The following is a 115,343-nucleotide window of genomic DNA, read 5'->3' as shown; positions in this document are numbered from 1 at the left end:
TTATCCTTGATATCCGTTCACCTCGTACCCTGAAGAAAGCTACGGCATATAGCGCGTAAAACAGTAACGGTTTCACCATTTTAGCTACGTAAAATATTAAGAGGTGCTTGTGATACAGCTAGTATCACAAGCACCTCTTAACGTGTATGGGGGATGGGAGAGAAGTTTTACCCTTCAGAGAGGGTTTGTACCAAGAGCAAGCCGTAACCCGATTTCTTTACGGCATTCAATGACAGCTACAAGAAAAGTATTCATCATGCCAATAGCACCAGTGCTAAGCGTCACTAACGACATTGCAATTAGCTGTCCATTTTTCTGTCACAAGCAGACTCTCAATAAAACTTGAGATTTCCAAAACAATATCAATAAGGGAATAACCAGCACCTTCACCCCGACAGCACATCACAAAAACAAAGCAAGAATAGGTCATCTTCACCTCAAAGCTATAGACTAAGACCATGCCCAACACCCAAAAAATTAACCCCGAAATCCTCGGAAAAACATACACCAACAACACCCCCTACACCGTTGGAAAAGAACACATCCGAGAATTTGCGCACGCAACACAAGCACAATCACCCCTACACCACGACACCAAAACCGCACAAAAAGCCGGCTATCGTGACATTATTGCACCACCAACCTACGCCATCATCTTGGCACAACAAGCAGATAGCCTACTCATTCAAGACCCAGAATCAGGCATTGACTTCAGCAGAGTCGTCCACGCCGACCAACGATTCACCCACCACCAACCCATCACCGCCGGAGATAACATCATCACCTCCGTGCACGTAGAAAACCTCCGCATGATTGGCACTAGCGCAATGCTCACCACACGTGAAGAACTACACACCACCGATGGCGAACTACTGAGCACCTGCACCACCTCACTACTCATTCGAGGAGAATAACCATGAAACCAACCTTCAACACCCTCGAAAAAGGCGAGAATATCGGCAACACAAGCTTTTCTATTAGCCGAGCCGACCTCATCAAATACGCCGGAGCATCAGGAGACTACAATCCCATCCACTGGAACGAACGGTTCGCACAATCCGTAGGACTACCAGGAGTCATCGCCCACGGAATGTACACTATGGGGCTAGCCATCAACCTCGTCAGCGAATGGGCAGCCGACCCCGGCGCCATCATCGACTACCAATGCCGTTTCAGCAAACCCGTCATCGTTCCCGACGCACCAGCACAACAAAACCCCCAAGAACCCACCGCAACCGTGCACGTTTCAGGAAAAATTGCGGAACTCTACCCCGACACACAACAAACACGAGTAGACCTCACCGTCACCACCACAGACGAAAACGGCAAAGAACAAAAAGTTCTCCTCAAAGCACAAGCCATCGTACAACTCTAAAAACAAACAACTTCACACTACTGGTCGAAAGGGCATCCGGTTGGTTTCAACCCCTCTGAGCAGAAAAGACATCAACACCTGGTACCGAGCTATTCTGGCAATATTCTTTGCCAGCGGACTAGCATTATCGGGGCTGCTAGCACGCCTACCCGATATCGCTCACGGGCTAGACCTCTCTGCCGGACCCATGGGACTACTCCTCCTCGCCCAAACACTCGGCTCATTCCTCGCCGTCACCGTCTCCGGAGTACTCGTCTCACGCTTTGGCGCAAGACGCTGCCTCAGCCTCAGCTACCTCATCTCAACCTGCGGTCTAGCAGGAGTCGGCATCGCCGTACACCACAGCAACATCCCCCTCGCCGTCATCTGCCTTAGCACCATAGGACTAGGCAGCGCCGTCTCAAACGTCTCAGCCAACGTTCAAGGCGTCGCTGTCGAAAGAGCATTAGGACGGTTCGTCACCTCCACCATGCACGGCTTCTTCTCCATCGGAACCGTCGTCGGAGCACTCCTGAGCGCCCTCGACACCCAACTTGGCATACCATTCCTCTGGCACAGCATCTACTTCGCCTGCCTCATCGCCATCATCGTCGCATACTCCATCTACCAATGCCACAGCGAACACTACGGAGCAGAAGACACCCACACCATGCAACAAGTCTCCTCCTACCGTGTACGAGACGCATGGCGCGACAAACACACCATCTTCATCGGACTATTCGTCCTCGGCATGGCGCTCGCCGAAGGCTCCGCCAACGACTGGGCAGCACTAGCCCTCACCCAAGAATATGGGGCAGGCGCCACGACCGGCTCCATCGGCTACGCCGTATTCGTTGGAGCCATGACCTTTGGACGGCTGAGCGGAACATGGTTCCTTAACCGTTACGGCAGAGTCCCCGTCATACGCGCCACCTGCACCTTAGCCCTATGCGGGCTGAGCATCTTCATCCTCGCACCCAACATTCTCATCGGATTCTTCGGGCTACTCATCTGGGGTATCGGCGTCTCACTTGGATTCCCCACCGGCATGTCAGCCGCCTCAGACGACCCTCACAAATCAGCGGTGCGCGTCTCAGTCGTATCAACCATTGGATACGCCGCCTTCCTCGGCGGACCACCACTACTTGGACTACTCGGAGAACACTTCGGTATCCGCCAAGGACTCTCCATCGTTCTCGGCTTCATCCTCCTCTCCATGTTCCTCACCAAACACCTCAGACCACCAGAAAAAACCACACAACACCGCCCCATATACACCGAATCTTTGCCCATAATAACTTCGATACAGGTTCATTCAGAACAGAATGAACAACCGCCACGCACGCTAGACTAGAGAACGTGAATGAAATGTTGTTGAAAGAAATAACCACCGCAGAAGTTGGCGGACCCGCAAAAACCTATATTCGAGCATCCTCCGAAGCAGACATCATCAACGCGCTCAAAGATGTACAGCAACGCTCAGATGCTCTTCTAATTATCGGTGGAGGCTCAAATATCCTCGTCTCAGACGAAGGATTCAACGGAACAGTACTCCATATCGTCTCCGAAGGCATAGAAATCCTTGACGCTGATAGCAACGAAACAGCCGTCACCGTCCGTGTACAAGCTGGACACTCTTGGGACGGATTCGTAGAACACGCAGTGAACGAAGGCTGGTCTGGGGTAGAAGCGCTCTCTGGTATCCCCGGAACCGTTGGCGCAACCCCCGTACAAAACGTTGGCGCCTACGGCTCTGAAGTAGCGCACACCATCACACAGGTACGCGTATGGGATAGAAACACCAACGAAATCATCACTTTCAGCAACGAAGAACTTTGCTTCTCCTACCGAGACTCACTCCTGAAACAACACATGTCTAACGGGCTCTCCCGCTATGTTGTGCTCAGCGTCGTCTTCACCCTCGAAAAACGAGCAGAATCTGCCCCCATCCGATACGCAGAACTAGCCCGACAACTCGGAGTTAATGCAGGAGACCGAGCAGAACTACAAGACGTACGAGAAAAAGTGCTGATGCTACGCGCATCAAAAGGAATGGTGCTGAACCCACAAGACCGAGACACCTATTCCACCGGCTCCTTCTTTACCAACCCCATTATCGACAACACCCAGCTTGAACATCTTCCACAAGACGCACCCCAATACCCCGTCTACGATGCACAAGGAAACCTCATCGACGGCAAAACCAAACTCAGCGCGGCATGGTTGATTGAACACGCCGGATTCTCCAAAGGTTTTGGGCTAGATGCCGAACAACACGATATCTGCGGTGCTAGAGCATCACTGTCAACAAAACACACTCTGGCCATCACTAACCGCGGAAACGCGCAATGCCAAGACATCCTAGCCATTGCTCGTACCGTACGTGAGGGCGTAACCCAAAAATTTGGTGTCCATTTAGTACCAGAACCCGTCATGGTCGGCGTAACGCTAGACTAACTCACCAGCATTTATCGGAAACTCACCAGCTTTTTAGGATATAAATAGTTTTTACACTCCTAACGATGAGCGTTTGATAAAAGTGGGAAGGCCTAAAAACAATGTCTTTAGACCAAGAAATTAATGAGAGTCAAGATAGCAAAATCCACCAAAAACTAGCGAAGCTACGAAACTTTATGAGCAAACACCCGCTACTTTTGGTCATACACCGTTTCATCGTTATCACGGTAGGGCTCCTCTGCATTCTTGCCGGAATCGTCATGCTCGTAACGCCCGGCCCAGGATGGCTCTTCATCTTCCTCGGCATGGGGTTATGGGGCACCGAATTTGCGTGGGCACACCGACTCAACCTCTGGGCTAAAGCAAAAGTTCTCGGCATCTGGCGCCGTTTTAAAGCGCGAGCTGAAGAACGTCGCCAACGAAAAAACCAAATATAAAACCTACACACCATAAAAATACGCGGTATGTGACGAACTCTCTCAGAACAGTCAAATACCGCGTATTTTTATCAAGAAGCAACACCCGCCACAACAACATGAGCAAGGCGAACAAAAAACCCTCTTATAGCTTTCCCGTCACAATATTGAGCATACGACGTACCGGCTCAGCAGCACCCCACAATAATTGGTCACCTACCGTAAAAGCACTCAAATACTCTGGCCCCATCGACATCTTCCGCAAACGTCCAACCGGAATCTCCAAAGAACCAGAAGCAGCAACCGGAGTCAACTCACGCATAGAATCCTCACGAGTATTCGGAACAACCTTAGACCACGGATTATCCTCATCAATCAAACGCTCAATCTCAGCCAACGGGATATCCTCCGTAAGTTTGAGCGTCAAAGCCTGAGAATGAGAACGCATCGTCGCAATACGCACACACAAACCATCCATCAAAACACGCTCATCATCGGAAAGCCCCAGAATCTTCTGCGTCTCAACTTCAGCTTTCCACTCTTCACGAGACTGCCCCTGACCCAAATCGCTATCAATCCACGGAATCAACGAACCTGCCAACGGCACACCAAATTGTTCAGTATCTAGCTGACCAGAACGCTGCTTTGCAAGAACCTGACGGTCAATATCCAAAATGGCTGCGGCAGGGTCGTCAAGATCCGCACTGACCTCAGCAGACACATCACGGAATTGCTTGAGAACCTCACGCATATGGCGGGCACCGCCACCAGAAGCTGCCTGATAAGTCATCGAACTAGCCCACTGAACAAGACCGTTCTTGAACAAACCGCCAAGACCCATCAACAAACAGGAAACAGTACAGTTACCGCCCACAAAATCTTTAACACCCGATTCAAGGGCACGGTCAATCACATGACGGTTCACCGGATCAAGAACAATCACTGAATCATCGTTCATACGTAAAGTGGACGCTGCATCAATCCAGATACCGTCCCACCCGCGTTCGCGCAACTGGGGATGTACTCGTGACGTATAGTCGCCACCTTGAGTGGTGAGAATGACACGATGACGCGCTAAATCCTCAATATCATACGCATCATGAAGAACATCGTTGGATTCTGCCCCTTTAAACGAAGGAGCTGGTTGACCTGCCTGAGAGGTGGAATAGAAGACGGGAGTAATACCTGAAAAATCGTCTTCTTCTTCCATACGTTTCATCAGCACAGACCCAACCATGCCACGATATCCAACAAAAGCTACTGAGTCACCGGTCGTAAAATTCATAGGGACAGTCTACCGCGCCTGAAGGAACAGAACCGAACCTACGGTTCATATATTGGTCAGAACACCCCGCATTATGAACGAATAAGACGCTCAATGACACAACGAACAGGGCTGTTCTTCTCACCGGCGCGCGGGCTAATCCACCCCTGCTCACTGACGAAAGAAGTGACCCTCTCAACCGAAGCAAAAGATTGTTCATCAATGATGGGAGCGAACACATCAGCGTCTTCTACCGCAACATCAAAGGTGGTGCGAAGAATCTGCTCAACAGCACCAGAACGTACTACCGGTAAATCGGTACGGTGAAGCGCCTGCTCAAATAATTGTGCACCGCCGATAAGCCAAATATTCTGCGCTGTATCATCGTCTTCTGAAATAGCCTGACAGGGGACACCGACGTCAAACTTTTCTGGAGTAGCAGCACCTTCAAGAGCCTGCTCTAAAGAACCCACCCACAACGCACCATCACGCTCAACCGGAGCACTAATAGAACGAGAAACAACAATATTAAAACGGTTCGGCAGCGGACGGAACGCCTCGGGGAAAGACTCCCACGTCTTACGACCCATCACCACAGCTGACCCTGTTGTACATTGCCGGAAGAAACGCAAATCTTCGGACACATGCCACGGCATAGTGCCCTCACGTCCCATCGCTCGGTTTGCTGCCTGAGCCCAAATAGCGTGAAGAACAAAACTACTCATAACGGGTATTCCTTAGCCAGAATAACCTGACGCCTAAACGGCGATAGGCGCTTTAATGGTTGGATGCGGGTCATAACCTACAAGCTCAAAATCTTCGTACTCGTAGGTTTCTAACGTAGCATCACGAATCTCTAAAGTGGGGTAGGGGCGAGCCTCTCGCGAAAGTTGCTCTCTCACCTGTTCAAAGTGGTTGGAATAAATATGGCAATCTCCACCACTCCAAATAAACTCACCAGGAACCATTCCCACTTCTTTAGCAATAATATGCGTCAAAAGTGCATAGGAGGCAATATTGAACGGCACACCAAGGAACATATCAGCAGAACGCTGATACAACTGGCAGCTTAACTCATCAACACCATCTGGACGGTGAGTAACATAAAACTGAAAGAGAGCGTGACAAGGAGGCAACGCCATCTGGTCTACTTCTGCAGGGTTCCACGCCGAAACAATATGACGGCGAGAATCCGGAAAATTCTTTAACGACTCAATAACTTGCGCAATCTGATCGACACTATGCCCGTCAGGAGTTGGCCAGCTACGCCATTGCACACCATACACGGGGCCTAAATCACCGTTCTCATCTGCCCATTCATCCCAGATGGTGACACCGCGCTCTTGTAACCAACGTACGTTAGAATCTCCGCGCAAAAACCATAGAAGCTCTAAAACAATCGACTTAAAATGAACACGTTTTGTGGTGATGAGGGGAAAAGACTCCCTCAAATCAAAACGCATCTGCCGACCAAAAACTGAGCGTGTACCCGTACCGGTACGGTCTGCTTTATCTTGTCCCTGCTCCATAATCTCGGCTAATAAATCTTCATAAGGGGTAGGAACAGGCTGTGCAGATGACATATCTTCACAGGATGTAGGAATGGATGAGTTAGACGCTGGAGCAGAAGAGAACATAGGAAAATCTGGTAGACAACAATAAAACTAGATACCAGTTATCTTAGCCTACGCAAAATAAGAATAACCTCTCTCCTAGAAAAAGAGAGAGGTTAACAACACACCTAATATGGTGAGCTGATTAGTCGTCAAAAGAACGAATACGCTCCCACGATACAATACGCGTAGGACGTAACTTACTGATATGAAGCACCAACAACTCACCTAACTCTAAACGTGGGTCACGAGAAGGAAAATTTTTGGCTATAGACTGAGGAACACTCTTCGCAAAAACCTCAACAACCGTCGGCAAAACAGGACGATGAGTACACAAAGCCACCGGATATTCTTTATCAAAAAGAGATTCCACAAAACGCACAACACGTTTAGGGTGACGATGATGAGAATCCTCCGTCAAAGAAGACTTCTCTTTAATAGTGATACCCGTATTTTTAGTGTATGCAGCCACTGTTTGCATACAGCGTTTCCACGGTGAAGAATAAATTTTTTGAGGAGCCCAAGCTTGTAAAAGTCGGCATACCGATAATGCTTGACGTTTACCAGTTGCCGCTAACGGGCGTTCCCCCTCGGCAGCAGTCCACGTTGAACGTGGCTTAGCTTTTGCATGACGAATCACCACAAGAGAACGAGTTGCAAGATCTTTTTGCTCCCAAAGACGAACTAACGCTTCAAGAGGTTCTTGATCTGTTTCGTTGGTTAGCATGGTAAACGCCTGTTCTGGCGTGACCCAGCGCAATTCATCTACCTCACCCATATCGGCGTGAGGTTTTGTGGCAGCAGATACTTCCGCCGCCCAATAGTAAACATGTTTTGTTTTACGTTTAACAGGATATTCGGTGCGGGCCAGAGGCACCCCAAGCGTAACGTCTAACCCCACCTCTTCACGGACTTCACGGATAGCAGTTTCAGCAATTGTTTCGCCACTATCTTGTTTGCCTTTAGGCCACGACCAATCATCATAGCGAGGGCGGTGGATGATGAGAGTCTCTAAACGCTCATGCTTATAACGCCAGACGATACATCCTGCTGCCGTAACAGGTACTTCGTTATCGCTAACACGTGTCACCGAATAATCGTCATCACAACGATGAGCAGAATACACCGACTCTTTTGCCATAGCGGAGGGGCCTTACCTGTGTGTGAACAAAGAATGTCTTGTGGAAGAAAACCTTCCACAAGACATTCTAAAGAATCGAAGCGCACAAATGATAATCCGCTTACGACTCAAACTCTAAAAAGTTATTATTTTCTCTGTCGACGCTCTCGAGATTCCAAATAATAGGATTGAACATCTGTTAGCGGATTGCCATCCTGATCCAGATAATGACGTTTCCACGTACCTTGGCTATCAAGGTGCCAGCTTGAGGTGCTATCTGAAACATAGAGGTCAAACATATCCAATAGATATTGTTGGTGGGCCTCATTCTTGATAGGGACTAACGCTTCTACACGACGGTCAAGGTTGCGGTGCATCATATCTGCAGAACCGATAAAAATTTTCGGTTCTGAACCATTAGCAAAGGTAAACACACGAGAATGTTCTAAGAAACGTCCCAAAATGGAACGCACCTGAATGTTCTCTGATAAGCCCAGAACTCCAGGACGTAAAGAACAAATGCCACGGACAACAACATTGACCTTAACACCGGCTTGAGAGGCGCGATAGAGAGAGTCAATAATTGCTTCATCCACCATGGAATTACATTTAATCTGAATCTTTGCTTCTCGACCAGCAAGCTGATGTTCAATCTCACGGTTAATATGCTCAATCAGCCCAGAACGAATAGAATGTGGCGCCACAAGCAACGACGTATAACTCGTTTTGGGAGCATATCCTGAGAGCTGATTGAATAGACGTGAGACATCTTCTGTAATTTGTTCATCACAGGTAAGCAGACCCAAATCCTCATAGAACCGTGCAGTAGAGGGATGATAATTACCCGTACCGATATGGCAGTAACGACGGAGCTTGTCGCCTTCTTTACGAACAACCAGCGAAAGTTTACAGTGCGTCTTAAGACCCACAATGCCATACACCACATGGACACCAGCACGTTCTAGCTTACGAGCCCATTTAATATTGGCTTCTTCATCAAAACGTGCCTTAATTTCGACAAGAGCAAGTACCTGTTTACCGGCTTCAGCAGCTTCAATCAGCGCATCCACAATCGGAGAATCTCCAGAAGTGCGGTACAACGTCTGCTTAATGGCCATAACATTCGGGTCTGCAGCTGCCTGTTCCAAAAATGCTTGAACACTCGTTGCAAAAGAATCATAAGGATGGTGGAGCAGCACATCATGTGAACGTGTTGCCGCAAAAACTTTTGCAGCTTTTGAGGTTTCGTTCTCATTGAGCCATCGTGAAGTGTGAGCAACATGCTTAGGGTAATGCAAGGCTGGACGATTAGCTTTAACAATGGGGCTCATACCACGCAAATCTAAAGGCGCTGGTAGCTTATACACTTCAGATTCTTCGATGCGTAGCTCAGAGATGAGCAAAGATAGCGTATAGGGGGTGATAGTGTCTTCAACCTCTAAACGTACCGGAGGGCCGAAACGACGACGGAGCAACTCTTTTTCGAGAGCTTTGAGCAGGTTTTCTGCATCATCTTCTTCAACCTCTAAATCTTCGTTACGGGTTACACGGAACGCATGCTGTTCAACAATTTCCATACCAGGGAAGAGATAATCCAAGTTATGAGAGATAACTTCTTCAAGGGAGATAAAACGTGCTTCACGTGAAGGAGAGTTCAGCGCACGAGACCCATCTAAAGAGATCATACGATCAATTTGATCGGGAACTTTCAGGCGCGCAAAGAGGGATTTACCGCTTTGCGGACTACGTATAACCACCGCAAGATTCAACGATAGCCCCGAAATATAGGGGAAGGGGTGTGCTGGGTCTACAGCCAACGGAGTAAGAATAGGAAATACCTCAGATAAGAAGTATTGGGTGAGGCGTTTTTGCTCTTCTTTGGTGATGTCTGACCAGCGAACAAGATAAATATTCTCTTGTGCCAGCGCAGGGAGAATTTCTTGATGGAAACAACGGTGCTGACGTTCCATCAGCTGATGGGCAGAGTCTGCAATCTGTTCCATTTGCGCGTCTGCCGATAGGCCAGCAGGGGTGGGAACAGCAATACCTGTTGCAATACGTCGACGTAAGCCTGCTACGCGCACCATAAAGAATTCATCGAGGTTTGACCCAACGATGGATAAGAAGTTGAGACGCTCAAGCAAATATAAATCGGGGTCTTCTGCCAGCTCTAAAACACGAGTATTAAAATCTAGCCAGCTTGTTTCTCGATCTAAGAAACGTTCTGGGCCGAAGTTTCCTTGAACATCTGGAAGCACAAGTTTCTCTACCGCCTCAATGCGGTCTCCTTGAGTTTTTGCACGTTCGATTTTGCTAATATCTGTGACGATATGCTGAGAATTCTCCTCAACATCTATCGGGCGCTGACGCTGAACTTTTTCGGCCATGATGTTCCTTTCAACGGTAGAACAACGGGTATATGTAAGTTTTATAAAAATGAGCTCAGGTGTTTAGTGTGCTGTTATGGCATACATAATGTCGGTAGAAAGAGACTCAAAACCTATCTGACGGTAAAGATTCCACGCGGCATGGTTTTCTTCATCGACATATAAAATAATTCGGTTCAAAGACGAGCCGTCTTTGAGTCGTACTTGTGCCAGATAGTTCATCCCCTCAAATAAGAGTGCCTTACCAAGATTTTTTCCTTGATGTTCAGGGGATATCGCAAGAACATAGACTTCGCCTTCTCGAAGCTTTTGATGTTCTTGTCCTGCCGGTATTTTGGTCCAATGAAAACCTGCAAGCTGTGGTGTCTGTTTTTGGCCATCTTCTAGGGGCTGTATGGTTTCAAGAAGTAAGAAACCCTCAGCGTTAAACCAATCAGCGTGGAGCCTTTGAGCTAAGTCTTCTGCGGTAAGTGATCCTTGCTCTGGGTGTTGTGCGAAGGCCTGAGCGTTAAGCTCTAGCCACTGCTGGTTATCAGTACCTGGAATAAACGGACGCACCGTGTATTCTGCTGAAATAGGGTTGTGTTGAACTAATTCTGATAGTTGCTGACGAGAGCTTGGTGTGAGCTCAAATTCAAGCTGGTGTAGACGTCGTACCGGCTCGAGGCCATGACGTTGCGCTAAATGCGTAGAACGTTCAATGAGCTGTTGGCCCTGTTCTGCACGAACCTGATGCGCCCACGCTACGCGAGTATAGTGCGGGTAATCTGTGTCGATACGCTCAAAGAGCTTTTGTGTGAGCGCCGAACCAAGACCTTGCCCTCGATATTGTGGGTGCACACCCCCCTCTATAAGAAGTTGTGTCCCTTCAATGTTTAATGCAAGAAACACCCCTATGAGGGTCGTGCCCTCATACATGCTGACCCCCACCATGGGTGATGGTTCTTGCCCTGAGCTATGGCAGATTCTATCGACCAGAAGAAGAGACTGCTCTGAGAACGGGCACGTCCCTTCTACGCTGAGTAAAGATTGGGCAAAATCGTGTATTGACCGTGAGAGAGCAACAGTGCAGGTGTTAAACTCTTGCACTTCGCGATAAGACATGACAACGTCACCGGATTCTTTACGTATAGATATAGAGGACAAATAACTATCCTCTTAACTCTACCGCGAGTGATGGTTTATGAAGCGAACAAGACGCCATAATGAGATGAGAAGATCCCCTAAAATCTCGTTAAACAACCAGTGAACAGGGCATAACCTACGATTCTCAACGGTTTAGGAACGTGGAGCGTTAAAACTATATCCAACATTGCGCACCGTCGAAATAAGGTGCTCATGCTCAATCCCTAATTTTGAGCGTAAACGACGGATATGCACATCTACTGTACGAGTGCCACCAAAATAATCGTATCCCCACACTTCTGATAGCAACTGACTACGAGTAAAAACTCTTCCCGTATGTTGTGCCAAGAACTTGAGCAGCTCAAACTCTTTATAGGTAAGGTTCAAAGGAGTCCCGTGCAAACGGGCAGTATACGATGCCTCATCGATAGTGACAGAACCGCTTCGTATCACGGTTGAGTCTTCAACTTCTTGCTCTATATGAGCGGTGACAAGACGCAAACGTGCTTCTAACTCTGCAGGCCCTGCAGAATCAAGAATAATATCATCGACCATCCACGTGTTAGACACTGCCGCCATACCGCCTTCGGTTAGCACCATGACAACAGGAACACTTAAACCGGCAGCCTTGAGAAGCTGAGCCGTATTGCGAGCTGTTACAAGCGCCTCTCTGGCATCAATAAACACCACATCAGTATTTTCGGTATCAATCTGCGCTACAGAAAGATTTAACGGTGCCTGTTCACATCGGTGACTCAACAAATCTAAAGCTGGTAACACCTGAACAGGAGAAGGAGAGAGATCCGAAAGTAAAAGAATATGAAGCATCTTTCGTTATCTCTCCTTGATACATCGGACGGTGTTGAGTTCGTACTCTACAAAAACAATATGTAGACCATCATATAAAACTTATATTGAACTGAACACGACGTGAACCGAATATGGATACACCTCTTAAGAAAAACACTAGGTAGAGTAGTTCCTAAGAAGACATTGCAGAAAGCACTTGAGAAGATATCGACGGTCAGCGAGAAAATAGGCATATATGGCTAAAACACCCCACCGTACAAACGGTTACATCTACCGAAACTTCATCCCACAACTTAGAAAACACCGTGATCAGGTGATGTATTCAGGGCGCATCGGCGCTATCGGAAGAACAACATCTTCACGGTATCGGCTTGTAGCTCTCTGCGCATTTTTCTCTCTTCTATGCTTTATTGTCACTTCTTTTTTTAGCCCCACCTTGACTGCTGGATTCGGTTTTTTGGTAGTGGCTCTTATTGCGGGAGGATGGCCTGCGGCAACCGGCGTGGCTGAACTACGTCGAGTCAGAAGAATCTACTCTCATTCCGTAATTATTCTGCTCAGCGGGTTATGCGCGGTCACTATGACTCTCACCATCCACACGCAACAACAGCGACTCTACCTCCTACCTGCCATTGCAGCGTTAGGCGTCGTTGCAAGCTTCCTAATTGAGCTTTCTCGAGGCGAAGGCGCTCGCGGCAGATTAGAGTCGGTGATAGCGTGCTCTACCGGCGTTCTCGCTTCTGTTTCCGTTGCCGGATGGGTAGGGCTGGCTAATGTGTATCAGAGCACTCATTCTCCGTTGCCGATGATGGTGGCGGGGACTATCGTCTGCGTATTAACAGCGTTAGTTGGTGCGCGTCTTGTCTCTGCTGGGCCTCAAGAAGGGCCTCGACGAGGGGCCGTAACATTGGGTGTTACACCGGTAGCCTTTGTGGGAGTCATCAGCTATGTTATCGCGATTATGCTCACATCTATGATAGGGTGAAGCCCATGAACGTTGCACTAGAAATTTTCTTTCTTTGCCTATTAGCTTTATCGGGGGCATGCATCTTCGGAAGCATGTTTGCTGTTGTTCGAGGGCTTTTTAAAGGGCAAAAATAATATTTTCCAATCGTCGACTCTATGAGAGGTGTTGACGCTCACTGTAGAGCGTTGACACCTCTTTTTTATTGCGTTCTTCTGAACACCAGAAAATATAAGTTTTTTGTTGATGTAGCTGTAGTATCGCGCAAAATTATGATGGCTTATAGACTAGAACCATGCCTATTGAAATTCCCAGTAATTTAACCCCCGAACTTGTTCCACTCTCATGGCTTCTTGGCACGTGGGAAGGTACCGGAACCTTATGGTACGACGAAGAAAACGGAACACCATTTGGACAAATCATGACATTTACACAAGATGGTTTACCCTTCGTTGAATACCGTGCAGAGTCCTTCCTCCTTGACGATGACGGAAATAAACTGCGCCCGCTCACAGTAGAGACTGGTTTCTGGCAGATTGACAGAACCCAATGCGATGCAGATGTTGGCCCAGGACTCAAACCTGCTGACATCGTACCTGCGTACCCTGACGCCGAATCAGTTGAAAAACTACGTAACGGTGATGACGGGTTTAACATTCTTGCTGCTATCACTCACCCCGGCGGTATTAGCGAAAACTATGTAGGGCTCATTAAAGGCCCTGTTATTCGTATGCAAACCGGAAACCTCATGCGCGATGAAATCTCTAAAGAATACGCTGGGTCAGTGCGTCTTTGGGGTCTGGTCAATGGAAACCTCATGTGGGATTGGGAAATTGCTGATCAAGAGGGAAAACTCCATAAACATGCTTCAGCAGAACTACGCAAAACAGGTTCCATGAGCGGTCTGGACCTTGGCGGACATGTCTTTAACACCGAAGCTGAAACTTCCGAAGACTCTTCGAAAGATACCGAGAACTAGAAGATGTCAGAGTACCTTAGCCCTCTTCATCAGGCATACGGCGTATTTGCTGGTTCTGGCGTAGACGCACCCGTAGCGGCACATTATGGTGACCCCATTAGAGAGCAACGACGTATCAGCTTAGGCGCTGAACACCATGTCATTGCTGATTATTCTCATCTTGGGGTAGTTACCGTTGGTGGGTCTGACCGGCATCGTTGGCTTAGTTCTCTCTCTTCACAAGAACTTTCGGGGCTATCTGCTCACCATAGTACCGAGTTGCTATTACTTAGCCCACAAGGGCGTATTGAGTATGCCCCGTATGTTCTTGAAGATGGGGAGAAACTCTGGCTAATATGCGAACCACAACAGAATCAGCCATTGAGCGAGTACCTCAACTCTATGAAATTTATGCTTGATGTGACGGTTTCTGATGTCAGCGAAGACTATGCGGTGCTGTGTTCTTGGGATGACCCTCGTACGAATACTCAGGTGCCGGAGGCTCTCTCGAAAGCTCCGTGTTGGGAAGACCCTTGGCATAGTGTTTGTGCTGGGGGAGTCAGTTACACCGAAATAGACGCACAAGAACATCCTGCCTGCGACTACCAACGTTTCATGTCTATTATCCCTCGTGAAGAACTCCTAGATATTGCTAGTGCTTGCGAGCTTGTAGGCATGTGGGCTGCTGAAGCGTTACGTATTGAAGCGTGGAGACCTCGATACGCAACAGAAGTCGATTATAAGAGCATTCCTCATGAGCTAGATTATCTGCGAAGTGCAGTGCATCTTTCTAAAGGCTGTTACAAAGGTCAAGAAACGGTTGCTCGTGTACATAACCTCGGGCACCCTCCTCGACGTTTGGTTTTTCTTGACTTAGATGGTTCTGAACATACTCTGCCAACTGTTGGCGCTGGCGTGTATTTCAACACTCGGAAAGTAGGGGTTATCACTTCTGTCGCTCAGCATTGGGAAGCGGGGCCTATTGCGCTAGCCGTTATTAAACGCTCTGTGGATCCTCAAGCTCCGTTGCGTATTGTTGATGAGCTGGAGGGTGCTGGCGAAGTTCATTATGCAGCGGCTCAGACTGTCATCGTCTCTGCTGATGCAGGGCAAGCTGTTGGGCGCCAAGAACGTCGCCAATTCTTACGTCGTGAAGAATAAACTTTGGTGATACGACTGAGGGCTTTGGGTGTATTACTTGTGGTAATACACCCAAAGCCCTCAGCTTTTATGAGGTGGCTTTATTCTTTAGCGTCCAAAGAGAACTTTAGCTTCATCCCAGCGTTCTTGCGGAACAGTTTTTAGTCCGTCAAGTGCTACTGAGAGGTCTACGCGATTAATGTCGGTGCCTTGGAGAGCTACCATTTTGCCCCAGTCTTTGTCATGAACCATATCAATAACTGCCATACCAAGACGAGTTGCCAGAACGCGGTCAAAACCGGTAGGTGCTCCACCTCGCTGGATGTGACCAAGAATGGTGTTGCGCGTTTCAATTCCGGTGATACGTTCGAGTTCTTGGGTGACGTATTCTCCGATACCGCCAAGACGTGGGCGACCGTCTTTTTCAAGGCCTTTATTGTGCAGTACTTCATCGAACCCTTCAGGGATGAAGCCCTCTGCGACAACAACCAAGGGGGAGCGTCCGCGTTCGTGAACTTCGCTGACCCACTTTGCAACTTGTTCCATCGAAACTTTTTGTTCTGGGATCAGGACGGCGTGAGCGCCTGCAGACATACCAGAATGTAGCGCAATCCATCCAACGTGACGCCCCATCACCTCTGCAACCATGCAACGGTGGTGAGATTCGCCGGTGGTGCGTAGACGGTCCATTGCATCGGTTGCGATAGATACTGCGGTGTCGAATCCGAAGGTGTAGTCCGTTGCTTGGAGGTCATTATCAATTGTTTTGGGAACACCAACAACAGGTAGTCCTGCATCTGCTAGGCGTTTAGCGCCGGCGAGGGTTCCTTCACCGCCGATGGCGACGATAGCGTCGATGTGGTTGCGTTCCATCATGATTTCGATGTTTTCGGGTCCGCCGTGTGGTCCGTCAAACGGGTTGGTGCGGGAGGTTCCGAGAATTGTTCCGCCTTGGCGTGCTAGACCGCGTACCTTGGTACGGGGGAGATCCATATAATCTCCTTCGACAACGCCACGCCAGCCGTCGCGGAATCCAACGAACTCGTGTCCGTATGTTTTGATTCCGTTAAGTACAGCGCCGCGAATGACGGCGTTGAGTCCTGGGCAGTCGCCACCGGAGGTGAGTAGACCAATTTTCATAACGTGCGTCTCCTAAAGTCCCACAACGTAAAGTTGGGTTTTTATGTTTTTTGCTTCTGCGTCACCTTGAATTTGTGTGTGTTTTACCTAAAGTAAAACCTGAAAAATCAAGAGTTTCTACGGAAACCTATCCTTCAATCTATTGTAATGAATTTGGTGTTATGTGGGTAGTTGTGGGAGTTGTTGGTGTGTCTGAATCAGGTGATATACCCCATCAACCACAAATACCTACACCGCAGTAGCTAAAAGCTTTTGAATACGGCCCAAACCTTCGGCTAAATCATCATCTCCTAGCGCGTACGATAAGCGTAGATAACCGGAAGGACCAAAGGCTTCACCCGGTACAACAGCTACTTCTGCCTGATCTAAAATTACTTCTGCAAGAGTTGCTGAGCTGTCAATACTGACCCCTCCGATACTCTTGCCGAAGAGCCCGCGAACATCTGCATAAGCGTAAAAGGCACCTTGAGGAGTTGGGCAGAAAACACCATCAATAGCATTAAGACCTGCAACCATGACCTTTCGTCTACGGTCAAAGGCTTCGTGCATAGAATGCACTGCATCAAGAGGGCCCGAAACAGCGCAAAGTGCAGCCTGTTGTGCAATGTTATTGACGTTAGAGCTCAAGTGAGATTGTAGGTTCGTTGCCGCTTTAACAACGTCGGCAGGGCCGTAAAGCCAACCAACACGCCAACCCGTCATCGCATAGGTTTTTGCAACACCATTGAGAATAATGGCGTAGTCGGCCAGCTCTGGAACAGCTTTGAGGATAGAAGTTGCTTGAACGCCGTCATAGGTGAGGTGCTCATAAATTTCGTCAGAGATAACAAAAATCTTTTTTGACAGTGCCCATTCTCCAATGGCTTTTGTCTCTTCAGGGGTGTATACCGAGCCGGTAGGGTTTGACGGAGAAACAAAGATAAGGGCTTTCGTGGCAGGAGTATAAGCTGCTTCGAGCATCTCTACATTGACTTTGTAGTCTTGATGCGAGTCAGCAAAAACTTCGATGGGATTTCCTCCAGCAAGACGAATAGCTTCTGGATACGTTGTCCAATAGGGGGCTGGTAAGAGGATGTCATCCCCGTCTCCGATAACGGTTGCAAAAGCCTCGTAGACTGCTTGTTTTCCGCCGTTGGTGACAACAACTTGAGAAGCCTCAATATCAACGCCTGAATCACGTCGTGTTTTTTTGACGATTGCTTCTTTGAGTGCTGGCAGGCCGGGCGTTGGGCTATACCGAAAATTCTGTGGATTTTTGAGTGCTTGCGCTGCTGCCTCAACGATGTAATCGGGGGTGGGAAAGTCTGGTTCTCCTGCAGCAAATCCAATGACTGGTCTACCCTGTGCGATAAGAGCTTTTGCTTTGGAATCAACAGCCAAAGTTGCAGAAGGGGCAATAGCTCCAATACGGGGGGAAATACGTTGGGTAGTCATGGTCGAGACCCGCTTTCTGTACCGCAATTCTTAACGGCACTTTGCTTGAAAAATATGCTCGTATCACCATGCTAAACAATCTTCGGGTGCCGTGACGAGAGCCTATCGAGATAAACTCTAAGAAAAACAGATGTTTTACAGTGCAATAATGGTTTTCTGGACGCTAAAAGCACTTATTTGAACGTGAAATATGCAATAAAAAGTGTTGCTGGAATTGCCAAAGACAAAATAATCCCTTACAGTAGTCTTTGTTGTTCGCAACCGAACGATACCGTGCTGTCTGAAATGTCTATGACTTTCAACGCAGTACATGAACGAAAGTTCAAAGGGTGGTGGCTCAATTGGTAGAGCAGCGGTCTCCAAAACCGCAGGTTGCAGGTTCGAGTCCTGTCCGCCCTGCAATAGCTCCGTAAAGAATTCAATAAAAAGGCGTTAATCTAGACGTTTTTTGAGATGGACCTAAGCAGAAAGGGGCGGGCCTGCCATGGCTGAAACTGCCACTAACGGAACCGCTGCCACTCAAGAGGACGGCGTAACAAAACGTCGCGGAATCTTCGCGCGTATCTTCCAATTTATTCGTGAAGTAATTAGCGAACTTAAAAAAGTTACGACTCCCACTCGTAAAGAGCTCGTCAACTACGTCATTATTGTTTTGGGCTTCGTTACTTTCATGATTCTTCTCATCTTCGGTCTTGATTATCTATTTGGTCAGGCTGCGTTCTGGATTTTCGGAAACGGAACAATTAAGTAAACTTTTAAGAATCTGCAACTAATAGAGCCAGATAAGTTCAAGAGAAAGTAGGAGAACCGTGTCCGAGCAGGAACTTGCACACGAAGCGCAGGAAGCTGTTGAGGTTTCTGAGCAGGCTACCGCTGATGACGCGCAGGTCGAGGCAGAAGACGCTCTAGACGTTAACGCCTCAGAAGAAGAAACCCTCGAAGCCTCAGAAGAAACTTCTGAGGAAGAATCTGCTGTTGACTCTGAGCCAGCGGTTGACCCTCTAGAGGCTTTTAAATCTCAATTGCGTCGTCAAGAAGGCGACTGGTTTGTCGTTCATACTTATGCTGGTTTTGAGAACAAGGTTAAAGGCAACCTCGAATCTCGTGCGCAGACTTTGAACATGGAAGATTACATCTTTGAAGTACAAGTTCCTATGGAAGAAGTCAAAGAATATAAAAACACTGTCGAAAAAATTGTTCGCCGTGTTCGTATTCCCGGTTACGTTCTTGTACGCATGGAACTAACCGATGAGTCATGGGGTCTTGTTCGCCACACCCCCGGTGTTACCGGATTTGTCGGCTCTGACGCCTACAACCCTGTTCCACTACGTTTGAACGAAGTCATCGATATGTTGGCTCCGGTATTTGTTGAAGAACAGGCGAAGGCTGGCAACATTGAACCTCCTCAGCCTCAAATTGAGGTTGATTACGAAGTCGGAGAAACCGTCAATGTTAAAGACGGCCCATTCGTGGGGTACCCAGCAACCATTTCTGAGATTAAGCCAGAATCTTCTTCATTGGTTCTTCTCATCTCTGTCTTCGAACGTGAGACTCCTGTAACGGTATCTTTCTCGCAGGTTGAGAAAGTCTAAAACCATCTTGAGTTTTTGATAAAGCTCTCACGATGGGGTGTTCTGTACGTGTGTATGGAACACCCCATCTTTTTAATAAAAGCTTTGGGTGTAAGAAATAGGCTTTATTCTTTGTGTTGAATGAGACACTATATTTTGAGCCTTTTTCTTGGTAAATATCTCATAACCCGTTAGAATTGTGGTTTGTATGCGCGCGTTTACGCTTGCGCCTACGCATATCGACGGTCGCGCCACGACTGTCACCCGCCAGCGTCACGCTCCTGTGCGTTGGTTCAACAGCTAAGAAAAGGACCTAACATTGGCTCCCAAGAAGAAGGTCGCAGGCCTCATTAAGCTGCAAATTCAGGCTGGTGCCGCTAACCCGGCTCCTCCCGTTGGCCCTGCATTGGGTCAGCACGGTGTTAACATCATGGAATTCTGCAAGGCATACAATGCTGCAACCGAATCCATGCGTGGAAACATCGTTCCTGTAGAAATCACCGTATACGAAGACCGTTCATTCACCTTCGTGACCAAAACCCCTCCAGCTTCTGGTTTGATTAAGAAAGCTGCTGGCGTTGCTAAAGGCTCCGGTGTTCCTCACACCAACAAAGTTGGTTCCATTACCGAAGCTCAGGTTCGCGAAATTGCGGAAACCAAGATGGTTGACCTCAACGCAAATGATATCGATGCAGCAGCAAAGATTATCGCGGGCACTGCACGCTCCATGGGTATTGAAGTTAAGTAACTTCACCGCCTAAATAACCCAAAATAATTTTTGGTTTTTGAAAGTATTTATCACCCGTAAGGGTATGTGGCAGAGTCGAGCGCGACTCAAAAAGACCACAACTGCATAAGGAGAAAAGCAGATGGCAAAGCGCAGCAAAGCGTATCAGGCAGCTGTAGCCAAAATTGAAGAGGGCAAGCTTTACACCGCCGCTGAGGCAATTGAGCTTGTTAAAGACATCTCTTCTGAAAAAGCACATTCAACCGTTGAGGTTGCAATGCGTCTTTCCGTAGATCCCCGTAAGGCAGACCAGATGGTACGCGGTACCGTCAACTTGCCAAACGGCACCGGTAAGACCGCTCGCGTTGTTGTTATCGCCGCTGGCGATAAAGCAGCAGCTGCAGAAGCAGCAGGAGCAGACTTCGTTGGTTCTGACGAACTCATCGCAAAAATTGCTGGCGGATGGACTGACTTCGACGCAGCAGTTGCTACCCCCGACATGATGGGCAAAGTTGGTCGCTTGGGTAAGATTCTTGGCCCTCGCAACCTCATGCCTAACCCTAAGACCGGCACCGTAACCATGGACGTTGCAAAGGCTGTTAACGACATCAAGGGCGGAAAGATTGACTTCCGCGTTGACCGTAACGCAAACTTGCACTTCATTATCGGTAAAGCTTCTTTCACTGCTGAACAGCTCACCCAGAACTTTGAAGCAGCTCTTGAAGAAATTCACCGTTTGAAGCCTTCCTCTGCAAAGGGCCGTTACATCTCCAAGGTAACCGTTGCTCCTACATGGGGCCCTGGTGTACAGATCGACCCTTCCGTGGTTGCTATCTAAGGACTTCATAAATATTTTCTATAACAAAGAAAGTATTCTTCGTTGGCTCGTACCGGTATCGGTGCGAGCCAACGTCGTTTAAGAGAAATCCACTCATTTAAGTGACTCCTATCCCATGTGAGTAGTAGAGGTTGCGCAGAGTGTGGCAGATGTGGTTTGATAGAAGAACCAAAGACCGCCGGTCTGATTTTTGACACGCTTAAGGCTCGTCAAAATGATAAGAGTTCTCTAAGAACCGCCAGCGTAGGTGAACGAATATTATCTATAGTTCTCATATGCTCATAGAATATGAGTATGTCAAAACTTTAGGTATACCTCGTCGCTTACGCGTCGAGGTTATTTTTTTGCCTCAAGGCATCTTAGACGCTTTACCGGTGACCAAGAATCGGAAGGAATACCATGGCGACACAGGAAAAGGTTTCTGCTGTTTCCGAGCTGAAGGCACGCTTCGAACGCTCAAACGCAGTCATCCTCACTGAGTACCGCGGTCTCACCGTTGCACAGCTCAAGCAGCTTCGTCGTGCACTCGGTGCTGAGACTGAATATGCTGTGGTGAAGAATACCCTTGCTGCTATTGCAGCTAAGGAAGCTGGAATCGACGCATTCGAAGGCCAGCTTGCAGGTCCTAGCGCAATTGCTTTCATCGACGGTGAAATCATTGACGCTGCAAAGGCACTGCGTGACTTCGCCAAAGAAAACCCCCAGCTTGTGGTCAAGAGCGGCTACTACGAAGGTGAAGCTCTCGACGCTGCTGGTGTTGACAAATTCGCAAGCCTTGAATCTCGCGAGGTTCTCCTTGCAAAGGTTGCAGGTGGCGCAAAGGGTGCTCTCGCAAAGATTGCACGCACTGTAGACGCACTACGCATCAAGCTAGAAGAGCAAGAAGGAGCAGAAGCATAATCTTCAACGATTATGTTTTAGCATCCGTTCAACTAGTTCGCTCATCTAGCGATGAGCAACCCCACAGATTTCATATGTAGACAAAAGCTCTACACCTGATCATAAGAAGGAGCCAAAATCATGGCTAAGCTTTCCATTGAAGAACTCATTGAAGCTTTCAAGGAACTCTCCCTCGTAGAGGTTTCCGAATTCGTTAAGGCATTCGAGGAAGAATTCGACGTTACCGCAGCAGCTCCTGTTGCAGTAGCTGGTGTAGCTGGCGGCGAAGCTGCAGCTGACGAAAAAGACGAATTCGACGTAGTTCTCGAATCCGCTGGCGACAAGAAGATCGCAGTTATTAAGGAAGTTCGTGCCCTTACCTCCCTCGGTTTGAAGGAAGCTAAGGACCTCGTTGATTCCGCTCCTAAGGCTGTTCTCGAAGGCGCTTCCAAGGAAGACGCTGAAAAGGCTAAGGAACAGCTCGAAGGCGCAGGCGCAACCGTTACCCTTAAGTAATCGGTTCTTGACAAGAGTCTTTGTAACACTGGGCAGTATCGCTTTGGCGGTACTGCCCAGTGGCGTTTTAAGATACCTGTCACAACACGAACTAAAGACGGCTATTCTACGAGCAACTCATCCCTTTTGGTATATAGAATGTCGGTAAAGATACATGAGGGGAAAACCGGATATGTCAGAAAAAAACCGCCATTTTACTGTCCGCGAAGCAACAGAAGCTGACTATGCAGGCGCTATCGAAGCACTGACAAACGCTTTTGAACATGACCCCGTCATGAGTCACGCCATGGGTGGAACTCATCAAGGAGCCAAAATACGTGAGCTCTTTGAATTCCAGATTCGTAACACCTACGCTTCTAAAGGCAAAATAGACATCGCCGTCGATGAAAATGACACAATCCTTGGGGCAGCACTCTGGCTCAGCCCTGAAGGGCAAAAAGGTAACCTGCTGGCAGACCTGCGTGCCCTACCTCAATATGCGAAACTCTTAGGGCGTTCATTCTTTAGTGCCGTCATCACCGAAATCAAACTTTTACGTGCTCGACCAGCTTTTGACCACTGGTATCTTTACACTATCGGTGTTCACGAATCTGCTCGTTCTTGCGGGGCAGGTAGTGCACTGCTTGACTATCGCTTAGCACGTACCGGTCAATACGGCTCTTATCTAGAAGCGTCGACTTACCGTAGCGCTTCTCTCTATCGACGTCACGGGTTTACAGAACTCGGTGCTTTTAAAGGTGGTAAACCGGCTGTTGGCATGTGGCACCCAGCGCCGGTGAGCCTCATCGACGAACATCTTCCCACTTCATCAACTAAATAGTCATTCTTGACAGATGAGAAGAAGCGTTCCCCTCGCCATGACATAAGGTGCCTAATACAAGAACACGGCCAGAAAAACATATATTTTTTGGATGTGATGTGGCAGACTTTTAACAAATATATATGCTGTTATGCGCAGCGGGAGAGACCACCAAAATACCCAATATGGTGGCGCCGAAGGAGCAAATCCTCCCCAGGAAACTCTCAGGCACAAAGTACCGCTGAGCCAGGCAACTCTGAAGAGGAGAAAACACGATTCTCCACCGAAGGGGCAAATCTATGCTGATGAACCCAACCGTCATCAGTGCAGACTAAAACTCTCAGGTCAGAAACAGAGCGGGGAGGTCTTAGCGCACTCTCACCTTTGAGGTGCTATCAGACCAGGAGAATATCCCATGCTATTTATTGACCGTCACCTAGGGCCACGAGCTGAAGACCTCCGCGCCATGCTGAGCACCATCGGCTACGACTCACTCTCAGCACTTATTGCAGACGTCGTACCAGCAAATATTCGGATGGAGCAAGAACTCAACCTCCCCGAACCCCTCAGCGAAGAACAAGCCCACAAAAAACTTCGAGAATACGCATCTCACAACATTCTCAAAACTCAGATGATTGGTGCCGGTTATTACGATAGCGTCACCCCTGCCGTACTACGTCGAAATATCCTCGAAAACCCCGGCTGGTACACCAGCTACACCCCCTACCAACCTGAAATCTCTCAAGGCCGTTTAGAAGCACTACTTAACTTCCAAAATACGGTCATGGAACTGACGGGACTAGACATTGCCAACGCCTCACTCTTGGACGAAGCAACTGCTACAGCAGAAGCCGTCGTGATGATGCACCGCGCAAACCGCAAAGTTAAAAACGGTTTCTTCGCCATCGACTCCCGATGCCTACCTCAAACTCTTTCCGTCGTTCGTGGACGTGTCGAAGCTCTCGATATTCCCATGGTCGTAACTGACTTCTCCGACGGGCTTCCAGAAGGCGACCTTTACGGTATCGTTCTCGCATACCCCAGCCATGATGGACACATCCGAGACATTAAAGAGCTCATCGACCAAGCCCACCAACGACAAGCGCTCGTCACCGTAACCGCAGATCTACTAGCTCTAACACTCTTACGTTCACCCGGTGAACTTGGTGCAGATATCTGCGTCGGTAACAGCCAACGCTTTGGCTTACCATTCTTCTTTGGCGGACCCCATGCAGCTTTCATGGCAACCCGTAAAGGCATGGAACGAACTTTACCGGGGCGTCTGGTCGGAGTATCACAAGATACCGCCGGAAAACCCGCCTATCGTCTTGCGCTACAAACTCGTGAACAGCACATCCGCCGTGAAAAAGCCACCAGTAACATTTGTACTGCACAGGCTCTACTCGCCATTGTCGCTGGAGCTTACGCTCTCTATCACGGGCCAGAGGGACTCCGCGAGATTGCTCGTCGTCTGCACCGCAACGCTTCACGTGTTGCCCAGAGCCTGAGCGCAACTGGACTCAAACTCGTGCATCAAGACTTCTTCGATACTGTCGCCTTTGATACATCATCACGTGCTGACGAACTCGTTGCTGCTGCACTTGAAGCCGGCATCAACATTCGTAAAATCAACAGTGACCGTATCAGCATCTCCATCGGTGAATCTCATGATGAAGACACTCTACGGAGCCTTGTGGAAGCACTCGGCGGAACTCTCGTAGAAGAGAGCGCAGAAGAACAATACCCCATGCCTGCTGAATTGCTACGCGATGACGATTACATGCAGCATCCGGTGTTCCACAGTTACCGTTCAGAAACTGCCATGATGCGTTATCTTCGTAAGCTTTCTGACAAAGATCTTGCTCTGGACCGCACCATGATTCCTCTGGGCTCTTGCACCATGAAACTTAACTCTGCTGCTGAGATGGAGCCTATCTCTTGGCCAGAATTTGCTGGTATTCACCCACTTGTACCAGCTGAACAAGCTCAAGGCTGGTTAGAGCTCATCGAGGAGCTCTCTGCATGGCTCGTCGAAATTACCGGATACGATGCTCTGTCCATGCAACCAAACTCTGGTGCATCTGGAGAATACGCAGGGCTACGCGCCATTCGTTCTTACCACCAAGCGCGTGGAGAAGAACAACGTAACGTCGTTCTGATCCCGTTATCTGCCCATGGCACTAACGCTGCTTCTGCTGCTCTGGCTGGACTTTCTGTTGCTGGTGTAGCTACGGCAGAAGATGGCTCTATCGATGTGGCGGACCTCCGCGCCAAAATTGAAAAATATGGTGACACTATCGCCGCAATGATGATTACCTACCCGTCAACTCATGGTGTATTTGAAGAACAAGTTGTTGAAGTCTGCCAGCTTGTTCACGAAGCCGGCGGACAAGTGTACGTGGACGGTGCAAACCTTAACGCGCAGATGGGCCTATCCCAACCCGGACGATTCGGGGGAGACGTATCACATCTGAACCTTCACAAAACTTTCGCTATTCCTCACGGAGGAGGAGGTCCCGGTGTCGGCCCTATCGGTGTGAGAGAACACCTCGCACCCTACTTGCCCACAAACGCCTACCACAACGATAAAGAGTCTTCGCCCTTACCGATTTCTCAAGCGATGTACGGTTCTGCGGGGGTACTTCCCATCTCGTGGATGTATATTGCCATGAGTGGTGCTCAAGGGCTTCGTTCCAGCTCCGAAACTGCCATCGTTAACGCAAACTATATTGCTAAAAAACTGGGGGATAAGTATCCGGTACTGTACACCGGAGACCATGGTTTGGTCGCACATGAATGCATTCTTGACGTGCGTGAGCTAACCGCGGCTAGTGGCGTCACTGCCGAAGATATCTGTAAACGCCTGATGGACTACGGATTCCATGCACCAACTTTGGCTTTCCCCGTACCTGGCACATTGATGGTTGAACCAACAGAATCTGAAGACCTTCAAGAACTTGATCGTTTTATCGACGCCATGAGCTGTATCTACGATGAGATTCAGCATGTCATCAGCGGAAAAGTGAGTGTCGAAGAATCACTTTTGCGCAATGCTCCACATACGGTTGATGTCGTTACTGCAGATACCTGGGATCGGGCGTACTCTCGTTCTGAAGCTGCTTATCCGGTGTCTTCTTTGCGCCATCAAAAATACTTCCCCTCGGTTGGGCGTATTGATGGGGCTGGCGGCGACCGTAATCTTATCTGCCAGTGCCCACCTATGGAAGCTTTTGAGATGGAATCATCTGCTTCTGAAACACACTAACTGAGCTAATCGGCTCAAAATATGTCTGAGGTGGGGTAAATAATGATGTTTGCCCCACCTCCGAACCCCATCTGTTAAGAAAGTATGTGTAAGACATGAGTAAGAAAACCCCACTACACGAAGAACACCTCGCATTAGGCGCCACCTTCACCGATTTTGGTGGTTGGGATATGCCCGTAAAATACACCAATGACGTTCAGGAGCACCATGCTGTACGTCAACGTGCTGGTCTCTTTGACCTCTCTCATATGGGTGAGTTTCGTGTGAGCGGTCCGGACGCTGCCGCATTTTTAGACTATGCCCTCGTCTCGAATATGAGTATTCTCAAAGTTGGTAAAGCCAAATATTCGATTCTGGTCAACGAAGATGGCGGGGTAATTGACGACCTGATTACCTATCGTCTAGCTGAGGACGAATTTCTTGTAGTACCTAACGCTTCTAACGTAGAGATTGATTATCAGACGTTGCAAGAGCGTACGGCAGAGTTTGACGTAAAACTAGTCAACGAATCTGAAGATACTGCTTTAATTGCTGTTCAAGGCCCACGAGCTGAAGATATTATTTTGGCCATGGAGCCGAGTGCCCCTCAAACGGTACGTGAGCTGAAATATTATGCTGCAACACCGCTGAATCTTTCTGGCCTCTCAGTACTCTTAGCTCGTACCGGATATACCGGAGAAGACGGCTTTGAAATCTACATACCGGCACATCAAGCCGGTGATCTATGGTCGGCTGCTATGAACGCTGGCAAGGACTTTGACATGATTCCTGCTGGTTTGGCAGCACGCGACTCTTTGCGCTTAGAAGCTGGTATGCCTTTGTATGGTCATGAGCTGGGTCTAGATATCACTCCGTACGAGTCTGGTCTAGGGCGTCTAGTTGATATTGCGCTAGAGAAAAAGAGCAGTGACTTTGTAGGGCGTCAGGCGTTGAGTGTGCTATCTCAAACCGTGCCTCAGCGTTCTCTCGTTGGGCTTAAAGCACAGCAAAAGCGCCCTGCCCGTGCTGATTCTCAACTGATGGATGGCGAGAAGAACATCGGATATGTTACCTCAGGTATTCCTTCACCTACGTTGGGATACCCGATTGCGATGGCTCTAGTGGAGAGCTCGTATGCCGCGGAAGGAAACACTATTGATGTTGATATTCGTGGTAAACGAGCACCATTTGATGTGGTTGCTGTTCCGTTTTATCGCCGATAATATGTGGGTTCACCTTCATAAGCGGATAAAAGTTTCTTGGTAGAGACTCTTATCTTGTAGAACTGTAGAGGCTTGATTTGCGTATTCCCACTCCATCTTGTGTGATGGAACGTTCATCAAGCTTTTACAGTTTTCTCTTATTATCCCCCGTAAGAGGTTGATGTTTTAGCGCAGTTAAACGCTAAAAATGCATAGAAAAAGGAAAGCACACAGGATGAACATTAGTGATGAACAGATACAAGCTGAATCATTAAACTACGATATCTCTGTCTTTGAATTATTTTCGATTGGTATCGGGCCTTCCTCTTCCCACACGGTAGGTCCGATGAGAGCAGCAAACCGTTTTATTGCAGAGCTCATTGATACGAGAAAACTTCAGAACGTGTCACGCATACACGTGGATCTTTATGGTTCGTTAGCAGCAACTGGAGCCGGACACGGTACGATGAGCGCCATCATTAAAGGTTGTGCAGGTTTTGTTCCGGAGACCATTAACATTGCCCAAGCTGAACGAGTGATGGCAGATAACCAACGTGATGGTATTTTGCCGTTAGCAGGTTTTCCCTCTAGCTCTTATCAAGATGGTGCACCTGATGCCGGTGAGGCATTATGTGTTGGTCCGGTTGTGAACTATCGTGAATCTGATATGACGCTGCGTCCGTTGACTGTTTTAGCGAGGCATACAAACGGCGTCAAAATTGCAGCTTATGATACTTCCGGTCTTCTCCTTGAACGCACCTATTTTTCTATTGGTGGAGGATTCATTGTCGAGGAGAACGAAACTTTAGATGATTCTTCAGGACTTAACGAAGCACCCTATCCTTTTGGTTCAGGTGAAGAACTTGTGTCTTTGGCAAATAAGGCAGGGCTATCTATTGCTCAGTTGAAGATGCGTAATGAGCTTTCAGCTCGTTCTGAACAGGAGATTCGTCAGGGGATTCTCGCTATCCATCGGGTGATGAAAGAGTGTATTGGTTCTTCATTATCTCGTATGGGGTATTTGCCGGGGGAGCTTAAAGTACGTTGTCGTGCAGCAGCGTGGCACCGTGATTTGTTAGCAGAAGACCCTCAAAAGAGCCCTGAGTTTGCTATTGATTGGGTGAATTTGATGGCCTTGGCGGTGAACGAAGAGAACGCATTTGGTGGCAGGGTAGTGACTGCTCCGACGAATGGCGCTTCGGGTATTATTCCGGCTGTTTTGCACTATGCGTTGAACTATCTTCCGGGGGTTCGTACATGCGGTGTCGCTAAACGTGAACAGCTTATTGTTGACTTCTTCTTATGTGCTTCTGCTATTGGTGCTTTGTATAAAAAACGGGCTTCTATCTCTGGAGCTGAGGTGGGGTGCCAGGGAGAGGTTGGTACGGCTTCTTCTATGGCTGCTGCGGGGTTAGCTCAGGTGATGGGCGGTAGTAATGAACAGATTGAGAACGCTGCAGAGATTGCCATGGAACATAATCTTGGTCTGACATGTGACCCTGTAGGTGGGTTGGTGCAGATACCGTGTATTGAGCGTAATGCGATGGCGGCGGCGAAGGCTATTAACGCTGCACGTATGGCGCTTCGTGGAGACGGCGAACATCGGGTGTCTTTGGATCAAGTTATTGAAACAATGCGTCAGACTGGTGAAGATATGAGTCACCGGTATAAAGAGACGTCGATGGGTGGTTTAGCTGTTAACGTTGTAGAGTGTTAGGTACACCATAAAAAAGAAAAGTTGCATATTTTCCGTGATGGTTGTATGGACTTTAGTTTTTTCTTGCTGTATTGTGAATACTTACGCTATCCATAACCTTTCTGCCTTCATATAGCGGTGGGCATGGGTGAAACAGAGCAAAAACAAGTATTTCGTTCCCAAAAGTTCCCAACACCCGAAGCCTTATGCACGTCGTGCGTTGCGGTTCTTTTCCACGGTTTTACTATGTTTTCTGGGACAGCGAATATGAAACAGACAGGTCTGTGGAAGGATCCAACTTGGTCGCCTCGAGCACCTCTAATAACGAAGCCGCTAACGGCACAGTGAACCGTTTAGGTACACCAAGCCGAATTTCATTCGCAAAGATTTCTGAGCCCCTGCAGGTTCCTGACTTGCTTGCTCTGCAAACTAACAGCTTTGATGCCCTCATCGGTAACGAACGCTGGGCGCAACGCGTAGCAGAAGCAGCAGAAACGGGCGATACCTCAGTACAACCCGTCTCTGGGCTTGCTGAAATCTTTGACGAAATTTCTCCGATTGAAGATTTCCAAGGAACGATGTCTCTATCGTTCTCCGAACCTGAATTTGCTGAACCAAAGTACAGCATGGAACAGTGCAAGGATCGCGACGCGACCTACTCTGCTCCGTTGTACGTTAAAGCAGAATTCATGAACAACAACACTGGCGAGATTAAACAGCAGACCGTGTTCATGGGTGATTTCCCGCTCATGACCGATTCTGGTACGTTCGTCATCAACGGTACTGAGCGTGTCGTTGTATCTCAGCTGGTTCGCTCTCCTGGCGCATACTTTGAGAAGTCCGTAGACCGTACTTCCGATAAAGATATCTACACAGCAAAAATCATCCCTTCCCGTGGTGCATGGTTTGAGCTTGAAATCGATAAGCGTGACCAGGTCGGCGTACGTCTTGACCGTAAGCGCAAGCAGTCTGTTACTGTGCTCCTCAAAGCTCTTGGCTGGAGCGAAGCAAAAATTCTTGAAGAATTTGGTGAATTTGACGCTATTCGCGCAACCCTAGAAAAAGACACCGTACAGACTCGTGACGAAGCTCTACTCGATATTTACCGTAAACTTCGCCCAGGTGAACCTCCAACGGTTGATGCTGCCCAGAACCTTCTGGACAACATGTACTTCACACCAAAACGCTACGACCTTGCAAAGGTTGGCCGTTACAAGGTAAACCGCAAACTCGGTGTTGAAACTCCTCTTACTGACCCATCAGCTATGGTGCTCAGCCAAGATGACATTGCAGCGATGATTCGCTATCTCGTCACCTTGCACGCTGGCGGTAAGACCATTTCTGGTGTACGTGACGGAAAGCCCGTAGAAATCCGTGTTGATACTGACGATATCGACCACTTTGGTAACCGTCGTATCCGCGCTGTTGGCGAATTGATTGAAAACCAGATTCGTACCGGTCTTTCCCGTATGGAACGAGTTGTTCGCGAACGCATGACAACTCAGGACGTTGAGGCGATTACTCCTCAGACCCTGATTAACATCCGTCCCGTGGTAGCTTCCATTAAAGAGTTCTTCGGAACCTCTCAGCTGTCACAGTTCATGGACCAGAACAACCCTCTAGCAGGTTTGACACACAAGCGTCGTCTTTCTGCGCTAGGCCCTGGCGGTCTTTCACGTGACCGTGCAGGTATGGAAGTTCGAGACGTCCACCCCTCACACTACGGACGTATGTGCCCCATCGAAACCCCTGAAGGTCCCAACATTGGTCTAATCGGTTCTTTGGCAACATACGGACGTATTAACCCCTTCGGTTTCATCGAAACTCCTTACCGCCGCGTTATCAACGGTCAGGTTACCAATGAGGTTGAATACCTCACTGCAGATGATGAAAAAGGCACCACCATCGCTCAGGCAAATGCGCCTTTGACCGAAGACTTGCGCTTCGCTGAACCTACCGTTCTATGCCGTGCTGGCGACGGTTCTGGTGAAGCTGTGCTCGTAGATGCAACAGACGTTGAATACATGGACGTTTCACCACGTCAGATGGTTTCTGTTGCAACCGCTTTGATTCCTTATCTCGAACACGACGACGCAAACCGTGCGTTGATGGGCGCAAACATGCAGCGTCAGGCTGTTCCGTTGCTCGTCTCCGAAGCGCCTGTCGTTGGTACCGGCATGGAACGCTACGCAGCAATCGACTCTGGAGATTCTGTCCTAGCACGTAAAGCCGGTGTCGTATCTGAGGTTTCTGCAGACCTTGTCATTGTTCGCAACGACGACGGTACAACCTCCTCATACCCCATCTCTAAGTTCAAGCGTTCAAACCCCGGTAACTGCTATAACCACCGTGTTATTGTTCGTGCCGGAGACCGTGTTGAAGCTCAGGGACTTATCGCTGACGGTCCTTCTACCGATAACGGCGAATTGGCGTTGGGTAAGAACCTCCTCGTGGCATACATGTCTTGGGAAGGCTTCAACTTTGAGGACGGTATCATCCTGTCCCAGCGTATGATCTCTGATGACGTGCTGACCTCAATTCACATTGAAGAACACGAAATTGACGCACGTGACACCAAGCTCGGTGCAGAAGAAATTACTCGCGACATCCCCAACGTCTCTGAGGAAGTTCTTTCCGCACTTGACGAGCGCGGTATTATCCACATCGGTGCTGAGGTTGAATCTGGCGATATTCTCGTTGGTAAAGTGACCCCTAAGGGCGAAACTGAACTAACCCCCGAAGAGCGACTTCTCCGTGCAATCTTCGGTGAGAAATCTCGTGAAGTTCGTGACACCTCTTTGAAGGTTCCTCACGGTGAATCAGGTACCGTTATCGCTGTTCGTACCTTTGACCGAGACAGCAGCACTGATGACGACGACGCACTACCTTCAGGTGTTAATCAGCTGGTACGTGTTTACGTCGCTCAAAAGCGCAAGATTACTGTGGGTGATAAGCTCGCAGGTCGTCACGGTAACAAGGGTGTTATTACAAAGATTCTTCCCGTTGAAGATATGCCCTTCATGGAAGACGGTACCCCTATCGACGTTATCTTGAACCCCTTGGGTGTTCCTGGTCGTATGAACATCGGTCAGGTTCTTGAGGTTCACACCGGTTGGTTGGCGAAACAAGGTTGGAAGATTGAAGGCAACCCATCATGGTTGAAGAACCTTCCAAACTTCCCGAAGGAAAGTGGCCCCACTAAGGTCTCCACCCCCGTGTTCGACGGTGCAGACGAAGTTGAGCTCTTTGACTTGTTGGATCACTCCAACCCGAACCGTGACGGTGAACGTCTGATCAACCGTAGTGGTAAAGCAAACCTCTATGACGGTCGTTCTGGTGAACGCTTCCCCGAACCTGTTTCGGTGGGCTACCAGTACATTTTGAAACTTCACCACTTGGTGGACGATAAGATTCACGCACGTTCAACTGGTCCGTACTCCATGATTACTCAGCAGCCGCTCGGTGGTAAAGCACAGTTCGGTGGTCAGCGTTTTGGTGAGATGGAAGTGTGGGCGCTTGAAGCATACGGCGCCGCATACACCCTTCAGGAAATCTTGACCATTAAGTCTGACGACGTTCACGGTCGTGTGAAGGTCTATGAGGCAATCGTCAAGGGCGAGAACATTCCAGAACCTGGTGTTCCTGAATCCTTCAAGGTGCTCATTAAAGAAATGCAGTCCCTCTGCCTGAACGTTGAAGTCCTTTCAACTGACGGTAAGACCATTGAAATGCGCGATGCTGAAGACGAAGGCTTCCGTGCAGCAGATGATTTAGGTATCGACCTATCTCATGCAGAGCCTAACTCTGTGGAAGAGGTCTAGCCCCTTCACGAGGTAGATATACCTGTTCATCATTTCTACGAAAATTAGTCTTCACAACTACTGAAAAGAGATAAGGACCAAATGTCCAACGAATCTTCACTCGGTTTGATGCGTATTGGCCTGGCCACCGCTGATGATATCCGCAGCTGGTCTTATGGTGAGGTCAAGAAGCCCGAAACCATTAACTACCGAACCCTAAAGCCCGAAAAAGAGGGTCTTTTCGACGAGCGTATTTTCGGTCCTACCAGGGACTGGGAATGCTACTGTGGCAAATACAAGCGCGTACGCTTTAAGGGCATTATCTGTGAACGCTGTGGCGTTGAGGTAACCCGCGCAAAGGTTCGCCGTGAACGCATGGGTCACATTCAGCTTGCTGCTCCGGTGACTCACATCTGGTACTTCAAGGGTGTTCCTTCACGCCTTGGTTACCTGCTTGATCTTGCTCCTAAAGATCTTGAAAAGATTATCTACTTTGCCGCGTACATGATCACCTCTGTGGATGAGGAAGGACGTCACGACGATCTTCCAAACCTTGAGGCAGCGTTCGAACGTGATAAGAAAGCTTTGGAAGCTCAACGTGATGCAGATATTAATCTCATCGCTCGTGAGACTGAAGAAGAACTTGCGCGCATTGAAGCTGAAGGTGGAAAAGCAGCAGAGAAGCGTAAACTTCGCGACCAAGCAGAACGTCAGATGGCATCTGTTCGTAAAAATGCTGATCGTGAAATCGAGTTTGAGCAAAAAGTTTGGGATCGTTTCAAGTCTTTGAAGGTTGCTGACCTTGAAGGTGATGAAGCGCTCTACCGTGCCATGGTTGATAAGTACGGTATGTACTTTGAAGGTTCCATGGGCGCTGAGGCTATTCGTTCCCGCCTAGAATCTTTCGACCTCGAAGCAGAAGCTGAAGCTCTCAAAGAGATTATTCAGACTGGTAAGGGTCAGCGTAAGACTCGTGCATTGAAGCGTCTAAAAGTTGTTAACTCCTTCTTGAGCACCACTAACTCACCTTTGGGTATGGTTCTTGAAGTTGTTCCTGTGATTCCTCCAGAATTGCGTCCTATGGTGCAGCTCGACGGTGGACGCTTTGCAACCTCCGACCTCAACGACCTCTACCGTCGTGTGATTAACCGTAACAACCGTCTCAAGCGTCTACTTGAGTTGGGTGCACCCGAAATCATCGTTAATAACGAAAAGCGTATGCTTCAAGAAGCAGTTGATTCGCTCTTCGATAACGGTCGTCGTGGTCGCCCTGTTACTGGTCCTGGTAACCGTCCGTTGAAGTCCCTTTCTGACATGCTCAAGGGTAAGCAGGGTCGTTTCCGTCAGAACCTCTTGGGTAAGCGTGTTGATTACTCTGGTCGTTCTGTTATCGTCGGTGGCCCTCAGCTTTCAATGCATCAGTGTGGTCTTCCAAAGCAGATGGCATTGGAGCTGTTCAAGCCCTTCGTGATGAAGCGTCTGGTAGACCTCAACCATGCGCAGAACATCAAGTCTGCTAAGCGCATGGTAGAGCGTTCTCGTTCTCAGGTCTGGGATGTTCTTGAAGAAGTGATTGCTGAGCATCCTGTGCTCTTGAACCGTGCACCTACTCTGCACCGTCTGGGTATTCAGGCGTTCGAACCTCAGCTTGTTGAAGGTAAAGCCATTCAGCTTCACCCTCTTGTATGCTCTGCGTTTAACGCTGACTTCGACGGCGACCAGATGGCAGTTCACTTGCCTCTATCTCCTGAAGCTCAGGCTGAAGCACGTATTTTGATGCTTTCATCCAACAACATTTTGAAGCCTTCAGACGGTCGTCCGGTAGCTGTTCCTGACCAGGATATGGTGATTGGTCTATTCCACTTGACCACACCTCAAGAAGACGCAACCGGCGAAGGTCGTATCTTCTCTTCCTTGGCAGAAGCTATTATGGCGATGGACTTAGGTCAGATTGCTATTAACGCTAAGGTCAAAATCCACTTTGACTCCTTCATCGCTCCAGAAGGTTTTGAAACTCCTGAAGGCTTTGAACAAGGTGGAAGCATTCTTCTTGAATGCACCGTCGGTCAAGTAATCTTCAACCAGACTCTTCCTGCTGACTACCCTTGGTATGGGGAAATTGCAGATAAGAAGCACCTTGGTTCTTTGATTAATGACCTCGCTGAGAAATACCCAATGAATGTCGTAGCTCAGACTCTTGATCAGCTCAAGAACACTGGTTTCTACTACGCTTCTCGCTCTGGTGTGACCGTTGCTATCTCAGATATTGCGGCACCTAAAGATAAGCCTGCCATTATGGAAGGCTATGAGAAGAAAGCTGAAAAGATTCAGCAGGACTTCGACCTGGGTCTTACCGGCGATAACGAGCGTCGTACCGAGCTGATTAAGATCTGGACTCAGGCAACAGATGAAGTTTCTGAAGCCATGAAACAGAACCTTGCAAACCTGAACACCACCATTAACCGTATGGTGACCTCTGGTGCTCGTGGTAACTGGATGCAGGTTCGCCAGATTGCGGGTATCCGTGGTCTCGTGTCGAACCCGAAGGGTGAGATTATGCCTCGCCCCATTAAGTCTTCATATCGTGAGGGCCTGTCCGTTCTCGAATACTTCATCGCGACTCACGGTGCTCGTAAGGGTCTTGCTGATACTGCGTTGCGTACGGCAAACTCCGGTTACCTGACTCGTCGTTTGGTGGACGTCTCTCAGGACGTTATTGTTCGTGAAGATGACTGTGGTACACGCCAAGGTCTAGACCTTCCCTTGATCGATACTAAAGACGGTTCCTTGCACCAACAGGTCGAGACTGCTATCCATGGACGTTCTTTGGCAGTAGATGTCAAGGACGAATCTGGAGAGGTTCTTGCCGCTGCTGGTGCTGACGTATCTGATATCGTCATCAACAAGCTTTTCAAAGCTGGAATTGAACAGGTCAAGGTTCGTTCCGTATTGACCTGCCAATCTGCTGTTGGTGTCTGTGCCTTGTGCTACGGCCGTTCTATGGCTTCTGGTAACTTGGTAGACATCGGCGAAGCTGTTGGTATTATTGCGGCACAGTCTATTGGTGAACCTGGTACTCAGCTGACCATGCGTACCTTCCACACCGGTGGTGTCGCAACCGCAGGCGATATTACTCAGGGTCTACCTCGTATTCAGGAGCTCTTCGAAGCACGTACTCCTAAGGGCGTTGCACCTATTTCTGAGGTTAGCGGTCGTGTCTCTATGGAAGATACCGATAAGGCTTTGAAGGTTGTGATTACTCCTGATAACGGTGACGAACCTGTAGCTTATCCCGTTCTTCGTCGTTCTCGTCTGCTCGTGGCTGAGGGTGAACACGTTGAGATTGGTGATCAGCTGGTTGTAGGTGCCATCGATCCTAAGGAAGTACTACGTATTCGTGGTCCTCGTCATGCTCGTAAGCATCTTGTTGACGAGGTTCAGGACGTATACCGTTCTCAGGGTGTAGGTATTCACGATAAGCACGTTGAGGTGATTGTTCGCCAGATGCTTCGTCGTGTGACCGTTATTGACTCTGGTGAAACTGATCTTCTCCCCGGTGAGCTCGTAGAGAACCTTGCCTTCCAGGCGGCGAACCGTAAGGCCGTAGCTGAGGGTAAGCGTCCTGCTTCTGCTCGTCCTGAAATGATGGGTATTACGAAGGCGTCCTTGGCGACTGAGTCGTGGCTTTCTGCTGCGTCCTTCCAGGAGACGACTCGAGTTCTTACTCAGGCTGCTATGGAACGTAAAGAAGATCCATTGGTCGGTCTTAAAGAGAACGTCATCATTGGTAAGCTCATCCCTGCTGGTACAGGTTTGGCTCGCTACAACGATATTGAAGTTGAGCCTACTGACGAAGCACGTGAACAGCTTTTCCAAGTCTCTGCAAGCGGTTTCAACGATTTCAGCTATGCAGCTGAGAACGAAGGTTCTATTTCTGCAGAGTTCCAGGCTATTCCTTTGGATGATTACGACTTCGGTAAATAATCTTCTCAAGGAGGCTTATTAGCCTAATGAAGCCAGAGGGGTTTCTTCTCGTATTGACGAGGAGAAACCCCTCCGGTGTTTTAAATAGATCTTCGAGAGATAAATCATAAGTAGGGTGTTTATGGGGCTGATATGCGTTGATATGTTGTGAAGGCTGAGGGCGTATTAATTTTTTGAAGATTGTGCAGAGTGTTTTCATAGGGGATGCTCTAAACTATTGCTTGCTGACCTTAGGTGTAGGCCAGTATTCACTCACATCGCTAACGTTAATTTTCTTTTAGGGGTTATTGTGTTATCTTCGCGCGCCGTTTCTCGGCTTCGTCGCACGTGTTCATTGGCTGTAGGTACGGCTTTGGCTTGTGCGTCCTTATCTGTAGTAGAACCAGCTCAGGCGCATCCTGGCTACTGGTATTCTCCGTACTATCAGTCTCAAAATTTTTCGGCTAGCCCGTATCTTATTGGTGCTGGTGTTGGCGACGTTACGGGTGAACCAGCTGAGGTTGGTTTCATGGGCTATGGTGATGGTCATCAGCTTGGTTCTGGTGTGATGAGCCGTTCGTATGCTCGTGCATTTGAGATTCAAGATCGTAATACTGGTGAGCGCAACCTGATGGTGGTGTTAGATCAGCTCTCAGCGTTCCAGAGCGTGCGTGATGAGGTGATTCGTCGTGTGCAACGCCAATATGGTGACGCTTATGGTGAGTCAAATATTATGATTACGGCAAATCATACTCACGCGACTCCTGGTGGTATTACCAAATATGGTTTGTACAACGTCACGACGAGCGGGTGGCACGAGGATACCTTCAACGCGACTGTTGAAGGCATTATGGACGCCATTGACGCGGCACACCGTGACTTAGCGCCAGGGAATCTTACCGTTTCTCATTCTCAGCTGACCGGTGTTGGTGTTAACCGTTCTATGGTTGCCTTACGTAACAACCCCCAGCAATTACAGGACAAACTTATTGATGGGGTAGATCCTACGACGGTTACGTTGCGTTTAGAACGTGATGGAAAAACTCGCGCACTGATTAACTGGTTTGCTATTCACCCTACGTCGTTGCCGACCACTAATACTCTTATCTCGTCTGACAATAAAGGGTATGCCCAGTGGCTTTTAGAGAATCAAGATCATGGTGTTGACCATTATTCTGGTGCAGGTGATGGCTTTATTGCAGCTTTTGCCAATAGCAATGCTGGAGATGTCTCGCCCAATACGTGGCTTCGCCCTGGTAAGGGACCAACTGATAATCCTTTCCAGAACATGAAGATTCAAGGTACTAAACAGGCTGACGCTGTTCGTGATCAGCTTCGGAGCCAAGGAGAACCTGTTGGGCAGGGACTTGGCTCTGCGGTGAAGTACTTTGACTTTAGTAATATGACGGTGGACGCTCAATATACTGGAACCGGTAAAGCCGAGCGTACCTGCCGTGCTTCTTTAGGGGAGTCCTTTGGGTCTGGTTCTGAGGAAGACGGCGGCGGTGGCCTCCCTATTTTTGGTGAGGGCGTTGGTACTAATAAATTCTTTTATGCAATGAGCCGTGCTGCTTATAACGTCTCTGCTGATTTGAAAGCATGCCAGTACCCTAAGGACCATTTGCTTGCAGTGGGTCTAGCTAACGCCGTTCAGGAGAAACTTCCTGTTCAGGTGATGCGTTTTGGTGACTACTATGTTCTGGGGTTGCCAGGAGAATACACGGGTGCTGTTGGCGTGCAGTATCGTCAGGATATGGCAAAGCTTTTTGGTGTTGATGAGTCTCATATTATTTTGCAAGGTTACACCAATGCTTATAACCATTATGTGACAACCCCTGAAGAATATGATTTACAGCAGTATGAGGGCGGTTCTACGATTTTTGGTCGTTATGAAGCGCCAGCTTTCCGTCAGAGTCTGCATGAGGTAGGTTCTGCCTTACATCGTGGGGAGTCTTTAGATTTGGGGGATAAGCCTCAGACTCCTTATGCGGCAAAGAGCTCTAAGGGCAAGGTACTGTACGATACGCCTGGTGCCGGTAAGCGCTACGGGCAGCAACTGCGTGCTCCTCAGAGCACGTGGCGTGGTGGTAGTGTCTCTGCTGAGTTCGTTGGTGCTCACCCGAATAACAGCGTACGTAAACAGGGCAGTTATCTTGAGATTCAGCGCTGGAATGGACGTGCTTGGGAATATGTTGCAAGCGATAACGATCCGAATACTCGTTTCCAGTGGAAACGTCATTGGGCATCTCAGTCTCGTGTGACGATTAGCTGGGATGTTCCTTCGACTGCTGTTTCTGGTACATACCGTATTTTGTACTATGGACATTCCAAGAACGGTTGGGGGCAGGTTTCTGCGTTTACGGGAACAAGCTCTGAGTTTAGGGTCTATTAAGACCTAAGGTATCCGAGGGGTATCGCATTATATGGTGGGGGCCTTGCTGGTTTATTTCTGGCAAGGCCCTTGAGTTTTAAGGATTAACTGGGTTAAGTGAGGTAAATCTCTGAGGTTTAGGGTAAACAATAGGGAATTACCGAGAATCTAGGTAGATTAAGGGCTCTAGAGCCGATATAGTTTGATACGAAGTACTTAGCCTCAGTGCCTCTAATGCTTGTTTGGAGCATTTATATCGGCGCATTCCAGCGTTGAACGGCAGAGCTAATGTGGGCTTCGAATTAATGGCAGTATGGATACAGTCCTTTGGTATTGATTTAAGTTTTTTTAATCTGATACCTAAATGCCATTTTTACGCATGCCCAGATAAAATTTTGTTGCACGCGCTGAACTAAGTTACCGTTATTGTGTATCGCAGGATACTCAGTACATTTGCTTCAATAACTCATGCATCATGCAGAACTCTGCACTGAGGTGAAAAGACGAAAGGGTTGTGAAAGACCAACCCGATAATCAGGAGATATTGTGCCTACAATTCAGCAGCTGGTCCGTAAGGGCCGGACTCCCAAGGTCGTGAAGACCAAGGCGCCCGCACTGAAGGGCAACCCTATGAAGCGTGGCGTGTGCACCCGTGTGTACACCACCACCCCGAAGAAGCCTAACTCTGCACTCCGTAAGGTAGCTCGTGTGAAGCTCAACGGTGGTATTGAAGTTACCGCTTACATTCCCGGTGAAGGTCACAACCTTCAGGAACACTCCATCGTGCTCGTGCGCGGTGGTCGTGTGAAGGACCTCCCCGGTGTTCGTTACAAGATCGTTCGTGGTGCTCTGGATACTCAGGGTGTTAAGGGTCGCGGCCAGGCTCGCTCCCGCTACGGCGCTAAGAAGGAGAAGAAGTAATGCCTCGTAAGGGTCCCGCTCCAAAGCGTCCCCTCGTAAACGATCCTGTTTACGGTTCCCCGCTGGTTACTCAGCTTATTAACAAAGTTCTTCAGGACGGCAAAAAGTCTGTTGCAGAGCGCATTGTTTACGGTGCACTCGAAGGCGTAGGTCAGAAGACCGGTGCAGACCCCGTAGCAACCTTGAAAAAGGCTATGGATAACGTCAAGCCCTCCTTGGAGGTTCGCTCCCGCCGTGTTGGTGGCGCAACCTATCAGGTTCCTGTTGAGGTTCGCTCCGGACGCGCAACTGCTCTTGCTCTTCGCTGGTTGGTTGGCTTCTCCAAGCTACGCCGCGAAAAGACTATGACTGAGCGTCTAATGAATGAGATCTTGGACGCATCCAACGGTCTCGGTGCCGCTGTGAAGCGTCGCGAAGACACTCACAAGATGGCCGAATCCAACAAGGCCTTCGCACACTACCGCTGGTAATTCTTTGAAATGCCTGTCGAGAATACTTCGTGTATTCCGGCAGGCTTTCGGAGTATCTCATAAGAGGAGACTCAAGTGGCACTAGACGTGCTTACAGACCTCAAGAAGGTCCGCAATATTGGTATTATGGCGCACATTGACGCCGGTAAGACCACCACAACCGAACGTATCTTGTTCTACACCGGTATTAACCACAAGATTGGTGAAACCCACGATGGCGCATCCACCATGGACTGGATGGCTCAGGAACAAGAACGCGGTATTACCATTACTTCCGCAGCTACTACCTGCTTCTGGAAGAACAACCAGGTAAACATCATCGATACCCCCGGCCACGTTGACTTCACCGTTGAGGTTGAGCGTTCATTGCGCGTCCTTGACGGCGCAGTTGCAGTGTTCGACGGTAAAGAGGGTGTTGAGCCTCAGTCTGAAACCGTTTGGCGTCAGGCTGACAAATACGAAGTTCCCCGTATTTGCTTCGTGAACAAGATGGATAAGCTCGGCGCTGACTTCTACTTCACCGTAGATACCATTATCAAGCGTTTGGGTGCTCGTCCTTTGGTTCTTCAGCTACCTATTGGTGCTGAGAACGACTTCCTCGGTGTTATCGACCTGCTCACCATGAAGGCATATGTCTGGCCTGGTGACGCTAAGGGCGATGTGACCATGGGTGCTTCTTACGAAACTCAGGAAATTCCTGCAGACTTGCAAGAAAAGGCTGAGCAGTACCGTGCAGAGCTCATCGAAGCTGTTGCCGAGTCCAGCGAAGAACTAATGGAAAAGTACCTTGAAGAAGGCGAACTTTCCCTTGAAGAACTCAAAGCTGGTATCCGTCAGCTCACCGTGAATAACGAAGCATACCCTGTTCTTTGTGGTTCTGCATTCAAGAACCGTGGCGTTCAGCCTATGCTTGACGCTGTAATCGACTACTTGCCTTCACCGCTTGACGTGCCTGCTGTTCGCGGTCACAAACTCAACGATGAAGAAGTTGAGATGACTCGTGAAGCATCTTCTTCTGAGCCTTTCTCTGCATTGGCGTTCAAGGTTGCAGCACACCCGTTCTACGGTCAGCTCACTTACATTCGTGTGTACTCCGGTACTGCATCTCAGGGTGAACAGGTTCTTAACTCCACTAAGGGCCGTAAAGAGCGTATCGGTAAGCTCTTCCAGATGCACTCCAACAAGGAAAACCCTGTTGAGCAGATTCAGGCAGGACACATTTACGCTGCTATCGGTTTGAAGGACACCACCACTGGTGACACCCTTTGCGATGCTGCTAACCCCATCGTTCTTGAATCAATGAGCTTCCCTGATCCTGTGATCTTTGTTGCTATTGAGCCAAAGACTAAGGGCGACCAGGAGAAACTCTCCACCGCTATTCAGAAGCTTTCAGCAGAAGACCCCACCTTCAGCGTTAATCTCAACGATGAAACCGGTCAGACTGAAATCGGCGGTATGGGCGAATTGCACCTCGACATCTTGGTTGACCGCATGAAGCGTGAATTCAAGGTTGAGGCAAACATCGGTAAGCCTCAGGTTGCTTACCGCGAAACCATCAAGAAAGCTGTGGAGAAGGTCGACTACACCCACAAGAAGCAGACTGGTGGTTCTGGTCAGTTCGCTAAGGTTCAGGTTTCCTTCGAACCTATTCCTCTTGACGCTGAAGAGCTTTACGAGTTTGATAACGTCGTCACCGGTGGTCGTGTTCCTCGCGAATACATTCCATCTGTTGACGCTGGTATCCAGGACGCTATGCAGCTTGGTATCCTTGCTGGTTACCCTGTTGTTGGTGTTAAAGCAACCCTCATCGACGGTGCATACCACGATGTTGACTCCTCTGAAATGGCCTTCAAGATTGCCGGTTCTATGGTGTTCAAGGAAGGCGCTAAGCGCGCTAACCCTGTTCTTCTTGAACCGCTTATGGCAGTTGAAGTTCGTACCCCAGAGGAATACATGGGCGATGTTATCGGCGACTTGAACTCTCGCCGTGGACAGATTCAGTCCATGGAAGATGCAGCTGGCGTTAAACTCGTCAATGCATTGGTTCCGCTATCCGAAATGTTTGGTTACATCGGCGACCTACGTTCCAAGACTCAGGGACGCGCTGTGTTCTCGATGGCATTCGATAGCTATTCTGAGGTTCCGAAGGCTGTTGCCGACGAAATCATTCAGAAGAGCCGCGGCGAATAATTTTTGCCTCAGTTCCGGCTCTTTAAACTATTGAGTCGAAAAATTCACTAAAAATACCCCTGAAAACAGCTTCTGGGTTTCATCTGACCGGTGTAATCCGCTAATGTAGACGCTAGACCGTTTCTTAACGGATTGCGCCGGTGAGATATCCGAGTGCATGTTTTCAAAATCGTTCTAGGAGGAACACCCTTGGCTAAGGCTAAGTTCGAGCGCTCCAAGCCTCACGTAAACGTTGGTACCATTGGTCACGTTGACCACGGTAAGACCACTCTTACCGCTGCTATCTCCAAGGTTCTTGCAGACAAGTACCCGGACATTAACGAGCAGCGCGACTTCGGTATGATCGACTCCGCTCCTGAAGAGCGTCAGCGCGGTATTACCATTAACATTGCTCACATCGAGTACCAGACCGAGAAGCGTCACTACGCACACGTTGACGCTCCCGGCCACGCTGACTATGTCAAGAACATGATCACCGGTGCTGCTCAGATGGACGGCGCAATCCTCGTGGTTGCTGCTACCGATGGTCCTATGGCTCAGACCCGCGAGCACGTTCTTCTTGCTCGCCAGGTTGGCGTACCTACCCTTCTTGTTGCATTGAACAAGTCCGACATGGTTGAAGACGAAGAGCTTCTTGACCTCGTCGAAATGGAAGTTCGCGATTTGCTTTCTTCCCAGGAATTCGACGGCGACGACGCTCCTGTTATCCGCGTTTCTGCTCTCAAGGCTCTTGAAGGCGACGCTGAATGGGTTGCGAAGATCGAAGAACTCATGGATGCAGTTGACAACTACATTCCGGACCCCGTTCGTGAAACCGACAAGCCCTTCCTCATGCCTATTGAGGACGTCTTCACTATTACCGGTCGCGGTACCGTTGTAACCGGTCGTGCAGAGCGTGGTACCCTCAACATCAACTCTGAGGTTGAGATTGTTGGTATCCGCCCCATCCAGAAGACCACCGTTACCGGTATCGAGATGTTCCACAAGCAGCTCGACGAAGCATGGGCAGGCGAGAACTGTGGTCTACTTCTTCGCGGTCTCAAGCGCGACGACGTAGAGCGTGGTCAGGTTGTTGTAGCTCCCGGCTCCATCACCCCTCACACTCAGTTCGAGGCAAACGTCTACATCCTTTCCAAGGATGAGGGTGGACGTCACAACCCGTTCTACTCCAACTACCGTCCTCAGTTCTACTTCCGTACCACTGACGTAACCGGCGTTATCACTCTTCCTGAGGGTACCGAAATGGTTATGCCTGGCGACAACACCGAGATGACCGTTGAGCTCATCCAGGAAATCGCGATGGAAGAAGGCCTCGGCTTCGCTATTCGTGAAGGTGGACGTACCGTTGGTTCCGGTCGTGTTACCAAGATTCTCAAGTAATAATCTTTGAGCGTCAATCAGAAGTTTTAGAACTTCAACTTTGAGCTGTCGATGATGGCTCGGCAGGGCCCCTCAGTAGTTTTATTGAGGGGCCCTGTTTTATGCCTCTTTATTCTACCCAGAGAATTTGCATGTGAAACTCGGCACTTTTAGGTATTGGGGTTGCTTATGCTTTTATTCTCTGCGAGAATAGTAAACGTTGTTCAAGCGCTTATCTGTCGTTTCTTTGCAAAATATGCCTTAATAGGGTGGTTATTTTGCGGAGGAGCAAACGAAGATAAGACCAAATATGACCCGGTTCCGAAGGCTTAGGCCGTTGTCTGTCCTCATTTAGGCGACACGCCCGAGTTCGGGGGTCGGTGCTTGGTCGAGTTGAGGAACCCTAACACCCTTTAGGATTCAGCTCGATTCAGGCGGCACGAAAGAAAAATATTTTTCTTTACCTCAAGTGCCAGAAAAAGGGGCGACCGCCCCGTTACAGGGAAGTACTTCAAGAAAGAGAGTCCGACAGATGGCGGGACAGAAAATCCGCATCCGTCTGAAGTCTTACGACCACGAGGTCATTGATTCTTCAGCACGGAAAATCGTTGAGACAGTTACGCGTGCAGGCGCGACGGTAGTAGGTCCAGTACCACTTCCGACCGAAAAGAACGTTTACTGCGTTATTCGTTCGCCTCACAAGTATAAGGACAGCCGCGAGCATTTCGAAATGCGCACGCACAAGCGTCTGATCGACGTTGTTGATCCGACCCCTAAGGCTGTTGATGCCCTCATGCGTCTTGACCTTCCGGCAGACGTGAACATCGAAATCAAGCTGTAGAGGATCGCATCTAATCATGACTAACACATTCGAGCGCCAGGTGAAAGGCTTGCTGGGTACCAAACTCGGCATGACTCAGATCTGGGACGAAAACGGCAAATTTGTGCCTGTTACCGTAGTTAAGGCTGACTCCAACGTTGTCACCCAGTTACGTAATCAAGAAACTGATGGCTACCAGGCTATTCAGATTGGTTTCGGTGCAATTGATTCTCGTAAAGTTACCAAGCCTCTAGCTGGTCACTTTGAGAAAGCAGGCGTAACCCCTCGCCGCCACCTAGTTGAAATCCGCACTTCTGATGCTGCAGAGTACTCCCTAGGTCAGGAATTGACCGTGGACCTCTTCGCAGAAGGTCAGAAAGTCGATGTCGTTGGCAAGACCAAGGGCAAGGGCTTCGCAGGTGTTATGAAGCGTCACGGCTTCAAGGGTGTTGGCGCGTCTCACGGTCAGCACAAGAACCACCGTAAGCCCGGTTCTATCGGTGGTGCATCATACCCCGCACGCGTGTTCAAAGGTATGCGCATGGCTGGCCGTATGGGCGCAGCACGCCACACCACTTTGAACCTGACTATCCAGGGTGTAGACGTCGAAAACAACGTACTTTTGATTAAGGGTGCAATCCCTGGTCCTAAGGGTGGCGTTGTTTTGGTTCGCACCGCTGTGAAGGGAGCCTAATTACAATGGCTGTCAAAACTGTCAAGGTAGACCTACCGGCAGACCTCTTCGACGCACAGGCATCTGTTCCTCTGCTTCACCAGGTCGTTGTAGCTCAGCTTGCTGCAGCACGCCAAGGTACTCACAAAACTAAGAACCGCGGCGAAGTTTCCGGCGCAGGTCGTAAACCTTTCAAACAAAAAGGTACCGGCCGAGCACGTCAGGGCTCCATCCGTGCACCGCATATGACCGGTGGTGGCGTCGTACACGGCCCAACCCCTCGCAACTATGCGCAGCGTACCCCCAAGAAAATGATTGCAGCTGCTTTGCGCGGTGCTCTCTCCGATCGCGCTCGTCACGACCGCGTACACGTTGTAGAGAACCTCGTTGAAGGCACCAAGCCTTCAACTCAGGCAATCAAGGCATCTCTTGCAAGCATCACCAGCCGTAAGAACGTTCTTTTGGTGATTGACCGCAAAGAAGATCTTGTAGCACTGTCAGCACGTAACCTTCAGAACACTCACGTCCTCTATGCAGACCAGCTGAACACCTACGATGTTCTCATCTCTGATGACGTAGTTTTCACCAAGGATGCGTTCGACATTTTCGTCGCAGTTGCTTCTAAGGCTAAGAAGGAGGCCGCTAAATAATGAGCGTCTCTACTTTCAAAGATCCTCGCGACGTGATTATCGCTCCCGTCGTGTCGGAAAAAAGCTACGGCCAGCTCGATGAAGGTAAATACACCTTCGTTGTTGCTCCTAGCTCCAACAAACTGGAAATCAAGCAGGCTATCGAAGAAATCTTCGGTGTCAAGGTTGCTTCCGTAAACACCGCTAACCGTCAAGGCAAGCGCAAGCGCACTCGCTTTGGCTGGGGTACTCGTAAGAACACCAAGCGTGCGATTGTAACCCTCAAAGAAGGCTCAATCGACCTCTTCGGCGGTCCGCAGGCATAGTCCTGCGGAGACCACTTTAGCGAAGGAAAGAAATACTAAATGGGTATTCGTAAACACAAGCCGACGACACCTGGTCGCCGTGGCTCGAGCGTTTCCGATTTCTCCGAAATCACCCGCTCAACCCCGGAAAAATCCCTGGTTCGTCCGCTTCCTAAAAAAGGCGGCCGTAACAACACCGGTCGTATCACCACTCGCCACAAGGGCGGTGGACACAAGCGTCAGTACCGTTTGATCGACTTCCGTCGTCACGACAAAGATGGTGTTAACGCACGCGTTGCACACATCGAGTACGATCCAAACCGTACCGCACGCATCGCATTGCTTCACTATGTTGATGGTACAAAGCGTTACATCGTTGCTCCTAACCGTTTGCAGCAGGGCGACATCGTTGAATCCGGTCCGTCTGCGGACATCAAGCCCGGTAACAACTTGCCACTACGCAACATTCCTGTGGGTACCGTTATTCACGCTGTTGAACTTCGCCCCGGCGGCGGAGCAAAGATGGGTCGCTCTGCTGGCGCTTCCATCCAGCTCGTTGCTAAAGAAGGTCGCTACGCTCAGTTGCGTCTTCCTTCCGGCGAAATTCGCAACGTAGACGTTCGCTGCCGTGCAACTGTTGGTTCTGTCGGCAACGCTGAACAGTCCAACATCAACTGGGGTAAAGCAGGCCGCAACCGTTGGAAGGGCATCCGCCCAACCGTTCGTGGTGTTGTTATGAACCCTGTTGATCACCCACATGGTGGTGGTGAAGGTAAAACCTCAGGTGGTCGTCACCCGGTTAACCCGAACGGTAAACCCGAAGGTCGTACCCGTCGACCTAACAAGGAAAGCGACAAGCTCATTGTTCGTCGCCGTCGTACTGGCAAGAAGCGCTAAGGAGCCTGACACATGCCTCGTAGTTTGAAGAAGGGCCCTTTCGTTGATCAGCACCTTTATGTAAAGGTTGCAGCTCAGAACGAGAAGGGCACCAAGAATATTATTAAGACTTGGTCCCGCCGCTCGATGATTATTCCCGACATGCTCGGACATACCATCGCAGTGCACGACGGACGCAAGCACGTACCCGTGTTCATCACTGAGTCAATGGTCGGACACAAACTCGGCGAGTTTGCACCGACCCGCACTTTCCGTGGCCACGTGAAGGACGACCGTAAGGGTAAGCGTCGCTAATATCGGATATCCGATATTAGATACGTTTTCCTTTCGGCAATAGACGAAAGAAAGATAGGCAATGGAATCTAAGGCATCAGCGCGCTATGTACGCGTCACGCCTATGAAGGCACGCCGAGTCGTCAACCTGATCCGTGGTAAGCAAGCGGAAGAGGCTCTGGCAATTCTGAAGTTCGCTCCTCAGGGCGCTTCAGAACCGGTTTACAAGATTGTTGCATCTGCTATGGCAAATGCTCGTTCCAAAGCAACTGCTGCGGGACTTCCTTTCAAGGAAGAAGAGCTTTTCATCAGCGAAGCATTTGTTGACGAAGGTCCTACGATGAAGCGGTTCCAGCCGCGAGCACAGGGCCGTGCATTCCGCATCAACAAGCGCACCAGCCACATCACCGTGGTTGTAGCAACCCCGGAGAAGGAGGAGGACCGATAAATGGGTCAGAAAATTAACCCCAACGGTTTCCGACTTGGCATCACCACCGGACACGTCTCCAAGTGGTTCGCAGACTCCAACAAGGAAGGCGAACGCTACAAGGACTTCGTCCGTGAAGACGTCAAAATTCGCGAGCTCCTCGCTAAAGATTTGGAGCGCGCAGGTATCGCAAAGGTAGAAATCGAGCGCACCCGTGATCGTGTTCGTGTGGACATCCACACTGCACGTCCAGGTATCTTGATTGGTCGCCGTGGTGCAGAAGCTGACCGTATTCGCGGTGAGCTTGAGAAACTAACGAACAAGCAGATTCAGCTCAACATCCTTGAGGTTGCTCAGCCTGAACTTTCTGCTCAGCTTGTTTCTCAGAGCATCGCAGAACAGCTCACCTCTCGCGTGGCATTCCGCCGTGCAATGAAGAAAGCAATTCAGTCCGCACAGCGTGCAGGCGCAAAGGGTATCCGTATCCAGTGCTCCGGCCGTCTTGGCGGTGCTGAAATGTCCCGTTCCGAGTTCTACCGTGAAGGTCGCGTGCCATTGCACACCCTTCGTGCGAACATCGACTACGGTTTCTTCGAAGCAAAGACCACTTTCGGCCGTATCGGCGTGAAGGTTTGGATCTACAAGGGCGATCTGACCGACAAGGAACTTGCTGCTCAGCAGGCTTCCGCACAGCGTGGCCGTGGCGACCGTCGTGGTAACGACCGTCGTCGTGGTGGCAACCGCGGACCTCGTCGCGAACGTCGCAACGACAACGCTTCGGTGAACACCGAAGCCAAGACTGCAGAAAACGGTGAGGCATAAATGCTTATTCCCCGTCGAGTAAAATATCGTAAGCAGCACCATCCCAAGCGTACTGGTATGGCCAAAGGCGGTACCGAAGTTACTTTTGGTGAGTGGGGTATTCAGGCACTAACTCCTGCATACGTAACCAACCGTCAGATTGAAGCTGCACGTATCGCAATGACTCGTCACATCAAGCGTGGCGGTAAAGTATGGATTAACATCTATCCTGACCGTCCCTTGACCAAGAAACCTGCTGAAACCCGTATGGGTTCCGGTAAAGGTTCACCCGAGTGGTGGGTCGCAAACGTAAAACCCGGTCGAGTCATGTTTGAACTCTCCGGTGTGTCCGAAGAAGTGGCTCGCGAAGCTATGCGCCTCGCAATCCACAAGCTCCCGATGAAGGCACGTGTCGTGCGTCGTGAAGGTGGTGAGTAAGCGAAATGGCAGTTGGATCAAAAGATCTCAGCATCGACAAGCTCGTTGAGCTCTCAGATGAGGCTCTCGTAGAAGAGCTGCGCAAGTCGAAGGAGGAACTGTTCAACCTCCGTTTCCAGGCAGCCACCGGTCAGCTTGAAAATCCCGGTCGTATCCGTTCCGTAAAGCGCGATATTGCACGTATTTACACCGTGTTGCGTGAGCGTGAACTCGGTATTCGTCCCGCAACCGAAGGTGAAGCCAAGTGAGTGAAGTAATGAACGAAGAGCGCGGCTACCGCAAGACCCGCCGCGGCTACGTAGTGTCCGACAAAATGGACAAGACCGTAGTTGTAGAGGTCCAAGATCGCGTAAAGCACGCGCTATATGGCAAAGTTATGAGCCGTAACTCAAAGATCAAGGCACACGACGAGCAGAACTCTGCTGGTATTGGTGACCTCGTTCTTTTGGCAGAGACTCGTCCGCTCTCCGCTACCAAGCGTTGGCGCGTTGTCGAGATTATCGAAAAAGCTAAATAGTTTTTTCAGATAGTTCTCTGCGAACATACGAAGAGTCCTCTCTTCCAGGAAACTGGAAGAGAGGACTCTTTCGTTTAACCACCTGTAAAAAGCTCTAAACCACGTTGAGCTGAGATATATCTGAACGTATATATAAGGAACGCTGAGAATAATAGCCCGTACCCGCAGAGTTACCCAATAAGGTCAGAAAAATATTACGAAATAGGCTAAAAACCTTTGTGTCTTAGCCTTATTTAAAGATAAGGTTAGGCTTTGTTTATATATTGGTTATGGCCAACTATGGGGCGGAACAATGACTTCAATCAACCGGCGTTTTTTCTTAGGAACAGCAGGAGTCTCAGCACTATTGTTGAGTGCCTGTGGATCTTCTTCTAAAGAAGACCCCAGCACAACCCAAAACTCCTCAGAAACACGCACTGTCACCGACGTTGAAGGGCTCGAAGTTGAGGTCCCTCTCAATCCACAACGCATTATCACCCTCTCTGAACCTACACTAGATGCCATCTTAGCGCTTGGACTAAAACCTATCGGAACCGTCGCAGGCCGCGGACAATCCACCGTCCCCCATTACCTCTACGAAAAAGCCTCCGACATTGAGCTACTAGGTTCAGTCTCCGAGCTCAACTACGAGGCTATCGGCAACGCATCACCCGACCTCATCCTTGCCGACGGAACCAGCATTAACAACAGGCCAGACATTCTCGAGATTTTGCGACAAATCGCGCCGGTAGTCTTCTGCGGTTATGCCGGAGGCCCCTGGAAAACTAACTTTGAAAATGTCTGCAACGCTGTCAACAAAGTTCCCGAAGGAAAGAAATATATCGAAGACTACGATACTTACGTAGCGCAGACTGCCGCAGAACTTAAAGACCGTTACGCTGATAAAACTTTCTCTATCGTCCGATGGCAGGGGAGTGGACCCTCCCTCATCCTCAAAGAACTTCCGGCAGGACAAGCCCTAGAATCTTTAGGACTCAAACGCCCTCACGACCAAGACATGCTAGGACGCGGGCACTCAGAACCAGTCTCCCTAGAGAACATGGCACGCATCGATGCTGACTATATGTTCCTTGGAACTCTCGGTGGGGCTAGTCAAGAGAACCCACACTCAGACTCCACCGCAGATCTTGAAGGAGCGAAGGAAGCTCTCAAACGGGCAGAACAGACCTCAGGGTTTACCGACCTTCGCGCGTACCGCGAGAACAACATTATCCTCGTGGACGGCTCCCAATGGACATCTACTGGAGGCCCGCTACTGATGCGAGGCATCGTCGAAGACGTCAAAAAATCTCTCTTATAAAACCCCATAACACTATCCTCTATCAACAATTTTCAAACCCACTACCTTTGATGGACGTACCTCATGCAAACTAACTCTTCATTGACTAAGGTCACTCGTTATACAGCAGTAGCCGCCTTGGCCGCTGCGTTAGTTGGCGCTCCGGCGATTGCCCCAACCTACTCCCTCTCCGGAAATACCGCTATCGCCCAAGAAACACCAGCAACAAAGACACTCTCTGTGAGCTCTACTGCAGACGCTGAGGGCAAAATTACCGTTATTGGTAGTGGGTTCATCTCAGCAGCAGAAGGCCGCGGTGCTGTTGTTGCCCTAAAATTCGATGCTGGAGGTGTCAATAATTTAGAACCTGTTGTACACCCTCTCACCGGCCAAAAAATCCCTAACAAAACAGTTAACTTTGTTGTAGTAGCTGAAGAAGACGGCAGCTTTGAAGCAAAAGTTCCCCTACCTTCACCGGCAAATAGCACGGTAAATGAAGCCGATTGGGCAGAAGGAACGACACATAACCTCACCGCACTCGTAGGCTCTCTCGGAGCACAAGACGTCCCCGGCAACGCGATGGTAGATTTCACTGTTGCTTATGCGCCTCAAGACACCGAAGACCAGTCCTCATGGACACACCTTCAGGTCGGGGACGCTCAACTTAATATTCGTCCCTATACAACTGGCGAAAAAATGCGCATCACAGGAACAGGCTGGCTTAAAGAAAATGGAGCTGAAGGATCTGTCGTAGTTCTAAAATTGGAGTCCAGCAGCGATGGAACCTTCTACGAACGCCCCGATAACTCTGCACAAGCACAATACTTAGGATCCTTAGGACTATTTGACCTCGGTAATGACCACACCGCATGGATGCTAGTAATGCCAGATGCACAACAGGTCAACGAAGAAAAAGGTATCTCTCTTGTCAAACCAGACGGCTCTTTCGACATTACCTTTGACGTACCTGAAGCCTTAAAAAATGGTTCTACCGGTCAATACCTCGCCGTTCAAGCGCTCTCAGGTCGTTTTGCCCCTGGCGATACTCGTCGTTCAGCAAAATCTCAACCAATTCCTGTCAACGGTATAGCTGCACAACCACCCCAAAAAGAAGAACCCACCGAAAAATGTGTTTCTTCCGAAACTAAACCAAGCGCACATTTTGAAAAGGACACTGTCGCACCAGGAGGAACATTACACCTCCTAGGAAAAGGATGGTGTAACGAAAACGGTGCAGGAGCAGCACGACTAGCTATCAAAATTGATGATGCCGCTATCTCACGTCTAGATACCTCCGTACATTCCAACAAAACTATTTGGACGATCGTGGACGCAAACCCCACAACCGGAGAAATTGACGCACATATTCAACTTCCGAAAGCAGACGGTTCAGATAGCTCACCGGCACTTACTGAAGGTGCACACTCATTGCGTCTACTGTCAGGTTCTCTTAAAGCAGGAGACATCAATGTTTCCTACGGTGGTCCTGGTGTCCTTGACTTCATTGTCGGTGCATATTCACCAACGACCATGCCAGATGTCCTCTCTGATAGTGAGCTAACCGCTCAAACGCAGAACGAGGTTACCGTCAAAGAATCTCAAAGAAAAGTGACCGTTCATGTTCCTCATGCACAACCACGACAGTGGGTTCATGTTACTCCCTATATTGACGGTTCTTCTCGCGCAACATGGTCTAGTGGATGGGTTCAATTAGACGACAACCGAACCATGGAATACACCTTAGAAGAAGGTCTACCTTCCGGACACTACAAAATGGTGGTTCAAGACGGTGAACAAGCTACCTTCGGCCAGCTTCTTGGCTGGGCAGGACTGGAGTACACCACAAACGAGCAAAAGAATTCTGCTCAAACACCTGCCACAGAACACCCACACATGCCGATGAACCCAGAACATCATGATTCTGCTACTGGTGGCGAGAACACTAAAAACGGTACTGTACCAGCTACCGAAGGTTCTTCCACCCAGCATCATACTGGTGCCGCAACGTCCTCTTTATCTCGAGCTACGTACAATAACGCATCAGCGCCTGTTTATTCTCCCGTACCAAATTCCTACGAAACAATTGCTGTGGCACCACCGAAGAAAGTGACGCGTATTGTTCGCGCCGCTTCACTGGCACAAGCTGCACAAGCAGAAAAAACTGCACAAGCGCAAAAAAATCAGCGAGAAGATGCTCGCAAGAAGACCGTGGCAGCTCCCTCACCCACGAAAAAAGCATCTGCTCCGGCCTCGCCAGCTCCTCACTCGTCACCTGCTATCGCCTCAACTGAAGCCACTGGGGTAGAAAAATCCTTCTGGGATAACACTGCTTCTGTCAATAACTTGCTCCTAATTGGTGCTGGCATTGTGCTTCTTGGCGCAGTCGCTATTCCTCGTAAAAAGCCCTTACGCTAACTCCGCATAATACTGTGAAAGTAGATGGCATCTAATGATGAAACTTTTCTCCCCACTAAAAACATTCTTCCTAGCACTGCTAAGCGTTCTCGCCCTCATCACAGGGATGAGCACCGCCTATGCGCTCCCTCCAGGGGGAGCGTCACCAAACACACCGGGAACAAGCTCCACCGTATCTCCGACAACGGTACGAGCCGGCGATACCGTATCTTTTACCGTGAGCGGATTCCCCGCCAATGAACAAGTACGTGTAAAAGTTGATGACGGTGCTGCGTGCCCTCGTGACGCCGCTCAAGGTGCGTGTGTTGTTCATCAGCAAAAGAGCGACGGAAACGGAAATGTTCGTGGTTCCTTCTTACTTCCTCGTGACCTCGAAGAAGGAGAACACACCTTACGTTTCTTGGCAACCGAAGTAATTCGTAATGCCTCAGGAGAACAGCAAGGAACCAAAGGATACTCTAATCAGTCTCCCATCTTCACCGTTGTTGGAGTGAATGAAAACTCTGCAGGAGGCACCGTCATCAGCTTGACTCCTGACCAAGTAAACCAGCGTGATGACCAGAACAACAGCTCTGCAGATCACTCCACACAGAACCAGACTGACCAGAATACTCAACAGAAAAACTCTGGTAACAATACTTCTGGCTCATCCAATAACGGAAGTTCCGAGCACCATTCTGACGAGAAGAATTCTTCTGGAGAACATTCTGGCCATCAGCACAATAATGCCTCCTCTGATAGCAACGAAAATGTTGAAGAAGAAATTGTCTACACTGATGCAGACGGAAACGTTATTTCTCGCGAAGAATATGACAAACTCATGGCTGCTTCTGAAAACAAGGACAAAAAACCTGCCTCATCTAGTCCTTCTGCTAGTTCATCTGCTTCTTCTTCAGCAAAGCCCTCAGCATCTTCGGCAACACCTTCTGCAACTACTGATGCAGTAGCACAAGAGAACTCTTCTAAAGTAACTGAAGAATCTGGAAATAGTGTCCCTTGGATTGGTATTGGAGCATTCCTTGCAGCTTTGATTGCTGCTGGAGTTATTGTCTTCAAACGTCGTAACGAAGCATAAAATATCTCTTGCTGAAAGGGTGGCCGGTGAGTTCTCCTGCCCAGACCGTACGGTATACGCAACGTATCCGTTGGATTATACTATTCGTAGTATTAAGCTGTATTGGAATAGTGCTCTCTATTCTCTTCGGCTCGCATTCACTCACCTTGCACGATATCTGGTCAGCCTTGACCGGCCACTCTTCTGGCATTGAAGAAAAAATTATTTGGGAACAGCGTATCCCTCGCACTCTTCTAGCAATTCTTTGTGGCGCAGCTTTAGCGGTCTCTGGGTCACTCATGCAATCTCTCACCCGTAACCCCCTTGCCGAGCCTGGCCTATTGGGAATCAACGCTGGTGCATCGGTAACCGTTGTATTATCGGTGATTTTTTGGGGAGTGCTCAGCATCGGTCACTACCTCATCGCCTCTTTCATCGGTGCTAGCATCGCAGCTGTAGCAGTGTATTTTCTAGGCCAAGGGACAAGCCATTCTATTGTGCGTTTAGCTTTAGCCGGTGTTGCTATCTCTGCTGCATTAAGCGCCTTAAACCAAGCACTTATTCTTAGCAATCAAGACGCATTTAACGAGTTTCGTTTCTGGGTAGCCGGATCTTTAGAAGCTAGAGATATGTCTATTGTGTATGCTGTTGCCCCCGTTATTGGGGTAGGCCTCATACTTGCCTTCGTCGTTACTCCCGCCATACATGCTCTATCACTTGGAGAAGAAGCTGCTATAGCATTGGGCGTTCATGTGAGAAGAACACAGTTTTTATCGCTTCTGGCGGTAACCTTACTAGCCGGATCTGCAACAGCCGCTATCGGGCCGATTTCTTTTGTCGGACTAGCAGTACCTTTTATTGTTCGTTATGTGTTAGGTAATGACGTCCGATGGGTGACTAGCGGTTCAGCTCTTGTTGGCCCACTCTGGCTCTTACTAGCAGATGTTATTGCACGCATCATCATTGCTCCTCAAGAAACCCAAGTAGGAATTATCGCCACACTTGTGGGCGCACCACTATTTATTGTGTTGATGTCACGCAGGAAGGTCGATGCACTATGAAAAATGTGTCAAAACCCTTGCGAATTCACGACAACCTTGCTGGTCAAAAAGTTCTCAGTCTTTCTGCTGGCTTAGTTTCTTGGCAAATAACCTGTCGCGTATTGGTCTACTGTCTAACACTGTCATTACTGATTATTGCCATGAGCTTTTGGGCCATGCTTCAAGGAGATTATCATCTGAGCCCGTTACAAGTTCTTCAAGCTTTTTACGGTGAAGGTAACAGACTCGGCATATATTTTGTGACTGAAGTACGTGCTCCACGTATTATCGCTGCCCTCATCGTCGGCGCTGCACTAGGAATTTCTGGAGCAATCTTTCAAGGCATATCAGGAAATTCTCTCGGCTCTCCAGACATCATCGGTTTCACCAACGGGGCAGCTACGGGTGCCCTTATCACCATTATCCTAGGTAACGCCACACCACTAGAAATTGCGGTGGGCGCTGTTTTAGGAGGTTTCGGAACATCACTGGCTGTCTGGTTCTTAACACGCCATACGGGTTTAAGAGGGTTCCGCCTTGTACTTATCGGCTTGGGTCTTGGGGCAACTCTTTCGGCGGTGAATTCTTTGCTGGTAGTACGAGCCTCTCTCACTCAAGCTCAAACTGCAGCATCATGGCTTGCCGGATCATTGAACACTATGAACTGGAATAAAATCATTTTTCTTGCAGTGTTCTTTACCGTACTCGTACCATTCTTGCTCCTACTTGCTCTCCCTTTAGACATTTTGAACTACGGCGATAACGTGGCATCCGGATTAGGGGTGAATGTTTCTACCATTCGAGTTCTTGCCCTTTTTGTCGGAGTGATTCTCGTATCCTTAGCTACGTCTGTGACCGGTCCACTAGCTTTTGTGGCTCTAAGTGCACCGCATATTGCACAAAAAATTGCTAAGAAGCGAACACTTTTCGCGGCAGGGCTGACCGGTTCTACTCTAGTTCTTGGCTCTGACCTTATCGGACAATACGCCTTCAATATGACGCTACAAGTGGGCATTGTGACAGGAGCTCTTGGCGGACTTTACCTTATCTACCTCATTGCAACGGAACGGAAGAAATAAGAATCTATGGAACAGCACGTAGCATCACGTCTTGAAGCCCATGATGTATCCGTCGGTTACGGTGAACATCGCGTCATTGAGGGGGTAGACTTCAAGGTTTTAGAAGGTGAACTTACCGTTATTCTTGGCCCTAACGCCTGTGGAAAGTCCACGCTCCTCAAAACTCTTGCGCGGGTTATTCCTCACCAGAAAGGTGAAGTATATCTTGACGGACAAAAGATGTCGGGTCTGAAATCAAAGAACATTGCACAGATTCTTGCCATGCTTCCTCAAACACCTCAAGCACCTTCTGGGGTGAATGTTTTTGACGTCGTTTCTCGAGGACGATACCCCCACCAGAGTCTGCTCAGCTCATGGAGCGAAGAAGACGAACAAATCGTCATTGATGCGATGAAAGCTGCAAATGTTCTTGAACTTGCTGATCGCCCTATCGAAGCACTTTCAGGAGGACAACGACAACGCGTCTGGATTGCGATGACTTTAGCTCAGCAAACACCGCTCATCCTACTCGACGAACCAACCACATACTTAGATATTACTCATCAAGTCGAGGTTCTTAACCTTACCCAACGCCTGCACCGGAGCGGACGAACTATCGCTGTTGTCCTCCATGATTTGAACCTCGCCTTCCGCTATGCAACGCATGTTGTGCTCATGAAAGACGGAGCAATTATTGCTCAAGGGCAACCACAAAAGATTGTTACTTCAGAGCTCATCCGCAAAGTCTTTGACCTAGATTGCATGATTATGCAAGACCCCTACACCGGTACACCCATGGTTGTTCCTGCCGCAGAACAAGAAGACCACGTATAGAAGCAAAAATACTCGTGAAGAATATCTCGAAGACTACCCAAAACAGTGCTGTAGATACATCAGAGCAAGCCTTAGCAAGCGCTCGCCGAACGCCCCCTAAAATTGCGCGCCCAACACCTCTAGTGCAAGTTTCTTCTGCTGTTATCGATACGATACATAAGAATCTTCACCACGCAAAAATAACAACTGATGAAGCAGCAGAGAGACTTTTAGCTATTGCTCAGCAGGGGAGTCCTCTCATAGAATCAGCTTCGTCTGACGATGAGCGTATCGTGACCTTCCTCTACCATGATCGGCAAGCTGAACAGGTGCTGATTTTTGTGAATCGTCTAACGGATGAAAAAAATATTGACGATTCTTTAATGAAACCTATTGGAAAGACCGGTTGGTTTAGTAAAAGCTTCTTGATGAAGACCAACTGGCGGGCTTCCTATTGTTATATTCCCGCTTATGCAGGTCAGACTCCGGCTTGGGTTACACAAGGCCAGCAGGTTCGTTTACGCGCAGCCTTAGACTCTGGTTATGCTGATGTATACAATCAGCACCGGTGTCTCAACCGCGCAGGTAAAGAACTAAGCGTCGTATCTTTATCTGAAGCCCCCGAACAACGGTATTTACCGGAGATGGAACAGCTTCGTTCTTTAGATAAACCCAAGTGGGTGCAGGCCCCCGAAGACCGCCAAATACTCGTACACTCTTTACCTCACGCGACAAAAGATTCACCGATAGCTCTTGTCTTTGACGGTGAGGTATGGCTGTCGATGGGTCTTCAACTGATGCTTGAAAGTGCTTTTGCTGAAGGCGCATTAGACCCTATGCACGTAGTGTTTGTGCGTTCGGGAGGTAGAGAACGACGTTGGGCTGAGCTAGACGGTACAGCACCTATGGGGCAGTATCTAATATCGTCTTTAATTCCGTGGCTTGAAGAACAATATGGTATCGGCATATCTCGTGGTTCTTTGATGGTGATGGGACAGTCTTTAGGAGGGCTTTCTTCCTTGTTACTTGCCCTAGATTATCCTCAAGAAGTTGGTGCTGTGATTTCCCAGTCTGCTTCTTTATGGCAACCAGTTGTTGCTGAATCATTACAACGTATTGTCTCTGAGAATGAGCAGGAACGTCTATCTCACCTATATTTTGATATTCAGGTGGGTGCTCAAGAATGGGTGTTAGAGCCTCCTCATCAAATTTTTGTTCGTCAACTTCGGCAAACTCCTGCCACCGTAAATTTCACTGTTTTCAATGGTGGACATGACTACGCGTGTTGGCGTGGAGACCTCATTCCGGCAATAAATCGAGCTCAAAAATATATGGCACGAAGGAAAGACCATCATGACTCATAATATTTTTCGTTCTGCTTTAATTCCTCCTCCAGCTATACCAGAGCAGTACGCTCAGCGTTATCGAGAAGAAGGCCTGTGGATTGATCAGACACTCCCCGAATTTTTCGTGGAGCAATGCCAACGTCATGCTGAATCTCTTGCTGTCGTTGGGCACTCACATACTTTATGGGAAGAGAAAACTCCTCCGACTATTCGATGGACGTATGCCGAACTTTCTCAGCACGGGTGGGATATTGCCTCTCGTTTGCGTGCTGGAGGTGTTCGTCCCGGAGATAGGGTGCTTTTGCAATTACCGAATATCGCTGAGTATATGAGTGCGTTGCTCGGTATCTTTTACGCGGGGGCTTTACCTGTCTTTTGTATGCCTTCACATCGGGAGCGAGAGCTATCTCATTTTGCTCGTAAGACTGATGCCGCAGCGCATATCTTTTCTTCTCGTGTACCTGGAATGGACCTATCAGCAGTCTATTCTTCTTACTCTCAGATGCTTCGTGATGAGGGGAAAATTCCCCCACTTGGATATGATGTTTGTCATCCGTGGGAGCTTAAAGAGCAAGAACATCTGCAAGAGTTAACAACTGTGGTGAACACTCCTGCGCAGAAGAAGAGCGAACAAGTAGCGTTCTTACAACTTTCTGGAGGAACTACTGGTGTTTCTAAACTGATTCCGCGCACTCATGCTGATTATTTATATTCGGTACGAGAATCTGCAAAGATTTGTCAGCTACGAAGTGATAGTACTTTTTTGGTGGTGCTTCCTGCTTCACATAATTTTACGATGAGTTCTGCGGGAATCCTTGGGGCAATGTATGTTGGCGCAACCATCGTCTTTGCTGCAGATCCGAGCCCGCAGACTGCGTTTACTCTTATTGCTCAAGAGAATGTTAAAGTTGCGGCTTTAGTCCCTCCGCTAGTGCAAGCGTGGATTGCTTCTGCACAACGACGTACCCCCGATTTGAGTTCTTTAGAGCTTCTTCAAGTGGGTGGAGCCAAGCTATCACGGTCTGTTGCTCAAAATATTAAACCTGTGCTGGGGGCAACCTTACAACAAGTTTTCGGTATGGCGGAAGGCCTTGTTAACTACACACGTGCAGAGGATAGCGATGAACTACGATATAACACTCAGGGCAAGCCCATCAGCGCCTTTGATGAAATACTAATCGTGGACGACCACGACAACCCTGTTCCGGTGGGGGTCTCTGGGCATTTACTGACTCGAGGACCTTATACGATTCGTGGTTATTATGATGAGCCTGCCATTAACGAGAAAAGTTTCACTGAAGATGGGTTTTACCGTTCTGGGGATATTGTGAAATTACATCCCGATGGAAGCCTAGAAGTGACAGGACGTGCCAAAGATCAAATTAACCGTAATGGCGAAAAAATTGCGGTTGATGAGATCGAAGATTTGGCGTTATCTCACCCTAAAATCTATGACGCTATTGCGTTAGGAATCCCGGATAAGACTGTTGGCGAACGCGTCTGTTTGGTAGTTGTTCCTTATCCCGGAGAACATTTTGAGGCGAATGCACGTGAAGAGCTTCAACACTTTTTCACAGAGCAGGGACTTGCCTCATATAAGATTCCTGAACGTGTAGAGGTGATGCGCTCTTTACCGACAACAAAAGTTGGAAAAATTTCTCGAAAAGATGTGCGAGTTCAGCTACTCGAAACATTGTCATACTCATAAAAAACTTTGAAAGGAATGTCTCATGACTTCTGAGAACACATTACGTTCTATTCTTCAGAAATACCTTCACGATGCTGACTCTCTAGCACGTGCTTTTGATGAACCCCAAACAGATTTATTTACTTTAGGGTTGGACTCGATGGGTGCTTTTGCTCTCTTAGATGACCTTGCTCAAGCTGGTATTCATGTGGAATTTACCGAATTGGTTGCAGACCCCACAACAGCCTTTTTAAGTTCCCGTTAATTTCCATATTTTTCTATAGCTTTCTCAGCAGTCAGCTGAACGCTCACCATAAAAATTAGGATTTAGAGAAAAGACACCTCAACGATGGATTGTGTATCTTCCTCCCCACAAGAACAGTGGTTACCTCTGCTTTCTTCTGCTCGTGGTATTTTCTTCGCCCAAGAATTAGATCCCGAAAACCCCTGCTATAACACTGCCGAGGTTTTGGAGTGCCCAGAAGAGATGGATATACAGTTGCTACGTCAAGGACTGCAACAGGTGTACCAAGAAAATGAAAGTTTTCGTGTGCAGTTAAGAGCCTTTGACGGAAAACCTCAACAACGTTTAATCTCTCTTGAAGACTTCGTTGATATCAACCCGTTGTTCCCCATCGTTGAGCTTTCTCAAGAACACGACCAAAACCTCAGCGAAGAGTATATTCAAGGACATTCGTCTTTACCATCTCCTGTTGCTCGGTGGGCGCTTGAGCTGATGCGTCGCCCCCTAGACCTTGGCTCTGGGCAGACGGTTCGTAGCCAAGGAATTCTATGGCAGGGACGTTTATGGCTAGTACATATTTTTCATCATAGCGTTGCCGATGGTTTTGCTGTTTTTAATGCTTTAGGTCGTGTCTTGAGTATCTATCGGGCGTTGAAACAGGGGCAACCGATACCCGAGGTGAAGCGAGGCTCATTGCGTTCTCTCCTCGAGGCTGACGCACAGTCTCATGCTATCGAGCAGGAGCAACAAAATTTCTGGGAATCAAATCCGATGTGGAACTCCCAAGAGTTGCAGGTCGACAGCGCCGAACCGCTATTGGGTGTTCTTAGCCAGCCTGACACAACGATTGCAGGTTACCGTGAACCGGCTTCATCGTACCCGTGGAGGGCATGTACTGAGCTTGACCAAAACACTGAAAAGCTTTTATTAGAGCTCAGCCAAAAATATAAAGTTGCGTGGCCAACTGTTGTTATCGCTGGCATTGGTGCGTATTTGACACGGGCTAGTTATAACCAGCATGTGTCAGTAGGCATCCCACAAATGAACCGGATGCTTCCTGCACAACAGCAACCTTTTGCTACTGCCTGTGCACAAATTGGTTGTACTGCAGTCAACGTCTTACCGGTACTTGTGTCAGCTAGGCTCTCTGGGGAAGAACAGATACATCAGGTCCATCAGCAACAACAGCGTAATCAACGATATGCGCTGGTCCGTCAAGAAGAGCTTGAGCGTCTGGCTCACCGTCATCAGGGGCGCCTTTTTGGTGCACAGATTAATGTTGTTCCTTTTGACTCTTCTTATCGGGTTCCAGAAGGACGTGTTATCGTACATAACCTTAATGCTGGTCCTGTTGATGATATGACGTTCTGTCTTCGTGGTATGCCTGGGCGGGGGCAAGGTATCAGCTGTGAAATTGACGCAAACTCAGCTCTTTATACTTTTGATGAGACACAACGACATCTTACCCGTCTGGTGTCGTGGCTTAACGGTTGGGCTCAGGATCTTCTTACTGAAGATGGTACAGAAACGCTGAGCATTTGCACCTCAGAAGAGCTGCAGGAGCTAGAAAAGTTTAATAGTACGGCTCATCCCGTAATCTATCGCAGCCTTTTAGAGCGTTTTCAACATCAAGTGAAGAAAACCCCCGATGCTATTGCTGTGAGAGCAAGCGCGGCAATACATTGTGATGCACCAAATGCTTTGATATGCGATAGAGAATTCACCTACGCGGAATTAGATGCTCAAGCGCGAGTTTTTGCTGGTGCACTCAAACATCATGGAGTATCAGCTCATGATGCGGTGGGCCTTCGCTTCCATCGCGGTATTGAACAATATATTGCGGTGTATGGTTTGCTCTATGCTGGTGCCGTATATGTTCCTCTTCTACCTGAGCTACCTGCAGAACGAGTCAGTTCTATGGTGCAAGATGCTAATATCAGGCTCATTATTCATGGTCCTGAAACACCTCCACAAGATAGTTCTTCTGCACCGACCACCCCCGAAATTCATTGGGACCAGTTGGAGCTAAAATCAGAGCACAACATAGCATCAGAGAAGTATCTAGACGAACAGATATCTTTAGATGACGCCGCCTATATTCTCTTTACCTCTGGGTCTACCGGACGGCCTAAGGGTGCTGCTATTTCCCACCGTGCTATTGATAATCGACTTCGTTGGCAACAACATCAGATTCCGATATCAGACGGCGATGTCGTTTTACATAAGACCCCTATTTCTTTTGACGTTCATGTGTGGGAGCTATACTGGCCGTTACAAGAAGGCGCAACAGTGCTAATTGCTGCACCAGAAGGGCATAAAGATCCCGCATACCTTGCACGAGTTATCTGTGAACAGAACGTAACCTGTGTGCATTTTGTGCCAGCAATGCTGACTCTTTTCCTCAGCTCACCTACCGCTTCGCGTATTCTTCAAGAGCGTCCTCCCAAAAACTTACGGTATGTTGTATGCAGCGGTGAAGCCTTATTAACAGAACACGTGACAAGAACCCACCAATTATTAGGGGTTTATCCGCTTAACCTTTATGGTCCAACTGAAGCTGCTGTTGACGTGACCTATTTTGATACGGCAGAAGAACCTCAACGTCACCCTATTCCTATTGGCAAACCTGTATGGAACACTCACTGCTATATTGTTGACCCCACCGGAGCTGTGGTACCTGCTGGTGTGACCGGAGAATTGGTGCTTGCAGGCGTTCAACTTTCTCAAGGATATTGTGGGAACCCTGACGCTAACGAACGTAGCTTCTTTACTATGGCAGTTACCGGTGAACGCTGTTACCGCACGGGAGATATCGCCCAATGGAATGATGACGGAACCATCACCTATCGTGGACGTAACGATGCTCAAGTCAAAATTGCTGGGCAACGTCTTGAACTAGGCGAAGTAGAAAGCGTATTAAACGCTTCTCCTCTGATTCGTTCTGCTATTGCTCGCATCGAATATCGTGGTTCTGAACCCGTTTTAGCTGCAATCTACGAGATGGCAGAACCCTACTCTGAGCACCTAGTCGAGGACTCTATCTCCCAGGTACGTCAGTATTGTGCTGAACATCTTGCCCCCTACATGGTCCCGACCCTGTGGGCGGTACTTCCTGAACTACCCGTTGGTACAAGCGGAAAGATTGATCGAAAGTCTTTGACGAATATCGATTACGGAGCATCTCAGACAACTGTAGATACTCCCGAGACTCTTCAAGAAGAGCAACTCTGCGCTTTATATGCAGAAGTTCTTGGCGTGGAACATTATGGTGCTCAAGAAAACTTCCTTCTATCTGGTGGAAACTCTCTTAAGGCTTTAGAACTAGTTGCTTTATTAGAACGTCGTCTAGGTATTCGCTGTACCTTAGGAACGATATTTGCTGCACCTACGCCACGAGAGCTTTCAGCTGCTATGGGCCATGATGAACGTCGAGAATTCTCTCACGTGTTGATACTCAGGGAAGGTTCTCGCGAGCAAATACCGTGGGTCTTTTTAGCGCCTGCTGGCGGGTTAGGGTGGAGCTATTCTTCGTACATGGCGCATTTACCAGAAGACGCCTCAGTTATTCTTTTGCAGACTCCACATTATGAGGACCCCGAATATCCTGAACCTCAGAGCATCGAAGAATTAGCCCTATACTATGTTGGGTTGCTTGAGAGCTTGCAGCTAGCGACCTTTTATCTGGTGGGCTGGTCTGTTGGCGGAACAGTCTCTGTTGATGTGGCATCTTTGGCGAGCGCTCGCGGGATGAAGGTTAAACAGTGTGTCATTCTTGATGGTTATCCTGCTCAGCAGTGGGCTTCTGTAGCTGAGCCGAGTGAAGAAGACACGTACCGTGCGTTACTGCGTATGGGAGGTATTGACACGGAAGAGTCTCCGTTGTCTTTGGGACGGGCTGTTGAGCTTTTAAAAGGTTCAGGATCTGCACTAGGGCATTTGGGGGAGCGAGACCTTCAGACGTGTATTCGTACGATGGGGTATCACACTCGGTTGATGCGTTCTTCTACTCAACGTGTTTTTAACGGCGATACCGTTGTGATTGCTGTTGCTCATGATGATCAGCCTTTCTTGGATGCTTCTGCATGGGCGAAGCAGGCTCCTCATGTGCGAGTTCATCATATTAAGGGTGTTCATCCGTCATTGGTTCAGCCGTCTCGGGTTCAAGAGATTCTGACATTATGCAAGAGTGATGTTTCTTAACTATTTAATAGGTTCTTGTTCATAAAACGTCATGTATTTATTGCTGAATATTGAGGATATTCTCAGATTATGTAGTGAGAGCGCTTTTTTGAAAAGTTATCAGTTGTGGTGTTGAGAATGAGAGGTGAAGTCCATGAAGATTGTTGAGTTTACGGACTTTTGAAGTGATGGTCAATTAGGAATAAAAAATATCACCTATTTATTAAATTAGCTTGCACTCAACGGTTAAATAGGACATCCTTAATTACGGTTCTTTCTGACCTTCCTCGAGGGGAAGTTGTATGGGGAAAGAACATGCTAAACATACACTTTCAGGTTGTATTTCAGACCTGTTCCTCCGATGGGAATATTATGACTCTCAATAAGCGCAATCGTTTCACTACTTCTGCCCTGGTGGGCATGAGCGCGCTCTCTTTGCTCGGATCTTCTTTTGTAGTTCCAGCTCAGGCGGATGAGCCGGCACGCTCCATCAGCGTTGATGCACAGCAGACTCAGGGGCTGCCAGGTCAGTTCCAGACCGCATACTCCAAGACCAACAACAAAATGTGGGTTGCTGGCGCATTCTTGCGTGCAAACACTGTTTCAACCATTGCTCGCGTTAATCCTGAGACAATGAAGATTGAAGCAGCTGCTGAACTACCTGTTGGTCGTTTCGGCACTGGTGTTCAAGCTGGCCTCACCTATATGGGCGCATACGGTATTGCTGTTGACGATGTGAACAACACCGTCTGGGTTACCAATACCCGTAGCAACGCTGTTTCTGTCTTTGACCAAGACACGATGGAGCTCATCTGGACAAACTACAATGTTATGGAGAGCATCCCCGTCATTGAGCACCCTCGCTCTGTCATCATCGACAATACCCATAACAAGGCTTACGTCACCGGACGCTACAACGTTTGGTCGGTAGATCTTACCAGCCATGAGATTAAGAACCTTGCTATCAAGCCTGAGAGCGATGCACGTGTTCTTACCATGAACCCCACTATTGATGAGAACGCTGGTCTACTGTATGTACCAGAACGTTCTAGCGACACTGTTCAGATTATCGATTTGAACACCTTTACTGTTGCTAAGGAATTCCCTGTACACGCAGATACTGCAGGTACTCCCATTCTTCCTTCTGCGGTAGCTATCGATCATTCCCTCCGTGAAATCTACATTTCTTCGCAGGGTACCGAGGGTGTTAACTCTGGCGTGACCGTTTACGACTTGGATACTCATGCATATAAGAAGAGCATCCCATTCGGTACTCGTTCACTTTCTATCGTCAACGATGAAGAGCGTGACCTCGTCTACGTAGCTGACTTCGGTAGCGGTTCTGTTGGTGTTATCGACGCTGCTGCTGGCAAACTAGTTGCAGACGTAGACACTGGTGAACGTGGTGCTAACGACTTGGCGTTGGCAAACGACGGTTCTGTCTTTGCTGTCGATAAAGCAACCTATGCAGAAGACGTTTACGTTCCCTTTGCCTTGGACTACGTCACCGGTCAGCGCGTACCTGGTACTAGCACCAACATTTTGGGTAAAGAAACCAGCATTGAAGCTAACTCCTTTATCCGCTTTGCCGTAGAGACAGCACCTGCACAGGCTGCTGATAATTCTTCAGCTGAACAGGACACCGTCACTAATACAGACGGTGCTACCGTTACCGGTGTTAAGGTTGCTGAGAACGGTAAAGATCTCGTCTTCAGCGGTACCGGATGGACCACTAAAGATGGTGAAGGTTCTGTGCTTGCTGCAAAGTTTGACATGGGCGGCGTGAGTGTTCTTGAACCCGTAACCAACCCTGTCAACGGAAAAGCTATTCCAAATAAGACCGTCTACGGTGTTGTTCAGGCTGGTGCTGATGGTTCTTGGACTGCAACCTTGCCATTCCCCACTCCCGAAAACTCCACTGCTACTGCCGAGGACTGGGCTGCTGGAACTGAACACTCTGTAACCTTCTTGAGTGGTTCTCTGACTCAGAATGATAACGGCCGTGCAGTAACTTTTGATTTCAAAGTTGGCGCACCTGCAGTAGCTGCAGATCCCGAAGTTAAGGTTGTTACTCCTGCAAAGGTCGATTTCCAGGGATACCCTGAGCTCACAAAGACTACCGATAAAGATTTCACTGTTGTTTCCTTCAAGGACAACAATGACAGCGTTATCTTCCACAATGAAATTCAGTGGCTCGGTGAACATAGCGTGGCTAAGGGCTGGGATGACGGAACTTACCGTCCTTTCGAAAACATTGATCGTGGTGCAATGGCTGCGTACATGTATCGTCTAGCTGGTTCACCTCGCTACCGCGCTCCTGAAGAATCTCCTTTCAAAGACGTTCCTACCGATCACGTGTTCTATAAGGAAATTGCATGGTTGCAGCAGGCTGGTATCACTACCGGTTGGGCAGATGGCACTTACCGCCCATCTGAACCTATCAAGCGTGACGCTATGGCGGCCTTCTTCTACCGTGCAGCTGGCTCTCCTGAGTTCACTGAGCCTGCTCACTCCTTCAAAGATGTTTCTAACGCAGACATCTTCCACAAGGAAATCGCATGGATGAAGGAAAACGGCATCAGCAAGGGCTGGGAAGATAACACTTACCGTCCTTATGAAAACAACAAGCGTGACGCTATGGCGGCATTCGTTTACCGTTTTGCACAGAACGTTACTTTTGAAGCTAGCGCAAAGAAGTAAATAGTGTTTCGTTGAGAAACGAGGAGTCTGGCGGTTGCTAAGACTCTAATCCTGAAGGGGTAGGGCACTCAAAATATTTTGAGTGCCCTACTTCTTTTTAACGTTCATCCTAAGTGTCGTTAATTACAGGAATATCTTCTGGTTGGGGGCTGTCTTAGCAGTGAAAAACTATGCTAGAGTATTCGTTTGTATGGGTTTTTGTGCCCAAACGTTTAACCACGGATTTTTTCGTGCCAAAGCATAATGCCGCTCTACTGGCGGGGTTCGCCCGCTTTACTAGCGGGTCCAAATGTTCCTGGCATGGATTAGTCCCAGGCGTATCCGCTAACCCGCATCAAAATGATGAGGGACCGGTGCGTCAAACATCCCGTAAAAATGTTCCGCAAGGCTAGTCCACAACATACCGTGCGGCTGGAACCGGCGAGACGACAGGAGAAATATGATTCAGCAGGAGTCACGACTGAAGGTCGCTGACAACACTGGTGCGAAGGAAATCCTGACCATCCGTGTTCTCGGTGGTTCTTCCCGTCGTTACGCAGGCATTGGCGACATCATCGTCGCAACCGTCAAGGATGCAATTCCTGGCGGTACCGTCAAGAAGGGCGACGTTGTTAAAGCAGTTGTCGTCCGTACCAAGAAGGAAACCCGTCGCCCAGACGGCTCCTACATTAAATTCGATGAGAACTCCGCAGTCATCATCAAAAACACTGATGGCGACCCCCGCGGTACCCGTATCTTCGGGCCAGTTGGGCGTGAGTTGCGCGATAAGAAGTTCATGAAAATTATCTCGCTTGCTCCGGAGGTGCTCTAACTCATGGCTAAGATCAAGTCCGGTGACCTCGTACAGGTCATCTCAGGTGCAGATCGCGGTAAGCAGGGTAAAGTTCTGCGCGTCTTCCCGAAGACCAACCGTGTGCTCGTTGAGGGCGTAAAAATCGTCACCAAGCACAACAAGGCAAACCCGATGACCGGTGCAGCCGGTGGAATCGAAAAGGTTGAGGCACCGATTCACGTATCTAACGTAGCAATCGTTGATCCCGAGACCAAAAAGCCGACTCGCGTTGGTTTCCGCCTCGAGACTGAAGAGCGTAATGGCAAAACTCGTACCGTTCGCGTACGTTACGCCAAGAGCTCAGGTAAGGACATCTAATGACCGAAACCAAGATTACCCCTCGCTTCAAGACTAAGTTCAACGAAGAGGTTACCCCAGCTTTGCAGGAGCAGTTCAACTACTCCAACGTGATGCAGGCTCCCAAGGTTCTTAAGGTTGTTGTAAACATGGGTGTTGGCGAAGCTGCTCGCGACGCAAAACTCATGGATGGCGCTATTCGCGACCTCACCGCAATTACCGGTCAGAAACCTCTCGTAACCCGCGCGAAGAAGTCCATCGCACAGTTCAAACTGCGTGAAGGTCAGCCTATCGGTGCTCACGTCACTCTACGTGGCGACCGCATGTGGGAATTCCTCGATCGTTTGATCACCCTCGCACTGCCTCGTATCCGCGACTTCCGCGGTCTATCCGATCAGCAGTTCGATGGTAACGGTAACTACACGTTCGGTTTGACCGAACAGTCAATGTTCCACGAAATCGATCAGGACAGCATCGATCGCGTTCGCGGTATGGATATCACCATTGTGACCTCCGCAAAGACTGACGACGAAGGCCGCGCATTGCTTAAAGCGCTTGGCTTCCCTTTTAAGACCAAGTAACGACTACGTTGTAGGTCCCTCCTAAAACTACAAACATGTAGGGGAGAGGAAACCATAACGAGGAAGGGCAAGAGCCCACCATGACTATGACAGATCCTGTCGCAGATATGCTGACCCGTTTGCGCAACGCAAACTCGGCATACCACGACACCGTATCTATGCCTTACTCCAAGCTCAAGGGCCGCATTGCGGAAATCCTTAAAGCTGAAGGCTACATCGCTGAATTCCAGGTAGAGGACGCAAAGGTCGGTAAGACCCTCACACTCAGCCTCAAATTCGGCCCCTCGCGTGAACGTTCCATCGTAGGCGTTCGCCGTATTTCCAAGCCGGGCTTGCGTGTATACGCAAAATCCACCAACCTCCCTCAGGTTCACGGTGGACTCGGTATCGCAATCCTGTCCACCTCTTCAGGTCTGCTTACTGACAAGCAGGCAGCGAAGAAAGGTGTTGGCGGCGAAGTCGTCGCTTACATCTGGTAGTCGGTAAGAAGAGAAAGGAAGAAGAATGTCACGTATTGGACGTCTCCCCATCTCGGTTCCTGCCGGCGTTGAGGTAAAGATTGATGGCAACTTGGTTACCGTAAAGGGCTCTAAGGGCGAATTGTCCCGCGAGATCTCTGCACCTATCACTGTTGCTTTGGAAGACGGTGTTATCACTGTTTCCCGTCCGAATGACGAGCGCACTTCTCGCGCTCTCCATGGTCTTTCCCGCACCCTAATCAACAACATGATTATTGGTGTAACTGAAGGCTATGCAAAGAAGCTCGAAATCGTTGGTACCGGTTACCGCGTAATGGCAAAGGGCTCCGACTTAGAGTTCGCTTTGGGATACTCCCACCCAATTTCTGTGAAAGCTCCTGAAGGAATTACTTTCACCGTTGAGGGCGCGAACAAGCTGACCGTTTCTGGTATTAACAAGCAGCAGGTTGGTCAGGTTGCCGCTAACATCCGCGGTCTCCGTAAGCCTGATCCTTACAAAGGCAAAGGTGTTCGCTACGAAGGCGAGCAGATCCGCCGCAAGGTCGGAAAGGCTGGTAAGTAATAATGGCTATCAAGTCAAAGGCAGCTGCGCGCAAGCGTCGTCACGTACGCGTTCGCAAGTACGTATCTGGCACCGCTGTACGTCCTCGTCTGAGCGTAACCCGTTCTACCCGTCACATGTTCGTTCAGATCATTGACGATGTTAAGGGTCACACTCTTGCATCAGCTTCCACCATGGAAACTGAATTGCGTAACGCTGAAATGGATAAAACTGCAAAAGCTAAGCGCGTCGGTGAACTCGTTGCCGAACGTGCAAAAGCAGCTGGCATCGAAGCCGTTGTCTTCGACCGCGGTGGTAACAAATACCACGGTCGTGTAGCAGCAGTGGCTGAAGGCGCACGCGAAGGAGGTCTGGCACTCTAATGAGCGAACAGACAGTAAATGAAAAGGAAACTCAGGTGACTGAAACAACCGCTGAAGCAGTTGAAACCACCGAGAACTCCTCTGCACGTGAAGAGCGCCGCGGAAACCGTGGCGAGCGTCGTGGTAACCGTGGCGAGCGCCGCGGAAACCGTGGTCGTGAAGAGGAACGCGAGAGATACATCGAGCGCCTCGTAACCCTTAACCGTGTTTCTAAGGTCGTCAAGGGTGGTCGTCGCTTTAGCTTCACCGCTTTGATGGTCGTCGGTGACGGTAACGGCATGGTAGGTATCGGCTACGGTAAGGCTAAAGAAGTTCCTGCAGCGATTATTAAAGCAGTTGAGGAAGCAAAGAAGAATTTCTTCCGCGTTCCTCGTGTTGATGGTCGCACCATCCCTCACCGCGTTCAGGGTGAGGCAGCAGCTGGCGTTGTTATGCTCCGCCCTGCAACCGCAGGTACCGGTCTTATCGCTGGTGGTCCTGTACGCCACGTTCTTGAAGCAGCTGGCGTTCACGACGTACTTTCCAAGTCCTTGGGCTCCTCAAACCAGATCAACATTGTTCACGCAACTGTTGCAGCGCTCAAGCAGCTTGAAGAGCCTGTAGCTGTTGCTGCACGCCGTGGTCTTGCTCAGGATGAAGTTATTCCTAACTTCTTGCTCAAGTCCAAGTCTGATAAGGCAGGTGCGTAATGGCCGGTAAGCGAATTCAGCCCAGCGACGCTAAACTTGAGATTACTCAGATTAAGTCTTACGTCGGACAGAAGCAGAACATGCGCGACACCCTTCGTTCCCTAGGTCTTAAGCGCCCAGGCAACAAAGTTGTTCGCACTGCAGACCCCGTCACCTGCGGCATGGTTAACACCGTTGCTCACTTGGTGAAGGTTCAGGAGGTCAAGTAAAGATGGCACAAGACGCTATCAAAATTCACGATCTGCGCCCCGCACCGGGTGCCCACAAAGCTAAAACCCGCGTAGGTCGCGGTGAAGGCTCAAAGGGTAAAACTGCAGGTCGAGGTACCAAAGGTACCAAGGCACGTTACCAGGTTCGTCCTGGCTTTGAAGGTGGACAGCTTCCATTGCATATGCGCCTTCCAAAGCTTCGTGGCTTCAAGAACCCTTTCCGCACCGAATACCAGGTTGTTAACTTGGATCGCCTTGCGGAGCTCTTCCCTGAGGGCGGCGACGTTACCGTTGACGCACTCGTAGCAAAGGGCGCAGTTCGTAAAAACGAATTGGTTAAGGTTCTCGGCGACGGCGAACTTAACGTTAAAATCAACATCACCGTTGATAAAGCTTCCAAGTCTGCTATCGAAAAGATTGAAGCAGCTGGCGGCACCGTTACCGTTAAGTAATATCGCTTAGCTCAAAACGCGAAGGCCTCGTATGGTATAGCTTGTGCTATCCATACGAGGCCTTTCGCTCTCTAAAGTTATTCTTTGCCACATTTTCGCTTGTTTTCGCTGATATTAGGGGAAGTTAAGTCTTGAGATTATGTCGTTCACCCTCTAAACAAGCTAGACTAAATGAGACTGTGTACAGCATCGTGTCATGATGAGTTAAAACTCAATCTGAAGACGATGCATTGACCCAACTTATATTTACAGGAGGACATGTGCTTAGCGCGTTCGGTCGGGCTTTTAAAACCCGCGATTTGCGGCGTAAGCTGCTGTTCACCCTGGGCATTATCGTAGTGTACCGATTTGGTGTTTTTATTCCAGCACCGGGTATCTCTTACGGCAACGTTCAGCAATGTCTAGCGCTCGGTAACACTACCGGAGGCGTCTACGATGTGGTGAACCTCTTTAGCGGTGGCGCATTGCTACAGCTGTCAATTTTTGCTCTTGGTGTGATGCCTTATATTACTGCTTCTATTATTGTGCAGTTGTTGAGAGTCGTCATCCCACGCTTTGAACAGCTTCATCAAGAAGGCCCGCAGGGACAAACCAAACTCACGCAGTACACCCGCTATCTGACAATTGGTCTTGCCCTCTTGAATGCAACAACAATTGTTACGCTAGCTCGTACCGGAACTTTGCTAGGGGAGTGCCCACTTCCTATTATTCCCGATGAGAGCTTGGCCCATATCCTTCTGATTATTGTTGTTCTTACTGCAGGAACAGGCGTCATCATGTGGTTGGGTGAGCAAATCACCGAAAAGGGCGTCGGTAACGGCATGTCCTTGCTGATTTTCACCTCTATTGCAGCGCAATTTCCGACTTCCTTGGGTAGTATCGCTAGATCTCAAGGGTGGGGGGTCTTTGCCGCCATCTGTGCTATAGGATTTGTCGTCATTATCGCCGTTGTCTTCGTTGAGCAATCACAGCGTCGTATCCCTGTTCAATACGCAAAGCGTATGGTGGGGCGTCGTACCGTACAGACTCGTTCAACGTATATCCCCTTGAAAGTGAATATGGCCGGTGTTATTCCGTTGATTTTCGCTTCATCCATGCTTCTTGTTCCAGGTTTGATTGCAAACTTCAATACTCCTCGTGATGGTACTGCTCCTCCAGAATGGGTCAACTGGATTAACACCTATCTTGTTCGTGGAGACCACCCTCTGTATATGTTGCTTTACTTCTTCATGATTCTAGGATTTGCATATTTCTATGTTTCTATCACCTTTAATACCGAAGAGGTTGCCGGAAACATGAAGAAATACGGTGGCTTCATTCCCGGAGTTCGTGCAGGACGAGACACCCAAGAATATCTCTCGTATGTTCTGAACCGTATTACTTTGCCAGGTTCCTTGTACTTGGCAATTATCGCGATGATTCCGCTTATTGCGTTGGTACTGTTTAACGCAAACCAGAACTTCCCATTTGGCGGTACCTCATTGCTCATTGTTATTGGCGTTGGTTTGGATACTGTGAAACAGATTGACGCTCAGCTACAACAACACAATTACAAAGGATTGCTACGATGAATCGTTTGCTCATCATTGGACCTCCCGGTGCAGGTAAAGGAACCCAAGCTGCTCGTATTGCAGAAAAGCTCAATATTCCTGCTATTTCAACAGGTGACATCTTCCGTAAAAATATTAAGGAAGAAACTCCCCTTGGAAAAGAAGCAAAAAGCTATATCGACGCTGGAAACCTCGTACCAGACTCGGTCACCAACAACATGGTGCGTGCTCGTTTAGCTGAAGAAGATGCTCGAGATGGTTTCCTTCTTGATGGATACCCTCGCAATACTGCTCAGGTGGCTGAACTTGATGAGATTCTCAAAGAACTTGGGCAAGAAATTGACCAGGTACTTTTGCTCATTGCTGATAACGATGAACTCGTAGAACGTCTTCTTGGGCGCGCTGCTGAACAAGGACGCACCGACGATACGGAAGAAGTGATTCGTCACCGTCTGAAGGTCTACGAAGAACAGACTGCACCTTTGCTCTCTGTCTACCGTGAACGTGCCTTGATTCAAGAAGTAGATGGTCTTGGAGAAATTGACGATGTAACGACTCGTATCCTTGAGGCCTTGAAGAAATAATATTCTGATAGGTTGTTGTGCCCCCGACAAGTTGCGGGGGCACAACAGCTTAAAAGAATAAAATCACCTGCATTGTGTTTTCAACATAGTGCTGAGAAAGGACGTTCTGATGGGACGCATCGAATATAAAACAGATCAACAATTACGTTGGATGGCTCAAGCAGGAGTCATTACTTCTCGTGCGCTGGATGCTGCCGTGCACGCTGCAGAAGCTGGGATAAGCACTAACGAACTCGACGTCGTTTTCCGGAATGTGCTGAAAGAACATAACGCTACGTCAAACTTTTTGGGGTATTACGATTATCCTGCAACTATTTGCACTTCGGTCAATGATGAGGTCGTTCACGGTATTCCCGGGGATAGAGTCCTAGCCGTTGGCGATATGATTTCTATTGATGGAGGAGCCATTGTCGTTGATCCGCAAGGTAAAAAATGGAATGGCGATTCTGCACGAACTAAGCTCATCGGAGAGGTGAGCCAAGAACGTCGAGAACTTTCTGAAATAACTCGTGCTGCAATGTGGCATGGTATTGCTGCTATGGCGACAGCACGCAAAGTTGGAGAAATTGGTTTAGCGATTGAGAACTTCGTCCGTTCCGAGACTGGCGATAAATATGGAATTATCGAAGATTTTGTAGGTCACGGTATCGGTACGCAAATGCATATGGCTCCAGAGGTACTGAACTATGCGGCACGAGATCTAGGCCCTCGTTTGAAGAAGGGGATGGCCTTGGCTATTGAACCGATGTTGGTTACCGGCGGCATTGATACCCGAACTCTTGCTGATGAATGGACCATCGTTACTGCTGATGGTGGTGACGCGTGCCAATGGGAGCATAGTGTAGCTCTTCACTCTGAGGGCATTTGGGTATTGACCGCAGAAGATGGCGGCGCGGAGGAACTCTCTAAGCTTGGTGTTACCGTCAAACCTATTCCTGCTTAGTCTGGTTGAAAGAAGAACGCAGCACACACTGAGTCTCATCTCCCACATTTGGTGAGACATGAAGAAAGATATTATGAGCACAACTCACACAAAAACTTCGGTGGAGATTTCTAATGTCCGCCCTGCCCCTGGAACTATTGCGCTACGTGCTCCACGTCGTGAACAGCCTCCTCGTCATATTGCTGATTTTGATATGAAAGGTCGCCGTGCTTTTTTGGAGGAACTTGGTTATCAACCATTCCGTGCAGCACAGTTATCAAAACATTATTTTGAACGTTTGGTGAGCGATCCTGCCCTTATGACGGATTTACCTGCTGCTGACCGCGAAAAAATGGTATCCGAGGCTATGCCACAACTCCTGACTCCGGTACGTACTCTTGAAGCAGATCAAGGTAATACGTTGAAGGTTGTTCACCGTCTTTTCGACGGCGCGATGGTTGAATCCGTCATCATGCGATATGAGAATCGTGTGACGATGTGTATTTCTTCGCAAGCTGGTTGCGGTATGAACTGTCCGTTTTGCGCTACGGGGCAGCAGGGGCTAACACGTAATCTTTCAACTGCCGAAATTGTTGAACAGGTTGTTGCGGGAGCTCGTTATCTCAAAGAGATGAAAGGTCTTGAACAAGCTGGCGATGGCGCTGAGGATACTCGCCCCTTACGAGTGTCGAATATCGTGTTTATGGGTATGGGCGAAGCTCTTGCAAACTATAAACGTACGATGGGTGCGGTGCACCGTTTGATTGACCCATCTCCGGAAGGCCTTGGTATATCTGCTCGCGGTATTACGATGTCTACCGTGGGGCTTGTGCCAGGTATGCGTAAATTCGAGATGGAAAAACTTCCGATTACCCTTGCCCTATCTTTGCACGCCCCTGACGATGAACTACGCGATGAGTTAATTCCTATTAACACTCATTGGAAAGTTGATGAGGCGCTGGACGCCGCGTATAGCTATTATCGGACTACTGGGCGCCGTATTTCCATTGAGTATGCGTTGATTCGAGATATTAATGATCAAGGATGGCGTGCCGATCTTTTAGGGAAGAAGTTGGCACAGCGAGGACGCGGATGGGTTCATGTGAATCCCATTCCGTTAAACCCGACTCCCGGTTCAAAGTGGACGGCTTCTCGTAAAGGTGTGGAGCAGAACTTTGTGGAGCGTTTACGCGCTCATGGTATTCCAACCACTATTCGTGATACTCGTGGGTCGGATATTGACGGAGCCTGTGGACAGCTAGCTGCTCAGGAATAATTCGTGCCACGCAACATGCTCAATGAGTGCAATATCACGTGATGATTACTCAAATGGGTTAACTTTTGAGCAGATATCCCGTACACTAGATTGTTGGTTGTCTCTACCGTTCCTCGTGTTCTGTGTAGGGATAGCTCACAAGATAAGTTCAATGTCTGATGTGGATTCATTAGGCACCGACGTTAGCGGAGGATATGGCCAAGAAAGACGGCGTCATTGAGATTGAAGGTTCTGTGGTCGAAGCTCTACCCAACGCGATGTTTCGTGTTGAGTTGGACAACGGACACAAAGTACTAGCTCACATCTCAGGCAAGATGCGTCAGCACTACATTCGAATCCTGCCTGAGGATCGAGTTATTGTGGAATTGTCCCCTTACGACCTATCACGCGGTCGTATTGTCTACCGCTATAAATAAACAGCATAATAAACGTCGCTTAACGCGGCGTTTAACGTGCGTTAAATAGGGGATAACGTTCTCTACGTATGTAGGGAAACCTCTTATCCCGCCCAACTGTAACTGCAAATAATTGCAATCAACGCAAAGGAATGCGATGAAGGTCAAGCCGAGCGTTAAGCCGATCTGCGATAAGTGCAAAGTGATTCGCCGTAATGGCAAAGTCATGGTGATCTGCGAAAATCCGCGCCACAAGCAGCGTCAGGGCTAATAACTTAATAGTTCTGAACAATGCTCATCCGTTTCAAGAACGGGTTCATGAAATAGGCACCGCTTCTAAAAACTACGTATAGGTATTTTAGAATACCTCCGGACACAGAGGCCGGGGACTGGAGATAACCTCCAGGCAGTGATGCCATAGACCTCTGATATCAATAAGGAGAACAGCCAATATGGCACGTCTCGCTGGAGTCGATCTTCCCCGCGAAAAGCGCGTGGAAGTAGCTCTTACATACATCTACGGCGTGGGTAAAACCCGTGCACACGAAACACTCGAGGCTACTGGAATTAGCCCTGACGTGCGCGTTAAGGACCTGAGCGATGCTCAGCTCGTTTCGCTTCGTGACTTCATCGAAGGTAACTACAAGGTTGAAGGTGACCTCCGCCGTGAGGTTGCTGCAGATATTCGCCGCAAGGTTGAGATTGGTAGCTACCAGGGTCTGCGTCACCGCCGCGGTCTGCCCGTACACGGTCAGCGCACCAAAACTAACGCTCGTACCCGTAAGGGTCCAAAGCGTACCGTTGCTGGTAAGAAGAAGTAATAACGCGTTGTTTCAGTCCATCACTTCTTGTTGGACCAACGTATTCACCAAACCTTTGTAGGAGAATCAAAAATGCCTCCCAAGACTCGTGCAGCGGCACGCAAAACTAGCCGCCGCAAGGTAAGCAAGAATATTGTTGCCGGTCAGGCACATATCAAATCCACTTTTAACAACACCATTGTTTCTATTACTGATCCATCTGGTGCAGTCATTTCATGGTCATCTGCTGGTGAAATGGGATTCAAGGGCTCACGTAAGTCCACCCCATACGCAGCTCAGATGGCTGCTGAGACTGCTGCAAAGCGAGCTCAAGAGCATGGCGTTCGTAAGGTAGACGTTTTCGTTAAGGGTCCAGGATCCGGTCGCGAAACTGCAATTCGTTCACTTCAGGCAACTGGCCTCGAAGTTGGTTCGATTCAGGACGTTACCCCTGTTGCTCACAACGGCTGCCGTCCGCCGAAGCGTCGTCGCGTCTAATTTTTAGAAGATGCGGTTCTCCCGAGTCCTATGACTCGGGCGGTCGGTTCTTAGCTCTTCTATAAGGAGCTATAAACCGATCACCGGACAGACTGCTTCGTCTGCTTCCTTATTCCCTGTTTTCCCCAACCTGTGAGCTCATATAGCGGATGCTCACTGAAAGGAAACATCGTGCTCATTGCACAGCGCCCCACTCTGAGTGAAGAGGTCGTAGCGGAAAATCGCTCACGCTTCACCATCGAACCCCTTGAACCGGGTTTCGGATACACCCTTGGTAACTCCCTTCGCCGGACGTTGCTTTCATCAATCCCCGGTGCAGCTGTAACCAGCATCCGCATCGATGGTGTTTTGCATGAATTCAGCACCGTTCCAGGTGTTACCGAAGATGTCACCGAGATTATCCTCAACATCAAAAAGCTTTCAATCTCTTCTGAGAATGACGAGCCTGTCGTCGCTTACTTGCGTAAGCAAGGTGAAGGCGAACTCACAGCAGGTGATATTGAGGTTCCAGCCGGCGTGGAAATTCATAACCCACAGTTGCACATCGCAACCTTGAACTCCAGCGCAAACTTTGATGCTGAGCTCATTATTGAACGTGGCCGTGGCTACGTTTCTGCGGCTCAGAACAAAACCGGTGATGGCGAGATTGGTCGTATTCCAGTCGACTCCATCTACTCACCTGTGCTGAAGGTTACTTTCCGCGTTAACGCAACTCGTGTTGAGCAGCGTACTGACTTCGACTCCTTGATTTTGGACGTCGAAACCAAGGAAGCTATCGTTCCTCGTGATGCTGTGGCATCGGCAGGTAGCACTTTGGTAGAGCTCTTCGGCCTAGCCCGCGAACTTAATACTGCTGCAGAAGGTATTGAGGTTGGTCCGTCTCCCGCAGACGAATCAATGGCAGCTGATTTGGCTCTTCCCATTGAAGATTTGGAAATGTCTGTTCGTTCATATAACTGCCTCAAGCGTGAGGGCATCCACACTGTGGGTGAACTTGTTGCTCGCAGTGAAGCTGACCTTATGGACATTCGTAACTTCGGTGCAAAGTCTATTGACGAAGTTAAGGCAAAGCTCACCGAGCTTGGTCTTGCGTTGAAAGACTCACCTCCCGGTTTCGAGCTTGCTTCACGTTTGCACGACGACGACGCTTACGGCGATTTCTAATCCCGGTTCGGATACCCTCACTACGGTGAGACGAACCTCAGGTCACAAACTTGGTTCCACACTCTTCGCAAAGGAGCGATGGAACAGTAATTCCATGGAGAAATAATTATGCCTACTCCCACTAAGGGTCCTCGCCTCGGCGGAAGCCCTACACACGAGCGCCTTATGCTCAACAACCTGTCTCAACAGCTTTTTGAGCACAAGCGCATTACCACCACTGTTACTAAAGCAAAGCGTATGCGTCCTGTTGCAGAACGTTTGATTACTTTCGCTAAGAAAGGCGACTTGGCTGCACGCCGTCGCGTTCTACGTTCCCTCAGCGACAAATCCGTAGTTCACGAGCTCTTCACCGTGATTGCTCCTGCAATGGCAGAGCGTCCTGGTGGATACACTCGTATCACCAAAATCGGTAACCGTAAGGGCGATAACGCTCCTATGGCTGTTATCGAATTGGTGATGGAGCCTGTAGCAACTGCTTCTGCTGTTGCTGAAGCAACCACCGTTGCAAAGAACTCTGCTGTAGCTGAAGAAGCTCCTGCACAGGTTGAAACCGAAGCTGCTGCTCCTGCAGCAACCGATAACGGTGCTCTTCCTGCTGGTGCACACGCTCCTTTGGAAAACGGCGAAGCTCCTGAAGGCTTCGAAATCAAAGGCAACGCTGATTCTATGAAGTATCACGTTCCTGGATCTCGCTGGTACACCAGCACCAAGGCTGAAATCTGGTTCGATTCCCCTGAGTCCGCTAAAGCTGCAGGATACGCACCTGCAGGTGGCGAAGCCGCTCAGAAGGTTTCTGAATAATTCACCTCATATGGCTTTTAGCTAAACTCTGCCGTCCGTAGTTAGACTATGGACGGCAGAGTTTTTATATATTCGGGAGAACCATGACTTATGTGGATACTGTAGAACATCACAATCAACGGGTGCGTATCGATTTAGCATACGACGGCACTCCTTTTGCGGGGTGGGCCAAACAGCCTGGGCTTGTAACCGTTGAAGGCTGCCTCGAACAAGCCCTTGAGATGGTTCTTCGTGCTCCTGTTCGTTTAGTAGTCGGTGGTAGAACGGATGCCGGTGTTCATGCGACTCATCAGGTCGTGCACTGCGATATTGAACGCAGCCGTTGGGATGCCCTTCCCGGGCGGAGCGATAGCTTGCCAGCTGATGCCCTCAAACGTCGGTTGAGGGGAGTGCTTGGAAGAGTACTCACTCATGCTGAACGAGAACTGGGGCTGCCATCCAGATTTAATGGTTTCTTAAATGGGAGTATCCGTATTCTTGCAGTTTCTGCAACCTGCCACACGTTTGACGCTCGTTTCTCTGCTACTGGCCGTTCTTATCGTTATTTAATTGATGATGGCAGTAATTATTCTGGAGAATCTGCCCTTTACAGACGCCTAGCGTGGCAGGTAGATCAGCCACTAGATCTTGAGCTGATGAATGATGCCTGTGAGGTGTTATTAGGGCTTCACGATTTTTTGTCGTTCTGCAAGCCTCGTGAAGGGGCGACAACTATTCGCCAATTACGTGAGTTGAGTTTTTATCGTACAGAGCAGGGGCTTATCCGTGCTGATATTCGTGCTGATGCTTTTTGTCATCACATGGTGCGTTCGTTGATTGCTGCAGCAGTTTCGGTGGGATCTGGCACTCATAATAGTGAATGGTTGGGGGATAGGATTAAAAACCCGTTACGAGATTCTCAAATACGTCTTGCGCCGCCATGGGGCCTGGCGTTATCTGAGATTACATACCCCGAAGAATCAGCTTTTGAAATGCAAGCTCGGCAAGCTCGGTCTCGTAGAGAGCTCTGATGTGATGGGGAACTCGAAATTAAAAGAGAATCCTGTGGATTAACTAGTAATCCTCATGTATAGTCTTATATATTGTGCGTGTTCTGTCCTGGTTGAAATACCTTCAGAAATAGCTCAGTTGCAGAGCAAATATTTATGAAGTGTACAGGATATAAGAACAACAGATGCGTTTGGTCCTCACCCAAACCCTGTTTGACGCATATTAGTAATTAGGCGCGATACCCAACTAAGCGCCAACTGTTCAAACGAGACAAAGGCGAAATTTTGCGCACTTACACTCCGAAACCCGGTGAAGTAGAACGCCAGTGGCACGTCATTGACGCTACTGACGTAATCCTGGGTCGTCTTGCCAGCCAGACCGCAACACTGCTGCGCGGAAAGCACAAGCCGACTTTTGCTCCTCACGTTGATACTGGCGATTCCGTCATTATCGTTAACGCAAGCAAAGTTGCACTAACCGGTGCAAAACTAGAACAAAAGCGTGCTTACCGTCACTCCGGTTACCCGGGTGGACTGAAGTCAGTTTCTTACGCAGAACTTTTGGAATCAAACCCAGTTCGTGCCGTAGAGAAAGCTGTTAAAGGCATGCTTCCTAAAAACAAGCTTGCAGCACAGCAGCTGAAAAATCTTAAGGTTTATGCAGGTGCAGAGCACCCGCATGCTGCACAGCAGCCTAAGACCTTCGAAATCACTCAGGTCGCCCAGTAATTCGGGCCAACGAAAGAACATTAGGAGAAATCGTGGCTCAGAATGAAGAGCAGATCGTAGTAGAAGAAGAGCTAACCAGCTACACTTCTGAATCTTCCGCTCCCGTAGCAGAAGACGCAAAAGCACCCCGCCCCGCACTTACTGTTGCAGGTGCAGCAGTTGGTCGTCGTAAGGCAGCAGTTGCTCGTGTTCGCGTTGTACCTGGCACCGGCCAGTGGACCATCAACGGTCGCGCACTCGAGAACTACTTCCCTAACAAATTGCACCAGCAAGAGGTTAACGAACCTTTCAAAATTCTTGAACTTGAAGGTGCATATGACGTTATCGCACGTATTCACGGCGGTGGACCTTCCGGTCAGGCAGGTGCTTTGCGCCTAGGTATCTCACGCGCATTGAACGAAATCGACGTTGAGAACAACCGTCCTACCTTGAAGAAGGCTGGCTTCCTTACCCGTGACGCACGCGTTATCGAACGTAAGAAGGCAGGTCTCAAGAAGGCACGTAAGGCTTCACAGTTCTCCAAGCGTTAATCACGCAACGAGAGCATTTGGCTCTACACTGTTCAAAGGCAGAGTCTCCCAAAGAGGAGGCTCTGCCTTTGGCGTATCTCAGGAATATATTTTTCGAAAAGGGCTCTGGTGTAGCAGCACTCTCATTCTATGAACAAAAAATCTCTACCCTCAACCTGAGAAGAGTAGGATAAGAAGAGCGTGCTGGTTCGTTCGATACACCTGATTATTAGGGTCTATCTGCCAGTAACACTGTGTCTCAGTTCTAAAGCTCTTTAGAATATGAATGGAACCAACCACCAAAAGAAACTCAACGGAGAGGGCAGCTATGGTAGCTACCAATGGAAATAACGAGAACACCGAAGCTAAGGTTGAAAAAACCTCTGCTTCTGGAGCCGATACTCACCAGAAAGAAGCTATTAAAGCTGCTTTGAAAAAAGAGGTACGTCGAGTCTCAGTCGTTGAAGATTATTCAGCTGAGCTAGATGAAATTGCTTCATTGACGAAGAAACTTTCAGGTGAAACCAGCGACTCTGACGCTTGGAAAAAGGGTTATCCCTACGATAAAAAACTTTCACGTAAAGAATACGAACGTGAGAAGAGAGCTCTGCAAATTGAGCTTTTGAAATTACAATTGTGGGTTAAAGAAACCGGACAGAAAATCCTTATCATCTTTGAAGGCCGAGATGCCGCTGGTAAAGGTGGTTCTATTAAACGTTTTACTGAGCACCTAAACCCTCGTGGGTCACGTGTGGTTGCGCTTGAGAAACCCACCGAAATAGAACAAACCCAATGGTATTTCCAACGCTATATTGCGCACCTTCCTGCCGGCGGAGAAATCGTCATGATGGACCGCTCTTGGTACAACCGTGCAGGAGTCGAACGAGTCATGGGCTATTGCAGCTCACAGCAATACTACGAATTCATGCGTGAAGTACCAGATTTGGAGCGTATGCTTGTGAACTCTGGTATTAAACTCATCAAGTTCTGGTTCTCCGTGACACGAGCAGAACAGCTAGCTCGTTTCAACTCTCGTAGAACAGACCCCGTACGTCAGTGGAAACTTTCTCCTACAGACCTAGCCTCTTTGGATAAGTGGGATGCTTATACTGAGGCAAAAGAAGCAATGTTCTTCTATACAGACACCGGTGATGCTCCATGGACCGTTATTAAATCTAACGATAAAAAGCGTGCCCGACTTGAGGCAATGCGTCATGTTTTGAGCCAATTCGATTACCCCAATAAAGATAAAGATGTTGTTGGCAATGTTGATTCGCTCATTATCGGTCCAGCTTCTGCAGTCTTTGATGATGAAGACCCTGAAAATCCAGAAGGATTTCCAATTCTCAAAGACGAGGATAATTAGACTAAAAGGCGTAGAATAGCCAGTGATGTCGAAAAGATTATTTGGAACCGACGGTGTACGCGGTCTGGCGAATGAGCTCATTACGCCAAGTATGGCTTTAGAGCTCGCGCAGGCTGCCTCCATCGTATTAGGGTTCAATACGGTAGAAAAAGGTACCCGACCCAAGGCGCTTATCGCCCATGATTCCCGTATTAGCGGTGAGTTCATCGGATCTGCGATGATGGCTGGTTTTGCTGCTTCTGGTGTTGATGTGTGGGATGCTGGTTTAGTTCCCACGCCAGCAGCAGCATATTTGGTTGGGGCTACAGGTTCAGACTTCGGTGTGATGATTTCAGCTTCACATAACCCTGCTGAGGACAACGGAATTAAGTTCCTTGCTCGAGGCGGTAAGAAGCTCGATGACGCCATCGAAGATGAGATTGAAGCGTTGTATCGCTCCAAAGAGTTCAGATATCCCACCGGTGGGGAAGTGGGGCGTATACGTCCTCTCACCGATGGAGAAGACCGGTACGTGACGCACTTGCTTTCGACCATTCCTGGCCATCGACGCCTTAACGGTCTGAAAGTCGTCCTTGACTGCGCAAATGGTGCAGCCTCGGGTGTCTCTCCGGATGCATTCCGCATGCTAGGGGCCGATATCGAAGTTGTTGCTGCTGCTCCTGATGGAATCAACATCAACGATGGAGTGGGCTCCACCCACCCAGAAAAGCTTCAAGAAATGGTCGTTGCCCATGGCGCTGACCTTGGCATTGCCCATGACGGAGACGCCGATCGTTGCATTGCTGTAGACGAACAGGGCAACCTTGTTGACGGCGATAAAATCATGTCGATTATTGCGGTAGCGATGAATGAAGCTGGAAGGCTCAAAGATAACACCCTCGTTGCAACAGTGATGAGTTCTTTGGGACTTGAACTATATCTTCGAGAACAAGGTATCAAATTGGAGCGTACTTCTGTAGGCGACCGATATGTTCTTGAATCGATGAACGCTCAAGGTTATAACTTGGGCGGTGAGCAATCCGGCCACGTCATTATGAGCGATTATGCGACGACTGGTGACGGTGTACTCACTGGACTGCAACTTGCTGCAGAAATTGTTCGTACGGGTCTTCCACTCTCAGAACTGGCTAGCCGTATGAAGGCAACTCCTCAGTGCCTGATTAATGTTCGGGGAGTCGACCGTGATGGTGTTGCAACCTGTGAGAAGCTTCAACAAGCTATTGCAGAGGTTGAAGAAGAACTCGGTGAAACTGGCCGTGTCTTACTTCGCGCATCAGGAACTGAGCCTTTGGTTCGTGTCATGGTAGAAGCCTCGGACCAGGAGACTGCTGATCGCTATGCAGCCTATCTAGCTGATATCGTCAAACGAGAACTAGGTTTGTAAGTGGTACGGGGATTCTTATCTAACACATCATAGATAAGAATCCCCTATATAGCAGGAGCAGTGTTGATGTTTCTGCTGTGAAAAAGGAAAAAGGGAAAAAGTTACTCCCCATATCTTGTACAAGATATGGGGAGTAACTTTTTAAGTATTTTATTGTGTTAGTTCAATAAAGATTACTTGGAAAGAGCGTCGCGAATCTCTTTGAGAAGAACGATCTGAGGATCAACTTCTTCTTCATCTTCTTCGCCAGCTGCAATTTTAGCTGCACGACGTTCGTTCATCTTGTTGATGGGGGTAACGATCGCGAAGTAAACAGCTGCTGCGATGAGAAGGAAGTTCACAACTGCGGTGAGGAATACACCAATCTTGATTTCTCCGAATACGAGGAAATCGTCGAAGCTGGGGGAGCCAACAAGCATTGCGATTGCAGGCATGATAACAGCTTCAACCAATGCGGTGATAACTGCGGTGAAGGCGGTGCCGATGATAAGACCTACTGCGAGGTCGACGACGTTGCCACGGGTAATAAAATCTTTAAATCCATTAAGCATGTATATAAGAGTATCTTTGTCCTGAACTAATTTGAATGTTTAGAAAAGATATTTTCTCTCGAAAATAGTGTATTTAGTCACATGGTGTGACATGGGATATTGACCTATCCTACTTTTTGAAAAAAATATCAGATTTTTTCATTTAGAGGTATGCTGGTGCCGGACCAAAACCCCAAAATGTTTCCAAACATTCAGCGTGAGATTGATAGTATCGTTCGGCTTCACTCACCCCGATATATCGAAAATGCCATGACTCATAAAAATAACCAGTAAGCTCATGCTTCCAATATGGAAAACGCAGAATAAAACCAAAACGGTGAGCATAACGAGCAAACCATTGTGCTTCAGGGGTTTGAGAGAAACATACTGCAAGATTACAATTGCCTGCGGCTGAACCAATATCAAGAGCTAAACCCGTTTGATGTTCTGAATACCCCGGACGAGCAGAAGCAGTGTCAGCTTGTTCCTTGCCATATGTGTTCACCCAATGTTCGTAGGTGTTAATCTGATCATCATACGAACGATAACCACTCAACGTCGTAGGAGATAAACCTTCACGCGTAGCTGCCGCAAACAAAGCATGAGCGTTCTGAGCTGCCTCTTCACGAAGTAATACCGACCCAAAAGGTACCAAATCATGTGGATGGTAGTGAATCGGGTCAAGAGGGTGCTGCTTATTGACGAGAACAGATAAAGAATCGGCACGAAAATGATGCGCTGAAGGCTCCGCCTGCGGTGACTCGGTTGAATCCGACGTGATGGGAGACTCCTGTGCTAACTTTCCCCCTCGAGCCTCAGGCAATGATACTTCTGTGCGACTTTGAGGTTGCTCAGCATGAGAGCTACAAGAACACAAAGAAAGAGTCGCCGCAGCAGATAAAAACCAACGACGACCAAAAGAACGAGACTTAGCCATCACTACTAATTCTTCCTCAAAAGCACACGAGAAATACTATGGTCTGACCCCTTAGAAAGAATTAGTTGTGCACGTGCCCTTGTGGGGCGAACATTCTCTAAAAGATTGGGCTCATTAATAGTGCGCCAAATTGAAGTTGCTATCTCTACAGCTTCCTCATCTGAAAGATTCGCATAACGATTAAAGTACGAATCCGGATTCTGAAAAGCATGATCGCGTAAAGACAAGAAACGATCAATATACCAACGCTCGATATCACTCGTTCGGGCATCAACGTAGATAGAGAAATCAAAAAAATCGCTCAAAGACAAGGCTGCTTGGCTCTGCCCCCGCAATTTAGGCGGTGCTAATACGTTAAGTCCTTCAACAATTAAGACATCAGGCGATGTTACTTCAATTTTTTCGTCAGGAATGATGTCGTAGAACAAATGCGAATACTTTGGTGCACTCACCCGTGGCACGCCAGACTTTACATCAGCAATAAAACGCAATAGCGCACGACGATCATAAGACTCGGGAAAACCCTTACGAGCCATGATCCCACGGCGTTCAAGCTCCGCATTGGGATATAAGAAACCGTCTGTTGTAATGAGCTGAACATCTGGGGTAGAAGGCCAACGGCTGAGCAACGCTTGAAGCAGGCGTGCCGTTGTTGATTTACCTGCTGCTACAGAACCCGCAACTCCAATAATAAAAGGAACACGACGCTGCGATAACCCCAAAAAATCATTAGTCATACGATTAATAGAGGCAGTAGAGTTTGCATATAAATTCAATAAGCGAGACAACGGAAGATACACATTACGCACTTCTTCTACGTCGAGAGTCTCTCCCAATCCGCGCAATTGTTCAATTTCAGACTCGCTAAGAGGAACCTCAATCTCCGAAGATAAACGTGACCACGTGGCACGATCTAGTTCCAGAAAAGGTGAGTGTCGCGATAATAAAGGGGCTGAGCTCATTGAACACATTTTAGTTCTCTTCACCTAGAAAAACCTCAATATGAGCAGTTTGCTCAGAACGTGTCAGAAGATAAAACAACGACGAGTATCCCACACCGCGCGTGGCACACACCTAAAATTTTCACGGTTCTCAGGTAGTATTAGCTGTATGTGTGGAATTGTAGGATATGTTGGTCTGGGTTCTAACCCAGACGGTAAAAAATTTGATCACAACTCATATGATGTTGTCCTTGAAGGGCTCCGTCGCCAAGAATACCGCGGATACGACTCCGCCGGTGTTGCTGTTGTTGGCGATGCAGGCATCGAGTTCCGTAAAAAAGCAGGAAAACTAGTTAACCTCGTTCAAGAGGTAGAAGAGAACCCCATCGCGGATTCTCACATTGGCATTGGACACACCCGCTGGGCAACCCACGGTGGACCCAACGACGCCAACGCCCACCCCCACGTCGTTGATAATAACCGCCTAGCGATCGTACACAACGGCATTATCGAAAACTTTGCAGAACTCCGCAGTGAGCTCAGCGCCAAAGGTGTTCAGTTCCTTTCTGAAACAGACACCGAAATCGCAGCAAACCTCATCGCTGATATCTATAACAACCTCGAAGAAAAAGACCTCACCGAGGCTATCCGTCAAGCGTCTAATAGACTCGAAGGTGCTTTCACCATCTTGGCTATTCACGCAGACTTCCCTGACCGCGTGGTAGCAACACGTCGTAACTCACCACTTGTTATCGGTCTTGGCGAAAACGAAAACTTCCTTGGATCTGACGTCTCCGGCTTCATCGACTACACCAAGAGTGCTGTCGAAATGGGACAAGACCAAATCGTGACCATTACCGGAACCGATTACTCCATCATCGACTTCGAAGGAAACCCCGCAGAAGGTAAACCTTTCGATATCGAATGGGATGCTGCCGCAGCAGAAAAAGGCGGATATGAGTCCTTCATGGAAAAAGAAATCCATGAACAGCCAGCTGCCGTACGTGACACTCTCATGGGACGTTTCGATGAGAACGGAAATCTCACCCTTGACGAGCTAAAAATTGATGACAGTATTCTCCGCTCCATCGATAAAATTATTGTTGTCGCATGCGGTACCGCAGCATACGCTGGACAGGTTGCACGTTACGCAATTGAACACTGGTGCCGTATCCCCACCGAAGTTGAGCTTGCACACGAGTTCCGCTACCGTGACCCCATCGTTAACGAGAAAACCCTCGTGGTTTCACTCTCACAATCAGGTGAAACCATGGACACTCTGATGGCAGTACGACACGCACAAGAACAAGGCGCAAAAGTTGTCTCTATTTGCAACACCACCGGTTCAACCTTGCCACGTGAATCAGACGCAGCACTATACACTCACGCCGGACCAGAAATTGCTGTAGCTTCAACGAAAGCCTTCTTATCACAAATTGCCGCAGCATATCTACTCGGTCTTTACCTTGCTCAGCTTCGTGGCAACATGTACAAGGACGAAATTCAGCAGGTCTTGAGCGAGCTACAAGCGATGCCGGAGAAGATTCAAGAGCTTCTCACCAAAGAACAACAAATCAAAGATCTTGGTATCTCCATGAAAGATGCTAAGTCCGTGTTGTTCCTTGGCCGCCACGTCGGATTCCCCGTAGCACTCGAAGGCGCATTGAAACTCAAAGAGATTGCATACATCCATGCAGAAGGTTTCGCCGCAGGCGAGCTGAAGCACGGACCTATTGCTCTTGTTGAAGAAGGACAACCCATCTTCGTTGTTGTTCCTTCACCTCGTGGACGAGACTCCTTGCACTCTAAAGTTGTCTCTAACATCCAAGAAGTACGAGCACGCGGCGCAGTAACCTTGGTGATTGCAGAGGAAGGCGATGACGCAGTTCTCCCATACTCTGACCACGTCATCACCTACCCACAGTGCCCAGCTCTTCTTCAGCCTCTGCTAGCAACCGTACCATTGCAAATTTTTGCATGTGCACTCGCTGGAGCTAAAGGCTTGGACGTTGACCAGCCACGTAACTTGGCAAAATCTGTGACAGTGGAATAAAAACCGCAAACTATCAACGGGACAAGACCTTGTGCTGTTGAGATGACTTCTTCAGGGGGTGGTGAACCATGAATTATGGTTCACCACCCCCTGAATCGTTATGGTTCATATTGGGGGAGTAGTAGATGATTATTGGGACAGGTATTGACGTGGTAAATATCGACCGGTTTGAAAAAATAATCCATAAAACACCAGCATTACGCCAGCGACTCTTCAGCGAAGAAGAACAGCAAAAACCGATACGCTCACTGGCAGCACGTTTTGCTGTTAAAGAAGCTGTTGCAAAAGCTTTAGGGGCACCATCAGGGCTGTCATGGAAAGACTGTTCCATCACCAATAGTGTGAATGGGAAACCTCAACTTCTTCTGTCCGGAACAGTCAAATCATATGCTGAAAAATTACGTATCAACCACTGGCATATAACGCTAAGCCATGACGAACCAATAGCCACTGCTATGGTGATAGCAGAACACCTTAACAGTGAAGAACTAGAACTTCTTAAAACATCGAGAACACCAAAAAGAATGGATAATTTCTAACACTGCCAACGTACCCCTAAGGATACAACGTAGACATGGATCCGCTAAAAGCTATCGATCAATGCTATACCACTTACACTATTGAAGATCTTAAAAATGACATCCTACTGCCCACGCCTACTGACCATAAATACACTCGTGGTGTATTAGGTGTCGTTGCAGGTAGCCCAGAATACCCTGGTGCCGGACTACTCGCCACAAAAGCCGCGGTCCATAGTGGTGTGGGAATGGTGCGGTTTCTTGGTACTGATGCCCTTAACCTTCTGATACACCTGCATGTTCCAGAAGCGGTATGCACTACTAACCGCGAAAAGATGCCTACACCTGATGCATGGTGCGCAGGCTCTGGCGCAACGGGTGAAGAACGTCAAGAACTTCTAGAACGGATTCTTGATGAACCGGTTCCAGCAGTATTAGATGCCCAAGCGCTACCGTATTTTGCTCAATCTATTGCATTAAACGGCCCAGCTAAAAGTCATCGTATCGTGACTCCTCATGCCGGAGAACTACACCAGATGCTCACATGGATTGCTTCCTTGAACCCCACTTTATGGAATGAACATCATGCCCATGATGTACCAGAACAACACGATATTCTCAAAAACCCTAGCTATTGGGCTCAACATACAGCTCGACTAACAGGGGCAACAGTACTTCTCAAAGGGCACACGAGCTATATCGCTAGCCCCGAAAACGAGGAAGGGTACAAACTCCAAGCACCTCATAGTTGGCTAGCAACAGCAGGAAGTGGAGATACCCTGAGTGGGATTATGGGATCTTTCCTTGCCACACGCCATGCCCAAGCCAGAACACAGAACCATTCATTATCTACCGTAGATTTTTTGAGAGTAGCCGCAAGCGCTGTAGCTATCCATCATCAGGCAGCGCAGAACGTTCATCGTAACGAATGCGGGGGCCCAACACCACCGAGTGTCGTGACAGAATATATTGCACAAGCTATCTCAGAAATATTCTCAGAATAGTGTTTTACTGTTCATAAAAAATTGGTGGGTGCCCAAAGTTGGGCACCCACCAATTTTTTAAAAAGATGGACTGTGCTAGTATGCGCCTTGCTTAGCGAAGACTGCGCGTACGGTACGGAAGAGAATAACAAAGTCACCAGTAATTGACCAGTTCTCAACATAGTATAGGTCTAAGCGAATAGATTCTTCCCATGAGAGGTCAGAACGTCCAGAAACCTGCCATAGACCAGTAATACCGGGTTTGACCAGTAGACGGCGGTAGGCTTCCTCCTCATACTGATTGACCTCAGTTTCCAACGGTGGGCGAGGCCCCACGAGGGACATATCACCAACAAATACATTCCATAACTGAGGAAGTTCGTCGATGGAATATTTACGGATAAACTTTCCAACCTTGGTAATACGAGGGTCATTTGCCATTTTGAACAGAACGCCATTGCCCTCATTCCGATCTTGCAAATCTTTTTTAAGCTCTTCAGCGTTGGTCACCATCGAACGGAACTTCACCATTTTGAACGTTTCACCACGGTACCCTACTCGCTCTTGGAAGAAGAAGATTGGTCCACCATCTAGCTTGATAATAATACCAACAGCAATAAGTAAAGGAGCTAGCACAATAAGCCCTAACGTAGAACAGACGATATCAATAGTCCGTTTGATTAAGGCAGAGAATCCTTCCATACGAGGGGTCGATACGTGAATGAGAGGAACACCGTTAAGCGGCTGGGTATGGATACGTGGTCCAGCGATATCAGTCATGGCTGGGGCGAGAATAAGCTTGATATGAGAGGCTGCGAGATCCCAACCCAAAGTTCGCAACTGTTTTGGTGTCAGTCGATGCCCTGAAGATACTGCAACGGCTTGGATATTATTCTCGACGCATACTCTCAGAATTTCTTGGGAATCCGTGCTATAACCAAGAATGGGAGCTTCAACCTCGGAGATGACTTTTCCTTCGGAATACCCCGGCAAATAGAAAGCCACCGGATTCAACCCAGAAAGCTTCGCTTCCCTCAAAATATCGTAGAGGTGTTTACCCGACTCGGTATCTGAAATCACCAAAACACGGGTGAGAGCACGTCCGCGTTGACGCCAATGTACGAGGTAACGTCGTAGACTCCATCGAGCAGCTAAGAGTAATATGAGACCTAGAGGATAGGCTATAAAAATATAGGTGCGGGCAAAATCTACCTTCGTCATGTACGAGAAAATAGCTAGTCCACAGAAAAAATAGCTAGTGGCTTTGAAAACTAGACGATACTCATCGCTTCCTTGTCCGAGATACCGGATATTGCGAGAATTAGAGATATCAAGAGTGATAAACCATAAAATGGCAAGGACAAAACCCGTAGCAGCGTAATTCCACGATGCGTCAAAACGACCGAGTACTTCAGCGTTATTGAAACCAAAACTCACAAGATGTGAAAAAATGATGGTGAACGTAATCACCAGAGCATCGCAGAGATACAACGCTGCAACAACTTTAGGTTGCCAGGTTTTAAGACCGCGGTTCTCTGACCAACGTTGTTTAATGATGGTATTGCTAGCCACCTGAAGATTCCCCCGAATATTTCCCTAAGATAAAGAGCTAGGAGACACCCCTAAAAATTTGTATCTCCTAGTAGAACATCAGTACGTGAATGATACGCTATCTAATGTTATTGCGCTTCCCCCATGATAATCCTATGAACTCAGCAAATAGGCATATCACCTCAAGAAAACGGATAAATGTGGACAAAATTTCCTTAAAGAATGAACTTTGCTGAGGTAAATAGACATAAGTGTCAAGGATTGACGCTTAGATGAGTTCCGCTTCTGTGAGAATAAACTCTATAACAGGGGCATATAAATGTGGAGTAACATTGTCATCCATCGGAACAACCTCCAAAATATGACCCTGCTCAGCAGATACAAAAAGCCCTGGATCATTACAATCCGCAATGCCAATAGTATCCACACCAACAGAAGCCGCAAACCCCGCCAAACCATGATCTGCAATCACCAAATCAGGAACAATACCACGCTCAGATAACTGAGATAACGCAATATCCATGGGACCAGGAAAATGAGTATGTTGAAGACCGCCATACTGTTCAAAAACAATGACATCAAAAATTTGGCGAAGATCCCCATCTAAAAATCGTTCACCCTCACGAATACTCAGTACCTGCGCCCCATGAGAACGCGCAATATGTGCCATCTGCGCATAGATAGGAAATAATCCAGCGGGATGCCCTGTCGCAAAAAGAAGTGACTTCTTCTCACGGACCGCAGCACCAAAGATACGAGCATAACGACGTAAAGCATCAACACACAAACGGGCACTAATAGTATCCTGACCCATACGAAACTCTGGGTCAGAAACAATACCAACCCGACGCGTCATCACCTCAAAAACATCCTCATACGTCCATGGTCGAGTCCATTTCACCCCAAACTCTAAATGCTCGTTGCCATCAATGAAACCTTGAATATGGCTTAGATTATTCTCACGAGCAGTCGCAACCTCACCCGTAATTTTAGACGCATCTAAATACGCCATAAACTCATCATCAGACATCGTAAAACGTTTAACGCCAACTCCCTGAGGATACATATTGCGCTCCTTCGACAAAACAGAAACTTTTCTACGCCAAACTCATAAGAGTTCTATATAACCTAAGCATATCTTCCGCACTATGCTCCCATGTTTTCTCACGGGCACGGTGAGCACCATTTTGACCTAATAAACGCCTACTCTGTGGCGAACGAACCATCTGTTCTACAGCAATAGCCCACGCCTTAGGAGTACGCGGAGAAACCAACACCCCACTGACACCGTCAGCAACAGCACTTTTTAGCCCATCAACATCACTCGCTAAAACCGCAGCGCCACAAGCCTGAGCCTCTAACGCAACTAAACCAAAAGTCTCAGAAGACGACGGAACAGCCACAATATCTGCCCTACGGAAAAACTCTGCCAACTCTTCTGGTGGATACGAAGGATAAAAATCAATACACTCATCCACTCCTAACTCCTCAGCACGAGAGACAAGCTGCTGGTGATACTCAGGGCTGCCCTGCCCAATAAAAGCGCACCTTACAGAAATGTCCTGAGGCAGAAGAGCAAGAGCCTCCACCAAAATGTGCAACCCCTTTAACGGTTGAGGCCGTCCAGCAAATACCAGAAAACATTCAGAAGAAGAACCCTCATTCATCCGACGAGAAGGCACTACATCGTGAAAAACCTGAGAATCAACCCCCGGCGGAATAACAACCGTTTTCTCCTCCTGAGCACCATACCAACGCACCATTTGCTGAGCCTCATCAACAGTATTAACCACCAAAGAGGTCACCTGCTGACAAATCTTCTGCTCACCCTCGTACCGAGCTTGAGGCTCACGATCTTCACCCTGCCCAGAACGAGCATCCTTAGCAGCGGCGGTTGTGTGCATGGTGTGTACCCACGGCACAGAATAATCCTTCCACGCCCCCTCTAACAAAGAAAGAACACTCATGCCAGAAAGCCAATAATGAGAATGAACGATATCAGGATTCTCTAACGCCGCATCAGCTACTGCCTTTGCAAAATCATCAACCAACGCTGGCAACTGATCCTTTGACGCACCTGCCGCAGCATCAACTTGAAGACTATGCACGACCGTCCGCGGTAACACCTCCGATACCTGTGCGGACGGTGAAGAAGAACCAGAAGTATCTAACGTAAATACCTCTACTGATAGGTTCGGATACAGCTTCAACAACGCCTGAAGAGAACGAAGAATATACACATTCATTCCACCAGCATCCGCAGTACCTGGCTGATCTAAAGGCGACGTATGCATCGACAGAATATGAAGATGCATCTTAGGCGAATCAGAAGAACTGAACTGAGAAAAAAACTTTGTAGTATCGTGCTGCACCTCTTTACTGTATTGCACAACGAACAAGGACGCACCTATTTATCCTCGATAACGTCACGAACACGATGCACTACACAGAAAAGAGCAGAACATGAGATACTAAAAACCACGAACAGTAGGAGTCTAGCTATGCACAAAACACCCCGCAAAAAACAGCTACACGAAGACGGCCTAGAACGTCTAGCTATCATTGACACACAAGCTATCACCCACAACGTTCAAACCATCCGAAAAAATATCGGCAACCGAACACTTATCGCCATTATCAAAGCAGACGCCTACGGGCACGGTGCAATACCCGTAGCGAAAACCGTACTAGAAGCTGGCGCAGACATCCTTGGCGTCGTACACGTGAGTGAAGCTATAACACTTCGAGAAGCAGGAATCGAAGCTCCACTCATCGCATGGCTACACACCCCCCGCACCCCATTCGCTACAGCCATAGAACATAACATCCAGCTAGGCAGCTCCGGTTGGGATCTCGAACATATTGCGCGTGCAGCACAACAACTCAACAAAACCGCCCACGTCCACCTCAAAATAGATACCGGTCTAGGGCGTAACGGATGTGTACCAGAACAATGGGAGACTTTCTTCGCCCAAGCCAAAAAATATCAAGACCAAGGCCTTATCAACGTCTGTGGTATTTTTTCTCATCTAGCTGTCGCAGACGAACCTCAACGCCTTGAAACACAACAACAGCTAACGCATTTTTCTCAGGCCGTACAACAAGCCCAAACAATAGGCCTGAACCCAAAATATATTCACCTAGCAAATACTCCCGCCACCCTAGGAACGGGAGAAGGGCTTTACGGACAAGAGCTACTTTGCAATACAGTACGCGTCGGCATCGGACTTTACGGGTTAAGCCCCATCGAGGGTAAAACCTCACAAGAACTAGGTTTAGAACCAGCTATGACAGTGCAAACATACATTAGCGCAGTCAAAGAAGTACCCGCTGGACAAGGAGTCTCATACGGGCTCAACTACCGCACCACAAAACCCACAACATTAGCGCTCATCCCCATGGGGTACGCGGACGGGATACCTCGCATCGCCCAGAACGCACCAGTACGTATCTACAGAGAAGGATACCCCGCACAAAACCATACAGTCGTCGGCAGAATAGCCATGGACCAAATGGTGATAGACCTCGGCGAAGCTGGACTATCAGAGAGCAAACACGGATACTTAGGCGCTCGCGTTGTACTCTTTGGGGCAGGGGAGAATCCTCCAGTAGAAGCTTGGGCAGAGGCCGCTCAAACCATCAACTATGAGATTGTCACCCGCATTTCTGCTCGAGTCCCACGCGTCTACCACCCCTAAACGACGAAGAACGATAATACCCGTGATGAATAAGACCGTAACCTTTGAACTTTCCTCAAAAGAAGACACCCAACACCTTGCACAAGCATTAGCGCCACTGCTACGTCCTGCAGACCTCATCATGCTCAACGGCGAATTAGGAGCAGGAAAGACGACTTTCACGCGTTGCCTTGGACATGCGCTAGGGGTACGTGAAGGAATTATCTCTCCAACCTTTGTACTTTCTCGAGTGCACCCTAACCTTGCAGATGGTATCCGCCCTGGTGGACCTGACCTTGTGCACGTAGATGCCTACCGTCTAAGCAGCGCTGAAGAAATTGATGACCTTGACCTCGAATATTCTTTAGAACGCTCTGTGACCATCGTTGAATGGGGAGAAAACAAAGTTGAACACCTTAGCGATTCACGCCTAGAAATCGACATCATTCGAGCAACCGGAGGAAACGGAAACATACCATTTCAAGGGATAAACGATGAAGACGAAACGGATGAATACAGCTCAGAACCACGCACGATGATGATTCGCGGATGCGGGCCTCGGTGGAATACTGAAACATGGAATGAATTAGTGGACAGGCTCTCGGCTGTATTGAACGCTGAACAATAATCTTTTGACAAGGAAACCGCTAGACTAGAGAGCGTGCTTGTACTTGCTTTAGACTCATCCGCCACTGCATCTGTCGCCCTCGGTCAATGGACTGCCGATGGAGTCAGACTATTAGGCCAATGCAAAACCTCAGATACCCGTTCACATGCTGAAGTCATGGCTCCTTATGTGCAACAAACCTTAGAACAGGCTCAGCTCACCGCTAAAGACCTAGATGCTGTGCTTGTCGGTAGAGGACCTGGACCTTTCACAGGGCTACGTGCCGGCATTATGACGGCACGAGTGCTCAGCTTCGCTCATCACATTCCGTGTTACGGGCTTATGAGCTTATATGCCATCGCAGAATCTGCATATGAACATGCTCAAGAACACCAAAACCAGCGTTTTCTCGTGGCTACTGACGCCCGCCGTAGAGAAGTATATTCAGCAGAATTTGAACTCACAGAGCACGGATATCAACTCTGTACTGAACCGGCGGTAGGCTCTGCCTCCAATCTTAAAGACTTACCAGTGTACGGTGCAGGTGCCGGACTATACTCTAACGTTCTGAACGCTGCGGCTGATTTTACTCACGTTCAACCAGAGGCCTATGGCCTTCTCCACGCCGCATGGCGGTTAGGACAGAAAAACCTAAAGACCGAAACAAGTGCACTATATTTACGGGAATCTGACGCAAAAGTTCCTCAGTCTATGGTGACAGCAGGAACTGCCTAATGGAAAAAACTAGGACAACCGCAGACGGCTCAACGGTAGTGTTGAGAACATTAGAACTAGTCGATCTTGAACAAATTCATCGTCTAGAATGCGAACTCTTTCCGGTTGATGCTTGGCCGATAGAGATGTTTTTAGCAGAGGTACAGCACCCAACTCGTCATTACATTGTGCTAGAACAAGAACATCAAATTATTGGGTACGCCGGTGTTATGACAGTCGCAGACACCGCAGATGTCCAGACTCTAGCCGTCTGCTCCTCTGCGAGGGGGCGAGGCTACGGAAGATGGCTCCTCGAAACCTTGCATGAACAAGCCCTTGCCCGTGGCGCGGAACGTATCATGCTAGAAGTAAGAGCGGATAATCCTATTGCTCAGAATCTATATTTAGCTCAAGGCTATACGCCGGTGCACCGTCGTGAACGATACTATAACGATGGCGTAGACGCTCTGATAATGATGAAAAACCTCGAAAACGTTGAATCTCTCCAAGAAGAAAAACACCATGACCAATAGAGAACCCCTTGTACTAGGAATTGAATCATCCTGTGACGAAACAGGAATCGGCATCGTACGAGGAACCACACTCCTGAGCAATACGGTTTCTTCATCCATGGAAGAACACGTACGTTTTGGCGGAGTCATACCAGAAATTGCTTCTCGGGCACACCTTGAAGCGATGATTCCCGCGATAGAGCAGGCACTTGAAGAAGCTCAAGTGGACTTAGACGAAATAGACGCTATTGCTGTTACTGCAGGACCGGGCCTTGCCGGCGCGCTCATCGTGGGTGTCTCCGCAGCTAAGGCGTTAGCCGTTGCTACCGGAAAACCTCTATACGGTATTAACCATCTTGTTGCTCATGTTGGTGTCGGTCTACTTGCCCAACCGACTCGCACTCTCCACCTCGAACAACTCTGCGAACGAGGGCTCGGCGCACTATTAGTTTCTGGCGGGCACACCGAGATTCTTGCCGTTCATAACATCACATCAGATGTTCGTCTTCTTGGCGCTACCCTTGATGACGCGGCGGGGGAAGCCTACGATAAAGTAGCTCGACTTCTCGGGCTCAACTACCCTGGGGGACCTGCCATCGACCAAGCTAGTCGTTCTGGAGATTCTCAGGCTTTCCGATTCCCCCGCGGACTTTCTGCCCGAAAATTTATGGGAACAGCTGAAGCCCCCGGACCTCATCGCTATGATTTTTCTTTCTCCGGTCTCAAAACAGCTGTCGCCCGAGTCATCGAAGGATATCAAGCACGAGAAGAAACTGTACCTGTTGCAGATATTGCTGCTTCTTTCCAAGAATCGGTAGTAGACATCATCACCCATAAAGCGTTATTAGCATGTACTGAACAAGGGCTAGAAACATTGCTCTTAGGAGGTGGCGTCGCTGCAAACTCACGGCTCAGAGAGCTGCTTGCTCAACGTTGTGCTGAACATTCGGTAGAACTGATCGTTCCTGAGCTGTCTTTGTGCACTGATAACGGTGCGATGGTTGCAGCATTAGGGGCACGCCTGGTTGCTGAAGGGACAAAACCTTCTCCTTTAGAGTTCGAGACGGACTCATCGTTACCTGTGCATCTCATCTCAATATAAGAACTGGATGTCCACAATTGTCAAAGATGTGGGTTTAGAGGCATTGAGCTACTAAGTCTTTAACGACCGCACGTAAATTGCCTCCGGCCGATTGGGCAACCAGACGTTGTCTGGTGCTATTTCCTCCAGAGCCCATCATCGTCTTAATGTGCTTTAGTTCTTCAACGCACCCTAGATCTTGCGCAATGGGGGAAAGCTCGCTGACGAGTTCTTGTAAGTCTTCTTGTACAGGGCGTTCATCGTTACGATTATTTTGAATAATGATAGCGTCCAAACCATAACGTGCTGCCCGCCATTTGTTCTCTTGAACATGCCATGGTTTGAGGGCCTCTAGCTTTTCTCCTCTATCGAGTTTTCGTGAGAAAGATTCGACCAGACATTGGGTTAAAGCTGCGATAGCTGCAATATCTTTGAGCGATGACAGCCCATCACAAATACGCATTTCTACGGTGCCATAATGGGGTACTGGACGAATATCCCAACGGTTTTCACTAGGGTCGTCGATAACTCCTGTATGAAGCATATCTTGTAGATATGCTTCATATTCTTCCCAACTATCAAAGTGAAAGGGAAGTCCGGCTGTTGGAAGCTGCTGGAACATTAACGCTCTTTGGCTAACGTAACCGGTGTCTACACCTTCCCAAAAAGGGGAGGATGCCGAGAGAGCAAGTAGGTGGGGGTAGTAGGTGGTGAGTCCATCGATAATGGGTAATGCCTTGTCTCGAGAATCGACACCGACATGTACGTGAACACCGTAAATGACCATCTGTCGCCCCCAATACTGGGTACGCTCAAGCATCTTGAGATAACGTTCTTTAGAAGCTACCGGCTGGTCAAGACTCCGCGAGAAGGGGTGAGTTCCGGCGGAGAAGAACTCTATTCCTAGTGCGTCGGTGGACTGTTTGAGAGTTAATGCACTGTGACGTAACTGTTCTATGGCTTCTGCGACAGTTGTGCAGACCCCGGTGACAAGTTCTAGGGTATTATCGAGAAACTCTCCGGTGAGATGAGCACCCTCAGTAGCATCCAATAATTCGGGGTTCTTCTGCTGTACTCGTGCTAGTACTTCTTGAGCCCGAGAGCATAGCTCCTGTGTTTTGGCGTCGACAAGGGCAAGCTCCCACTCTATACCCAATGTGGATGGTGCAGACGGTGCGAAGGGAATCATTGTTCTCCTACCTGTGATGGTGTTTTTCCATGGTAGGACAGAAAAGAAGAATTACGAACTTATGACGTCATAAAGGTGAGACAGCCAACGCTAACCGTCGAGAGGTTTTACCCTCTCCAATCCGCGTTAAAATGAGTGTTCCGCTACGTCCTGTCACTGATTTTTTAGTATTTTTGTGATGTCCTAGGAGCTTGATACGTAGTTGTTCGGGAGAAATATCTACCCCTCGTTTTTTGATAGTGAGAGTGGTGATGTTATTCTTGCGTACCCACCGTTTGAGGTGTTTATCGTTAATAGGAAGCACCTGCTCTACACGATACCCTTTGAGTCCGAGAACCTGCAGGGGAGAAGAACTGGTGAGATACGCAATATGTTCGTCAATAAGTTCTGCATCGGTGGTACGAATAATTTCGCCGAGAAGATGCGCACGAATTAAAGCACCATCTGGCTCATAAATATATTCTTTGACCTCATACAGAGGTTCAGATGCTTGTTGCTGGCTGTGAGATTCATGGTAAGGGCTAGAAACCTCAGTGATAACCGATGGTTCAAAAGGGGCACTATCAAGAACGAGCGCGCTTCTTTTAACGTGAGGTCGTGCTAACGCGTTAAACCATAACACCACTTCAACGACAGATCCCTGATGGCTAATCCACTGAGCTTCACATTCTTCAGGTATCTGATCGTGGGGGATAGCTGGCCCCATTTTGACGCCCATGGCAATTCCTGTTTGTGCTAATTTTCGAATGAACGATAAAGGCGGAGAAAAATCTTCTGCATCGAAAGTGCGTGACTGCGTTTTACCATGCTGGACAGTTCGCCGTGCAGGATCAAGCCATAACCCGTCAATTTGGCGCCCAAAAGTTTGGTGAATCGCTGCTAAATCAAGCTGTTCTATATCAGCACAAAAAACCTGTGCCGACGGAAAATCCATAAGATTATATTGGGCATAGCTAGCTGTTCTCTGATCAATCTCTACAGCAGTAACGGCTAACCCCGCCTGCGCAAAACTGAGTGAGTCAGCACCAATACCACACCCTAAATCTGCGACAGAATCAATCTGTGCTTGTGCAAAGCGCTGTGCATGTACCATCGCAACAGCTTGACGAGTGGACTGTTCATACCCAGCTTCGGTTAAAAGCATTTGGTGAGCTTGTTGCCCAAATTTTTCAAGAGCTTTTGTTCTGTTCTTTGCTTGAGTCAAAATCTTATGGACACTATCTGCGCTAAAGCCTTGTGCTCGTAATTGCGTCGCATGATTAAGCGCATGACTATCGTTATAGGGGACGAACAAAGCAATTGCTTCTAACTCTTCTTGAGTTTCTTCAACTGCTGGTGCCGGATGTACAGAGGTGCTCATAGTCGTCAGTGTCCTTATGTTTGGTTAGAGCTCATATTATAGATGCGCTGTGTGCGAAACTGGCGGGTTTTCTTGACCTTCTCTAGGGTACGGCTCTAAAGTTTGTGTTAGCACTTAAGAGCTGACAGTGCTAATAATTCTTGAGGAAGTATCGGCACCGCGACGACGAAACTCCCTCAAAGCACTACTTAGCTCAAACATCAGAAATGTTAAAAGAACATCAAGGAGCAAAAATGTCCTCCATCAAACCACTCGAAGACCGCGTAGTTGTCCAGATTCTCGAAGCAGAACAGACCACCGCATCCGGACTTGTTATCCCTGATACCGCTAAAGAGAAGCCACAGGAAGCAAAAGTTATCGCAGTTGGCCCCGGACGCACCGACGAAAAAGGCAACCGCATCCCCGTTGACGTAGCAGAAGGCGACATCGTCATCTTCTCCAAATACGGCGGAACCGAAGTATCCTTCGGCGGAGCAGACTACCTCATCCTCTCCGCACGCGACGTATTGGCTATCGTCAACAAATAATCTTTTCCGCACACAATACAAAGGAGCTAAGAATTCATGGCAAAACAGCTTGAATTCAATGACGCAGCTCGCAAGAGCCTGCAAGCTGGTGTGGATAAACTCGCAAATGCTGTCAAAGTGACGTTGGGCCCTCGCGGGCGCAATGTAGTTCTTGATAAGCAGTGGGGCGCACCTATCATTACTAATGACGGTGTATCTATCGCTCGTGAAATTGAACTAGAAGACCCATACGAAAACCTTGGCGCTCAGCTCGCCAAAGAAGTCGCCACCAAAACAAACGATGTAGCAGGTGACGGTACAACTACTGCAACCGTACTCGCTCAAGCGCTTGTTTCTGAAGGTCTGCGTAACGTCACCTCTGGTGCCGCACCAGGAGAAGTCAAACGAGGCATCGAAACAGCTGTTCGCGCTGTCTCCCAACGACTCCTTGAAAACGCCAGAGACGTTCAAGGCGAAGAAGTTGCACACGTAGCGGCTATCTCAGCACAGTCCCCAGAAATTGGTGAACTGCTTGCCCAAGCTTTCGACAAAGTCGGACAAGATGGCGTCATCACCATCGAAGACGGTTCAACCACAGAAATTGAACTGGAAATTACCGAAGGTATGCAATTCGACAAAGGCTACCTCTCACCATCATTCGTTACCGACTCTGATCGTGCAGAAGCAGTCCTCGAAGATAGCCTCATCCTGCTCTACCAAGGCAAAATCTCAACTGTTGCTGAGATTATGCCACTGCTAGAAAAAATTGTTCAGGCGAAAAAACCGCTGACCATCATCGCAGAAGACGTAGACGGAGAAGCTCTTAGCACCCTCGTCGTCAATAAGCTTCGAGGAAACCTCAACGTCGTTGCCGTCAAAGCTCCTGGCTTCGGCGACCGCCGCAAAGCAATTATGCAAGACCTTGCAATTCTTACCGGCGGAACCGTTATCACCGGAGAACTTGGAATCTCCCTTGACTCAGTCACTATCGACCAGCTCGGCTCAGCACGCCGTGTTACCGTCACCAAAAACAACACCACCATCGTTGAAGGTGCCGGTAGCTCTGCAGACGTCGCTGAACGAGTCAACCAACTCCGCGCAGAAATTGAGCGAGTCGACTCCGAATGGGACCGCGAAAAGCTCAAAGAACGTCTGGCAAAACTTGCCGGTGGTGTTGGAGTTATCAAAGTTGGTGCAGCAACCGAGGTCGAAGCGAAAGAACGTAAACACCGCATTGAAGATGCAGTATCCTCTACCCGTGCAGCACTTGAAGAAGGCATCGTTGCAGGTGGCGGAACCGCACTCGTGCATGCGTTAGCAGCACTTGAAGGTATGACACTTGAGTCAAAAGACGCTCAAACCGGTGTTGAAATCGTCAAGAAAGCACTCGTCCAACCTCTGCGCTGGATTGCTCAAAATGCTGGCGAAGACGGGTACGTCGTCACCAGCAAAGTAGCTCAACTACCCGTTGGCTCTGGATTCAACGCACGTACCGGCGACTACGAAGATCTCATCGCTGCTGGCGTTATTGACCCCGTCAAAGTAACACGCTCAGCGCTAGAGAACGCTTCATCCATTGCAGCGTTGGTACTAACCACCGAAACTCTCGTGGTTGAGAAACCCGAAACAGAGGACGAAGAAGATAAATAAAACATCTTCTTCTAGAACCCTCTAGAACAGAGAAAAGCCTGTTTTAGCCGCTCCCACAGCGACTAAAACAGGCTTTTCTCACCTCAAAAAGAACTTGTGTTTGCTCACAGTAGACTCAGAAAAAATACTATTTAGGCAGACAATCGACCACAGTTCCGGTAACGTTCAAAGGTCAGCACTCTCGTCAATCAGATACACACATACAGAAAGAGAACTCTTTCATGGTTGCGCAAACACACACCAAATACCCGTTGAATAGGCGGTGGCTCAAGACCCAAGGTTTTCGCCCCGAAATTCAAGGCCTACGCGCATTAGCTCTCTTTCTCGTCGTCACCTACCACATCTGGTTCGGCAAAGTCTCTGGAGGCGTTGACGTATTCCTCTTCATCTCCGCCTTCCTCCTCTCACTATCAACCTTACGTAAAATCAATGAGGGAAAACCGCTTGCCCTCATCAAATACTGGCTACACGTCTTTCAACGCCTACTACCAGCTGCTGCCACCGTCATTGCCGGAACCGTCATCGCCTCATGGTATTTTCTCTCCCCATCACGCATCATGGGAATCATCCACGACGGCATAGCAGCACTCTTATACTTCCTCAACTGGCGTTTAGCATATAACTCAGTAGACTATTACGCCCAAGACGCAGCCACAAAAACACCCCTACAACACTTCTGGTCACTGTCCATGCAAGGACAGATTTTTATCCTCTGGCCCATCCTCTTCCTCTGCGTCGCATTACTCGTCCGCCGCTTCCGCCTTAACCTCATCGGAACAGCCTTACTCGTATTCGGCACCGTCTGGGGAATCTCACTCGCCTTTTCCATCTACGAAACCGCTACCAACCAAGGCTTCGCATATTTTGATACACGCACTAGAGCATGGGAATTCGCTACCGGGACACTCCTTGCCATAGTGACCTTTTACTGGAAACCTCCACGATGGCTTCGCATCCCCATGGGATGGGTTGGCGTTGCCGGACTCATCCTCTGCGGGCTCATACTGCCAGTACAAGAAGCCTTCCCCGGATACCTTGCACTGTGGCCAGTAACCTGCGGCGCTCTCGTTATTCTTGCAGGACAAACAAACTCCCCATGGGGCGTTGACCGAATCCTCAGCTCCACCCCACTACTAAAGCTCGGCGAAATCTCCTACGCCCTCTACCTCGTACACTGGCCGGTTTACATCATCTACTCAACGCGCGCTCGCGTGGACCACCCTGATTTTTTGGTCGGTTCGTTGCTCATCATTAGCTCGATAGTCATTGCCACCATCATTCACTATGGAATTGAAGAACCTCTACGACGTACTCCCACCGTTAAAAAACATGCGGTACCGAAACCTCATCGTGGAATGAAAAAACTTCTCTCCGGTGCTACTGCTCGCCCAATAGCTATTATTCTGAGCTGCCTGATGCTTGTTGGTGTTCCTCTCGTGGGCGCTAAAGCGTGGGTCCACCATCGTAACAATCAGCTCGAAGCTCTTGCCGAAGCTGCCGGAAGCCCTGACTTTCCTGGGGCGTACGCCTACAACGAGGTTTCTACTCATTACAAGTATCCGCCTATTCCTACTACCGACCCCGAAAAACAATACGATGGTATCGACCCGAACGGTTGTGGCGGTCTTATCGGAGGAGACGGGGGAGTCATCAATTCACTCTGCGGACTTGAACAGAACTCATCTAAGGCAGATAGTCCTTTAATGATGGTTATTGGCTCTTCGCATGCTGGGCAATCTATTGCCTTCTATAGACCGTGGGCTCAAGAGCACCAAACAAACCTTATGGATTTACATCTTGGCGCGTGTCGTTACCCGTTGGAGGCAGAACCGAACCCTAACGAAGAATGCGAAGAATACAACGCTAATATTCGTCAGCTCGTACTTGATGTTCACCCTGAGGCAGTCGCCTTGCTCGTAACACAGACAGACGCGCATCATTCGGAGATTCTTGTGCCCGGTATCGAAGAAGAAATTGAAGCGTACACTCGAGCAGGGATACCTGTTCTTGCGTTACGTGATAATCCTCGATGGGCTGATAATATTTATGACTGTGCTCAGACTCATCCAGAAGATCCTACGTTTTGTGGAGAAAAGCGGGAACAAAAACTTGCAGATATTAATCCTGCTCAAGATTTGATAGACCGCAATCCCTTGGTTTATGGTCTTGATTTTTCGGAACAATATTGTCCCGATGGTTTTTGTTCTCCTATTTTTGGCAACGTCTATGTGTACATGGACGATAACCATATCTCTCGTGCGTACGGTTCTACTTTGGATCAAGAACTCAACCGACAGCTACAAGAACAAGGGTTTAGCCTCGGACGTACCTAAACTACTCCTTTACCACATTAAATATTCATAATGGGGGCGTCTTATACCCCTACCATGTTGTCTGTTATCACGAAGAGAAAAATACCTACCTGTGGCATCAAAAGAACGTCGATTTAGACCAGAGATTCAAGGGTTACGCGCTTTTGCTGTGACCTTGGTCGTTGCCTACCATTTTTGGCTCGGGCGAGTTTCGGGAGGGGTGGACGTTTTCCTCCTCATCTCCGCTTTTTTGATGACGCTTTCATTCACTCGGAAACTAGAAACAGGTCAACCAATCGGTTTTAAAGCCCTCAAAGACTACTGGGCACGTACTTTTAAACGTATTATGCCTTTGGCTACGGCAACTGTTCTACTAGTGCTGATGGGTACACGGTTTTTTCTGCCTGCGCCACGGTGGCAAGGGATTATGGATGAAGCCGTTTCAGTCGTTTTCTATTATGAAAACTGGTGGTCCATCAACAACTTGGTGGATTATTATGCTGCTGATTCTTCACAGGCCTCACCGTTACGCCACTTCTGGTCGCTATCGGTTCAAGGGCAAATATTTCTTCTATGGCCCTTAGTCTTTGCTCTGAGCTGGGTCATTTACCGTATGATAGGGCGACGGTTCGCTCGCGGTATTCTAGCAACTCTTTTTGGTGCTGTTTTTCTTGCTTCATTGACGTACTCGGTCTATTACACACACCTTGACCAACAGCTTGCATATTTTTCTACGTACACTCGCCTTTGGGAATTTGCCTTAGGTTCTTTGGTTGCTATCGGGCTGCCGTATCTTCGTTTCCCTTCAGTCATCAAAATAATGGTGGGGTGGCTGGGCCTTATCGCAATAGTATTATGTGGCCTTATCCTAGATGTTGAAGGTAATTTCCCTGGGTATTATGCCTTGTGGCCCACTTTAGCAGCCGCTGCTGTACTGGTTAGTGGAGATAGTGCAAGCCGATGGGGCGTGGAGCGTTTACTCTCCCTCAAACCTTTATTATGGCTTGCGACATATTCTTATGGGCTTTATCTTATACACTGGCCTCTTCTTGTGTTTTACCTCTACACTGTCGACCAAGAAAAGGCCAGTACCAGCGCTGGAATCATACTCTTTGCAGTATCGTTGGGATGCGCTTGGATTCTTACTCAGGCGAATAAAAAACTCTTAACATGCACTCAGCGTTTTGACGGCAATGCACGTTTTTCTGTCCTGGTTGTTGGATGCTGTATGACCGTTGTCCTCGTAAGTACAACATTATGGAATGTCGTTTTAGAGCGTGCAGAACAACGCCTGAACGCTCAACCTATCGTCGATAACCCTGGTGCCCTTGCCCTTGAAGCTGGTTTTATTTACGAAGGTGAAGAAAATGCTGGTATTCGCCCTAGCTCTGCTGACCGTTTCGACGACCGTCCCCTCTATAGCACCTCTTGTGCGCCGAGCCTTCTAGAAACATACCATTTTGAAGAATGGAACTGTCATCAACTGACAACTTCTGAAGAGCCCACACGCCGAGTCATCGCTGTTGGAAACTCTCATATGGATCAGTGGGGCGATCCGCTTATCTCACTAGCAACACAAGAAAATTGGGATCTTCAATTCCTACAATTTAACGACTGCTACCTACTCGACCCTGCCCGTAATACCACAAATCAAGGATGTCAACGCTGGATTGAGAACTCACAACGCTATATCGATGAGCAAAAACCTGACCTCGTCATCACCATTGGAACAATCTCCGTGTACGAAGGCTCGGGGGAGTACGTCCCTGACGGGCTAGAAGAGTTTATTGAACATCTTGAGCACGAAGGTATTGAGATTATTGCTCTTCGGGATAACCCTCGTTTTGAATCAACTCATGCAGATTGTGAGACAAGAACCCATCAGCTCTGCACCTTTGACTCAGAACTTGCTCAACAACCTAGCCCCTTAGAAGAATACGCAGCACAATACCCTAACTTCGGCACTGTCGATATGACAGACTTGATTTGCCCCAATTCAGAGTGCCCTTCTGCTGTCGGTAACGTGTACGTATATCGTGATGATTCACATCTAACACAAACATTCGTCATCTCTGCAGAAAATTTCTTCATTCAACGGATGCTTGAAACACTTGAAGGTACTGAACATGCCGATACGGTTGATGAATCTTCGGTACCGGAATATTCAGATACATAAACTCGGTAAGCTCATCAGGTACAGAAAATATTGAATCGGTGAGACGTATACCCTTTTTATCGTGGAACTATTAGGGTTCACACCCTCTGGGGTTTACTATTAACAATTGGATAACCTTTTTCTCTTTCCTCCAGAGAATAACTCTCACAACCGAAAGGTCCGATTCGTTCATGGCTACGCCCACCGCATTGTCTGAAGATCCTTTTGGCTTCACCGGCCTCACCTACGACGACGTTCTTCTGCTACCAGGTAATACCGACGTCAACCCTGCAGATGCTGATACCTCCACAAAATTGTCAAAGCGTATCACCCTGAACACTCCTATTATTTCTGCTGCGATGGACACCGTCACTGAATCTGACATGGCTATTGCGATGGCTCGTCTGGGTGGACTGGGCGTACTACACCGCAACCTTTCCATTGAAGATCAAGCCACTCACGTAGACCGTGTAAAGCGTAGCGAATCTGGAATGATTACTAATCCCGCAACTATCGGTCCAGATGCAACAATTGAAGAATTTGATGCCGTGTGCGGACACTTCCGAGTTTCGGGACTTCCCGTCGTTGACGAAAACGGTATTTTGGTCGGTATCATCACCAACCGTGACATCCGTTATTTACCCGAATCTGAATACTCACAGCGTACCGTTCGTGAGATTATGTCCCCTATGCCACTAATCACCGGCTATGAGGGGATGTCCAAAGAAGAGGCCTACAACCTATTAGCTTCTAACAAGATTGAAAAGCTGCCTCTTGTTGATCAAAACGGCAAATTGACCGGTTTGATCACAGTCAAAGACTTTATCAAAACAGAACAATACCCTCGCGCCACCAAAGACGACGAAGGCCGTCTTCGCGTTGGTGCGGCTGTTGGATTCTTTGGTGACGGCTACGAACGAGCTATGACCTTAGTAGAAGCTGGTGTTGATGCACTCTTTATCGATACCGCTAACGGACATTCACAAGGCGTACTCGATATGATTGCCCGTCTTAAAAAAGATTCTGCTGCCGATCACGTCGATATCATCGGCGGACAGGCAGCAACCCGTGCTGGTGCACAAGCCATTATTGACGCTGGAGCAGACGGCGTTAAAGTTGGTGTTGGCCCTGGTTCTATTTGCACTACTCGCATTATTGCTGGTGTAGGTGTCCCGCAGGTAACAGCCATTAACGAAGCTGCTAAGGCTGCTATTCCGGCAGGCGTTCCTTTGATTGCTGACGGCGGTATGCAACATTCCGGTGAAATCGGTAAAGCCCTTGTTGCTGGTGCTGATTCTGTGATGATGGGCTCCATGCTTGCCGGTACCGCAGAATCTCCTGGCGACCTAATTTTTGTTGATGGCAAACAATTCAAAGCATATCGAGGTATGGGTTCCTTAGGCGCAATGGTTTCTCGTGGACGCCACAAGTCTTACTCGAAAGACCGTTATTTCCAAGCGGATGTTTCTTCTGAAGAGAAACTTATTCCTGAAGGTATTGAAGGACGTGTTCCTTTCCGCGGTCGTGTCGGCTCTGTTTTGCATCAGCTTGAAGGCGGTCTACGTCAGACAATGTTCTATGTTGGTGCTCGCACCATTGAAGAATTGAAATATGAGGGTAAGTTTGTGCGTATCACCCCCGCAGGACTCAAAGAGTCTCACCCTCATGACATTATGATGACGGTTGAAGCACCAAACTACCGTCGCTAAATCATTCGGCGTGGTATACCCCATAAGCGTTATGCGCTTGCTGGGGTATTGCCTCTAACGAAAGGAACGAACCATGTCCGATATCGAAATTGGTTTATCAAAACGGGCTCGTCGCACCTATAAGCTCGACGATGTTGCTCTAGTACCTTCTCGTCGTACTCGCGACCCTGAAGACGTGAGTACCTCATGGCGTATTGACGCTTTTACCTTCGAAACACCCCTAATCGGTGCACCGATGGACTCGGTGATGTCTCCGCAAACTGCTATCGCGTTGGGACGTTTGGGTGGATTAGGCGTTTTAAACCTTGAGGGATTGTGGACACGCTATGAGAACCCTCAACCTTATTTGGATGAGATTACTTCTTTAGAGCTTAACGATCCTGTTGCTGCTACTCGCCGCATGCAAGAAATCTATGCTGAGCCTATTAAAGCTGAGCTGATTACTAAACGCCTTTCAGAAATTCGTGATTCTGGTGTTATTGTTGCAGGCTCTTTGACTCCTCAACATACTCAAGAGTTCTACGAAACTGTTGTTAACGCTGGTGTCGATATTTTTGTGATTCGCGGGACTACTGTTTCTGCTGAGCATGTTTCAGAAAACCGTGAACCGCTCGACCTTAAAAAGTTTATTTACGAACTTGACGTTCCGGTGATTGTTGGTGGTGTAGCTGGGTATACTCCAGCGTTGCACCTGATGAGAACGGGTGCGGCAGGTGTTCTTGTTGGGTTTGGTGGAGGCTCATCGATGACCACTCGACGTGGTCTAGGCATTCAGGCATCTATGGCCACAGCTATTGCTGATGTGGCAGCTGCACGTTCTCGTTACCTTGATGAATCTGGCGGACGCTATGTACACGTCATTGCTGATGGAGAACTTGGACGTTCAGGGGACCTCGTTAAAGCTCTTGCTCTTGGCGCAGATGCTGCGATGATTGGTGCACCTCTCGCACGCGCAAGTGAAGCACCTGGCCGCGGACTCTATTGGGGCAATGAGGCTCATTCAGTGAACTTCCCTCGAGGTATTCGCACAAACCTCGGTACGGTTGGTACTCTCGAAGAAGTCTTGTATGGTCCTTCCCATCACGTTGATGGCACATCCAATATTGTTGGTGCTTTGCGACGGGCTATGGCAACATGCGGTTTTACCGATGTGAAATCTTTCCAACGAAGCGAATTAGTACTAGCCGACTAAGGATAGACACCTAACATAAAGGAACGTGTTTTCACGTCAATAAGCCTTAAAGAACGCTCTGACATCACCGATAGTGGCGGTGGTGTCAGAGCTTTTTGATATCAAACGTTATAGGGTAGATATCGTGTTGAAATTAGCTTTTACTCCTCGATGGATTGCCAGTTTACTTCTGGTGATTGCCTTGAGTACGGGTTTTGTGTTGCTCAGCCACTGGCAGCTTTCCTCCGCAACTTGGGGCCAACGCACCGCTGATCCCGCCAAAGAAATTGTGCAGCCTTGGGAAAAATTTCTTTCAGCACATGAACCGTTAACTATTGAGAACTCTGACCATATGGTTAAGGTGACTGGTCACTATATTGCAGGTTCTTCCTATCTGGTCACCGATAAACTTAATGAGGGACGCCAAGGATATTGGGTAGTGAGTGCTTTCCTTCCCGAAACAACACCTGCAACAGATTCTGAACCTCGAGCTCTTGCTATTGCACGAGCATGGACTGCCAAGGACTCACTTCCTGCAGAGCCTCAAGGCACTCTTACCGTGATTGGTCGTATCGTCTCTAATGATGCTCCTTATTATTCTCGAGATATCGAGCAGAAATACTCTGCTGAACAGATCACTTCACAGCGTATGATTGGAACTGCAGCTAGCGCTCAACTGACAAACCTGTGGGATATACCCCTCTACGGTGCGATTATTACTGCCGATGCTGAAACACCTCAAGGCACTCCGCTTCCTTTGGATGCTGAAGGAAAGCTACTATCCTCAGCTACTATTGTGGGGCAGACTGGAGATTTACACGGGGTGAGAGCTTCTCAAGTGACCCATGAAGATGTGAACTGGTTAAATATTTTTTATGCGCTGGAGTGGCTTGTTTTTGCTGGTTTTGCGTTCTTCCTCTGGTGGCGGATGCTTAAAGACTCTTATGAAAAAGCTCAAGACCCTGCTGAATATTTTGAATATGAGGGACAGTATTGGTTAGATGAAGACTCCGGAAGATACTATTACTGGGATCCAGCCGAAGAACAATACTACTTTTTTGACGATATTTCACAGCAACAGATACTAGAAGAAAGAACGAATAAACATGCATCATCATGACTCGTCACCTCAGAAACCTCAAGAACGTCAAGACGGCAAAAAAGTGGTGCTTACCGGACAAGGCACAGCTGACGGTAAAGGTGGATTTACTATCCGCAAAAAATTCGGTGGAACAGAATCTCAGATTCGATCTTCCCTGACCTTTTATAAATGGTGCGCGTGGATTTCTGGTACGTTCCTTCTCCTGCTCGTTCTCGAGATGATTACTCGTTATGTTTTCCGTTTTGACCTTGTGATGGGCGCTCAAGACGCACACACTGGTCAGAGTGTTCCCTTAGGCTTACTGAACCTTGAAACAGATAACTTGGTGGGAGGAATTAACATCTCAACATGGATTCTGATTATCCACGGATGGTTCTATGTTGTATATCTTTTCTCTTGTTTCCGCCTATGGCTTTTGATGCGTTGGGCACTACCACAACTTATTGTGATGGCATTAGGCGGTGTCGTTCCTTTCCTCTCATTTATTGTGGAGAGCCGTATTCACCGTGAGACTTTAGCGTTACTGCGGGCAAATCCGCAAGCCACAAAACGTTACTAACACATCAACACCGGTAGTGATAAATATTCCCTTTGCTCTTGTCCGGATAGATTATTGCCGGTATCTGAACATTGTGTTTTAGAATGAAGATATATTCTTCGCTTTTTCTGCCTTCTCGGTGGAAAAGTTCCTCATATCAACTGTTAAGGTGACTCGTGACCAACACATCTCATACGGAGCTAGAACAGCGTCCAGTTTTGGTGGTTGACTACGGTGCTCAGTACGCGCAGCTTATTGCTCGTCGCGTTCGTGAAGCCGGTGTTTATTCCGAAATTGTTCCGCATACTATGCCAACCGAGCAGATTCTAGCTAAGAACCCAGCTGCTCTTGTTCTCTCTGGTGGTCCTTCTTCGGTATATGCAGAAGGCGCTCCTAAGGGCGATATCGCACTCTTCGAGTCGGGTATTCCCATCTTTGGTATTTGCTATGGCTTCCAGGTGATGGCACAGACCCTTGGCGGAACTGTCGCCCAAACAGGGCTTCGCGAATATGGCGCAACTGATGCATCAGTGTGCGCTGAAAACTCTTCCTTCCTTACCGGAACCCCAACAACTCAGAACGTCTGGATGTCCCACGGCGACTCTGTATCACAAGCACCTGAAGGCTTCACCGTACTTGCGCAGACACCTGGCGCTTCTGTTGCCGCAATGGTGGATGAAGACCGTAAACTTGGTGGCGTCCAGTGGCACCCCGAAGTCAAACATTCTGATTATGGTCAGGTTGCGCTTGAGAACTTCCTCTTCAACATTGCAGGACTAAAGAAGACTTGGTCTACCGGTAACATCATTGAAGAACAAGTAGCGAAGATTCGTGAGCAGGTCGGTAAAGACCGCGTTATCTGCGCCCTATCCGGTGGTGTTGATTCTTCTGTAGCAGCGGCACTAGTACATAAAGCAGTAGGCGACCAACTGACTTGTTTCTTTATTGATCATGGACTCTTACGACAGGGCGAACGCGAACAAGTCGAAAATGACTACGCTAGCACTATGGGTATCAAGGTCATTACCATTGATGAGTCCGAACGCTTCCTCAACGCTCTTGCTGGTGTCAGCGACCCTGAAACGAAGCGTAAAGCTATCGGTCGTGAGTTTATTCGTTCTTTTGAAGTTGCACAGCGTCAACTGATTGAACAGGCACACGATGATGGCAGCGATATTAAATTCTTAGTACAAGGAACTCTCTACCCTGACGTTGTTGAATCAGGTGGGGGAGAAGGTACCGCAAATATTAAGTCTCACCATAACGTAGGCGGCCTACCTGAAGACATGACCTTTGAACTGGTCGAACCTTTACGTACCCTCTTCAAAGATGAGGTTCGTGCTATCGGCCGTGAGCTGGGTGTTCCCGAAAAGATTGTGGCTCGTCAACCCTTCCCCGGCCCCGGCCTGGGTATCCGCGTTGTTGGTGAAGTAACATACGAGAATTTAGAGATTCTACGAGCTGCAGACGCTATTGCTCGTGAAGAGCTCACAAATGCTGGCCTTGACGATGAAATCTGGCAGTGCCCCGTTGTGCTTCTTGCCGATGTTCGTTCTGTCGGCGTGCAAGGTGACGGCCGTACCTATGGTCACCCCATCGTGCTACGCCCCGTATCCTCCGAAGATGCTATGACCGCCGACTGGTCTCGTCTACCGTATGACGTATTAGCGAAAATCTCGAACCGTATCACTAATGAAGTCTCTGAAGTGAACCGTGTCGTTCTGGACGTTACTTCAAAGCCTCCAGGAACTATTGAGTGGGAATAAACCCCTCAACGTCTTCTTGAACTTGTTA

General features: G+C 48.6%; 106 protein-coding genes, 1 tRNA gene and 2 riboswitches (1 of these 109 only partly in view). Of the genes, 90 read left to right on the top strand and 17 right to left on the bottom strand.

Features of this window, described 5'->3' with window-relative positions; all coding sequences use genetic code 11:
* From brnQ to ACN08Z_RS02115, 6 genes are all read left to right on the top strand, one after another.
* A protein-coding gene (brnQ, locus tag ACN08Z_RS02140) for a branched-chain amino acid transport system II carrier protein (RefSeq protein WP_419102959.1) crosses the window boundary here: on the top strand, positions 1-59 show its final stretch. The gene continues 1,288 nt to the left of window position 1, outside the view; 59 of the gene's 1,347 nt are visible here — the last part of the coding sequence; its start codon lies off the left edge, out of view; it ends in the stop codon at positions 57-59.
* Between the two features lie 399 nt (positions 60-458).
* A complete protein-coding gene (locus ACN08Z_RS02135; protein ID WP_419100915.1) occupies positions 459-914 on the top strand; it encodes an FAS1-like dehydratase domain-containing protein in 456 nt (151 codons plus the stop codon).
* 2 nt (positions 915-916) lie between these two features.
* Positions 917-1,375, top strand: coding sequence for a MaoC family dehydratase (locus ACN08Z_RS02130; protein ID WP_419102958.1), 459 nt, complete (start codon positions 917-919; stop codon positions 1,373-1,375).
* A 40-nt stretch (positions 1,376-1,415) separates the two neighbouring features.
* Positions 1,416-2,708 (top strand): MFS transporter, encoded by a 1,293-nt coding sequence (locus ACN08Z_RS02125; RefSeq protein WP_419102957.1) that lies wholly within the window; start codon positions 1,416-1,418, stop codon positions 2,706-2,708.
* A 5-nt stretch (positions 2,709-2,713) separates the two neighbouring features.
* Entirely contained in the window at positions 2,714-3,811 is a 1,098-nt protein-coding gene (locus tag ACN08Z_RS02120; protein WP_419102956.1) for a UDP-N-acetylmuramate dehydrogenase, read from the top strand.
* A gap of 101 nt (positions 3,812-3,912) precedes the next feature.
* Positions 3,913-4,248, top strand: coding sequence for a TIGR02611 family protein (locus ACN08Z_RS02115; protein ID WP_419102955.1), 336 nt, complete (start codon positions 3,913-3,915; stop codon positions 4,246-4,248).
* 124 nt (positions 4,249-4,372) lie between these two features.
* Here ACN08Z_RS02115 and asd read toward each other — a convergent pair whose 3' ends face one another.
* From asd to ACN08Z_RS02080, 7 genes are all read right to left on the bottom strand, one after another.
* The gene (gene asd / locus ACN08Z_RS02110; protein WP_419102954.1) at positions 4,373-5,512 is read right to left on the bottom strand and encodes an aspartate-semialdehyde dehydrogenase; all 1,140 of its coding nucleotides are present in this window, start codon (positions 5,510-5,512) and stop codon (positions 4,373-4,375) included.
* Between the two features lie 71 nt (positions 5,513-5,583).
* Positions 5,584-6,216, bottom strand: coding sequence for a dihydrofolate reductase (locus tag ACN08Z_RS02105; RefSeq protein ID WP_419102953.1), 633 nt, complete (start codon positions 6,214-6,216; stop codon positions 5,584-5,586).
* A 33-nt stretch (positions 6,217-6,249) separates the two neighbouring features.
* The gene (locus tag ACN08Z_RS02100) at positions 6,250-7,074 is read right to left on the bottom strand and encodes a thymidylate synthase (RefSeq protein WP_419102952.1); all 825 of its coding nucleotides are present in this window, start codon (positions 7,072-7,074) and stop codon (positions 6,250-6,252) included.
* A gap of 175 nt (positions 7,075-7,249) precedes the next feature.
* Positions 7,250-8,245 (bottom strand): NUDIX hydrolase, encoded by a 996-nt coding sequence (locus ACN08Z_RS02095; RefSeq protein WP_419102951.1) that lies wholly within the window; start codon positions 8,243-8,245, stop codon positions 7,250-7,252.
* A gap of 125 nt (positions 8,246-8,370) precedes the next feature.
* Positions 8,371-10,611, bottom strand: a complete 2,241-nt coding sequence (locus tag ACN08Z_RS02090) for an RNA degradosome polyphosphate kinase (RefSeq protein ID WP_419102950.1) — start codon at positions 10,609-10,611, stop codon at positions 8,371-8,373.
* 63 nt (positions 10,612-10,674) lie between these two features.
* Positions 10,675-11,757, bottom strand: coding sequence for a mycothiol synthase (gene mshD, locus ACN08Z_RS02085; protein WP_419102949.1), 1,083 nt, complete (start codon positions 11,755-11,757; stop codon positions 10,675-10,677).
* 132 nt (positions 11,758-11,889) lie between these two features.
* Positions 11,890-12,564 (bottom strand): winged helix-turn-helix transcriptional regulator, encoded by a 675-nt coding sequence (locus tag ACN08Z_RS02080; RefSeq protein ID WP_419100904.1) that lies wholly within the window; start codon positions 12,562-12,564, stop codon positions 11,890-11,892.
* A gap of 217 nt (positions 12,565-12,781) precedes the next feature.
* Between ACN08Z_RS02080 and ACN08Z_RS02075 the strand changes: the two genes are divergently transcribed.
* The 3 genes from ACN08Z_RS02075 (at position 12,782) to ACN08Z_RS02065 (ending at position 15,629) form a co-directional block, all read left to right on the top strand.
* Complete coding sequence (locus ACN08Z_RS02075) at positions 12,782-13,531, top strand: hypothetical protein (protein ID WP_419102948.1); 750 nt, start codon at positions 12,782-12,784, stop codon at positions 13,529-13,531.
* Positions 13,532-13,805: 274 nt separating this feature from the next.
* Positions 13,806-14,489: an FABP family protein gene (locus ACN08Z_RS02070; protein WP_419102947.1), complete on the top strand. Its 684-nt coding sequence runs from the start codon at positions 13,806-13,808 to the stop codon at positions 14,487-14,489.
* A 3-nt stretch (positions 14,490-14,492) separates the two neighbouring features.
* The gene (locus tag ACN08Z_RS02065; RefSeq protein ID WP_419102946.1) at positions 14,493-15,629 is read left to right on the top strand and encodes a YgfZ/GcvT domain-containing protein; all 1,137 of its coding nucleotides are present in this window, start codon (positions 14,493-14,495) and stop codon (positions 15,627-15,629) included.
* Between the two features lie 87 nt (positions 15,630-15,716).
* Here the strand turns inward: ACN08Z_RS02065 and ACN08Z_RS02060 are convergent, their stop codons facing one another.
* Together ACN08Z_RS02060 and ACN08Z_RS02055 are read right to left on the bottom strand one after the other, a co-directional pair.
* On the bottom strand, positions 15,717-16,748 hold the full coding sequence (locus ACN08Z_RS02060) for a 6-phosphofructokinase (RefSeq protein ID WP_419102945.1): 1,032 nt from the start codon (positions 16,746-16,748) through the stop codon (positions 15,717-15,719).
* 228 nt (positions 16,749-16,976) lie between these two features.
* Positions 16,977-18,182: a pyridoxal phosphate-dependent aminotransferase gene (locus ACN08Z_RS02055; protein WP_419102944.1), complete on the bottom strand. Its 1,206-nt coding sequence runs from the start codon at positions 18,180-18,182 to the stop codon at positions 16,977-16,979.
* A gap of 326 nt (positions 18,183-18,508) precedes the next feature.
* Here ACN08Z_RS02055 and ACN08Z_RS02050 point away from each other — a divergent pair.
* From ACN08Z_RS02050 to glmM, 64 genes are all read left to right on the top strand, one after another.
* Positions 18,509-18,581, top strand: a tRNA-Trp gene (locus ACN08Z_RS02050).
* An 85-nt stretch (positions 18,582-18,666) separates the two neighbouring features.
* The gene (secE, locus tag ACN08Z_RS02045; protein ID WP_419100898.1) at positions 18,667-18,933 is read left to right on the top strand and encodes a preprotein translocase subunit SecE; all 267 of its coding nucleotides are present in this window, start codon (positions 18,667-18,669) and stop codon (positions 18,931-18,933) included.
* Positions 18,934-18,991: 58 nt separating this feature from the next.
* On the top strand, positions 18,992-19,774 hold the full coding sequence (gene nusG, locus ACN08Z_RS02040; RefSeq protein ID WP_419102943.1) for a transcription termination/antitermination protein NusG: 783 nt from the start codon (positions 18,992-18,994) through the stop codon (positions 19,772-19,774).
* A gap of 298 nt (positions 19,775-20,072) precedes the next feature.
* On the top strand, positions 20,073-20,501 hold the full coding sequence (rplK, locus tag ACN08Z_RS02035; protein WP_419100896.1) for a 50S ribosomal protein L11: 429 nt from the start codon (positions 20,073-20,075) through the stop codon (positions 20,499-20,501).
* 121 nt (positions 20,502-20,622) lie between these two features.
* Positions 20,623-21,318 carry a 50S ribosomal protein L1 gene (gene rplA / locus ACN08Z_RS02030; RefSeq protein ID WP_419100895.1) on the top strand — a complete coding sequence of 232 codons (696 nt, stop codon included), beginning with the start codon at positions 20,623-20,625 and terminating at the stop codon, positions 21,316-21,318.
* 399 nt (positions 21,319-21,717) lie between these two features.
* A complete protein-coding gene (gene rplJ, locus ACN08Z_RS02025) occupies positions 21,718-22,218 on the top strand; it encodes a 50S ribosomal protein L10 (protein WP_419100894.1) in 501 nt (166 codons plus the stop codon).
* Between the two features lie 120 nt (positions 22,219-22,338).
* Positions 22,339-22,713, top strand: coding sequence for a 50S ribosomal protein L7/L12 (gene rplL, locus ACN08Z_RS02020; protein WP_419100893.1), 375 nt, complete (start codon positions 22,339-22,341; stop codon positions 22,711-22,713).
* A 172-nt stretch (positions 22,714-22,885) separates the two neighbouring features.
* Positions 22,886-23,533: an N-acetyltransferase family protein gene (locus ACN08Z_RS02015; RefSeq protein ID WP_419102942.1), complete on the top strand. Its 648-nt coding sequence runs from the start codon at positions 22,886-22,888 to the stop codon at positions 23,531-23,533.
* A gap of 128 nt (positions 23,534-23,661) precedes the next feature.
* Positions 23,662-23,763: riboswitch (glycine riboswitch) on the top strand.
* A riboswitch (glycine riboswitch) is annotated at positions 23,764-23,877 on the top strand.
* A 50-nt stretch (positions 23,878-23,927) separates the two neighbouring features.
* On the top strand, positions 23,928-26,777 hold the full coding sequence (gene gcvP / locus ACN08Z_RS02010; protein WP_419102941.1) for an aminomethyl-transferring glycine dehydrogenase: 2,850 nt from the start codon (positions 23,928-23,930) through the stop codon (positions 26,775-26,777).
* Between the two features lie 95 nt (positions 26,778-26,872).
* A complete protein-coding gene (gene gcvT / locus ACN08Z_RS02005) occupies positions 26,873-27,979 on the top strand; it encodes a glycine cleavage system aminomethyltransferase GcvT (protein ID WP_419102940.1) in 1,107 nt (368 codons plus the stop codon).
* 214 nt (positions 27,980-28,193) lie between these two features.
* On the top strand, positions 28,194-29,675 hold the full coding sequence (locus ACN08Z_RS02000) for an L-serine ammonia-lyase (protein WP_419102939.1): 1,482 nt from the start codon (positions 28,194-28,196) through the stop codon (positions 29,673-29,675).
* Between the two features lie 278 nt (positions 29,676-29,953).
* Positions 29,954-33,475 (top strand): DNA-directed RNA polymerase subunit beta, encoded by a 3,522-nt coding sequence (gene rpoB, locus ACN08Z_RS01995; protein WP_419102961.1) that lies wholly within the window; start codon positions 29,954-29,956, stop codon positions 33,473-33,475.
* 81 nt (positions 33,476-33,556) lie between these two features.
* The gene (locus tag ACN08Z_RS01990) at positions 33,557-37,438 is read left to right on the top strand and encodes a DNA-directed RNA polymerase subunit beta' (RefSeq protein ID WP_419102938.1); all 3,882 of its coding nucleotides are present in this window, start codon (positions 33,557-33,559) and stop codon (positions 37,436-37,438) included.
* Positions 37,439-37,727: 289 nt separating this feature from the next.
* Positions 37,728-39,809, top strand: a complete 2,082-nt coding sequence (locus tag ACN08Z_RS01985; protein WP_419102937.1) for a neutral/alkaline non-lysosomal ceramidase N-terminal domain-containing protein — start codon at positions 37,728-37,730, stop codon at positions 39,807-39,809.
* Positions 39,810-40,334: 525 nt separating this feature from the next.
* The gene (gene rpsL / locus ACN08Z_RS01980) at positions 40,335-40,709 is read left to right on the top strand and encodes a 30S ribosomal protein S12 (RefSeq protein WP_004005292.1); all 375 of its coding nucleotides are present in this window, start codon (positions 40,335-40,337) and stop codon (positions 40,707-40,709) included.
* A complete protein-coding gene (gene rpsG, locus ACN08Z_RS01975) occupies positions 40,709-41,179 on the top strand; it encodes a 30S ribosomal protein S7 (protein ID WP_419100885.1) in 471 nt (156 codons plus the stop codon). Before rpsL ends, rpsG begins: the two co-directional genes overlap by 1 nt.
* A gap of 75 nt (positions 41,180-41,254) precedes the next feature.
* Positions 41,255-43,369, top strand: a complete 2,115-nt coding sequence (gene fusA / locus ACN08Z_RS01970; protein WP_419100884.1) for an elongation factor G — start codon at positions 41,255-41,257, stop codon at positions 43,367-43,369.
* A 189-nt stretch (positions 43,370-43,558) separates the two neighbouring features.
* Positions 43,559-44,749, top strand: coding sequence for an elongation factor Tu (gene tuf, locus ACN08Z_RS01965; RefSeq protein ID WP_419100883.1), 1,191 nt, complete (start codon positions 43,559-43,561; stop codon positions 44,747-44,749).
* Between the two features lie 511 nt (positions 44,750-45,260).
* The gene (rpsJ, locus tag ACN08Z_RS01960; RefSeq protein ID WP_068169589.1) at positions 45,261-45,569 is read left to right on the top strand and encodes a 30S ribosomal protein S10; all 309 of its coding nucleotides are present in this window, start codon (positions 45,261-45,263) and stop codon (positions 45,567-45,569) included.
* Between the two features lie 16 nt (positions 45,570-45,585).
* Entirely contained in the window at positions 45,586-46,242 is a 657-nt protein-coding gene (gene rplC / locus ACN08Z_RS01955) for a 50S ribosomal protein L3 (protein WP_419100882.1), read from the top strand.
* Positions 46,243-46,247: 5 nt separating this feature from the next.
* On the top strand, positions 46,248-46,871 hold the full coding sequence (rplD, locus tag ACN08Z_RS01950) for a 50S ribosomal protein L4 (RefSeq protein WP_419100881.1): 624 nt from the start codon (positions 46,248-46,250) through the stop codon (positions 46,869-46,871).
* A complete protein-coding gene (gene rplW, locus ACN08Z_RS01945; protein WP_419100880.1) occupies positions 46,871-47,176 on the top strand; it encodes a 50S ribosomal protein L23 in 306 nt (101 codons plus the stop codon). Before rplD ends, rplW begins: the two co-directional genes overlap by 1 nt.
* 39 nt (positions 47,177-47,215) lie before the next feature.
* Positions 47,216-48,052: a 50S ribosomal protein L2 gene (gene rplB, locus ACN08Z_RS01940; RefSeq protein WP_419100879.1), complete on the top strand. Its 837-nt coding sequence runs from the start codon at positions 47,216-47,218 to the stop codon at positions 48,050-48,052.
* A 12-nt stretch (positions 48,053-48,064) separates the two neighbouring features.
* Positions 48,065-48,346, top strand: a complete 282-nt coding sequence (gene rpsS, locus ACN08Z_RS01935; protein ID WP_419100878.1) for a 30S ribosomal protein S19 — start codon at positions 48,065-48,067, stop codon at positions 48,344-48,346.
* A gap of 61 nt (positions 48,347-48,407) precedes the next feature.
* Positions 48,408-48,773, top strand: a complete 366-nt coding sequence (rplV, locus tag ACN08Z_RS01930; protein ID WP_419100877.1) for a 50S ribosomal protein L22 — start codon at positions 48,408-48,410, stop codon at positions 48,771-48,773.
* Positions 48,774-49,574 (top strand): 30S ribosomal protein S3, encoded by an 801-nt coding sequence (gene rpsC, locus ACN08Z_RS01925; protein ID WP_419102936.1) that lies wholly within the window; start codon positions 48,774-48,776, stop codon positions 49,572-49,574.
* On the top strand, positions 49,575-49,991 hold the full coding sequence (gene rplP / locus ACN08Z_RS01920) for a 50S ribosomal protein L16 (protein WP_204877182.1): 417 nt from the start codon (positions 49,575-49,577) through the stop codon (positions 49,989-49,991).
* 5 nt (positions 49,992-49,996) lie between these two features.
* A complete protein-coding gene (gene rpmC / locus ACN08Z_RS01915) occupies positions 49,997-50,239 on the top strand; it encodes a 50S ribosomal protein L29 (RefSeq protein WP_419100875.1) in 243 nt (80 codons plus the stop codon).
* Positions 50,236-50,508, top strand: coding sequence for a 30S ribosomal protein S17 (gene rpsQ / locus ACN08Z_RS01910; RefSeq protein ID WP_419100874.1), 273 nt, complete (start codon positions 50,236-50,238; stop codon positions 50,506-50,508). Before rpmC ends, rpsQ begins: the two co-directional genes overlap by 4 nt.
* Positions 50,509-50,800: 292 nt before the next feature.
* Positions 50,801-51,808 carry an ABC transporter substrate-binding protein gene (locus tag ACN08Z_RS01905; RefSeq protein WP_419102935.1) on the top strand — a complete coding sequence of 336 codons (1,008 nt, stop codon included), beginning with the start codon at positions 50,801-50,803 and terminating at the stop codon, positions 51,806-51,808.
* A gap of 63 nt (positions 51,809-51,871) precedes the next feature.
* Positions 51,872-54,202, top strand: coding sequence for a hypothetical protein (locus ACN08Z_RS01900; protein WP_419102934.1), 2,331 nt, complete (start codon positions 51,872-51,874; stop codon positions 54,200-54,202).
* Between the two features lie 34 nt (positions 54,203-54,236).
* Entirely contained in the window at positions 54,237-55,277 is a 1,041-nt protein-coding gene (locus ACN08Z_RS01895) for a plasmid partitioning protein (RefSeq protein ID WP_419102933.1), read from the top strand.
* A 26-nt stretch (positions 55,278-55,303) separates the two neighbouring features.
* Positions 55,304-56,317 carry a FecCD family ABC transporter permease gene (locus ACN08Z_RS01890; RefSeq protein ID WP_419102932.1) on the top strand — a complete coding sequence of 338 codons (1,014 nt, stop codon included), beginning with the start codon at positions 55,304-55,306 and terminating at the stop codon, positions 56,315-56,317.
* Positions 56,314-57,375 (top strand): FecCD family ABC transporter permease, encoded by a 1,062-nt coding sequence (locus ACN08Z_RS01885; RefSeq protein WP_419102931.1) that lies wholly within the window; start codon positions 56,314-56,316, stop codon positions 57,373-57,375. Before ACN08Z_RS01890 ends, ACN08Z_RS01885 begins: the two co-directional genes overlap by 4 nt.
* A 6-nt stretch (positions 57,376-57,381) precedes the next feature.
* The gene (locus ACN08Z_RS01880) at positions 57,382-58,188 is read left to right on the top strand and encodes an ABC transporter ATP-binding protein (RefSeq protein ID WP_419102930.1); all 807 of its coding nucleotides are present in this window, start codon (positions 57,382-57,384) and stop codon (positions 58,186-58,188) included.
* 14 nt (positions 58,189-58,202) lie between these two features.
* Complete coding sequence (locus ACN08Z_RS01875) at positions 58,203-59,531, top strand: alpha/beta hydrolase-fold protein (RefSeq protein ID WP_419102929.1); 1,329 nt, start codon at positions 58,203-58,205, stop codon at positions 59,529-59,531.
* On the top strand, positions 59,521-61,221 hold the full coding sequence (locus ACN08Z_RS01870; RefSeq protein ID WP_419102928.1) for a (2,3-dihydroxybenzoyl)adenylate synthase: 1,701 nt from the start codon (positions 59,521-59,523) through the stop codon (positions 61,219-61,221). Before ACN08Z_RS01875 ends, ACN08Z_RS01870 begins: the two co-directional genes overlap by 11 nt.
* Before the next feature lie 22 nt (positions 61,222-61,243).
* Complete coding sequence (locus ACN08Z_RS01865) at positions 61,244-61,465, top strand: phosphopantetheine-binding protein (protein WP_419100865.1); 222 nt, start codon at positions 61,244-61,246, stop codon at positions 61,463-61,465.
* 84 nt (positions 61,466-61,549) lie between these two features.
* Entirely contained in the window at positions 61,550-65,644 is a 4,095-nt protein-coding gene (locus ACN08Z_RS01860) for an amino acid adenylation domain-containing protein (RefSeq protein ID WP_419102927.1), read from the top strand.
* A 351-nt stretch (positions 65,645-65,995) separates the two neighbouring features.
* Positions 65,996-68,323 carry an S-layer homology domain-containing protein gene (locus tag ACN08Z_RS01855; protein ID WP_419102926.1) on the top strand — a complete coding sequence of 776 codons (2,328 nt, stop codon included), beginning with the start codon at positions 65,996-65,998 and terminating at the stop codon, positions 68,321-68,323.
* A 439-nt stretch (positions 68,324-68,762) separates the two neighbouring features.
* Positions 68,763-69,134: a 50S ribosomal protein L14 gene (gene rplN / locus ACN08Z_RS01850; protein WP_419100862.1), complete on the top strand. Its 372-nt coding sequence runs from the start codon at positions 68,763-68,765 to the stop codon at positions 69,132-69,134.
* Positions 69,135-69,137: 3 nt separating this feature from the next.
* Positions 69,138-69,473: a 50S ribosomal protein L24 gene (rplX, locus tag ACN08Z_RS01845; protein WP_419100861.1), complete on the top strand. Its 336-nt coding sequence runs from the start codon at positions 69,138-69,140 to the stop codon at positions 69,471-69,473.
* Positions 69,473-70,033 (top strand): 50S ribosomal protein L5, encoded by a 561-nt coding sequence (gene rplE, locus ACN08Z_RS01840; protein WP_419102925.1) that lies wholly within the window; start codon positions 69,473-69,475, stop codon positions 70,031-70,033. Before rplX ends, rplE begins: the two co-directional genes overlap by 1 nt.
* 80 nt (positions 70,034-70,113) lie before the next feature.
* A complete protein-coding gene (rpsH, locus tag ACN08Z_RS01835) occupies positions 70,114-70,512 on the top strand; it encodes a 30S ribosomal protein S8 (RefSeq protein ID WP_419102924.1) in 399 nt (132 codons plus the stop codon).
* Positions 70,513-70,537: 25 nt separating this feature from the next.
* Complete coding sequence (gene rplF / locus ACN08Z_RS01830; protein WP_419102923.1) at positions 70,538-71,074, top strand: 50S ribosomal protein L6; 537 nt, start codon at positions 70,538-70,540, stop codon at positions 71,072-71,074.
* A 2-nt stretch (positions 71,075-71,076) separates the two neighbouring features.
* A complete protein-coding gene (gene rplR, locus ACN08Z_RS01825; RefSeq protein ID WP_419100857.1) occupies positions 71,077-71,436 on the top strand; it encodes a 50S ribosomal protein L18 in 360 nt (119 codons plus the stop codon).
* A complete protein-coding gene (gene rpsE / locus ACN08Z_RS01820; RefSeq protein WP_419102922.1) occupies positions 71,436-72,125 on the top strand; it encodes a 30S ribosomal protein S5 in 690 nt (229 codons plus the stop codon). Before rplR ends, rpsE begins: the two co-directional genes overlap by 1 nt.
* Positions 72,125-72,334: a 50S ribosomal protein L30 gene (gene rpmD, locus ACN08Z_RS01815; protein ID WP_419100855.1), complete on the top strand. Its 210-nt coding sequence runs from the start codon at positions 72,125-72,127 to the stop codon at positions 72,332-72,334. The genes rpsE and rpmD overlap by 1 nt, the downstream gene beginning before the upstream one ends.
* A gap of 2 nt (positions 72,335-72,336) precedes the next feature.
* The gene (gene rplO / locus ACN08Z_RS01810; RefSeq protein WP_419100854.1) at positions 72,337-72,786 is read left to right on the top strand and encodes a 50S ribosomal protein L15; all 450 of its coding nucleotides are present in this window, start codon (positions 72,337-72,339) and stop codon (positions 72,784-72,786) included.
* Between the two features lie 260 nt (positions 72,787-73,046).
* Positions 73,047-74,357: a preprotein translocase subunit SecY gene (secY, locus tag ACN08Z_RS01805; protein ID WP_419102921.1), complete on the top strand. Its 1,311-nt coding sequence runs from the start codon at positions 73,047-73,049 to the stop codon at positions 74,355-74,357.
* Complete coding sequence (locus tag ACN08Z_RS01800) at positions 74,354-74,920, top strand: adenylate kinase (RefSeq protein ID WP_419102920.1); 567 nt, start codon at positions 74,354-74,356, stop codon at positions 74,918-74,920. The genes secY and ACN08Z_RS01800 overlap by 4 nt, the downstream gene beginning before the upstream one ends.
* 109 nt (positions 74,921-75,029) lie before the next feature.
* A complete protein-coding gene (map, locus tag ACN08Z_RS01795) occupies positions 75,030-75,863 on the top strand; it encodes a type I methionyl aminopeptidase (protein WP_419102919.1) in 834 nt (277 codons plus the stop codon).
* Between the two features lie 73 nt (positions 75,864-75,936).
* Entirely contained in the window at positions 75,937-77,118 is a 1,182-nt protein-coding gene (gene rlmN / locus ACN08Z_RS01790; RefSeq protein WP_419102918.1) for a 23S rRNA (adenine(2503)-C(2))-methyltransferase RlmN, read from the top strand.
* A gap of 194 nt (positions 77,119-77,312) precedes the next feature.
* On the top strand, positions 77,313-77,534 hold the full coding sequence (gene infA, locus ACN08Z_RS01785) for a translation initiation factor IF-1 (protein WP_419100849.1): 222 nt from the start codon (positions 77,313-77,315) through the stop codon (positions 77,532-77,534).
* Between the two features lie 136 nt (positions 77,535-77,670).
* Positions 77,671-77,784 carry a 50S ribosomal protein L36 gene (gene rpmJ, locus ACN08Z_RS01780; RefSeq protein WP_419100848.1) on the top strand — a complete coding sequence of 38 codons (114 nt, stop codon included), beginning with the start codon at positions 77,671-77,673 and terminating at the stop codon, positions 77,782-77,784.
* Between the two features lie 181 nt (positions 77,785-77,965).
* Positions 77,966-78,334, top strand: a complete 369-nt coding sequence (gene rpsM, locus ACN08Z_RS01775) for a 30S ribosomal protein S13 (protein WP_419100847.1) — start codon at positions 77,966-77,968, stop codon at positions 78,332-78,334.
* Between the two features lie 72 nt (positions 78,335-78,406).
* On the top strand, positions 78,407-78,811 hold the full coding sequence (gene rpsK, locus ACN08Z_RS01770) for a 30S ribosomal protein S11 (RefSeq protein WP_419100846.1): 405 nt from the start codon (positions 78,407-78,409) through the stop codon (positions 78,809-78,811).
* Positions 78,812-78,982: 171 nt separating this feature from the next.
* Positions 78,983-79,975, top strand: a complete 993-nt coding sequence (locus ACN08Z_RS01765) for a DNA-directed RNA polymerase subunit alpha (protein WP_419100845.1) — start codon at positions 78,983-78,985, stop codon at positions 79,973-79,975.
* A gap of 108 nt (positions 79,976-80,083) precedes the next feature.
* Positions 80,084-80,776 carry a 50S ribosomal protein L17 gene (gene rplQ, locus ACN08Z_RS01760; RefSeq protein WP_419102917.1) on the top strand — a complete coding sequence of 231 codons (693 nt, stop codon included), beginning with the start codon at positions 80,084-80,086 and terminating at the stop codon, positions 80,774-80,776.
* A gap of 83 nt (positions 80,777-80,859) precedes the next feature.
* On the top strand, positions 80,860-81,786 hold the full coding sequence (gene truA / locus ACN08Z_RS01755) for a tRNA pseudouridine(38-40) synthase TruA (RefSeq protein WP_419102916.1): 927 nt from the start codon (positions 80,860-80,862) through the stop codon (positions 81,784-81,786).
* A gap of 264 nt (positions 81,787-82,050) precedes the next feature.
* Complete coding sequence (gene rplM, locus ACN08Z_RS01750) at positions 82,051-82,494, top strand: 50S ribosomal protein L13 (RefSeq protein ID WP_419102915.1); 444 nt, start codon at positions 82,051-82,053, stop codon at positions 82,492-82,494.
* A 32-nt stretch (positions 82,495-82,526) separates the two neighbouring features.
* Positions 82,527-83,024 (top strand): 30S ribosomal protein S9, encoded by a 498-nt coding sequence (gene rpsI / locus ACN08Z_RS01745; RefSeq protein ID WP_419102914.1) that lies wholly within the window; start codon positions 82,527-82,529, stop codon positions 83,022-83,024.
* Between the two features lie 307 nt (positions 83,025-83,331).
* A complete protein-coding gene (gene ppk2, locus ACN08Z_RS01740; RefSeq protein WP_419102913.1) occupies positions 83,332-84,369 on the top strand; it encodes a polyphosphate kinase 2 in 1,038 nt (345 codons plus the stop codon).
* 25 nt (positions 84,370-84,394) lie between these two features.
* Complete coding sequence (gene glmM, locus ACN08Z_RS01735; protein WP_419102912.1) at positions 84,395-85,753, top strand: phosphoglucosamine mutase; 1,359 nt, start codon at positions 84,395-84,397, stop codon at positions 85,751-85,753.
* 173 nt (positions 85,754-85,926) lie between these two features.
* Here the strand turns inward: glmM and mscL are convergent, their stop codons facing one another.
* The 3 genes from mscL to coaA form a co-directional block, all read right to left on the bottom strand.
* Positions 85,927-86,304: a large conductance mechanosensitive channel protein MscL gene (mscL, locus tag ACN08Z_RS01730; RefSeq protein ID WP_419102911.1), complete on the bottom strand. Its 378-nt coding sequence runs from the start codon at positions 86,302-86,304 to the stop codon at positions 85,927-85,929.
* Positions 86,305-86,446: 142 nt separating this feature from the next.
* A complete protein-coding gene (locus ACN08Z_RS01725; RefSeq protein ID WP_419102910.1) occupies positions 86,447-87,220 on the bottom strand; it encodes a M15 family metallopeptidase in 774 nt (257 codons plus the stop codon).
* 5 nt (positions 87,221-87,225) lie between these two features.
* Positions 87,226-88,182, bottom strand: coding sequence for a type I pantothenate kinase (gene coaA, locus ACN08Z_RS01720; protein WP_419102909.1), 957 nt, complete (start codon positions 88,180-88,182; stop codon positions 87,226-87,228).
* 148 nt (positions 88,183-88,330) lie between these two features.
* Between coaA and glmS the strand changes: the two genes are divergently transcribed.
* The 3 genes from glmS to ACN08Z_RS01705 all read left to right on the top strand — a co-directional run bounded on the left by glmS (position 88,331) and on the right by ACN08Z_RS01705 (position 91,736).
* Positions 88,331-90,214, top strand: a complete 1,884-nt coding sequence (glmS, locus tag ACN08Z_RS01715) for a glutamine--fructose-6-phosphate transaminase (isomerizing) (protein WP_419102908.1) — start codon at positions 88,331-88,333, stop codon at positions 90,212-90,214.
* A 125-nt stretch (positions 90,215-90,339) separates the two neighbouring features.
* Positions 90,340-90,753, top strand: coding sequence for a holo-ACP synthase (locus ACN08Z_RS01710; RefSeq protein WP_419102907.1), 414 nt, complete (start codon positions 90,340-90,342; stop codon positions 90,751-90,753).
* Between the two features lie 35 nt (positions 90,754-90,788).
* Complete coding sequence (locus tag ACN08Z_RS01705; protein ID WP_419102906.1) at positions 90,789-91,736, top strand: ADP-dependent NAD(P)H-hydrate dehydratase; 948 nt, start codon at positions 90,789-90,791, stop codon at positions 91,734-91,736.
* Positions 91,737-91,811: 75 nt separating this feature from the next.
* Here the strand turns inward: ACN08Z_RS01705 and ACN08Z_RS01700 are convergent, their stop codons facing one another.
* From ACN08Z_RS01700 to ACN08Z_RS01690, 3 genes are all read right to left on the bottom strand, one after another.
* Entirely contained in the window at positions 91,812-93,287 is a 1,476-nt protein-coding gene (locus ACN08Z_RS01700; RefSeq protein WP_419102905.1) for a sugar transferase, read from the bottom strand.
* A gap of 247 nt (positions 93,288-93,534) precedes the next feature.
* Positions 93,535-94,332 carry a phosphatase gene (locus ACN08Z_RS01695; RefSeq protein ID WP_419102904.1) on the bottom strand — a complete coding sequence of 266 codons (798 nt, stop codon included), beginning with the start codon at positions 94,330-94,332 and terminating at the stop codon, positions 93,535-93,537.
* A 31-nt stretch (positions 94,333-94,363) separates the two neighbouring features.
* Entirely contained in the window at positions 94,364-95,638 is a 1,275-nt protein-coding gene (locus tag ACN08Z_RS01690; RefSeq protein WP_419102903.1) for a glycosyltransferase, read from the bottom strand.
* Between the two features lie 129 nt (positions 95,639-95,767).
* Between ACN08Z_RS01690 and alr the strand changes: the two genes are divergently transcribed.
* From alr to tsaD, 5 genes are read left to right on the top strand one after another with little or no spacing between them, the layout of a single operon-like run.
* Positions 95,768-96,964, top strand: a complete 1,197-nt coding sequence (alr, locus tag ACN08Z_RS01685; protein WP_419102902.1) for an alanine racemase — start codon at positions 95,768-95,770, stop codon at positions 96,962-96,964.
* Positions 96,965-96,989: 25 nt separating this feature from the next.
* A complete protein-coding gene (gene tsaE, locus ACN08Z_RS01680; RefSeq protein ID WP_419102901.1) occupies positions 96,990-97,571 on the top strand; it encodes a tRNA (adenosine(37)-N6)-threonylcarbamoyltransferase complex ATPase subunit type 1 TsaE in 582 nt (193 codons plus the stop codon).
* A 33-nt stretch (positions 97,572-97,604) separates the two neighbouring features.
* Positions 97,605-98,285, top strand: coding sequence for a tRNA (adenosine(37)-N6)-threonylcarbamoyltransferase complex dimerization subunit type 1 TsaB (gene tsaB, locus ACN08Z_RS01675; RefSeq protein ID WP_419102900.1), 681 nt, complete (start codon positions 97,605-97,607; stop codon positions 98,283-98,285).
* Entirely contained in the window at positions 98,285-98,797 is a 513-nt protein-coding gene (gene rimI / locus ACN08Z_RS01670) for a ribosomal protein S18-alanine N-acetyltransferase (RefSeq protein ID WP_419102899.1), read from the top strand. Before tsaB ends, rimI begins: the two co-directional genes overlap by 1 nt.
* On the top strand, positions 98,787-99,878 hold the full coding sequence (tsaD, locus tag ACN08Z_RS01665; protein WP_419102898.1) for a tRNA (adenosine(37)-N6)-threonylcarbamoyltransferase complex transferase subunit TsaD: 1,092 nt from the start codon (positions 98,787-98,789) through the stop codon (positions 99,876-99,878). The genes rimI and tsaD overlap by 11 nt, the downstream gene beginning before the upstream one ends.
* Positions 99,879-99,912: 34 nt before the next feature.
* Here the strand turns inward: tsaD and ACN08Z_RS01660 are convergent, their stop codons facing one another.
* Together ACN08Z_RS01660 and ACN08Z_RS01655 are read right to left on the bottom strand one after the other, a co-directional pair.
* On the bottom strand, positions 99,913-101,046 hold the full coding sequence (locus ACN08Z_RS01660) for a glutamate--cysteine ligase (RefSeq protein ID WP_419102897.1): 1,134 nt from the start codon (positions 101,044-101,046) through the stop codon (positions 99,913-99,915).
* Between the two features lie 67 nt (positions 101,047-101,113).
* On the bottom strand, positions 101,114-102,406 hold the full coding sequence (locus ACN08Z_RS01655; protein WP_419102896.1) for a THUMP-like domain-containing protein: 1,293 nt from the start codon (positions 102,404-102,406) through the stop codon (positions 101,114-101,116).
* A gap of 233 nt (positions 102,407-102,639) precedes the next feature.
* Here ACN08Z_RS01655 and groES point away from each other — a divergent pair, with 233 nt between their 5' ends.
* The 9 genes from groES (at position 102,640) to guaA (ending at position 115,315) form a co-directional block, all read left to right on the top strand.
* Entirely contained in the window at positions 102,640-102,933 is a 294-nt protein-coding gene (gene groES, locus ACN08Z_RS01650; protein ID WP_419100822.1) for a co-chaperone GroES, read from the top strand.
* 36 nt (positions 102,934-102,969) lie between these two features.
* The gene (groL, locus tag ACN08Z_RS01645) at positions 102,970-104,562 is read left to right on the top strand and encodes a chaperonin GroEL (RefSeq protein ID WP_419102895.1); all 1,593 of its coding nucleotides are present in this window, start codon (positions 102,970-102,972) and stop codon (positions 104,560-104,562) included.
* Positions 104,563-104,783: 221 nt separating this feature from the next.
* A complete protein-coding gene (locus ACN08Z_RS01640) occupies positions 104,784-106,895 on the top strand; it encodes an acyltransferase family protein (RefSeq protein WP_419102894.1) in 2,112 nt (703 codons plus the stop codon).
* Between the two features lie 91 nt (positions 106,896-106,986).
* Positions 106,987-109,050, top strand: a complete 2,064-nt coding sequence (locus ACN08Z_RS01635) for an acyltransferase family protein (RefSeq protein ID WP_419102893.1) — start codon at positions 106,987-106,989, stop codon at positions 109,048-109,050.
* Positions 109,051-109,220: 170 nt separating this feature from the next.
* Complete coding sequence (gene guaB, locus ACN08Z_RS01630) at positions 109,221-110,738, top strand: IMP dehydrogenase (RefSeq protein ID WP_419102892.1); 1,518 nt, start codon at positions 109,221-109,223, stop codon at positions 110,736-110,738.
* A gap of 73 nt (positions 110,739-110,811) precedes the next feature.
* The gene (locus tag ACN08Z_RS01625; RefSeq protein WP_419100817.1) at positions 110,812-111,930 is read left to right on the top strand and encodes a GuaB3 family IMP dehydrogenase-related protein; all 1,119 of its coding nucleotides are present in this window, start codon (positions 110,812-110,814) and stop codon (positions 111,928-111,930) included.
* 82 nt (positions 111,931-112,012) lie between these two features.
* Positions 112,013-113,029, top strand: a complete 1,017-nt coding sequence (locus ACN08Z_RS01620; protein WP_419102891.1) for an SURF1 family protein — start codon at positions 112,013-112,015, stop codon at positions 113,027-113,029.
* Positions 113,016-113,570, top strand: a complete 555-nt coding sequence (locus ACN08Z_RS01615; RefSeq protein WP_419102890.1) for a DUF3817 domain-containing protein — start codon at positions 113,016-113,018, stop codon at positions 113,568-113,570. Before ACN08Z_RS01620 ends, ACN08Z_RS01615 begins: the two co-directional genes overlap by 14 nt.
* Before the next feature lie 155 nt (positions 113,571-113,725).
* Complete coding sequence (gene guaA / locus ACN08Z_RS01610) at positions 113,726-115,315, top strand: glutamine-hydrolyzing GMP synthase (RefSeq protein ID WP_419102889.1); 1,590 nt, start codon at positions 113,726-113,728, stop codon at positions 115,313-115,315.
* The last annotated feature ends 28 nt before the right edge of the window (positions 115,316-115,343 follow it).

The sequence above is a fragment of the Rothia sp. P7181 genome (assembly GCF_048513015.1).
Lineage (GTDB): Bacteria > Actinomycetota > Actinomycetes > Actinomycetales > Micrococcaceae > Rothia.
Note: the sequence above shows the minus strand (reverse complement) of the source record. Positions and strands in the feature narration are given on the sequence as shown.

Bases quoted from the DNA above. Each gene is read 5' to 3' on its own strand.
- ACN08Z_RS02135 (WP_419100915.1), top strand. From the start codon at position 459: ATGCCCAACACCCAAAAAATTAACCCCGAAATCCTCGGAAAAACATAC.
- ACN08Z_RS02130 (WP_419102958.1), top strand. From the start codon at position 917: ATGAAACCAACCTTCAACACCCTCGAAAAAGGCGAGAATATCGGCAAC.
- ACN08Z_RS02115 (WP_419102955.1), top strand. From the start codon at position 3,913: ATGTCTTTAGACCAAGAAATTAATGAGAGTCAAGATAGCAAAATCCAC.
- asd (WP_419102954.1), bottom strand. From the start codon at position 5,512: ATGAATTTTACGACCGGTGACTCAGTAGCTTTTGTTGGATATCGTGGC.
- ACN08Z_RS02105 (WP_419102953.1), bottom strand. From the start codon at position 6,216: ATGAGTAGTTTTGTTCTTCACGCTATTTGGGCTCAGGCAGCAAACCGA.
- ACN08Z_RS02100 (WP_419102952.1), bottom strand. From the start codon at position 7,074: ATGTCATCTGCACAGCCTGTTCCTACCCCTTATGAAGATTTATTAGCC.
- ACN08Z_RS02095 (WP_419102951.1), bottom strand. From the start codon at position 8,245: ATGGCAAAAGAGTCGGTGTATTCTGCTCATCGTTGTGATGACGATTAT.
- ACN08Z_RS02090 (WP_419102950.1), bottom strand. From the start codon at position 10,611: ATGGCCGAAAAAGTTCAGCGTCAGCGCCCGATAGATGTTGAGGAGAAT.
- ACN08Z_RS02080 (WP_419100904.1), bottom strand. From the start codon at position 12,564: ATGCTTCATATTCTTTTACTTTCGGATCTCTCTCCTTCTCCTGTTCAG.
- ACN08Z_RS02075 (WP_419102948.1), top strand. From the start codon at position 12,782: ATGGCTAAAACACCCCACCGTACAAACGGTTACATCTACCGAAACTTC.
- ACN08Z_RS02070 (WP_419102947.1), top strand. From the start codon at position 13,806: ATGCCTATTGAAATTCCCAGTAATTTAACCCCCGAACTTGTTCCACTC.
- ACN08Z_RS02065 (WP_419102946.1), top strand. From the start codon at position 14,493: ATGTCAGAGTACCTTAGCCCTCTTCATCAGGCATACGGCGTATTTGCT.
- ACN08Z_RS02060 (WP_419102945.1), bottom strand. From the start codon at position 16,748: ATGAAAATTGGTCTACTCACCTCCGGTGGCGACTGCCCAGGACTCAAC.
- ACN08Z_RS02055 (WP_419102944.1), bottom strand. From the start codon at position 18,182: ATGACTACCCAACGTATTTCCCCCCGTATTGGAGCTATTGCCCCTTCT.
- secE (WP_419100898.1), top strand. From the start codon at position 18,667: ATGGCTGAAACTGCCACTAACGGAACCGCTGCCACTCAAGAGGACGGC.
- rplA (WP_419100895.1), top strand. From the start codon at position 20,623: ATGGCAAAGCGCAGCAAAGCGTATCAGGCAGCTGTAGCCAAAATTGAA.
- rplJ (WP_419100894.1), top strand. From the start codon at position 21,718: ATGGCGACACAGGAAAAGGTTTCTGCTGTTTCCGAGCTGAAGGCACGC.
- rplL (WP_419100893.1), top strand. From the start codon at position 22,339: ATGGCTAAGCTTTCCATTGAAGAACTCATTGAAGCTTTCAAGGAACTC.
- ACN08Z_RS02015 (WP_419102942.1), top strand. From the start codon at position 22,886: ATGTCAGAAAAAAACCGCCATTTTACTGTCCGCGAAGCAACAGAAGCT.
- gcvP (WP_419102941.1), top strand. From the start codon at position 23,928: ATGCTATTTATTGACCGTCACCTAGGGCCACGAGCTGAAGACCTCCGC.
- gcvT (WP_419102940.1), top strand. From the start codon at position 26,873: ATGAGTAAGAAAACCCCACTACACGAAGAACACCTCGCATTAGGCGCC.
- ACN08Z_RS02000 (WP_419102939.1), top strand. From the start codon at position 28,194: ATGAACATTAGTGATGAACAGATACAAGCTGAATCATTAAACTACGAT.
- ACN08Z_RS01990 (WP_419102938.1), top strand. From the start codon at position 33,557: ATGTCCAACGAATCTTCACTCGGTTTGATGCGTATTGGCCTGGCCACC.
- rpsG (WP_419100885.1), top strand. From the start codon at position 40,709: ATGCCTCGTAAGGGTCCCGCTCCAAAGCGTCCCCTCGTAAACGATCCT.
- rpsJ (WP_068169589.1), top strand. From the start codon at position 45,261: ATGGCGGGACAGAAAATCCGCATCCGTCTGAAGTCTTACGACCACGAG.
- rplC (WP_419100882.1), top strand. From the start codon at position 45,586: ATGACTAACACATTCGAGCGCCAGGTGAAAGGCTTGCTGGGTACCAAA.
- rplD (WP_419100881.1), top strand. From the start codon at position 46,248: ATGGCTGTCAAAACTGTCAAGGTAGACCTACCGGCAGACCTCTTCGAC.
- rplW (WP_419100880.1), top strand. From the start codon at position 46,871: ATGAGCGTCTCTACTTTCAAAGATCCTCGCGACGTGATTATCGCTCCC.
- rplB (WP_419100879.1), top strand. From the start codon at position 47,216: ATGGGTATTCGTAAACACAAGCCGACGACACCTGGTCGCCGTGGCTCG.
- rpsS (WP_419100878.1), top strand. From the start codon at position 48,065: ATGCCTCGTAGTTTGAAGAAGGGCCCTTTCGTTGATCAGCACCTTTAT.
- rplV (WP_419100877.1), top strand. From the start codon at position 48,408: ATGGAATCTAAGGCATCAGCGCGCTATGTACGCGTCACGCCTATGAAG.
- rpsC (WP_419102936.1), top strand. From the start codon at position 48,774: ATGGGTCAGAAAATTAACCCCAACGGTTTCCGACTTGGCATCACCACC.
- rplP (WP_204877182.1), top strand. From the start codon at position 49,575: ATGCTTATTCCCCGTCGAGTAAAATATCGTAAGCAGCACCATCCCAAG.
- rpmC (WP_419100875.1), top strand. From the start codon at position 49,997: ATGGCAGTTGGATCAAAAGATCTCAGCATCGACAAGCTCGTTGAGCTC.
- ACN08Z_RS01905 (WP_419102935.1), top strand. From the start codon at position 50,801: ATGACTTCAATCAACCGGCGTTTTTTCTTAGGAACAGCAGGAGTCTCA.
- ACN08Z_RS01900 (WP_419102934.1), top strand. From the start codon at position 51,872: ATGCAAACTAACTCTTCATTGACTAAGGTCACTCGTTATACAGCAGTA.
- ACN08Z_RS01895 (WP_419102933.1), top strand. From the start codon at position 54,237: ATGATGAAACTTTTCTCCCCACTAAAAACATTCTTCCTAGCACTGCTA.
- ACN08Z_RS01885 (WP_419102931.1), top strand. From the start codon at position 56,314: ATGAAAAATGTGTCAAAACCCTTGCGAATTCACGACAACCTTGCTGGT.
- ACN08Z_RS01880 (WP_419102930.1), top strand. From the start codon at position 57,382: ATGGAACAGCACGTAGCATCACGTCTTGAAGCCCATGATGTATCCGTC.
- ACN08Z_RS01870 (WP_419102928.1), top strand. From the start codon at position 59,521: ATGACTCATAATATTTTTCGTTCTGCTTTAATTCCTCCTCCAGCTATA.
- ACN08Z_RS01865 (WP_419100865.1), top strand. From the start codon at position 61,244: ATGACTTCTGAGAACACATTACGTTCTATTCTTCAGAAATACCTTCAC.
- ACN08Z_RS01860 (WP_419102927.1), top strand. From the start codon at position 61,550: ATGGATTGTGTATCTTCCTCCCCACAAGAACAGTGGTTACCTCTGCTT.
- ACN08Z_RS01855 (WP_419102926.1), top strand. From the start codon at position 65,996: ATGACTCTCAATAAGCGCAATCGTTTCACTACTTCTGCCCTGGTGGGC.
- rplN (WP_419100862.1), top strand. From the start codon at position 68,763: ATGATTCAGCAGGAGTCACGACTGAAGGTCGCTGACAACACTGGTGCG.
- rplX (WP_419100861.1), top strand. From the start codon at position 69,138: ATGGCTAAGATCAAGTCCGGTGACCTCGTACAGGTCATCTCAGGTGCA.
- rplE (WP_419102925.1), top strand. From the start codon at position 69,473: ATGACCGAAACCAAGATTACCCCTCGCTTCAAGACTAAGTTCAACGAA.
- rpsH (WP_419102924.1), top strand. From the start codon at position 70,114: ATGACTATGACAGATCCTGTCGCAGATATGCTGACCCGTTTGCGCAAC.
- rplF (WP_419102923.1), top strand. From the start codon at position 70,538: ATGTCACGTATTGGACGTCTCCCCATCTCGGTTCCTGCCGGCGTTGAG.
- rplR (WP_419100857.1), top strand. From the start codon at position 71,077: ATGGCTATCAAGTCAAAGGCAGCTGCGCGCAAGCGTCGTCACGTACGC.
- rpsE (WP_419102922.1), top strand. From the start codon at position 71,436: ATGAGCGAACAGACAGTAAATGAAAAGGAAACTCAGGTGACTGAAACA.
- rpmD (WP_419100855.1), top strand. From the start codon at position 72,125: ATGGCCGGTAAGCGAATTCAGCCCAGCGACGCTAAACTTGAGATTACT.
- rplO (WP_419100854.1), top strand. From the start codon at position 72,337: ATGGCACAAGACGCTATCAAAATTCACGATCTGCGCCCCGCACCGGGT.
- ACN08Z_RS01800 (WP_419102920.1), top strand. From the start codon at position 74,354: ATGAATCGTTTGCTCATCATTGGACCTCCCGGTGCAGGTAAAGGAACC.
- map (WP_419102919.1), top strand. From the start codon at position 75,030: ATGGGACGCATCGAATATAAAACAGATCAACAATTACGTTGGATGGCT.
- rlmN (WP_419102918.1), top strand. From the start codon at position 75,937: ATGAGCACAACTCACACAAAAACTTCGGTGGAGATTTCTAATGTCCGC.
- infA (WP_419100849.1), top strand. From the start codon at position 77,313: ATGGCCAAGAAAGACGGCGTCATTGAGATTGAAGGTTCTGTGGTCGAA.
- rpmJ (WP_419100848.1), top strand. From the start codon at position 77,671: ATGAAGGTCAAGCCGAGCGTTAAGCCGATCTGCGATAAGTGCAAAGTG.
- rpsM (WP_419100847.1), top strand. From the start codon at position 77,966: ATGGCACGTCTCGCTGGAGTCGATCTTCCCCGCGAAAAGCGCGTGGAA.
- rpsK (WP_419100846.1), top strand. From the start codon at position 78,407: ATGCCTCCCAAGACTCGTGCAGCGGCACGCAAAACTAGCCGCCGCAAG.
- rplQ (WP_419102917.1), top strand. From the start codon at position 80,084: ATGCCTACTCCCACTAAGGGTCCTCGCCTCGGCGGAAGCCCTACACAC.
- truA (WP_419102916.1), top strand. From the start codon at position 80,860: ATGACTTATGTGGATACTGTAGAACATCACAATCAACGGGTGCGTATC.
- ppk2 (WP_419102913.1), top strand. From the start codon at position 83,332: ATGGTAGCTACCAATGGAAATAACGAGAACACCGAAGCTAAGGTTGAA.
- glmM (WP_419102912.1), top strand. From the start codon at position 84,395: ATGTCGAAAAGATTATTTGGAACCGACGGTGTACGCGGTCTGGCGAAT.
- mscL (WP_419102911.1), bottom strand. From the start codon at position 86,304: ATGCTTAATGGATTTAAAGATTTTATTACCCGTGGCAACGTCGTCGAC.
- ACN08Z_RS01725 (WP_419102910.1), bottom strand. From the start codon at position 87,220: ATGGCTAAGTCTCGTTCTTTTGGTCGTCGTTGGTTTTTATCTGCTGCG.
- coaA (WP_419102909.1), bottom strand. From the start codon at position 88,182: ATGAGCTCAGCCCCTTTATTATCGCGACACTCACCTTTTCTGGAACTA.
- glmS (WP_419102908.1), top strand. From the start codon at position 88,331: ATGTGTGGAATTGTAGGATATGTTGGTCTGGGTTCTAACCCAGACGGT.
- ACN08Z_RS01710 (WP_419102907.1), top strand. From the start codon at position 90,340: ATGATTATTGGGACAGGTATTGACGTGGTAAATATCGACCGGTTTGAA.
- ACN08Z_RS01705 (WP_419102906.1), top strand. From the start codon at position 90,789: ATGGATCCGCTAAAAGCTATCGATCAATGCTATACCACTTACACTATT.
- ACN08Z_RS01695 (WP_419102904.1), bottom strand. From the start codon at position 94,332: ATGTATCCTCAGGGAGTTGGCGTTAAACGTTTTACGATGTCTGATGAT.
- alr (WP_419102902.1), top strand. From the start codon at position 95,768: ATGCACAAAACACCCCGCAAAAAACAGCTACACGAAGACGGCCTAGAA.
- tsaE (WP_419102901.1), top strand. From the start codon at position 96,990: ATGAATAAGACCGTAACCTTTGAACTTTCCTCAAAAGAAGACACCCAA.
- rimI (WP_419102899.1), top strand. From the start codon at position 98,285: ATGGAAAAAACTAGGACAACCGCAGACGGCTCAACGGTAGTGTTGAGA.
- tsaD (WP_419102898.1), top strand. From the start codon at position 98,787: ATGACCAATAGAGAACCCCTTGTACTAGGAATTGAATCATCCTGTGAC.
- ACN08Z_RS01660 (WP_419102897.1), bottom strand. From the start codon at position 101,046: ATGATTCCCTTCGCACCGTCTGCACCATCCACATTGGGTATAGAGTGG.
- ACN08Z_RS01655 (WP_419102896.1), bottom strand. From the start codon at position 102,406: ATGAGCACCTCTGTACATCCGGCACCAGCAGTTGAAGAAACTCAAGAA.
- groES (WP_419100822.1), top strand. From the start codon at position 102,640: ATGTCCTCCATCAAACCACTCGAAGACCGCGTAGTTGTCCAGATTCTC.
- groL (WP_419102895.1), top strand. From the start codon at position 102,970: ATGGCAAAACAGCTTGAATTCAATGACGCAGCTCGCAAGAGCCTGCAA.
- ACN08Z_RS01640 (WP_419102894.1), top strand. From the start codon at position 104,784: ATGGTTGCGCAAACACACACCAAATACCCGTTGAATAGGCGGTGGCTC.
- guaB (WP_419102892.1), top strand. From the start codon at position 109,221: ATGGCTACGCCCACCGCATTGTCTGAAGATCCTTTTGGCTTCACCGGC.
- ACN08Z_RS01625 (WP_419100817.1), top strand. From the start codon at position 110,812: ATGTCCGATATCGAAATTGGTTTATCAAAACGGGCTCGTCGCACCTAT.
- ACN08Z_RS01615 (WP_419102890.1), top strand. From the start codon at position 113,016: ATGCATCATCATGACTCGTCACCTCAGAAACCTCAAGAACGTCAAGAC.